Source organism: Levilactobacillus namurensis, from assembly GCF_032197885.1.
Lineage (GTDB): Bacteria > Bacillota > Bacilli > Lactobacillales > Lactobacillaceae > Levilactobacillus > Levilactobacillus namurensis_A.
The window spans coordinates 1,728,278-1,842,495 of the sequence record NZ_CP134159.1 but is presented as its reverse complement, the minus strand read 5'-3'; the positions used below and the strand labels follow the sequence as shown (position 1 = coordinate 1,842,495).

General features: G+C 49.7%; 120 protein-coding genes, 18 tRNA genes and 3 rRNA genes (2 of these 141 running past the window's edge). 112 read left to right on the top strand and 29 right to left on the bottom strand.

Annotated features, from left to right (window positions below; all coding sequences use genetic code 11):
- The 4 genes in view from RIN67_RS08955 to RIN67_RS08940 are tightly spaced (at most 19 nt apart) and all read left to right on the top strand, a layout consistent with a single transcriptional unit that may run on beyond the window.
- On the top strand, positions 1-476 hold the 3' portion of the coding sequence (locus RIN67_RS08955) for a flavodoxin (protein WP_265000247.1). 73 nt of this gene lie to the left of the window's left edge; only the last 476 of its 549 coding nucleotides appear in the window; the start codon falls outside the window, past its left edge; it ends in the stop codon at positions 474-476.
- The gene (locus tag RIN67_RS08950; RefSeq protein WP_265000246.1) at positions 460-1,203 is read left to right on the top strand and encodes an SDR family oxidoreductase; all 744 of its coding nucleotides are present in this window, start codon (positions 460-462) and stop codon (positions 1,201-1,203) included. The genes RIN67_RS08955 and RIN67_RS08950 overlap by 17 nt, the downstream gene beginning before the upstream one ends.
- Positions 1,204-1,222: 19 nt before the next feature.
- Entirely contained in the window at positions 1,223-1,639 is a 417-nt protein-coding gene (locus RIN67_RS08945) for a cupin domain-containing protein (protein ID WP_265000245.1), read from the top strand.
- Positions 1,640-1,641: 2 nt separating this feature from the next.
- Entirely contained in the window at positions 1,642-1,959 is a 318-nt protein-coding gene (locus RIN67_RS08940; protein WP_265000244.1) for a carboxymuconolactone decarboxylase family protein, read from the top strand.
- A 745-nt stretch (positions 1,960-2,704) separates the two neighbouring features.
- On the opposite strand, the gene RIN67_RS08935 is transcribed toward RIN67_RS08940, so the two are convergent.
- Together RIN67_RS08935 and RIN67_RS08930 are read right to left on the bottom strand one after the other, a co-directional pair.
- Positions 2,705-3,979 (bottom strand): APC family permease, encoded by a 1,275-nt coding sequence (locus tag RIN67_RS08935; RefSeq protein WP_390894548.1) that lies wholly within the window; start codon positions 3,977-3,979, stop codon positions 2,705-2,707.
- A 262-nt stretch (positions 3,980-4,241) separates the two neighbouring features.
- The gene (locus RIN67_RS08930; RefSeq protein WP_024748075.1) at positions 4,242-5,600 is read right to left on the bottom strand and encodes a gluconate:H+ symporter; all 1,359 of its coding nucleotides are present in this window, start codon (positions 5,598-5,600) and stop codon (positions 4,242-4,244) included.
- Positions 5,601-5,780: 180 nt separating this feature from the next.
- Between RIN67_RS08930 and RIN67_RS08925 the strand changes: the two genes are divergently transcribed.
- Positions 5,781-7,052: an ISL3 family transposase gene (locus tag RIN67_RS08925; RefSeq protein WP_035181568.1), complete on the top strand. Its 1,272-nt coding sequence runs from the start codon at positions 5,781-5,783 to the stop codon at positions 7,050-7,052.
- A gap of 186 nt (positions 7,053-7,238) precedes the next feature.
- Here the strand turns inward: RIN67_RS08925 and gntK are convergent, their stop codons facing one another.
- The gene (gene gntK / locus RIN67_RS08920) at positions 7,239-8,792 is read right to left on the bottom strand and encodes a gluconokinase (protein ID WP_265000242.1); all 1,554 of its coding nucleotides are present in this window, start codon (positions 8,790-8,792) and stop codon (positions 7,239-7,241) included.
- A 314-nt stretch (positions 8,793-9,106) separates the two neighbouring features.
- Between gntK and RIN67_RS08915 the strand changes: the two genes are divergently transcribed.
- Positions 9,107-9,973: a MurR/RpiR family transcriptional regulator gene (locus RIN67_RS08915; RefSeq protein WP_265000241.1), complete on the top strand. Its 867-nt coding sequence runs from the start codon at positions 9,107-9,109 to the stop codon at positions 9,971-9,973.
- 123 nt (positions 9,974-10,096) lie between these two features.
- A complete protein-coding gene (locus RIN67_RS08910; RefSeq protein WP_265000240.1) occupies positions 10,097-10,795 on the top strand; it encodes a GH25 family lysozyme in 699 nt (232 codons plus the stop codon).
- A gap of 142 nt (positions 10,796-10,937) precedes the next feature.
- Here the strand turns inward: RIN67_RS08910 and RIN67_RS08905 are convergent, their stop codons facing one another.
- On the bottom strand, positions 10,938-11,312 hold the full coding sequence (locus tag RIN67_RS08905; protein ID WP_265000239.1) for a DUF4828 domain-containing protein: 375 nt from the start codon (positions 11,310-11,312) through the stop codon (positions 10,938-10,940).
- 162 nt (positions 11,313-11,474) lie between these two features.
- Between RIN67_RS08905 and RIN67_RS08900 the strand changes: the two genes are divergently transcribed.
- From RIN67_RS08900 to RIN67_RS08875, 6 genes are all read left to right on the top strand, one after another.
- A complete protein-coding gene (locus RIN67_RS08900; protein ID WP_024748080.1) occupies positions 11,475-12,479 on the top strand; it encodes a Gfo/Idh/MocA family protein in 1,005 nt (334 codons plus the stop codon).
- A 14-nt stretch (positions 12,480-12,493) separates the two neighbouring features.
- A complete protein-coding gene (locus tag RIN67_RS08895; RefSeq protein ID WP_265000238.1) occupies positions 12,494-13,831 on the top strand; it encodes a DEAD/DEAH box helicase in 1,338 nt (445 codons plus the stop codon).
- A 54-nt stretch (positions 13,832-13,885) separates the two neighbouring features.
- Positions 13,886-13,958, top strand: a tRNA-Arg gene (locus RIN67_RS08890).
- A 500-nt stretch (positions 13,959-14,458) separates the two neighbouring features.
- The gene (locus RIN67_RS08885) at positions 14,459-15,373 is read left to right on the top strand and encodes a serine hydrolase (protein ID WP_265000237.1); all 915 of its coding nucleotides are present in this window, start codon (positions 14,459-14,461) and stop codon (positions 15,371-15,373) included.
- 105 nt (positions 15,374-15,478) lie between these two features.
- Entirely contained in the window at positions 15,479-15,931 is a 453-nt protein-coding gene (locus RIN67_RS08880; protein WP_265000236.1) for a universal stress protein, read from the top strand.
- 163 nt (positions 15,932-16,094) lie between these two features.
- Positions 16,095-17,450, top strand: coding sequence for a gluconate:H+ symporter (locus tag RIN67_RS08875; protein WP_024748084.1), 1,356 nt, complete (start codon positions 16,095-16,097; stop codon positions 17,448-17,450).
- Positions 17,451-17,864: 414 nt separating this feature from the next.
- Here the strand turns inward: RIN67_RS08875 and RIN67_RS08870 are convergent, their stop codons facing one another.
- Positions 17,865-18,809: a glycosyltransferase family 2 protein gene (locus RIN67_RS08870; protein WP_265000235.1), complete on the bottom strand. Its 945-nt coding sequence runs from the start codon at positions 18,807-18,809 to the stop codon at positions 17,865-17,867.
- Between the two features lie 210 nt (positions 18,810-19,019).
- Between RIN67_RS08870 and RIN67_RS08865 the strand changes: the two genes are divergently transcribed.
- From RIN67_RS08865 to RIN67_RS08850, 4 genes are all read left to right on the top strand, one after another.
- Positions 19,020-20,195, top strand: coding sequence for an IS256 family transposase (locus RIN67_RS08865; protein WP_313825919.1), 1,176 nt, complete (start codon positions 19,020-19,022; stop codon positions 20,193-20,195).
- 200 nt (positions 20,196-20,395) lie between these two features.
- Positions 20,396-21,517, top strand: coding sequence for a non-hydrolyzing UDP-N-acetylglucosamine 2-epimerase (gene wecB, locus RIN67_RS08860; RefSeq protein ID WP_265000369.1), 1,122 nt, complete (start codon positions 20,396-20,398; stop codon positions 21,515-21,517).
- 14 nt (positions 21,518-21,531) lie between these two features.
- On the top strand, positions 21,532-22,383 hold the full coding sequence (locus RIN67_RS08855) for a nuclease-related domain-containing protein (protein WP_024748087.1): 852 nt from the start codon (positions 21,532-21,534) through the stop codon (positions 22,381-22,383).
- Positions 22,384-22,401: 18 nt separating this feature from the next.
- Positions 22,402-23,304, top strand: coding sequence for a YihY/virulence factor BrkB family protein (locus RIN67_RS08850; RefSeq protein WP_265000370.1), 903 nt, complete (start codon positions 22,402-22,404; stop codon positions 23,302-23,304).
- 136 nt (positions 23,305-23,440) lie between these two features.
- On the opposite strand, the gene RIN67_RS08845 is transcribed toward RIN67_RS08850, so the two are convergent.
- Complete coding sequence (locus tag RIN67_RS08845) at positions 23,441-23,890, bottom strand: flavodoxin (RefSeq protein WP_265000371.1); 450 nt, start codon at positions 23,888-23,890, stop codon at positions 23,441-23,443.
- Between the two features lie 193 nt (positions 23,891-24,083).
- On the opposite strand from RIN67_RS08845, the gene recX reads away from it, so the two are divergent.
- Both recX and RIN67_RS08835 read left to right on the top strand, forming a co-directional pair.
- Positions 24,084-24,884 (top strand): recombination regulator RecX, encoded by an 801-nt coding sequence (gene recX, locus RIN67_RS08840; RefSeq protein WP_265000372.1) that lies wholly within the window; start codon positions 24,084-24,086, stop codon positions 24,882-24,884.
- 131 nt (positions 24,885-25,015) lie between these two features.
- The gene (locus RIN67_RS08835; protein ID WP_056944585.1) at positions 25,016-26,200 is read left to right on the top strand and encodes a serine hydrolase domain-containing protein; all 1,185 of its coding nucleotides are present in this window, start codon (positions 25,016-25,018) and stop codon (positions 26,198-26,200) included.
- A 77-nt stretch (positions 26,201-26,277) separates the two neighbouring features.
- Here the strand turns inward: RIN67_RS08835 and RIN67_RS08830 are convergent, their stop codons facing one another.
- Positions 26,278-26,523 (bottom strand): YdeI/OmpD-associated family protein, encoded by a 246-nt coding sequence (locus tag RIN67_RS08830; RefSeq protein ID WP_024748092.1) that lies wholly within the window; start codon positions 26,521-26,523, stop codon positions 26,278-26,280.
- Between the two features lie 161 nt (positions 26,524-26,684).
- Between RIN67_RS08830 and RIN67_RS08825 the strand changes: the two genes are divergently transcribed.
- The 5 genes from RIN67_RS08825 to RIN67_RS08805 all read left to right on the top strand — a co-directional run bounded on the left by RIN67_RS08825 (position 26,685) and on the right by RIN67_RS08805 (position 32,158).
- On the top strand, positions 26,685-27,236 hold the full coding sequence (locus RIN67_RS08825; RefSeq protein WP_024748093.1) for a DUF402 domain-containing protein: 552 nt from the start codon (positions 26,685-26,687) through the stop codon (positions 27,234-27,236).
- 92 nt (positions 27,237-27,328) lie between these two features.
- The gene (locus RIN67_RS08820; RefSeq protein WP_313872917.1) at positions 27,329-28,456 is read left to right on the top strand and encodes an AI-2E family transporter; all 1,128 of its coding nucleotides are present in this window, start codon (positions 27,329-27,331) and stop codon (positions 28,454-28,456) included.
- A 288-nt stretch (positions 28,457-28,744) separates the two neighbouring features.
- Entirely contained in the window at positions 28,745-29,161 is a 417-nt protein-coding gene (tagD, locus tag RIN67_RS08815; RefSeq protein WP_024748095.1) for a glycerol-3-phosphate cytidylyltransferase, read from the top strand.
- Positions 29,162-29,231: 70 nt separating this feature from the next.
- Complete coding sequence (locus RIN67_RS08810; RefSeq protein ID WP_265000375.1) at positions 29,232-30,119, top strand: hypothetical protein; 888 nt, start codon at positions 29,232-29,234, stop codon at positions 30,117-30,119.
- A 14-nt stretch (positions 30,120-30,133) separates the two neighbouring features.
- Positions 30,134-32,158, top strand: coding sequence for a CDP-glycerol glycerophosphotransferase family protein (locus tag RIN67_RS08805; protein ID WP_265000376.1), 2,025 nt, complete (start codon positions 30,134-30,136; stop codon positions 32,156-32,158).
- Between the two features lie 974 nt (positions 32,159-33,132).
- Here the strand turns inward: RIN67_RS08805 and RIN67_RS08800 are convergent.
- A complete protein-coding gene (locus RIN67_RS08800) occupies positions 33,133-33,693 on the bottom strand; it encodes a hypothetical protein (protein ID WP_265000262.1) in 561 nt (186 codons plus the stop codon).
- Positions 33,694-33,930: 237 nt separating this feature from the next.
- Between RIN67_RS08800 and RIN67_RS08795 the strand changes: the two genes are divergently transcribed.
- From RIN67_RS08795 to RIN67_RS08785, 3 genes are all read left to right on the top strand, one after another.
- On the top strand, positions 33,931-35,511 hold the full coding sequence (locus tag RIN67_RS08795; protein ID WP_024748099.1) for a peptide chain release factor 3: 1,581 nt from the start codon (positions 33,931-33,933) through the stop codon (positions 35,509-35,511).
- Positions 35,512-35,683: 172 nt separating this feature from the next.
- A complete protein-coding gene (locus RIN67_RS08790) occupies positions 35,684-37,810 on the top strand; it encodes a lectin-like domain-containing protein (RefSeq protein ID WP_265000261.1) in 2,127 nt (708 codons plus the stop codon).
- Between the two features lie 426 nt (positions 37,811-38,236).
- Positions 38,237-40,378 carry a lectin-like domain-containing protein gene (locus RIN67_RS08785; protein WP_265000260.1) on the top strand — a complete coding sequence of 714 codons (2,142 nt, stop codon included), beginning with the start codon at positions 38,237-38,239 and terminating at the stop codon, positions 40,376-40,378.
- Positions 40,379-40,458: 80 nt separating this feature from the next.
- On the opposite strand, the gene RIN67_RS08780 is transcribed toward RIN67_RS08785, so the two are convergent.
- Positions 40,459-41,799 (bottom strand): FAD-dependent oxidoreductase, encoded by a 1,341-nt coding sequence (locus RIN67_RS08780; protein WP_265000259.1) that lies wholly within the window; start codon positions 41,797-41,799, stop codon positions 40,459-40,461.
- Positions 41,800-42,059: 260 nt separating this feature from the next.
- On the opposite strand from RIN67_RS08780, the gene RIN67_RS08775 reads away from it, so the two are divergent.
- Complete coding sequence (locus RIN67_RS08775) at positions 42,060-43,499, top strand: C69 family dipeptidase (protein ID WP_265000258.1); 1,440 nt, start codon at positions 42,060-42,062, stop codon at positions 43,497-43,499.
- A 98-nt stretch (positions 43,500-43,597) separates the two neighbouring features.
- Here the strand turns inward: RIN67_RS08775 and RIN67_RS08770 are convergent, their stop codons facing one another.
- The gene (locus RIN67_RS08770) at positions 43,598-44,710 is read right to left on the bottom strand and encodes a MucBP domain-containing protein (RefSeq protein ID WP_265000257.1); all 1,113 of its coding nucleotides are present in this window, start codon (positions 44,708-44,710) and stop codon (positions 43,598-43,600) included.
- A 171-nt stretch (positions 44,711-44,881) separates the two neighbouring features.
- Positions 44,882-47,089, bottom strand: coding sequence for an ATP-dependent Clp protease ATP-binding subunit (locus RIN67_RS08765; protein WP_024748104.1), 2,208 nt, complete (start codon positions 47,087-47,089; stop codon positions 44,882-44,884).
- Positions 47,090-47,420: 331 nt separating this feature from the next.
- Between RIN67_RS08765 and RIN67_RS08760 the strand changes: the two genes are divergently transcribed.
- The 24 genes from RIN67_RS08760 (at position 47,421) to RIN67_RS08645 (ending at position 62,404) form a co-directional block, all read left to right on the top strand.
- Positions 47,421-47,621, top strand: coding sequence for a hypothetical protein (locus RIN67_RS08760; protein WP_024748105.1), 201 nt, complete (start codon positions 47,421-47,423; stop codon positions 47,619-47,621).
- Between the two features lie 164 nt (positions 47,622-47,785).
- Complete coding sequence (locus RIN67_RS08755) at positions 47,786-48,052, top strand: phosphocarrier protein HPr (RefSeq protein ID WP_024748106.1); 267 nt, start codon at positions 47,786-47,788, stop codon at positions 48,050-48,052.
- Positions 48,052-49,782: a phosphoenolpyruvate--protein phosphotransferase gene (gene ptsP, locus RIN67_RS08750; protein ID WP_265000256.1), complete on the top strand. Its 1,731-nt coding sequence runs from the start codon at positions 48,052-48,054 to the stop codon at positions 49,780-49,782. The genes RIN67_RS08755 and ptsP overlap by 1 nt, the downstream gene beginning before the upstream one ends.
- Positions 49,783-49,965: 183 nt before the next feature.
- Positions 49,966-51,144, top strand: coding sequence for a glycosyltransferase family 4 protein (locus RIN67_RS08745; RefSeq protein ID WP_056944572.1), 1,179 nt, complete (start codon positions 49,966-49,968; stop codon positions 51,142-51,144).
- A gap of 12 nt (positions 51,145-51,156) precedes the next feature.
- The gene (locus tag RIN67_RS08740; RefSeq protein ID WP_265000255.1) at positions 51,157-52,179 is read left to right on the top strand and encodes a glycosyltransferase family 4 protein; all 1,023 of its coding nucleotides are present in this window, start codon (positions 51,157-51,159) and stop codon (positions 52,177-52,179) included.
- A 2-nt stretch (positions 52,180-52,181) separates the two neighbouring features.
- Entirely contained in the window at positions 52,182-53,216 is a 1,035-nt protein-coding gene (locus RIN67_RS08735; protein ID WP_265000254.1) for a lysylphosphatidylglycerol synthase transmembrane domain-containing protein, read from the top strand.
- A 74-nt stretch (positions 53,217-53,290) separates the two neighbouring features.
- On the top strand, positions 53,291-53,527 hold the full coding sequence (locus RIN67_RS08730; protein WP_024748111.1) for a YkuJ family protein: 237 nt from the start codon (positions 53,291-53,293) through the stop codon (positions 53,525-53,527).
- A gap of 138 nt (positions 53,528-53,665) precedes the next feature.
- Positions 53,666-55,729 (top strand): LTA synthase family protein, encoded by a 2,064-nt coding sequence (locus tag RIN67_RS08725; protein ID WP_265000253.1) that lies wholly within the window; start codon positions 53,666-53,668, stop codon positions 55,727-55,729.
- A 526-nt stretch (positions 55,730-56,255) separates the two neighbouring features.
- Positions 56,256-57,821: ribosomal RNA gene (locus tag RIN67_RS08720) — 16S ribosomal RNA — on the top strand.
- Between the two features lie 87 nt (positions 57,822-57,908).
- A tRNA-Ile gene (locus RIN67_RS08715) sits at positions 57,909-57,983 on the top strand.
- A 19-nt stretch (positions 57,984-58,002) separates the two neighbouring features.
- A tRNA-Ala gene (locus RIN67_RS08710) sits at positions 58,003-58,075 on the top strand.
- 167 nt (positions 58,076-58,242) lie between these two features.
- Positions 58,243-61,158, top strand: a 23S ribosomal RNA gene (locus RIN67_RS08705).
- Positions 61,159-61,222: 64 nt separating this feature from the next.
- A 5S ribosomal RNA gene (gene rrf, locus RIN67_RS08700) occupies positions 61,223-61,339 on the top strand.
- The 16S, 23S and 5S rRNA genes sit together here with 13 tRNA genes alongside, the layout of an rRNA operon.
- Before the next feature lie 6 nt (positions 61,340-61,345).
- Positions 61,346-61,418, top strand: a tRNA-Asn gene (locus tag RIN67_RS08695).
- An 8-nt stretch (positions 61,419-61,426) separates the two neighbouring features.
- Positions 61,427-61,517 (top strand) — tRNA-Ser (locus RIN67_RS08690).
- Between the two features lie 13 nt (positions 61,518-61,530).
- Positions 61,531-61,603, top strand: a tRNA-Glu gene (locus RIN67_RS08685).
- 10 nt (positions 61,604-61,613) lie between these two features.
- Positions 61,614-61,686 (top strand) — tRNA-Val (locus RIN67_RS08680).
- 27 nt (positions 61,687-61,713) lie between these two features.
- Positions 61,714-61,787, top strand: a tRNA-Asp gene (locus RIN67_RS08675).
- Between the two features lie 52 nt (positions 61,788-61,839).
- A tRNA-Phe gene (locus tag RIN67_RS08670) sits at positions 61,840-61,912 on the top strand.
- 5 nt (positions 61,913-61,917) lie between these two features.
- Positions 61,918-62,000: transfer RNA gene (locus tag RIN67_RS08665), tRNA-Tyr, on the top strand.
- A gap of 6 nt (positions 62,001-62,006) precedes the next feature.
- A tRNA-Trp gene (locus tag RIN67_RS08660) sits at positions 62,007-62,077 on the top strand.
- A 13-nt stretch (positions 62,078-62,090) separates the two neighbouring features.
- Positions 62,091-62,163: transfer RNA gene (locus tag RIN67_RS08655), tRNA-His, on the top strand.
- Positions 62,164-62,217: 54 nt separating this feature from the next.
- Positions 62,218-62,288 (top strand) — tRNA-Cys (locus tag RIN67_RS08650).
- A gap of 31 nt (positions 62,289-62,319) precedes the next feature.
- Positions 62,320-62,404 (top strand) — tRNA-Leu (locus tag RIN67_RS08645).
- A 22-nt stretch (positions 62,405-62,426) separates the two neighbouring features.
- Here the strand turns inward: RIN67_RS08645 and RIN67_RS08640 are convergent.
- The 5 genes from RIN67_RS08640 to RIN67_RS08620 all read right to left on the bottom strand — a co-directional run bounded on the left by RIN67_RS08640 (position 62,427) and on the right by RIN67_RS08620 (position 65,599).
- Positions 62,427-63,758 (bottom strand): tyrosine-type recombinase/integrase, encoded by a 1,332-nt coding sequence (locus RIN67_RS08640; protein ID WP_313825921.1) that lies wholly within the window; start codon positions 63,756-63,758, stop codon positions 62,427-62,429.
- A gap of 176 nt (positions 63,759-63,934) precedes the next feature.
- Positions 63,935-64,156 (bottom strand): hypothetical protein, encoded by a 222-nt coding sequence (locus tag RIN67_RS08635; protein ID WP_061777474.1) that lies wholly within the window; start codon positions 64,154-64,156, stop codon positions 63,935-63,937.
- Between the two features lie 180 nt (positions 64,157-64,336).
- Positions 64,337-64,410: transfer RNA gene (locus RIN67_RS08630), tRNA-Ile, on the bottom strand.
- 2 nt (positions 64,411-64,412) lie between these two features.
- Positions 64,413-64,486, bottom strand: a tRNA-Arg gene (locus RIN67_RS08625).
- Between the two features lie 192 nt (positions 64,487-64,678).
- Positions 64,679-65,599 carry a type II toxin-antitoxin system PemK/MazF family toxin gene (locus RIN67_RS08620; protein WP_264999191.1) on the bottom strand — a complete coding sequence of 307 codons (921 nt, stop codon included), beginning with the start codon at positions 65,597-65,599 and terminating at the stop codon, positions 64,679-64,681.
- An 896-nt stretch (positions 65,600-66,495) separates the two neighbouring features.
- On the opposite strand from RIN67_RS08620, the gene RIN67_RS08615 reads away from it, so the two are divergent.
- Positions 66,496-66,666, top strand: a complete 171-nt coding sequence (locus RIN67_RS08615; RefSeq protein WP_264999192.1) for a hypothetical protein — start codon at positions 66,496-66,498, stop codon at positions 66,664-66,666.
- Between the two features lie 3 nt (positions 66,667-66,669).
- Here the strand turns inward: RIN67_RS08615 and RIN67_RS08610 are convergent, their stop codons facing one another.
- The 3 genes from RIN67_RS08610 to RIN67_RS08600 all read right to left on the bottom strand — a co-directional run bounded on the left by RIN67_RS08610 (position 66,670) and on the right by RIN67_RS08600 (position 68,832).
- Complete coding sequence (locus RIN67_RS08610) at positions 66,670-67,494, bottom strand: hypothetical protein (RefSeq protein ID WP_264999193.1); 825 nt, start codon at positions 67,492-67,494, stop codon at positions 66,670-66,672.
- A 99-nt stretch (positions 67,495-67,593) separates the two neighbouring features.
- Complete coding sequence (locus tag RIN67_RS08605) at positions 67,594-68,226, bottom strand: DUF805 domain-containing protein (RefSeq protein WP_181406699.1); 633 nt, start codon at positions 68,224-68,226, stop codon at positions 67,594-67,596.
- A 12-nt stretch (positions 68,227-68,238) separates the two neighbouring features.
- A complete protein-coding gene (locus RIN67_RS08600; protein WP_264999194.1) occupies positions 68,239-68,832 on the bottom strand; it encodes a zinc-ribbon domain-containing protein in 594 nt (197 codons plus the stop codon).
- Positions 68,833-68,945: 113 nt separating this feature from the next.
- Here RIN67_RS08600 and RIN67_RS08595 point away from each other — a divergent pair, with 113 nt between their 5' ends.
- Positions 68,946-69,116 carry a hypothetical protein gene (locus RIN67_RS08595; RefSeq protein ID WP_264999195.1) on the top strand — a complete coding sequence of 57 codons (171 nt, stop codon included), beginning with the start codon at positions 68,946-68,948 and terminating at the stop codon, positions 69,114-69,116.
- Positions 69,117-69,127: 11 nt separating this feature from the next.
- Here RIN67_RS08595 and RIN67_RS08590 read toward each other — a convergent pair whose 3' ends face one another.
- The 4 genes from RIN67_RS08590 to RIN67_RS08580 all read right to left on the bottom strand — a co-directional run bounded on the left by RIN67_RS08590 (position 69,128) and on the right by RIN67_RS08580 (position 71,270).
- Positions 69,128-69,763: a hypothetical protein gene (locus RIN67_RS08590; RefSeq protein ID WP_264999196.1), complete on the bottom strand. Its 636-nt coding sequence runs from the start codon at positions 69,761-69,763 to the stop codon at positions 69,128-69,130.
- Positions 69,764-69,984: 221 nt separating this feature from the next.
- Positions 69,985-70,182, bottom strand: a complete 198-nt coding sequence (locus RIN67_RS13390) for a phage minor head protein (protein ID WP_396442544.1) — start codon at positions 70,180-70,182, stop codon at positions 69,985-69,987.
- 314 nt (positions 70,183-70,496) lie between these two features.
- Positions 70,497-70,913 carry a hypothetical protein gene (locus RIN67_RS08585; protein ID WP_264999197.1) on the bottom strand — a complete coding sequence of 139 codons (417 nt, stop codon included), beginning with the start codon at positions 70,911-70,913 and terminating at the stop codon, positions 70,497-70,499.
- Positions 70,914-70,919: 6 nt separating this feature from the next.
- The gene (locus RIN67_RS08580; protein ID WP_264999198.1) at positions 70,920-71,270 is read right to left on the bottom strand and encodes a helix-turn-helix domain-containing protein; all 351 of its coding nucleotides are present in this window, start codon (positions 71,268-71,270) and stop codon (positions 70,920-70,922) included.
- 135 nt (positions 71,271-71,405) lie between these two features.
- On the opposite strand from RIN67_RS08580, the gene RIN67_RS13385 reads away from it, so the two are divergent.
- Together RIN67_RS13385 and RIN67_RS08575 are read left to right on the top strand one after the other, a co-directional pair.
- Entirely contained in the window at positions 71,406-71,639 is a 234-nt protein-coding gene (locus tag RIN67_RS13385) for a helix-turn-helix transcriptional regulator (protein ID WP_264999199.1), read from the top strand.
- Positions 71,639-71,806 carry a hypothetical protein gene (locus RIN67_RS08575; RefSeq protein WP_157662839.1) on the top strand — a complete coding sequence of 56 codons (168 nt, stop codon included), beginning with the start codon at positions 71,639-71,641 and terminating at the stop codon, positions 71,804-71,806. The genes RIN67_RS13385 and RIN67_RS08575 overlap by 1 nt, the downstream gene beginning before the upstream one ends.
- Positions 71,807-71,849: 43 nt before the next feature.
- Here RIN67_RS08575 and RIN67_RS08570 read toward each other — a convergent pair whose 3' ends face one another.
- Positions 71,850-72,458 (bottom strand): hypothetical protein, encoded by a 609-nt coding sequence (locus tag RIN67_RS08570; RefSeq protein WP_087609343.1) that lies wholly within the window; start codon positions 72,456-72,458, stop codon positions 71,850-71,852.
- Positions 72,459-72,802: 344 nt separating this feature from the next.
- On the opposite strand from RIN67_RS08570, the gene RIN67_RS08565 reads away from it, so the two are divergent.
- The 10 genes from RIN67_RS08565 (at position 72,803) to RIN67_RS08520 (ending at position 78,411) form a co-directional block, all read left to right on the top strand.
- Positions 72,803-73,000 carry a hypothetical protein gene (locus RIN67_RS08565; RefSeq protein ID WP_041815519.1) on the top strand — a complete coding sequence of 66 codons (198 nt, stop codon included), beginning with the start codon at positions 72,803-72,805 and terminating at the stop codon, positions 72,998-73,000.
- 352 nt (positions 73,001-73,352) lie between these two features.
- Positions 73,353-73,850 (top strand): transcriptional regulator, encoded by a 498-nt coding sequence (locus RIN67_RS08560; protein ID WP_313872916.1) that lies wholly within the window; start codon positions 73,353-73,355, stop codon positions 73,848-73,850.
- Positions 73,851-73,854: 4 nt separating this feature from the next.
- The gene (locus RIN67_RS08555; RefSeq protein ID WP_264999201.1) at positions 73,855-74,136 is read left to right on the top strand and encodes a hypothetical protein; all 282 of its coding nucleotides are present in this window, start codon (positions 73,855-73,857) and stop codon (positions 74,134-74,136) included.
- Between the two features lie 5 nt (positions 74,137-74,141).
- Positions 74,142-74,309 (top strand): hypothetical protein, encoded by a 168-nt coding sequence (locus tag RIN67_RS08550; RefSeq protein WP_156470519.1) that lies wholly within the window; start codon positions 74,142-74,144, stop codon positions 74,307-74,309.
- A gap of 109 nt (positions 74,310-74,418) precedes the next feature.
- Entirely contained in the window at positions 74,419-74,709 is a 291-nt protein-coding gene (locus tag RIN67_RS08545; protein ID WP_264999202.1) for a hypothetical protein, read from the top strand.
- Positions 74,700-74,915 carry a hypothetical protein gene (locus RIN67_RS08540; RefSeq protein ID WP_264999203.1) on the top strand — a complete coding sequence of 72 codons (216 nt, stop codon included), beginning with the start codon at positions 74,700-74,702 and terminating at the stop codon, positions 74,913-74,915. Before RIN67_RS08545 ends, RIN67_RS08540 begins: the two co-directional genes overlap by 10 nt.
- Positions 74,916-75,914, top strand: a complete 999-nt coding sequence (locus tag RIN67_RS08535) for a recombinase RecT (protein WP_264999204.1) — start codon at positions 74,916-74,918, stop codon at positions 75,912-75,914. It abuts the gene before it with no gap.
- On the top strand, positions 75,850-76,698 hold the full coding sequence (locus RIN67_RS08530; protein WP_313825923.1) for a PD-(D/E)XK nuclease-like domain-containing protein: 849 nt from the start codon (positions 75,850-75,852) through the stop codon (positions 76,696-76,698). Before RIN67_RS08535 ends, RIN67_RS08530 begins: the two co-directional genes overlap by 65 nt.
- 11 nt (positions 76,699-76,709) lie before the next feature.
- A complete protein-coding gene (locus RIN67_RS08525) occupies positions 76,710-77,579 on the top strand; it encodes a DnaD domain protein (RefSeq protein WP_264999205.1) in 870 nt (289 codons plus the stop codon).
- A 109-nt stretch (positions 77,580-77,688) separates the two neighbouring features.
- Positions 77,689-78,411, top strand: a complete 723-nt coding sequence (locus RIN67_RS08520) for an antA/AntB antirepressor family protein (RefSeq protein ID WP_264999206.1) — start codon at positions 77,689-77,691, stop codon at positions 78,409-78,411.
- Positions 78,412-78,424: 13 nt separating this feature from the next.
- On the opposite strand, the gene RIN67_RS08515 is transcribed toward RIN67_RS08520, so the two are convergent.
- Positions 78,425-79,129, bottom strand: a complete 705-nt coding sequence (locus RIN67_RS08515) for a hypothetical protein (protein ID WP_264999207.1) — start codon at positions 79,127-79,129, stop codon at positions 78,425-78,427.
- A gap of 42 nt (positions 79,130-79,171) precedes the next feature.
- Here RIN67_RS08515 and RIN67_RS08510 point away from each other — a divergent pair, with 42 nt between their 5' ends.
- The 11 genes from RIN67_RS08510 to RIN67_RS08460 all read left to right on the top strand — a co-directional run bounded on the left by RIN67_RS08510 (position 79,172) and on the right by RIN67_RS08460 (position 84,369).
- The gene (locus tag RIN67_RS08510; RefSeq protein ID WP_264999208.1) at positions 79,172-79,606 is read left to right on the top strand and encodes a RusA family crossover junction endodeoxyribonuclease; all 435 of its coding nucleotides are present in this window, start codon (positions 79,172-79,174) and stop codon (positions 79,604-79,606) included.
- Positions 79,606-79,941, top strand: coding sequence for a hypothetical protein (locus RIN67_RS08505; protein WP_264999209.1), 336 nt, complete (start codon positions 79,606-79,608; stop codon positions 79,939-79,941). Before RIN67_RS08510 ends, RIN67_RS08505 begins: the two co-directional genes overlap by 1 nt.
- Positions 79,934-80,089, top strand: a complete 156-nt coding sequence (locus RIN67_RS08500; protein WP_264999210.1) for a hypothetical protein — start codon at positions 79,934-79,936, stop codon at positions 80,087-80,089. Before RIN67_RS08505 ends, RIN67_RS08500 begins: the two co-directional genes overlap by 8 nt.
- A 102-nt stretch (positions 80,090-80,191) precedes the next feature.
- On the top strand, positions 80,192-80,524 hold the full coding sequence (locus RIN67_RS08495) for a hypothetical protein (protein ID WP_264999211.1): 333 nt from the start codon (positions 80,192-80,194) through the stop codon (positions 80,522-80,524).
- The gene (locus tag RIN67_RS08490; RefSeq protein WP_264999212.1) at positions 80,524-80,997 is read left to right on the top strand and encodes a hypothetical protein; all 474 of its coding nucleotides are present in this window, start codon (positions 80,524-80,526) and stop codon (positions 80,995-80,997) included. Before RIN67_RS08495 ends, RIN67_RS08490 begins: the two co-directional genes overlap by 1 nt.
- Before the next feature lie 239 nt (positions 80,998-81,236).
- Positions 81,237-81,743, top strand: a complete 507-nt coding sequence (locus RIN67_RS08485) for a hypothetical protein (RefSeq protein ID WP_264999213.1) — start codon at positions 81,237-81,239, stop codon at positions 81,741-81,743.
- 119 nt (positions 81,744-81,862) lie between these two features.
- Positions 81,863-82,360 carry an ArpU family phage packaging/lysis transcriptional regulator gene (locus tag RIN67_RS08480; RefSeq protein WP_264999214.1) on the top strand — a complete coding sequence of 166 codons (498 nt, stop codon included), beginning with the start codon at positions 81,863-81,865 and terminating at the stop codon, positions 82,358-82,360.
- A gap of 74 nt (positions 82,361-82,434) precedes the next feature.
- Positions 82,435-82,509 (top strand) — tRNA-OTHER (locus RIN67_RS08475).
- Between the two features lie 370 nt (positions 82,510-82,879).
- A tRNA-OTHER gene (locus RIN67_RS08470) sits at positions 82,880-82,945 on the top strand.
- Between the two features lie 163 nt (positions 82,946-83,108).
- Positions 83,109-84,179, top strand: a complete 1,071-nt coding sequence (locus RIN67_RS08465) for an N-6 DNA methylase (protein ID WP_264999215.1) — start codon at positions 83,109-83,111, stop codon at positions 84,177-84,179.
- A 13-nt stretch (positions 84,180-84,192) separates the two neighbouring features.
- A complete protein-coding gene (locus tag RIN67_RS08460) occupies positions 84,193-84,369 on the top strand; it encodes a hypothetical protein (protein ID WP_264999216.1) in 177 nt (58 codons plus the stop codon).
- 37 nt (positions 84,370-84,406) lie between these two features.
- Here RIN67_RS08460 and RIN67_RS08455 read toward each other — a convergent pair whose 3' ends face one another.
- On the bottom strand, positions 84,407-84,622 hold the full coding sequence (locus RIN67_RS08455) for a CsbD family protein (protein WP_035464847.1): 216 nt from the start codon (positions 84,620-84,622) through the stop codon (positions 84,407-84,409).
- 197 nt (positions 84,623-84,819) lie between these two features.
- Between RIN67_RS08455 and RIN67_RS08450 the strand changes: the two genes are divergently transcribed.
- From RIN67_RS08450 to RIN67_RS08295, 34 genes are all read left to right on the top strand, one after another.
- Positions 84,820-85,053 (top strand): hypothetical protein, encoded by a 234-nt coding sequence (locus RIN67_RS08450; RefSeq protein WP_264999217.1) that lies wholly within the window; start codon positions 84,820-84,822, stop codon positions 85,051-85,053.
- Positions 85,054-85,111: 58 nt separating this feature from the next.
- Positions 85,112-85,864, top strand: coding sequence for a phage terminase small subunit (gene terS / locus RIN67_RS08445; protein ID WP_264999218.1), 753 nt, complete (start codon positions 85,112-85,114; stop codon positions 85,862-85,864).
- Positions 85,842-87,185 (top strand): PBSX family phage terminase large subunit, encoded by a 1,344-nt coding sequence (locus RIN67_RS08440; protein WP_390894550.1) that lies wholly within the window; start codon positions 85,842-85,844, stop codon positions 87,183-87,185. The genes terS and RIN67_RS08440 overlap by 23 nt, the downstream gene beginning before the upstream one ends.
- Before the next feature lie 16 nt (positions 87,186-87,201).
- On the top strand, positions 87,202-88,563 hold the full coding sequence (locus RIN67_RS08435) for an anti-CBASS protein Acb1 family protein (RefSeq protein WP_313825927.1): 1,362 nt from the start codon (positions 87,202-87,204) through the stop codon (positions 88,561-88,563).
- A gap of 101 nt (positions 88,564-88,664) precedes the next feature.
- Positions 88,665-89,393, top strand: coding sequence for a phage head morphogenesis protein (locus RIN67_RS08430; RefSeq protein WP_264999221.1), 729 nt, complete (start codon positions 88,665-88,667; stop codon positions 89,391-89,393).
- Positions 89,394-89,415: 22 nt separating this feature from the next.
- Positions 89,416-89,685 (top strand): LysM peptidoglycan-binding domain-containing protein, encoded by a 270-nt coding sequence (locus RIN67_RS08425; RefSeq protein WP_264999222.1) that lies wholly within the window; start codon positions 89,416-89,418, stop codon positions 89,683-89,685.
- 11 nt (positions 89,686-89,696) lie between these two features.
- Entirely contained in the window at positions 89,697-90,800 is a 1,104-nt protein-coding gene (locus RIN67_RS08420) for a DUF2213 domain-containing protein (protein WP_042254691.1), read from the top strand.
- A 14-nt stretch (positions 90,801-90,814) separates the two neighbouring features.
- The gene (locus RIN67_RS08415) at positions 90,815-91,279 is read left to right on the top strand and encodes a structural cement protein Gp24 (RefSeq protein ID WP_042254689.1); all 465 of its coding nucleotides are present in this window, start codon (positions 90,815-90,817) and stop codon (positions 91,277-91,279) included.
- Positions 91,280-91,293: 14 nt separating this feature from the next.
- A complete protein-coding gene (locus tag RIN67_RS08410) occupies positions 91,294-92,172 on the top strand; it encodes an encapsulin (protein WP_226458070.1) in 879 nt (292 codons plus the stop codon).
- A 10-nt stretch (positions 92,173-92,182) separates the two neighbouring features.
- Positions 92,183-92,545 (top strand): hypothetical protein, encoded by a 363-nt coding sequence (locus RIN67_RS08405; protein ID WP_086231918.1) that lies wholly within the window; start codon positions 92,183-92,185, stop codon positions 92,543-92,545.
- Between the two features lie 11 nt (positions 92,546-92,556).
- A complete protein-coding gene (locus RIN67_RS08400; RefSeq protein WP_085763032.1) occupies positions 92,557-92,883 on the top strand; it encodes a DUF4054 domain-containing protein in 327 nt (108 codons plus the stop codon).
- A gap of 98 nt (positions 92,884-92,981) precedes the next feature.
- Positions 92,982-93,482, top strand: coding sequence for a hypothetical protein (locus RIN67_RS08395; protein ID WP_264999223.1), 501 nt, complete (start codon positions 92,982-92,984; stop codon positions 93,480-93,482).
- Positions 93,482-93,856 carry a hypothetical protein gene (locus RIN67_RS08390; RefSeq protein WP_264999224.1) on the top strand — a complete coding sequence of 125 codons (375 nt, stop codon included), beginning with the start codon at positions 93,482-93,484 and terminating at the stop codon, positions 93,854-93,856. Before RIN67_RS08395 ends, RIN67_RS08390 begins: the two co-directional genes overlap by 1 nt.
- Positions 93,849-94,319, top strand: a complete 471-nt coding sequence (locus RIN67_RS08385; RefSeq protein WP_313825929.1) for a phage neck terminator protein — start codon at positions 93,849-93,851, stop codon at positions 94,317-94,319. The genes RIN67_RS08390 and RIN67_RS08385 overlap by 8 nt, the downstream gene beginning before the upstream one ends.
- Before the next feature lie 12 nt (positions 94,320-94,331).
- Complete coding sequence (locus tag RIN67_RS08380; protein WP_264999226.1) at positions 94,332-95,369, top strand: DUF3383 domain-containing protein; 1,038 nt, start codon at positions 94,332-94,334, stop codon at positions 95,367-95,369.
- 14 nt (positions 95,370-95,383) lie between these two features.
- Positions 95,384-95,782 (top strand): hypothetical protein, encoded by a 399-nt coding sequence (locus RIN67_RS08375; RefSeq protein WP_042750524.1) that lies wholly within the window; start codon positions 95,384-95,386, stop codon positions 95,780-95,782.
- A 70-nt stretch (positions 95,783-95,852) separates the two neighbouring features.
- Positions 95,853-96,227, top strand: coding sequence for a hypothetical protein (locus RIN67_RS08370; protein ID WP_264999227.1), 375 nt, complete (start codon positions 95,853-95,855; stop codon positions 96,225-96,227).
- A 10-nt stretch (positions 96,228-96,237) separates the two neighbouring features.
- The gene (locus tag RIN67_RS08365; protein WP_313825930.1) at positions 96,238-96,408 is read left to right on the top strand and encodes a hypothetical protein; all 171 of its coding nucleotides are present in this window, start codon (positions 96,238-96,240) and stop codon (positions 96,406-96,408) included.
- A gap of 14 nt (positions 96,409-96,422) precedes the next feature.
- Positions 96,423-102,203 (top strand): phage tail tape measure protein, encoded by a 5,781-nt coding sequence (locus RIN67_RS08360; protein WP_313825931.1) that lies wholly within the window; start codon positions 96,423-96,425, stop codon positions 102,201-102,203.
- Complete coding sequence (locus RIN67_RS08355; RefSeq protein WP_086231911.1) at positions 102,203-102,850, top strand: LysM peptidoglycan-binding domain-containing protein; 648 nt, start codon at positions 102,203-102,205, stop codon at positions 102,848-102,850. The genes RIN67_RS08360 and RIN67_RS08355 overlap by 1 nt, the downstream gene beginning before the upstream one ends.
- A 5-nt stretch (positions 102,851-102,855) precedes the next feature.
- Positions 102,856-103,071, top strand: a complete 216-nt coding sequence (locus RIN67_RS13380; protein ID WP_390894214.1) for a phage baseplate plug family protein — start codon at positions 102,856-102,858, stop codon at positions 103,069-103,071.
- Positions 102,971-103,237: a phage baseplate plug family protein gene (locus RIN67_RS13375; RefSeq protein WP_390894216.1), complete on the top strand. Its 267-nt coding sequence runs from the start codon at positions 102,971-102,973 to the stop codon at positions 103,235-103,237. Before RIN67_RS13380 ends, RIN67_RS13375 begins: the two co-directional genes overlap by 101 nt.
- 5 nt (positions 103,238-103,242) lie before the next feature.
- A complete protein-coding gene (locus RIN67_RS08350) occupies positions 103,243-104,484 on the top strand; it encodes a hypothetical protein (protein ID WP_264999231.1) in 1,242 nt (413 codons plus the stop codon).
- On the top strand, positions 104,484-104,828 hold the full coding sequence (locus RIN67_RS08345; protein ID WP_069360090.1) for a hypothetical protein: 345 nt from the start codon (positions 104,484-104,486) through the stop codon (positions 104,826-104,828). Before RIN67_RS08350 ends, RIN67_RS08345 begins: the two co-directional genes overlap by 1 nt.
- Complete coding sequence (locus tag RIN67_RS08340) at positions 104,828-105,229, top strand: GPW/gp25 family protein (RefSeq protein WP_052951336.1); 402 nt, start codon at positions 104,828-104,830, stop codon at positions 105,227-105,229. Before RIN67_RS08345 ends, RIN67_RS08340 begins: the two co-directional genes overlap by 1 nt.
- Positions 105,216-106,394 (top strand): baseplate J/gp47 family protein, encoded by a 1,179-nt coding sequence (locus RIN67_RS08335; protein WP_139960768.1) that lies wholly within the window; start codon positions 105,216-105,218, stop codon positions 106,392-106,394. The genes RIN67_RS08340 and RIN67_RS08335 overlap by 14 nt, the downstream gene beginning before the upstream one ends.
- Positions 106,384-106,974 carry a hypothetical protein gene (locus RIN67_RS08330; protein ID WP_264999233.1) on the top strand — a complete coding sequence of 197 codons (591 nt, stop codon included), beginning with the start codon at positions 106,384-106,386 and terminating at the stop codon, positions 106,972-106,974. Before RIN67_RS08335 ends, RIN67_RS08330 begins: the two co-directional genes overlap by 11 nt.
- A gap of 1 nt (position 106,975) precedes the next feature.
- Positions 106,976-108,862 carry a hypothetical protein gene (locus RIN67_RS08325; protein ID WP_264999234.1) on the top strand — a complete coding sequence of 629 codons (1,887 nt, stop codon included), beginning with the start codon at positions 106,976-106,978 and terminating at the stop codon, positions 108,860-108,862.
- A gap of 12 nt (positions 108,863-108,874) precedes the next feature.
- Positions 108,875-109,303, top strand: a complete 429-nt coding sequence (locus RIN67_RS08320) for a hypothetical protein (protein WP_264999235.1) — start codon at positions 108,875-108,877, stop codon at positions 109,301-109,303.
- Positions 109,304-109,314: 11 nt separating this feature from the next.
- Positions 109,315-109,482, top strand: a complete 168-nt coding sequence (locus RIN67_RS08315; protein ID WP_157662848.1) for an XkdX family protein — start codon at positions 109,315-109,317, stop codon at positions 109,480-109,482.
- A gap of 11 nt (positions 109,483-109,493) precedes the next feature.
- Entirely contained in the window at positions 109,494-109,883 is a 390-nt protein-coding gene (locus tag RIN67_RS08310) for a hypothetical protein (protein ID WP_264999237.1), read from the top strand.
- A gap of 32 nt (positions 109,884-109,915) precedes the next feature.
- Positions 109,916-110,134, top strand: a complete 219-nt coding sequence (locus RIN67_RS08305) for a hypothetical protein (protein WP_313825934.1) — start codon at positions 109,916-109,918, stop codon at positions 110,132-110,134.
- A complete protein-coding gene (locus tag RIN67_RS08300; RefSeq protein ID WP_264999238.1) occupies positions 110,131-110,658 on the top strand; it encodes a phage holin, LLH family in 528 nt (175 codons plus the stop codon). Before RIN67_RS08305 ends, RIN67_RS08300 begins: the two co-directional genes overlap by 4 nt.
- Positions 110,658-111,248, top strand: coding sequence for a GH25 family lysozyme (locus tag RIN67_RS08295; protein ID WP_264999239.1), 591 nt, complete (start codon positions 110,658-110,660; stop codon positions 111,246-111,248). The genes RIN67_RS08300 and RIN67_RS08295 overlap by 1 nt, the downstream gene beginning before the upstream one ends.
- Before the next feature lie 450 nt (positions 111,249-111,698).
- Here the strand turns inward: RIN67_RS08295 and RIN67_RS08290 are convergent, their stop codons facing one another.
- Positions 111,699-112,052 (bottom strand): heavy metal-binding domain-containing protein, encoded by a 354-nt coding sequence (locus RIN67_RS08290; RefSeq protein WP_024745999.1) that lies wholly within the window; start codon positions 112,050-112,052, stop codon positions 111,699-111,701.
- Between the two features lie 349 nt (positions 112,053-112,401).
- On the opposite strand from RIN67_RS08290, the gene RIN67_RS08285 reads away from it, so the two are divergent.
- The gene (locus RIN67_RS08285) at positions 112,402-113,049 is read left to right on the top strand and encodes a hypothetical protein (RefSeq protein ID WP_264999240.1); all 648 of its coding nucleotides are present in this window, start codon (positions 112,402-112,404) and stop codon (positions 113,047-113,049) included.
- 36 nt (positions 113,050-113,085) lie between these two features.
- Here the strand turns inward: RIN67_RS08285 and RIN67_RS08280 are convergent, their stop codons facing one another.
- On the bottom strand, positions 113,086-113,427 hold the full coding sequence (locus RIN67_RS08280; protein WP_107739143.1) for a hypothetical protein: 342 nt from the start codon (positions 113,425-113,427) through the stop codon (positions 113,086-113,088).
- 100 nt (positions 113,428-113,527) lie between these two features.
- A protein-coding gene (locus RIN67_RS08275; RefSeq protein ID WP_264999241.1) for a hypothetical protein crosses the window boundary here: on the bottom strand, positions 113,528-114,218 show its 3' portion. The gene runs 14 nt beyond the window's last position; the window shows 691 of its 705 coding nt (coding positions 15-705); its start codon lies off the right edge, out of view — the gene reads right to left on this strand; its stop codon occupies positions 113,528-113,530.

Below are 114,218 nucleotides of genomic sequence, written 5' to 3'. Positions count from 1 at the left end.
GCAACACCCAACGGGTCGCCACCCTGATTGGTCAGCGTCTCAACCTTAAGCCCCAAGCCATTACCCCCCAGGTCCCGTATCCGCGGACCTATGCGGCGCTGTTGGCCCGGGCGCGTCAGGAACAAGCTGACCAGGCGCTACCAGCTCTGGAACCACTCGCACCGGCCCTTCTAGCTGATCCGGTCTGGTTTTTAGGGTATCCCGTCTGGTTCGGGGATCTGCCCCGACCCGTGGTCAGCCTACTGCACCGGGCACAGCCCAAGGTTGTGTTGCCGTTTGCGACGCACGAAGGCAGTGGCTTCGGTCAGAGTCTGACCACGCTCCACCAAAGATTGCCCACCACGCAGATCTATCCGGGATTACCGATTCGCGGGTCCCGGGTCGACCGCGCAGCGTGTGCGGTGGATCATTGGTTACAACAGTATTCAACCAGTTCATTAATAAAAAGGAGATTGACTGATGACAGTTCAAGATAAAGTAATCGTTATTACCGGTGCCTCCTCCGGAATCGGAGAAGCCAGTGCTAAGTTATTGGCTAAAAATGGTGCCAAGGTGGTGCTGGGCGCCCGGCGGGAAAACCGGCTGCAGGCCATCGTTCAAGACATTCAAGACGCGGGTGGCCAGGCCAGTTACCGGGTCACGGACGTCACTAAGCCCGCGGAGGTCCAAGCCTTGGTCGACCAAGCCCAACACGACTTCGGTGGTTTAGACGTGATCTTCAACAACGCCGGCATCATGCCCAACTCGCCCATTAGTGCGTTGCACGTGGACGAATGGAACGCGATGATCGACATCAACTTAAAAGGGGTGTTGAACGGCGTTGCGGCCGTCATGCCAACCTTTACCAGCCAAAAACACGGCCAGATCATCACCACGTCTTCCGTGGCGGGCATCAAGAGCTTTGCGGGTTCCGGGGTCTACGGGGCTACGAAGTTTGCCGTCCGTAACCTGATGGAAGTCATCCGGATGGAAAGTGCCCAAGAGGGGACCAACATCCGCACGGCTTCCCTGTACCCGGCCGCCATTAACACCGAACTCTTGCACACCATCACCGACCAATCGACGGCTACCGGGATGCAGAAGTTCTACGACGCTGTGGGGATCACCCCGGACGCTGTCGCCCGCGTGGTCAACTTTGCGGTTGATCAGCCCGAAGACGTGAACGTTAACGAATTTACAATCTATCCAACCAAGCAAGCTTAATCAAAAGGAGCGTTTTAAAATGGCTACTGAAAAAGAGATGCAACAAAACACCTTTCCCATGGGTCCCAAGAATGACGCGTACGCGAAGTTCTTTACGGGTCAAAGTTACCTCCAGGGTTTAGTCAGTGATCCCGCCGTCAACGTTGGCGTGGGGAACGTAACGTTTGAACCCGGTTGCCGGAACAACTGGCACATCCACCACGATGGTTTCCAGATTTTGCTGGTCACCGGTGGCGAAGGCTGGTACCAAGAAGCCGGGAAGCCCGCTCGGCACCTAGTTGCGGGCGATGTCGTGGTGACCCACGATGGCGTCAAGCACTGGCACGGGGCGACCAAGGACAGCTGGTTCTCCCACATCGCCATCACGGCTGGTACGCCGGAATGGCTGGAACCGGTGTCGGATGAACAGTACGCCGCAGTAGAGGAGGGGAAGTAACCATGGCTGAAAAACAAACCGCTGGTCGCGACAACTTAGGCGACTTTGCGCCCAAGTTCGCGGAATTAAACGATGATGTCTTATTCGGGGAAGTCTGGTCCCGCGAGGACAAGATGTCGGCTCACGACCGGAGCTTAATCACGGTCGCTAGTCTGATGACCCAAGGGGTGCCTCAACTGGAAGCACACATGAAGATTGCTAAGCAACACGGGGTCACCAAGGATGAGATGGTTGAACTAATCACCCACCTATCTTTCTACACCGGCTGGCCCAAGGCATGGTCCGCTTTCGGCTTAGCTAAGAAAATCTACACCGATTAGCGCTTGGTTTAAACCGCAACGGTGTGCCAACCAGCGCTTTACCGGGTGGCCAGACAGGGCTGGAACGTCGTGGGCACAACTTGAAGCCTCAAGTTCAGGTCTTCAAGCTTGGCCTTTTCCTAAGTGAACTGGGAATCGTCCACCAAGGAAAATTTCACGGCTGAGCCCTGTCTGACCACCTTCACGGCTTACCATTGCGTTTAGATTCTTCACCACCAGGTTCTGGTGCAATTGCAACCACTGGTTCTCAAGCTTTGTGAGCTTTAAGTCCAAATCTAGTCACACATAAAAAAGTTGTCCTCAAATGCTGAAGACAACTTTTTTCGTACATGCATGGATAAGTGGTTAATGTGGGCTGGGGAGTCCGGTCCCACCAGCCGATTGGCAGGGCCGTGACGCCAGTGGGCACGACTTTGAACTTCACTAAACCCGCGAATCTCAAAGCTCGGCCTTAGCCTAAGCCGAGAAGACCTCTCGGCTAACGCTAATTTCACCGGCTGGGCCCTATCGGCTAGCGGGACCTCACGTGGTGGCGCGACAATGCCTAACGCAGTAGGCCATTCTAGCGCTAATGTGAGCCGTGAGGGTGGTCAGCTAGGGCTCAGCCGTGAAATTTGACTTGGACGACGTTTCTCAGTCGGCCTAGTCAAAGGCCCAGCTTCGAGACCGCTCTTTGGCTCGAAGTGGTGCCCACTGCGTTCCAGCCCTAGCTGGCCGCCCGGTAAGGCGGCTGATAAGTTCTGTGTTAATGCTGTGTGGGTTGCCGGTGGTTTTGGTGCCAGAAGTAGACGGGGAGGCCTAAGAGGGTCAGGGCCAGGCCCGTGGTAGCTAGGCCGGGTTCGGTGACCAGGGTGGTGACCAAGATGAACAGGCCACCCAGTAAAGCCACTAGCGGCACCACGGGATACCCGGGAACGCGGTAGGGCCGGACCAGTTCCGGCTCACGGTGCCGTAACTTGAAGACCGCTACGAACAGCAGGCAGTTGAAGACCCACATCACGAAGACCAGCATGTCGGTTAAGAGATCGAAGCTGCCCAGAATCATCATGATGAGTGCAATTCCGAACTGGACGCTCCCCGCGAAGAAGGGGACGTAGGTCCGCCGCGACAGCCGCCGGAAGTAGCGGGAGAACGGTAGGCTGTCCTCCTCCGCCATGGCGAAGGGTACCCGCATCCCGGTCAGGGTGTAGCCGTTGATGGCCCCGTAGACCGAGATCAGGATCCCGATGGTGACTAGCTTGCCACCTAGTTGACCGAACAGTTGCATGGCCGCATCGGCCGCCGCGTTTTGGTTCCCCGCGATGGCGCTGATTGGGAGGGTCCGTAAGAAGACTAGGTTGACCAACGTGTAGATGACGGTGATGCCGGCCAGACCTAAGACGATGGCCCGGGGAAGGTCGCGTTCGGGGTGCTTCATCTCACCGGCGATGTTACCGATGCTGATCCACCCGTCGTAAGCGAACATGGTGGCCAGCAGACTCGAGCTAAAGGCGTGGCCCCACCCGATGTGCTGGCCGGTCGCAATCGGCCACCAGGCAAAGTGGGTCGTGGCGGGGGCGAACAGCCCTAGAATCACGATGACGGCGATGGAAATCAATTTAAAGACTAGGGCCACCGATTGGACCCGGCCCCCGACCTTGGCGCCCAGGAAGTTCAATCCGGTGATGCTTAGGCCACAAAGAATGGCCACGGGGAGTTTCCAGGCTGCCGGGAGTTGGAACAAGGCCACGAATTGAACCCCAAAAATGATGGAGAGCGCGGCGATGTTGGCGGGGTAGTAGACCAGAATCTGCGCCCAGCCCATCAAGAAGCCCACGGGTTTCCCGTAAGCGTACTCCAAGTAGCGCATGGCGCCGCCGGTGCGGGGAATCGCGGCGGCCAGTTCCGCGCTGGTCAATCCGGCGCAGATGGTCAGCAGGCCCCCCAGGACCCAGGCCAGGAGGGTCATGTTGGCGGAATGGTTCGCGGCCACCACACTGGCGGTCTTGAAGAAGACACCGCCTCCAATCACGGTGCCCATGACCGTTGCCAATGCGGTGAATGTGCCGATTTCACGGCGTAATGCCTTTGCCAAAGTAAAAGCCTCTTCTCTCTAAAGATGCGCTTTCAGCGGTCCCGTTACACGCAGGGAACCAGTGAAAATCGCTGATTCAACCATTATAGCACAATGATGGTGGGGGAGAAAAAGCGCCGGGCATGGTCCAATCGTGGGGCGGATTCCGACGCAAAAAACCGCCACCCACCAAAGTGGGCAGCGGTCCAAACAGTAACACACAAGTTAATTAGTGGAAAGCCATGTTCAAGAGCATAACGATGGCTAACCCGACAACGGCGATGATGGTTTCCAGCACCGTCCAGATTCCTAACGTTTGCTTAACGGTCAAATCGAAGTATTCCCGGAACATCCAGAACCCGGCATCGTTGACGTGAGAAGCGGCTAAGGAACCAGCACCGATGGCCAGAACCATCAGGGCAGGGTCAACACCGGCTTGCGCCATCAATGGGGCTACGATTCCGGCGGCCGTCAATGCGGACACCGTTGCGGAACCCAAGGCCACCCGGAGAACGACGGCGACCAACCAACCCAGAACTAATGGGGACATACTGGAGTCGATGAAGATCTTGGCAACTTCTTTACCAACACCACCGTCGATGAGGACTTGCTTGAAGGCCCCACCACCACCGATAACTAACAGCAGCATGGCGATGGACTTAACCGCGTTTTCCAAGGTTTCCATGATGGCAGAGGTCTTACGTTTCCGGCCCCAACCCATGGTGAACATGGCAACAATCAGTGAAATCAGCATGGCCATGGCTGGGTCACCGATCAAAGCAATGATCTGGTCCAGCATCGTGGCGTTCTTGGTAGGGGTAGCCCCACCGTCAACGGTCATCTTGTAGATGGTGGTGATCGCCATCAAGATAACGGGGAAGAGGGAAGTCAGAACGGCCAACCCAAAGCTTGGGGCTTCGGAAGGCTTGAAGGTCTTGACTTCACCTAAGGAAGACAAGTTCCCTTTTTGAGCAAAGGCACCTGGTGCGAACTTGCGAGCCAACTTGGTGAAGAGTGGGCCGGCAATGATGGCACAAGGAATCGCAACAACTAACCCGAATAACAGGACCTTCCCGTCGTTAGCGTTTAAAACGGCGGAGATGGCAACTGGTGCCGGGTGAGGTGGCAAGAACCCGTGGGTAACGGACAGTGCGGCGGCCATTGAAATCCCTAAGTAGAGAATTGGCACGTCGGCTTCAATCGCAATCGCGAAGACGATTGGAATTAACAGAACCATCCCGACTTCGAAGAATAGCGCGATCCCAATGATGAATGATGCAAGCATAATGGCAATTTGCAGGCGCTTTTTCCCGAATTTGTCGATCAAGGTCGTGGCAATCACGTAAGCCCCACCGGCGTCGGCAACTAACCGACCCAGCATCGCTCCGAAACCAAAGACTAAGGACAACTCACCGAGTTGACTCCCAATCCCGGATTCAATCGTGGTCATGATCTTCGTCAGGTTCATCCCCAAAAGGATGGCCGTTAAGACGGAGGTCAAGATTAAGGAAACGAAGGTGTTCATCTTGAATTTAATAATGAGAACTAACAGGAAGATGACCCCAATAACAAGTGCTAATAGTTCCATGTTAAGTAAGCCCTTTCATTTTTTGAATTTTGAAAAGCCAACGTGTAAACGTTGACTTCTCTAGATTTTTATCTATTACTGATGACAGATTTTTTGTTTATCATTAGAATAAAAAAGCGGACATCTCCCGTCCGTTAACTTGCTCCCACCACAGAATTAAGTCAAGAAAGGAAATGCCCTATGTCAAATGATACTACGAAAATGTTGTTAGGAATAGATGATGAACACTTAATAATTGAGGAAGGACAAGTGGGTGATGATGGAGTGATTCGATTGGTGGGGTCCCTAAACTACACCCCCAAGGCATGCCGCAATTGTGGGATTATCAATGATCACCAAATTATTGGCTATGGTTGGCGGAAGACCACCATTAGATTCGCAAAAACATTGGGCAGCACCGTTATCCTGTGTCTCAATCGGCGAAACTTTCACTGTAAGGCTTGTCATACCAATTTCCTGGCGCAGACGAATGCGGTGCCGAAACACTGCACGATTTCAAATACGACCCGCAAACAATGCTTAGAAAAACTGACCGAACCGGTTTCGCTCAAACACATTGCCGATGAGTTATCCACTTCGGATTCATTCGTTGGTCGGCAGCTCTTGCGCGCTGAACGGGACTTTCAAACCAACTGGCACTATTTACCAAAAGTTCTCCTCATGGACGAAGTTAAAAGCACTAAGAGCGCCACCGACGCGATGAGCTTTGAATTTATGGATGCGGAAACCCACGAATTGATCGACCTGTTACCCTTTAGGACCATTTATCAGCTTCAAAAGTATTTCCAGCATTACGACCAGGCTGCGCGAGAAAATGTGAAAATTATCGTCACCGATATGAACTATACCTATCCCAAATTGGTGGGGCAGATCTTTCCGAACGCCATCGTTGTCATCGATCCGTTCCACTTGGTTAACGCTTTAAATCGAGCTTTTAATAAGACGCGGGTGCGCCTCATGAAAACCCTGGCGACTTCCTCACGCGAGTATCACGCCCTAAAACGCTATTGGAAACTATTATTAACGCCGGAAAATCACCTCAACTACGAAGCTTTCCGTAAGTGGACAAACTTCCCTTATCCAGCGACTGCCACTGATGTGGTTGATGCTTTATTGGACATTGATCCCGAGCTCAAGCAAACTTACAACGTGATGAATCGGTTACGTGAAACCATCAAAAACCGTGATTGGCCCAACTATAATCAAGTATTCCATCACTTAGAGGGCTGCTCGGAAGAGATGTTGGCAACCCTCCAGACCCTAGCGACTCATCATGATGAAATTGGCAATACCTTTACTCACCATTACACCAACGGGCCCTTAGAAGGTTCAAACAACAAGATTAAAGTCATTAAACGCACTGGATTTGGTTACCGAAACTTCTTCAGATTCCGGCTAAGAGTGCTGTTCGCTTTTCGAGTTCATACAAAAAGAGCTCTAATCACCAAGTGATTAGAACTCCAATATTTTGTTCACCAACAACAGTTGACGAAGAACCAAAATCTATTACCAACAACAGATATTGTAGAACCTCAATAAGTGACTACAGTATACTCGATGAAAACGGTTTTGTATAGTGAAAATCTGGAAAAAGTTAAGAAATTAGCCTTAGTTTTTCAGAAAAACTAACCAGATAAACTATTTTTTCTTGGAAACTTGTTGTGGGTGTTTCCGTTGGAACTCGGCAATGTTCTTGTATTCAGATTGCAATTGCCGACTTAACCGGATGTAAATTGGAACCAGCGTCCGGTAAGCTTCGTAGGTCTCTGGGTTTGGATGGTGGACGTTAGCGACCCCGATGAAGTTCTTCACTTCTGACAAGTCGTCGATCAACCCTAAGGCGTACATTCCTAACGTTGCGGCCCCTAAGGCCGTTCCTTCAGGACTCTCAGGAATCGTCACGTCTTGTTCGAAGATGTCCGCTAACATCTGACGCCAGAGCGCAGAGCGGGCGAACCCACCAGTGGCCTGGATGCTAGATGGCTTGCCGACAACTTCTTCCAAGGCCAGCATGACCGTGTAAAGGTTGTAGACGATACCTTCCAGCGCAGCCCGAACCATGTGGGCCCGTGAGTGGGTCCGCGTCAGACCGAAGAAGGAACCCCGAGCGTTGGCATCCCAGATTGGAGCCCGTTCGCCACCTAAGAATGGGTGGAAGATCAGCCCATCGGAACCAGCAGGAACCTTGGAGGCGATTTCCGTTAACAGGTCGTAAGAATCGACTTGCATCTGTTCCGCCGTAATCTTTTCTGGGGCGAAGAGTTGGTCACGGACCCAACGGAAGACGATTCCACCGTTGTTGACCGGACCACCAACGACCCAGTGATCTTTAGACAGGTAGTAGCAGAAGACCCGGCCCTTAGGGTCAATCTTCGGCTTATCGGTCACGACCCGAACGGCACCGGAAGTCCCGATGGTCACGGCAACGACACCAGGGGTGATCGCATCGACCCCTAAGTTCGCCAGTGGGCCATCAGAAGCGCCCATGACGAATGGCGTCTTAGGATCCATGCCAATCACACCAGCGTAATCCTGGTTCATGCCAGAGATCTGGTCGGTGGTGTCCACTAATTTCGGCAGTTGGTCCCGGGTAATACCGGCAACTTCCAAGGCTTGGTCGTCCCAGTCCATCTTGAAGATGTTGAACAGCCCCGTGGCGTTGGCGATGGAGTAGTCTTCTTGCAACGTTCCGAATAACTTGTAGATGACGTATTCCTTGATACCGACGAACCAACGAGCTTGCTTGAACAGGTCTGGCTTTTCGTTACGCAACCAGATCAACTTGCTCAGTGGCGTCATAGGGTGAATTGGTGTCCCGGTCTTTTCGTAAAGTTGTTTCCCAACGCCATTTTCTCGTAATTCATCGGCGTACTTAACGGCCCGGTTGTCGGCCCAAGTGATGGCCCGCGTCAATGGCTTGTGGTTCTCGTCCAGTAAGATCAAGCTGTGCATGGCAGCTGAGAAGGAGACCCCGTGTAATTGACCATCCTTTAAGTCCGCTTTACGCATGACCGTGGTCAGACCATCGATGATGGCTGAGAAGATTTCATCTGGATCTTCTTCCGCCATATCCGGCACATCTTGGTACAGGGGGTACAGGTTGTTGGAGTAACCCTGCATCTTGCCCTTCGTGTCATACAGTACGGTCTTAACACTGGTCGTTCCAATGTCGACACCAATCATGTAATCCATTAAAATTCATCCTTTCGTAACTTCAGTCCGGGCGACCAGCCCCATCACATTCAATGGCTCTCGTCGTTGAGACAAATAACTTTCGCCCAATAACTAATTTGACTTAATTATCTTGTTTCGTAAACGCTACCATGATATTAACTAGTGGGCCCGCTGAAATCAAGCATTGCCCCTTGATAATCAATTGGGAGCCAATTCAATGAACGAAAAGGACCCCTTAATAGCAACGAAGACCATTATATGTAAAAAAGTTTCACATTTCAAGGGGGTTGCTGTAAAATATTTACAGAGAAATTAATAAACGAAGGGTGATGGTGACGATCGCACGCTCAGCACTGGGGAAACTACGGGCGACTTACGACAGTTTATCCGCAACAGAAAAGAAAATTGCACAGCTTGCCTTGAACAGTCCATCAACGGTAAGTGAGATGACGATTCGGGAACTGGCGAGTGCGGCGGGTGCGTCGACGGCCTCCATCTCCCGGTTCGTCAAACGCTTGGGGTACACCAACTACCGAGAATTCTCGATGGAATTGGGCCACGTGGTGGTCAACGACGCCCAAGAGGGCAGCAAGTTATTCAAGGAATTGGCCGAAGGGGATTCGTTGGGGACCATTGCCAACAAGGTCTTCCATTCCTCGATGGCCTCGTTAACGGCGACCAATGACGCGTTAAACGAAAATGATATGGCCCGGGCCGTGATCAAGCTGATCAACGCCAAGACCGTGACGTTCTTTGGTCTGGGCGGGTCCGCCATCGCCGCTTTAGACGGGTACCATAAGTTCGTCCGGACCTCGTTGAACGTGACCTATCACCCGGATTACGACATCCAGTTGATGCAGGCCTCCAAGATGACCGACCAGGATTGTGCCGTGGTGATCTCGCATTCGGGGAAGAATCAAGAAACCATGCAAATCGTTCGCGAATTGACGGCGAACCAGGTGCCCATCATTGGAATCACCAGTTATAGCGGGTCGCCGTTGTCACGGGCGTCATCGGTCACGTTTTTGTCGCTGACCGATGAGATCAAGTACCGTTCCGAGGGAATGTACTCACTGATGTCACAGTTAGCCATCCTGGATAGCCTCTTCATGATGACGGTCCTCCGAAGTTCATCGCGGACGCAACCGGTTCTGATGCACGTCCGTGACGTGATCGAACGAACTCGCGAGGAACCTTAAGCCCGGTCATGGTATAATATAGTGCAAAGAGATTTGTGAGGAACGGTGACCAGGGTGAGACGACGCGATTATCAGCCTATATATGAAGACACGTTTCGACGTCGACGCCGGTGGCACCGCGTCGTGGTCCTTTTAATCGCCCTATTATTAGGTGGATTCGGGACCTGGGGCTGGCACCAGTGGCAGCAGTATCACGCGGCCCAACTGGCCCAGTTCCCAGTCCGCGGGGTGTCGATTAACCAGGATAGCGGGTACCTGGATTTTCAGCAGTTGGCTAAGCACCACCAGTTCGTCTACCTGCAAGCGACCTCGGGGGCGACCTATTCCGACGACGACTTCAGTAACAATTACTCGCGTTCGCAGGGGGCCAGTATGAAGGTCGGCGTGGTGCACACGTTTAGCTTCACCAGCTCGGCGAAACGCCAGTACGCGCACTTCTCCCAGATTGTGGGCAACGATACGGGAACCCTGCCAATCGTGGTCAGCGTGGCCTATTACGACCAGTTCAATAGTGATAATCAGTCAATGGCGAAGCAGGGGCAGAAACTAAAGGCGTTGGTCACCCGGTTGGAGAACACCTACCAGCAAGGGGTGATCATCCAGGCCAAGCAGGCGGTCTTGACCCAGTTCGTCCGACCAGCCTTACCGCACCAAGCAGAGTGGGTCGTGGACGGCAAGCTGCAGCACTACGCGTCACCGGTACAGTTGATCGAGTATGACGCCACGGGCCGCTTGACCCAGAGTGGTCAGTCGCAGGCCGTGGGGTTGTCGGTCTTCAACGGGACCCGGCGCCAGTGGGCCACTTTCAGCCATGATGACTAGGGATTGCCTTAAAACAAACTAATTGTGGCGGTCGTTCGAAACAGCCTCTAACATCAAAAATAATGAAAGACAAACGTCAAAGACCTTCTTTCTACCGGCTAGTCCGGCGAGAAAGAAGGTCTTTTTAAGGTATGTTTTAGCGTTAAGGGGTGGGGGGCTCAATCGCGTGAACGGTGTAAGTACAATCGTCCGCTTCGTCGAAGAAGGAGACCGGTCGCTGCTCGTTGGCGTGGATCACCAGGTGGTACCCGAACTTATCCTGGAACGTTAGCTGGTGTTCGTTGAGTTCCTGAACGGTAACTTCTAGGGCGCGCCCATCGATGCGAATATCCAGGTTGGGACTGATCTCTAACTGGTGCTGGCGCTGATTGTGCGGGTCCACGAACCGCCAAGTTCCCGCGTAGAAGAGTGGCGAGGACTCGTTAGGTTGCGACTGTTGTTTTTTGCGAAGTGAAAAGCCACCGGTCAGTCCGGCGAGCAGCGATAGTCCAAATAAAGCAATTTCCCGACTTTTCACCGGTATCCCCCCTTAAATTACTTGTTAGTCCCAATATAACATTTTTAGCCGCAGAAACCATGGTCCGACACTGGCTTTTTTAAGAAAATTAAAGTCCACGCTATGCCTGGTCCGGTGGGACTGTTAAAATAAAGGCAATCAGATAAAATGGAGGGATGCGCTATGATTCGAATCGGAACGGTCGGGACCAACTGGATCACCCAGCAACTGGTCGAAGCACTTGCGTTGTCGGGAAAGTATACGTTAGCGGGGGTGTATTCGCGGCACGCGGAGACCGCCCAGACCTTTGCGGCTAAAAACCACGCGGAAGCCGGGTACACCGACTATCAGGAGATGTTGACCAATGCTAAGTTGGACGTGGTCTATATTGCCTCGCCCAATAGCCTGCACTTCGAGCAAGCCTTAGCCGCGATTCAGCGGGATATCTCGGTGATCGTGGAGAAACCGGCAGTCAGCAACGAAGATGAGATGACGGCGTTGATGGCCACGCTGACCAAGCACCCCAACGTGCGGTTCTTCGAAGCGGCCCGCAACGTGCATACGCCGAACTTCCAGGCCTTACAACAGGCGGTCGCCGAGTTGCCTACGGTCCAGGGCGCGTCGCTGACTTATATGAAGTATTCGTCCCGTTACGACCAAGTTTTAGCGGGACAACAGCCGAACGTCTTTACCAAGACCTTCTCGGGTGGAGCGCTGCAAGATTTAGGGGTCTACCCAATCTATCTAGCCGTGGCGCTGTTCGGTCAACCCGCTAACGTGGCGTATTTCCCGACACTGATTGCGACGGGCGCCGACGGGAAGGGCTTGGCCGTCTTGCGGTACGGGGATTTTGACGTGACGGTCAGCTTTGGTAAGACCAGTAACTCGTACAGCTGGTCGGAGATCTATGGGTTGAAGGAGACGCTGAGTGTCGATAGTGCCGGGGAACTGACGCAGGTCGCGCGACACGCGGCTGACGGTCAGGTCGTGGACTTGACCCAGCCTGCCTTGGCCAACCCGATGTTACCGGAAGTAGAAGACTTCGCACGGGTCTTACAGGCCCCCGAAGCGGCACAAAACATGGGCGATTATCGCCGGTGGTTACGCTGGAGCCAACAGGTCAACCAGGTCCTATACGCATTGCGGGTCACGGCCAACCTACGCTTTCCAGCTGACGAAAACGACTAAAAAAGAGGAAAATTATGTTAGAACAGTATCAAGCACATTTTAAGGCCCTGGGTTACACAGAACCCACGGCAATCCAAACGGCCGTGTACGGCCCACTGGCGGGCGACCAGAACGTCTTAGGCCTAGCGCCTACGGGTTCCGGGAAAACGGTCGCCTTCACCTTGCCGGCCTTGGCGAACCTGTTGCCGGGCGACGGGACGCAGCTCCTGGTCCTCGAACCCTCCCAAGAGCTGGCGATTCAGACCAGTCGGGTGATGCGCGACTGGGCCAAGTTGTTGGACTTGAAGGTCGCCGCTTTGACCGGTGGGGCCAACGTTAAACGGCAGACTGAGCGGCTAAAGAAGCGCCCCGAGGTCGTGGTGGCGACGCCAGGGCGGCTCTTGAACCTGATTCAGGACCGTAAACTTAAGACGCACCTGGTCTCCCTGATCATCATTGATGAGGCCGATGACCTCTTGACCGGAGAGACGTTAGAGACCGTGCGGGCGGTGGCTCAAGCAGCCCCCGCGGACGTCCAACTGGGCTTCTTTTCCGCAACGGATACGCCGATCTTACACGAACTGGAGAAATGGTTCGGTCAGACCGTCGAACGGATTGACGTTCGGGAACAGGACCAGACGCAGGGCCCCGTTCAACACGGCCTATTACAGATTGGGATGGGCAAGCGCGACCAGATGTTGAAACGTCTCTTAGCGATTCCGAACTTCCGGGCACTGGTCTTCTTCAAGCAGGCTAACACCCTGAAGCATACGGCCACTAAGTTCTACCACGACCACGTCTCAGCCACTAGTCTGACCAGTGATCTGCGGCAGGTGCAACGGGAGAAAGCCTTACAGGACTTCCGCCAGGGGCGCACGCGGCTCTTACTGACCACGGACGTTGCGGCCCGGGGGTTGGATATTCCTAAGCTGCCGGCCGTGATCAACTACGACCTGCCATCGACGGTGAACGAATATGTCCACCGGGCGGGGCGGACCGGCCGAATGGGCGAACCGGGTCAAGTCATCAACCTGGGTGACGACCATGATTTGCGGGACTTGAAGAAGCTCTTGCGTGAGACCGAGTACCAGTTGGTCCCCATCTACTTCCAGAACAAGGCACTGACCACCGAACGGCCAGCGGTCAAGCCACAAGAAAAGAAACCGGAACCGGTGACCGCGACCACGGCGACTCAACCAGGCCAGCCAGCAGTTAAAGCCCAGGCACCGCGAACTAACGGGGCGACTGGCCAACCGGCTAAGGTTACGGCACCAACCGCGCCTAAGCAGAAATCCAAGAAGCATAAGAACCGGCATAACAAGAACAAGGGGATGCGCAAAAAGTGGCGTGACCGGGATGCGGCGCACGATTAGCATCTTTACAATTAAAACAATCCATGGCATGATTAGTGTTGGATTGTTTTTTATGGCCCCATAGCACAACTGGATAGGGCACCCGCCTCCTAAGCGGCTGATCCCGGTTCGAGTCCGGGTGGGGTCATCAATTCGAGATAATTGGACGGTCTTCATCGCAGCTTAAAAGAGCTTCTTTCAAATGGTCAATTCATTTGAAAGAAGCTCTTTTTTTGACGGAATCAGGCTGGTGTCGCGGGAAGCGCCAGGGCTAGGGTGGCCCCGATAGCGATAATGGCGAGTACGATAATCAGAAGTTTCTTAAACATGGTGTCACCTTCTTAGAAAAAACTTGACGATTTAACGGAGAAGCCGCTTAACGATTGGAACGGGTCAAACAATATATAATAGAAGTAATCTTACAATAACTTTTTTGCTTGCGGGGAAATCGCGCTATACTATTCAATAGACAGTAAAGTTTTGTAGCCTAACGATTAGGCCTAAAAGAGAACTTGGCAACTGACAAACTGGTTTCTCCGTAGCTGACTTGATGATAGCACATTAGGTCTAGTTGATGGCCGTTGGTGCAGGACTGGATGCGAATGGAAAGGGAGGTGCGGGCACCGCTAGCGGGATGCCCGAAAGTCAATGAAGATTCGAAAATTAGTCGGGGTCCTACTGGCGTTAGTGGTCCTGGTTAGCGGCGGGGGACTCTTCTATCACCTGACGCGACCGGCAGCCGGGGCGTCCGTCCACCGCGCGGCGGCGTCGCCAAAGCATACTAAGCGGGCGGCCAAACCTCGTGCGACCGCAACTATGCCGCGGCGAACCCTGACGACCCGGCAAAAAGCTCGGTTGACCCGGCAGATCAAGCGCGATATGCGGGGTGTCGGTGGGCGTTGGTCCGTTCAGGTGATCCGGCTCACGCAGCCGACCGTGACCCTGAAGACGGGGAACCACGCCGTCAAGCGTCAACGCGCGGCCAGCACCATCAAGCTGTACATCATGCTGACCATTTATCAACAACACCAGCAAGGGAAACTTCCCCTGACGGCGACCACCCGACAGGCCCTGCGACGAATGATCTATAATTCCGATAACGCGGCGGCTAACCAGCTGATTGCAACGGCGGGAGGCCTGAAGTCCGTTAACCGGGTAATCCGCCAGCACCACTTTACCCAAACCGTCCTGGGCCGCCACCTGATGGATACGCGGGCGTTACAACGGGGCCACGATAACTGGACCTCGGTGCGGGACCTGAGCCGCTTCTTGACGTTACTTAGCCAGCACCGGTTGTTGGGAAAGACCGCCGACCGGCAGATGTTGGCGTTACTGCACCATTGCCGCAACCATTCCAAGTTGCCGTTGCGGGTCACGCACGCACAGGTCTACAACAAGACCGGCGAGTACCCGGATCTGGGGGTCCAAAATGATGCGGCCCTGTTCAAGACTACCAGCGGCCAGAAAATAGTGATTGTGGTACTGAGTCAGGGGAGTCACGCTGCCCGGCAGTACCCGGCCATGAACTGGTTGGGACGGGACTTGGTGCACCGATTGCGGTAAGGGAAATGATTCCTGCTAGCGTTTGGTTCCAGCGGGCGGATTTTTCCTGATTTTCCTGTATAATGGAGACGGTTACTTAAAACATCTCGAGGAGGTTGGATAGGCATGGATGACACACAATCAATGAATCCAAAGAAGTTCAAACGTATTCTAGTAGGGGTGGATGATTCACCGGATGCTCAATTGGCCTTCCAGTATGCCATGAACCGGGCCAAGTCGGACCAAGCGCAACTGGTGATCTGCTCAGTCTTGGAGTCCGACAACATGAACATTTACCAGGCCCTCAGCAAGGATTACGTGCACGGAAAGCGCGACGACCTGTACGACCACTTACAACGGTACAAGGATCTGGCCGAACGGGTCGGACTGACCGACGTCAAAGTCGTGATTGGGGAAGGCGACCCTGGCGAAACGATTGTTAAGTCAATTATTCCTGCCGTCAAACCCGATTTATTGGTCGTAGGATCGTTGTCCAAGGGTGGCGTTCGTAAATATTTTGGGAGTCAGGCGGCCTATATGGCAAAATATTCTCCAATCTCTGTAATGATTGTCCGGTAACGTTTTCACGGTGCTTTCATAATAAAATTGAAAATTATATTCAGGTAAACGCTTGAATCCCGAAAAAAAGTTTCATACAATAGGCCTTATGCAAAGTGATTGAAATTAATTTCGGCAGATTGATTTTATCAGAATCGAGCATAAGAAAAGAGAGAAAAAGAATATGCAGTTTGTGATTTTGCTTTTGGGTATTTTACTTCTGCTTTTCCTGATTATTCGGGTGAAGTTAAACACCTTTGTTTCCCTAATTGCGACGTCCATTTTAGTTGCATTAGGACTGGGGATGAACCCCGCTAATATTGCGGATTCCATTAAAAATGGGATCGGTAGCTCAATGGGTGAGCTGATCATCGTCTTTGGATTTGGTGCGATGATTGGCCGACTAGTTTCTGACGCAGGGGGTTCTTACCGGATCGCGCGAACGCTGATCAACGTCTTCGGGAAGAAACGGTTGCAAGTTGCTATCGTGATTGCCTCGTTTATGATCGGAATTTCCCTGTTGTTCGAAGTCGGGTTAGTTCTGGTTACGCCAATTGTGTTCGCCGTTGCGCTGGAAGCCGACGTGCCATTCCTCTATCTGGGGATTTCGATGGCCGCGGCCCTCTCGGCGACGCAAGGATTCTTACCACCACAACCATCGCCAACCGCCGTTGCAACGGCCTTGGGCGCCAACGTGGGGGAAATGCTGTTAATCGGGATCATCGTGGCGATTCCTTGTGTGATCGTTGCGGGTCCTATCTGGACGCGGGTCATCAAGAAGTTCAGTCCCGAATTGTTCGTGGTCAAGAAGTCCTTACCTGCCTTCGGTGAAGTGAAGGAATTCGACTTAAAGGAAACCCCAGGATTTGGGATGTCTGTCTTGACTTCCCTGTTCCCAGTGGTCTTTATGGCCTTAGCGACGATTTACCAAATGGTCGCTAACGGCGGAACGGCACCGAAGAATCCGCATGGATTGGATGCCGTGATCACGATGGTCGGGAACCCCGTCATCGCGATGGTCATTGCCTTACTGTTCGCTATCTGGTCCATGGGGATTCACCGGGGCCGTTCGATGAAGCAAATCAGTGGGACTTTGGAATCCGCTATCAAGTCGATTGCCATGTTACTGATGGTTATCGCCGGTGGGTCCGCCTTCAAGCAAGTGCTGATTGACGGTGGTGTCGGGAAAGCCGTTCAAGACTTGATGTCTAGCTCCAAGATGTCACCAATCGTGTTGGCTTGGTTGATTACGGTGATCTTACGGGTCTCACTGGGGTCCGCAACGGTCTCCGGGATGACTGCCGCCGGATTGATTACACCGTTGATGCACACCTTAGGTGCCGACCCAGTCATGATTGCCTTAGCTATCGGGGCCGGCTCATTAGCTGCTTCACACGTTAACGATGCTGGTTTCTGGATGTTCTCTGAATACTTTGACTTGAGTGTCAAGGATACGTTCAAGGTCTGGACCACGTTGGAAACGGTGATTTCGATTGTCGGTCTGCTGATGGTTCTGTTAATGAATATGTTGTTCCACTAAACAACTAAGCAAAGGACTACCCCGTGGGGTGGTCCTTTTTTACTTGGCTGCACCGTAGGACAAAAGGGTTGTGTGGATCAGCGCCTTGCCGGGCGGCCAGACAGGGCTACGCTAGGCATCGTTAACCAATTAGGTTGCCTTCGTCTTGACTGACAATTCTGGGATTATCCAGCTTACGATTCTAAGACTCGCTGGCAAACTACTTTTAGTTTCAAGTTGGATTTTGAATCGTTGTATGGTTGTTCATGTCGTACTGGTTGGGAGAAGGTAGCTGTAGGTGAGCAGAAAGGGTGACGATGGATTAGCCGGTAAGGCGCTGGCTAGGACAATGTTAACTAATCTGGTAGATAAGGACCCAACAACTAAAAAATCCCTAAAGCCCATGAAGGCCTTAGGAATGTGAAATGGTGCGGATTACTTTTCTTCGCGAACGATGTACTTCGGTCGGTGCTTGGTTTCCAGGTAGATTTTACTGATGTATTGACCCAGGATACCCAGGCAGAAGAGCTGAATTCCGCCAATCAGGAGAATAATGACCACTAGTGACGGCCAGCCCGCGACGGATGAGCCGCCGTTGGTCAGTGCCCGGACCACCACGAAGATGAGACCAATCAGGGACAGGAAGAACGAAATACTTCCGACCCAAGTGGCCAGCCGCAGCGGGGCGTTGGAGAAATCAATGATGCCCTCAATTGAGTAGGAAAAGAGCTGACGCATGTTCCAGTGCGTGGTTCCGGCCGCCCGAGGTTGACTTTCGTAGGTCAGGTAAGTGGTCTTATAGCCGACCCAACTGAAGATTCCCTTGGAGAACCGGTTGAATTCGGGTAGGTCAAGCACCGTGTTGACGAACTGGCGCGTCATCAACCGGTAATCACGCGCGTTGGGTTCGATCCGGACATCGGAGAGGTGATTGATGACCCGGTAGAAGCTCGATGAGAGAAAGGCCCGGATACGGCTTTGACCCCGCCGGTCTTTCTGGATGGTCCCGACACAGTCGTACCCGTCCTCTTCGATTAATTTAACCATCTTAGGTAACAATTCTGGGGGGTCCTGCAGGTCCACGTCCATCACGGCCACATAATCCCCGGTGGTCGCTTGGAGCCCGGCAGCTAAGGCAGATTCCTTCCCGAAGTTCCGGGAGAATGAGCGGTAGTGAACGGTCTTAGGGTGGGCTTCATGCAGGGCCTTCATCTCCGCCAGAGTGTTGTCCGATGAGCCGTCGTCCACGAAGATGTATTCCGGGACAATGGTGGGCGTCGGCAAGTTCATGGCGTCGATCACCTTGCTAACGGTTTGGAAAAATAGTGGAATAGACTCCTCCTCGTTATAACAAGGAACGACTAAGCTAACTTTTTTCATAATTAGACATTCCTTTCATACACGCTTAATTTTACAGCAAACAGGGGGGAATAGCCATGACAATTCCCGAACAAAGGGGTTTAGTTAAGTCGCGAGAGCGTAAAATATCTTGTGTAAATGCATAAAAGATTTCTGAATTGTATAGAAATAGGGAATGCCTTCCCTTATGATATTTAGTAACCACAGAAAACATCACAGGAGGCATTCCCCATGAATGAACTTACCACAGAAATTATCGCTGCACTAGCCCAAAAGCAAGATTTGGACGAAGTTTTTCGTCACCACCTCGAAATTGCGATTAACCAGCTGCTTCAAACCGAATTGGCAGAGTTTTTGGGTTACGAACGCTACTCATACGCTGGGATTAACACTGGTAATAACCGCAACGGCAGTTATGAGCGCTCGTTTGATACGAAGTACGGCCAACTTAGCTTAACCATTCCTCGAGATCGCAATGGCCGGTTTGAAAATCATACCTTGCCAGCCTACGGTCGGCACAGTGATAATTTAGAAACAACGGTCATTCAGTTGTATACCAAGGGAATTACCACTGCTGAAATTGCCGAACTCATTGAGAAAATGTACGGTGCTCACTACTCCAAAGCCACGGTTTCCAACATGACTAAAGCCGTCAATGAACAGGTTCAAGCTTTCCAGCAACGGCGACTGGCTTCACAATATGCGGCCATCTTCTTAGATGCCACTTACTTGCCGTTAAAGCGGGATACCGTTCAAAAAGAAGCCGTTCATATTGCGATTGGCATTCGTCCAGATGGTACGAAAGAAGTGCTGAACTACCAAGTGGCGCCAACGGAATCGACTGGAATCTGGACTGAACTGCTGGGAACCCTGATTAAGCAAGGTGTCAAAGATGTGCTGTTGTTTGTGGCCGATGGTTTAGTTGGTTTGGATGAAGGCTTAAATCGGCATTTTCCCAAAGCTAAACGACAACGTTGCCTGGTTCATGTTGGGCGTAATTTGATGAACAAAGTTCGTGTGAAAGACCGCAAGGCCGTGATCAGTGACTTTAAACAAGTTCATCGGGCCGCCAACCGTGAAGCAGCCGAACTGAAACTGAATGAGTTCGCCAACAACTGGCATCAGACCTATCCCAAATTAATCAAAGATCTGCTTAAAATGCCGAATTTACTCACTTTCATGGACTTTCCACCAGCTATCCGGCAATCACTATACTCCACTAACCTGATTGAGAACTTTAATAAGCATCTCAAGCGCACCACCCACCACAAAGAACAATTTCCAACGGAAGATTCACTGGATCGCTTCCTGGTTTCTCAGTTTAATGTTTATAACGAGAAGTCTCTGAAGCGGATCCACCGAGGGTTCAAAGGACTACAGGACACCTTGGAAGCATCATTTATTTAAGTTAGATACATATTATATGTACGAAGGCATTTCATTTACACAAGATTCTTGACGCTACCTAAGTCGCCGTTAGACGCGTTATGGTGACGCAACAGACGTGAAAAATCGGGGTGAGTTTTGCGCAGAAAGTGGGGGATTTAGCCCATGATACGAGCGTATCTGCTATAATTAACGGTAATCATATCTAACGGAGGGAAAACATGACGAAACCCATAAAAGTAATGACCGTTTTTGGGACCCGGCCAGAAGCCATCAAGATGGCCCCCATCATTTTAGCAATGCAGCAGCGACCGACGGAATTCACGCCGGTCACGGTGGTCACGGCCCAACATCGGGAAATGTTGGATCAGGTGCTTGAAATCTTCCATATTCACCCGGACTATGATCTGAACATCATGCGGCCCAACCAGACGCTGAGCGGCATCACGACGCGGGTACTCGACCATTTGGACCAAGTGTTAGACCAAGTGCAACCGGACATCGTCTTAGTCCACGGCGATACCACCACCACGTTTGCGGCCAGTGTCAGCGCCTTCTATCACCAGACCATGCTAGGCCATGTGGAGGCAGGTTTACGGACTTGGCAGAAATATTCGCCGTATCCGGAAGAAATGAACCGGCAATTAACGGATATTTTAAGTGACCTGTACTTTGCGCCGACGGAATTGTCCCGCCAGAACCTCTTGAAGCAGGCCCATCCAGACGATGACATTTACGTGACCGGGAATACGGCGATCGATGCGTTGAAGCAGACCGTGAACGCTGACTACCACCATGCGGTGATGGATGAGGTTCAAGACGGGCACCGGGTCATCCTATTGACCATGCACCGGCGGGAGAACCAGGGGGCGCCCATGCACGCCGTTTTACACGCGATTCGGCAGGTCGTGGAAGCCCACGATGACGTTGAAGTGGTGTATCCCGTACACTTGAGTCCAGCGGTCCAGAAAGTCGCACATCAGGAGCTCGACGGGATGGACCGGATTCACCTGATCGAACCGCTGGACGTGGTCGACTTCCACAACTTAGCGGCGCGTAGCTACTTGATCATGACCGATTCTGGTGGGGTGCAAGAAGAGGCCCCGTCGCTCAATAAGCCGGTGCTGGTCCTGCGGGACACCACGGAGCGGCCGGAAGGGGTCACCAGTGGGACGCTGAAGCTAGTCGGAACAGATCCCAAGAAGGTGACGCAGGCCATGGAGACCTTGCTGGACGACCCAGCAGCTTACGACCGGATGGCCCAAGCCAAGAACCCTTATGGCGATGGTCACGCAGCGGAATACATTTTACAAGCGATTCAGGAAAAGATGACGAAAAATTAATGGGGGCAATTTGAATGGCTGAGACGGCATACGACCGGGCCGAGATTAAGACGACCGAACAATTATCAGAAATTATGCGGGGGATTCACCAGAACGCACTGAAACATCACGAACGGTTCGACTATAAGATTCTGCGGAACGTCCACTTTGCGAACAAGGTGAAGAATCCCGTGACACAAGAGATGAATGACGGCGATTCCTGGCGGGTGATGCAGATTGATAACCTGCTGGTCACCTCGTTCGGGGTGATCAACGTTGAAAGCAAGTATTGGCGGGGGATGATCTTCCACGACCTATCCGATGAGATCTTTTCGTCGAGCCTGTCGGCCTTCTCCGCGGTGAACCTGCGGGGTCGAGAGAAGGACCCCACCAAGGCGTTGACCAATCAGTTGGACCGGTTCTTCCTGCCGAACTTATCGGAAGAAAATGAATCGCTGACGCAGGGGTACACGCTGAGCCTGGAACAAGAGGGGCGTGACAAGCGGTCCGTCACCTTGCATACGGGGATCAGTAACCCGGCGACGCAGGCGGAACTGTCTTCCAAGCTATTGGTCCGGTACATCAACAGTGAGATTACCATGCACAAGCAGTTGGAGAACAAGAACGACCGGATCATCGACTTTGTGAAACCACTGGTCTACTACAACTACTATGACCGTTACGACCGCAGTAACTCGCTAGTGGTCGGTAACAAGACTAAGCTGAATCCACGCGACGCCTATAATTGTACGGCGGTCGCTAACTACCACGATTTAGCAACCTTTATCGAAACGTTCCGGCAGGCTAAACGGGTCCGGTTCAGTCGCAAGACACTAGAGAAGATGATCGGCACGCTTAAGTTTGCCGAAGACTACGGGTCATTTTAACCAAAGGGGGGGCTGGCCGTGACTAAAGGGAATCGGTGGCAACAGCTGAAGCGGGTGGTGACCACGGTGTTGGCCCACTATAAGATGGCGAACGTGTCTGATTCGGCAGTGGTCCTAGCGTACTACCTGTTGCTATCGTTGTTCCCCGCGTTGCTGGTAATTGGGAGTCTCTTACCCTACCTCAAGGTGGATACGGATGCGGTGCTGACGGGTCTGGAGCCCATCGTCCCGTCCAGTATCTACCAGATGTTACGGCCCATTATCCATTCCTTTCTGAATGGCCAGAGTGGCGGCGTCCTGTCCATTGGGGTGGTCGTCGCAATCTGGTCAGCCTCCCGGGCGGTCGCGGCCTTTCAACGGACCGTGAACCGGGCTTACGGGGTGGCGCGGAACCAGAACGCCATGGTCAACCGCATTGCGGCCTTTTTCTGGATGGTCGGGTTGATCTTAGTGATGTTTGCCTTGATGCTGGCCTTTAGTTTTAGCCAGGTCATCTTGGAACAGCTGACGCCTATTTTTAACCTACCCACGCAGATTTTAAGCTACGTTAACGCCTTGAAATGGCCGGTGACGTTCGTGGTAACTTTCCTGATCCTGATGATCCTCTTCTTCTTCGTGCCCAACGCACGGTTGAAGTGGCGGTTCGTTTGGCCCGGGGCGTTGACCGCGACCATCGGTTGGTTACTCCTCTCGCAGGCGTTCTCGTTGTATTTGAAGTATTTTGCCCACAATATCGATAGTTACAAGACTATTGGGACCTTCATCGTGTTAATGTTTTGGTTGGACTTCACGGGGATGATCTTGATGTTTGGGGCGGTATTGAACGCCGCGATTCAGGAGTTGGTCGATGGTCCGGCGGAGGAACAGGCGGCCTTGCCGACGTTATTACGCCGCCGTGCACATAAGCCGAAAAATGAGTGAACAGAGCCTAAAAAACGGTCGCGACAATAAGTCGTGACCGTTTGTCATCTCTTGAGTGGGCTGAATCGTTGTCAAATCTTTAGCGTTACTCGTCAGCCGGCCCATTGTGTTTGTGTTACAGTGGGGGAGCTGGGGGTTAACGCGTCGCCGCTTGGACCAGTTGGGTCGCAAAGGCGTCAAGTTGAGTAATCGCATCCTGGTCGGGTTCCAAGTTGATTTTGACGTTAGTAGCCCCCGCCTTAGCCCCCGTTTGGGCGAAAGCGGCCGCGAACTTATCGACGGACGTATTATAGTTCTCGCCGTAGAAGGTGTCGCCGGAGCCCGCCACGCCAAAGACCTTACCGGACAGATCTAAACCGGGCAGGTCTTCGTAAAAGTCGAGTCCCTCTTCGGGAAGGGAGCCCTCATCGTAAGTGTAAGGGCAGACCACACAGATATCGGCCTGTTGAAAGGCCGCAGCATCCGTTTGAGAGATTTCAGTTTCCGTGACCTGGCACCCCAGGTCCTCTAGTTTTTCGGTCACGATGTCGGCAACGTCTTCGTTGTTACCGGTGATGGTGGCAAAAACCACGTGAGCACGCAACATAAAAGTTCCTCCTTGGATTGGTCATGATTGCCATTAATTATAGCAGGCTAGAGGAATCGTGACTAGGAACCTTTTGAGCGAACCATGCTGTTTCCAACGAAGGGTTAATCGACTAACCAATAACGGGTCATCAGCAGACCCTAGAATCTGAAACCTGCTAGAATAGCAGGTGATCATACAGGAGGAAGAAAAAATGGCCATAATTACCATGATTCAAGCCCAGAAACGTGCCGGACGATACAACATCTATGTCGACGGTCATTACGCGTTTCCGGTCAGTGAGAACGTCCTGATCGACTTCCAACTGTTCAAGGGCATGGAGATCGACCAGGCCCTGGAAGCCAAGCTGACCGCCGCAGACGATGTCGCCAAGGCGTATAACCGCGCGTTGGACTACTTGTCCCAGCAATTGCGCACGGAAAAGGAAGTCCGGACCAAGTTGGTGAGCCTGGAGATCCCACCTGAGACCATCGACGCGACCATCGACCGGCTGGCGGAATTGCACCTGGTAGATGACGCCCATTACGCCGCGAGTTACGTGCGGACCATGATGCGCACCGGGGACAAGGGCCCACGGATTATTCGGCAGCACCTCCGGCAAAAAGGTGTCTTGGAACAACCACTGGACGACGCGTTGCAACTCTACACCGCCGCAGAACGGCGTACCGTGGGGATGGCAGTCGCCCAGAAGCTAGCAAAACGGTATCAGCGCCAAGCGTTCCACACGCAGGAGCAGAAGATTCGCCAGGGGTTGATCACCCGGGGCTTTGCCAGCGACGAAGCCCAACAGTGGGTCACGGATTTGGGCTTGGAACCCGATCCGGCGCAACAGCAGGCGTTACTCGCGAAGCAGGGGGAGAAGCTCTGGCACAAGTACCGGACGTTGGGGACGTCCGATCGGCGCTATAAGACCAAGCAGGCCCTGTATCGCAAGGGGTTTGGCTTAGACGATATCGACGGTTGGTTGGAACAACTGGATACCCAAGACGCGTAATCTCGGCATGGTCGTATAACGATACGTTAAAGCCGGTGACACGACTGATTTAGCGTTAGTCAAGATTGGTCCGAACACTGGCGTGGGGTTCGCGTGATTGAACGATGTCACCTAGACAGGGGGAGTCTAAAATGAAGACAAAAGTGGGGATTTTTGTCGTCGCCTTGGTTCTAGCTTTAGGACTGGGCAGTGGGTTAATGTATTGGATGAACAGTCAGGCGCAGAGTGACCCGGTCAAGGTCGCTAAGGTCAGCAGCAGTTCCGTGAGTCAAGTCAAGCCTAAGAAGCGCGCCCAGCCTAAGCGCAAGGCCACGCCGAAGATCAAGACCACGGCGGCAACGCGTAAAATCGATGCTATCTTGCGGGCTAACCGGTTCGTGGGCACGGCTTACGTGGTGCATCAGAACCGACCCATCTACCAGAAGGGTTTCGGGTACGCGGATGCGACCCTGCAGCGGAAGAATAACGCCAATAGCGTTTATCAGTTGGCTTCGGTACAGAAGTCCTTTACGGCGGGCCTGTTGATGAAGCTGGTCGCGGAGAATAAGGTGGCCTTGACGGATAAGTTGGCCAAGTACTACCCGCAAATCACGGGGGCCCAGGAGATTACGCTGCGGGACATGTTGGACATGAAGAGTGGCTTGTACCTAGAAGCCTTCCCGAATAAGCTGACCAATGAAAATCAAATGATCAAGTTTGTGTTACAACACGTGATCAGCACGCCCAGCAAGATTGGCCGCTGGGAGTACTCACCGGTGAACTACATGCTGATTGCGGGGATCATCCAGCAAGTCAGCGGGCAAAGCTACCGGCAATACTTCACGGAAAATATCATTCAACCGTGGGGATTGACCCATACGGGCTTCGTCTTTAAGATGAACCATCAAGCTGATGAAGCCTTGGGGTACAAGAACCAAAACGTCAGTGACGTGGTGCCGAACTACGCCCACCGGTACTTTGAATCCCGGACGTCGATGTACTACCAATTCGGGACCGGGCAAGTCTACATGTCGGCACGCGACTTGTATTTGGGTGAACGTAACATGTTACAAGGCAAACTGTACCCACAAGCGGACGTGAACACGCTGTTAACGCCGGGGAGTGCCTCCACTTATGGGGGTGGCGATTACATCCAACCTGGTTACATTCGGGTCCACGGCCTAGCTTATGGTTACGAAGCCACGGCCTTACTGAGTAAGGATGGCCAAGACGGTGTGGTTCTTTTGACTAACTATTACCGGCAGAATCAACTGGCCCAGACGCCCGCCGTGCAGATTTGGAACATGCTGGAAGCGGGACAACTGACTAGTAAATAAGGGAGCTCCACGAAAAAAGGTCTCGTTCCTGTCATTTGACGGGAGCGGGACCTTTTTGATGAGCCACTGGGAAAAGCCTAAGCTTTGGGCCGGCTGTCGTAGGCGCGTTTGGACTTGTAGCCGGCTTGAAAGACTTCGCGCATCTTGGCGATGTGGCGTTGCTGGGTCGCTTGGGCTTTGACCCCGAAGATGAACCGGGCCCATTCGCGTTGGTACCCGGGGGTCAGGTTCTGGAAGAACGCTTGAAGGGTCGGGTCGTCGGCCAGGAGGTCGGCGACTTTAGGAATCAGGGGTTCGAAGCTTGCTAGGGATGCTTGTGCCATGTTAGTCACCTCATTTTCTCTTTAGTTTACCAAAAATCCGAACGGAACCCCAATGTCTTTGTTGGGATTACGGGAAAGGTATTCATTAATACCCTTGAATCTGGTATAATATTGAATGAATTTTTTAAAGTTACCCGTTACTTAGAAAGTAGGGTTTAGACATGACGCGCGAAGCTAGAGGACCTAAGGAAGGCGACTTCATTACGATCAAAAGCTACAAGCATGATGGAAGTTTGCATCGAACTTGGCGCGATACCATGGTACTCAAAACAAGCGAAAACGCTCTGATTGGCGTCAATGACCATACCTTGGTCACTGAGGACGACGGGCGTCGGTGGGTGACCCGAGAACCCGCCATCGTTTATTTTCACAAGCATTATTGGTTCAACATCGTGGCGATGATTCGGGACAACGGCGTGTCGTATTACTGTAATCTGGCATCCCCCTATGTCCTGGACAAAGAAGCGTTGAAGTACATTGACTACGACCTGGACGTTAAGGTGTTCCCGGATGGCGAGAAACGCTTACTCGACGTTGATGAGTATGAAGATTTCAGTCACCGCTGGCATTACGGACCAGAGACGGACCGGATCTTGAAGGCGAACGTGTTGACGTTGGTCGACTGGATCAATCATCATAAGGGCCCGTTTTCCCAGGCGTACGTTGATCTATGGTACCAACGTTACCAAGAGCTCTTGCGGCGTTCCCATTAGGAAGGTCGGCATGGACCAGTAAGAGTTGTCTTCCGTACCACTAGGGGCCAGTCCATCGTGGCTGGCTCCTTTTTTTGAAGGAGGTGTGCGCAGTGAAGTGGGCTAACGATTCGCGACTGATCTTTTGGTCGCTAGAACTGTTGATTGTAGCGACGCTGATCTGGGTGTGCACGCAGATCAGCTTCCTGTTTTCGCCGATTGGGGTGTTTCTCTCCACGGTCTTCACGCCGCTCTTATTGTCCGGTGTTCTGTTCTACCTGCTGAACCCCATTGTCCGCTTCTTAGAGCGCGTTCACTGGGGGCGGGTCCACTTCAACCGGACGGGGGCCGTTGCCGTGGTCTTCGTGCTGTTATTGGCGGTCTTGGCGTACGGTGCGGCTTGGGTGGTGCCCCGGTTGGTGAACCAGGTGACCAACCTGATCGGTAACATCCCCGACTTTGCCCGGTCAACCGAGGCGGTCTTACAGGACGCGGCGCGACACCCGTGGCTCAAGCAGATTGATTTCACCAAGTACCTCGACCAGATTCAAGCGGCCTTCAGCAAGTATGCTGAGACGTTCGTGACCGGGCTGACCACGGGTATCGGCAGCCTGATTGGGACGGTGACCAGTGTGACGGTCACGGCTGTGACCGTCCCGGTCATGCTATTCTACATGCTCAAGGATGGGGAGAAGCTGATGCCGGCGATTCGCAAATGGCTGCCGGCCAAGCACGCCGACCAGACCATGGAGCTGCTGAAGCGCATGAACAGCACGATTGCCCGCTACATTGGCGGTCAAATCGTCGAGTGCCTGTTCGTGGGGACCTTTACGGGCGTGGGCTACATGGTGATCGGCCAGAAGTACGCGTTGCTGTTGGGCGTTTTTGCGGGCCTGTGCAATTTGATTCCGTACGTGGGGCCCTATCTGGGAATCCTACCGGCAATCATCGTGGCCTTCACCATCAGTACCAACATGGTCATTTACGTGATCGTGGTGGTGGTCATCGTCCAGCAAGTGGATGGCAACCTGGTCTACCCCAACATCATTGGTCGGTCGTTGCAGATTCACCCCTTAACGATTATCATTATCCTGTTGGCAGCGGGCAATATCGCGGGGCTGCTGGGGATGATCTTGGCGATTCCGCTGTATGCGGTGGTCAAGACCATTGTTCAGTACCTCTATTCCATCTGGCAACTAGAACATCCCGTGGCGTCTGACCGCGAGATTCTCAAGAAATGACTAACGTTTGCGGTTATAAGTTGACGTGACCGCTGAATATGCTACTATTTATTTTGTTATTGGATTTTTTCACCTGTTGACCACTAGCCGGCCACTGATTGGCCGGAAGCTGGTGGCCGGCGGCGAAAGGTAGTGGCTAGAGCGTTCATGAACGCGACCTAGCCTAGAGAACCGCCCAGTCGAGCGCAGGCGTCAGGAAATCGCGTCACGGGCTGGCATTGATGATTTAGATGACGAAAGCTAAAGGAGGTATGGGCGTTAAGGTTAGTGACGGACGCCCAACTTAAAATGAAAAAAGTAATTACGTATGGGACATTCGATTTACTTCATAAAGGACACGTGCGGTTGTTAAAGCGGGCCCGGGAAATGGGTGACGACTTAACGGTCTGCGTTTCGACCGATGAGTTTAACGCAATCAAAGGGAAGCGCGCCTACACGTCTTATGAAGACCGGAAGTACATCTTGGAAGCGATTCGGTACGTGGACCACGTGATTCCAGAAAATAACTGGGACCAAAAGATTCGAGACGTTCAAGAAAACAACATCGACCTCTTTGTGATGGGGGACGATTGGAAGGGCAAGTTTGATTTCTTGAAGGACTACTGTGAAGTCGTTTACTTACCACGGACGGAAGGTATCTCCACGACCAAGATCAAGCACGATTTAGGTCTGACGGATTCTGACGACTGGAAGGAAGACAAGTAACGTGATGAGGCAATCCTTAGTCAGCGACTAGGGATTTTTTCATAAGGGCGCGAATATGGAGGCAAACACCGTGCAGCAGATTATATTTTTAGTGACATCTCTGGAGGGCTTACATAAGCCGAACTTTACCAAGCAACTCAAGCAGGCCGCGCAGTACCAAGTGCCGTTAAAGGTCTTGGTCGCCTTGGTTGATTTCGAGCAGAATTGGGCGGTCCGGCAGTTCATTCAGCGGTTAGGCCAAGAAGATGCTCGGTTAGCGAACATTGAGGTGGTGACCTTAGCTGATATGGTCGCTGAGATGCCTGGCTTGGCCCTGACCGACCAGGAGCGGGGCGCCGTCGACCTGTCGGGTTACGACCAACGGCTCTTCGCGGACCAAAAGGAACAGGTCAAGCGGTACTTAAAGGACGGGCACTTGGTGGCGGAGTTGCGGCAGGAAAACGACGAGACGCCGATGGCCCTGCGTCTCTACCAGGAAGACCAAGTCGCACAGATTGAGACCTTTGGCCCCCAAGGTAACGTGGTCGGCGTCACCCACCTAGAGGGCGGCGTCCCGACTACCAGCTACCTGTTGAACAATCAGGGGCAGGCGGCCTTACGGTTCGTCCGGCACCAGCGGATGATCGAACACGTCTACAACTTAGGCAGTACGTCGGCGTTGAGTGAGACGGCCTTTAGTAACGCCAAGCAGGCCGTGATCGATGCGCATATGACGCAGCGACAACGGACCCGCGCCGAAGCGGCCAACGGCATTGACCACACGGAGGTCATTAACGCACCGGAGACCTATTACGGGGTCTTGGTCTACGCGACCTACCACCGCTTCACCGACGTATTTGCCTACTATCAGACGGTCCTAGACCGGGTGATGACCACCGAGACGCGGTTGTACATTGATTTAGCCGTGAACCCGATCATGTCGGCCCGGATGCCTCACCAGCTGATCTTTAATTACTAAGGAGTTATCTCATCGTGCGTGCGATTTTATCTGGATTACATCATAAAAAGAACCTACAAGAACTGGAATTCGAACTGATCGACGTGCCGGAACCGTTCGACGACCTGATGGTGACCTTCCTCGAGAAGCAGACTCAGGCAACGGTGACCGTCCCAATCACCCGGGTGGTTAACTCCCGCGTGGTCCGGTTGCGCATCGACGCCAACGACTTACAGGTCCCCAATAGCGAGCTGAGTGAGTTCAGCTGGGAACTCTACCTGAACATTCAACAGGACGCGACCCGGGGATTGATTCAGGTCGAGAGTGAATACTTGAGTGACCGGCACCAACTGACCCTGACCAGTTTCTACCAACTGAACAGCGACGCCAACGGGATGGCGCTCTTTAAGTTGCATACGCAACAACCTGCCGCTGAGTTCACCATCAGCGCCATCAACTTACAGGATAACCAGCTGCAGATCACGGGGCCCAACCGCTTGAATAATCAGCGGATTGAACACCAGCGGCTGGTCTTGAAGAACGAAAGCGCGGGGAGCTTTGCGGAGTGGCCAATCGCCAAGATGGGGCTCCACGGACTGTTCAGTGCGACGATTCCGTTGAACGAATTGGCGGCGAACAGCACCCAGGAGTTGTACATCCGCTCAACGTTTGAGGGCCAAGACCTGGATCAACGGGTCGTTTTAGGGAAGTCCTTAGCCGGGCAAGTCACCCAGACCATTACCGACCAGCACCGGTTGGTGGTCCTCGAGAAGCGTTACAACAACGGAATTCGGATTCGTGAGATGGCGGCACCGAGCTTGCCGCAACGCTTAGGCCACCTGCCAAGCAAGGCGGGGAGTGCCACGAAGCTGCTGAGTGTCTTGATGGAGAAGGTCAACTTAGTCTACATGCGCCGGCTCTTCAAGCGCGGACACCGGGCTTACGACCAACCAACGTTAATCTTCGAAAGTTTCGGGGGACGGCAGGTCAGCGACTCGCCGTACGCCATCTACCAGCTCTTCACACAGCTGTATCCGGGCTTCAAGTTCGTCTGGTCGATCGACCGGTCGCAGAAGAAGTTCTGTAAGCAAAACGGGATTCCGTTTGTGGTGCGGCGAACGGCCAAGTGGGTCCGGACGCTGGAAAAGGCGACCTTCTGGATCAGTAACGCGCGCTTCCCAGCTTGGGTCAAGAAGCCGAACTACGTCACGTACATTCAGACCTGGCACGGGACGCCGTTGAAGAAGCTGGGGCTGGACATCGAAAACGTCTCGATGCCCGGGACCACTACGGTCAAGTACCACGCCAACTTCGTCCGGGAGGCCAACCGCTGGGATGCGTTGGTCTCACCTAACGACTACTCGACGCAGATTTTCCGGTCGGCCTTTGGCTTTAACAACCAAATCTTAAAGGTCGGGTACCCGCGGAACGATGAACTGATCAACAGTTCGCCCGAAGACATCGTGGCCTTAAAGCAAGCGATGGGAATTCCGTTGGGCAAGAAGGTCGTGCTCTACGCGCCGACTTACCGGGATAACCAGTTCGCGGAGAAGGGAAAGTACACCTTCGAGTTGCCGTTCTCCCTGGATGACTTCAAGCAGAAGTTCGGGGATGACGCGGTCTTGGTTCTTCGGATGCACTACCTGATTTCGAACGCCCTAGACATCAGTGGGTATGAGGACTTCGTGTATGACCTGTCCAACCACCCGAGCATCTCCGACCTGTACCTGGTCAGTGACATGCTGATCACCGACTATTCGTCCGTGTTCTTCGATTACGCTTACCTGAAGCGGCCGATTCTGTTCTACCCGTACGATTACCACATGTACAAGGATGAACTCCGGGGCTTCTACCTAGACTACGAGAAGGACTTGCCGGGTGACATTGCCCATGACGAGTCGGAACTGTTGACCATGATCGGTGAGAAGCTCCAGACGCCGGACATGAGTCACAACCAGAAGTTCATGGACTTCTACCACCGCTTCTGTGCAATCGACGACGGGCTAAGTTCCCTGAAGGTCGTGAACTACGTGGTTCAACAAATCGAAAAGAATGGGTAATTTTTAAGAGAAGGAGAGTGGGACCAAAGGCGGTTAGCCAGTGAGCATTCACGTCGTAAGCTGGATAATCCTGGGGTTGGATTGTCTGGCTTACGGGGTTAGGCGGAGCTGGCTGCCGTTGGTCGCACGTTTCAGCACCGTATCGTTATCATTAAGAAAGGAGTCTGGGCGTCTTGTCCTAGGCTCCTTTCCTGCGTTTAGTCAAGGGCAAATTGTGAAAGTATTCGCCTTACCGGTTGGTCCTGAAGGGGCTGGAACGTGGTGGGCACGACTTGAAGCCCTGAAAGTGCCAGGTCTTCAAGCTCGGCCTTTGGGTAATCCGGGAAAGAACCCCGAATAACCCAAATGACACCACTGAGCCCCTTCAGAACCGCCCTCACGGCTAAATTGAGCGTATCAAAAATAGCGTTTTCTGACGTTTAAAATTGGAAGTATCAACATGTGGGATTGTTAAAACTAACTAATCAAGCGGACCCTATTAGTCCTCAAATTAATGGCATGCGTCATCATGCACTTGATGTTGTAAACGGTTGACAATTTTATTCACACAAACGACCATTGTAACTTTATCATGTTTAGGATGAGTTGTTTTAACTGATCATGGTCGTCAACAATATGGAAATCACAGTCTGTTGGCAAATCGTATCTCGATATGGTTACACGATTGTAAGCCGAGAGGACGGCCAGACAAGGCTCAGCCGTGAAATTTTCCTTGGTGAGCGTTTTTCAGCTCGCCTAGGAAAAGGCCAAACTTGAAGACCTGCACTTTGGGCTTTAAGTTGTGCCCACGGCGTTCCAGCCTTGTCTGGCCGTCCGGTAAGGCGGATGACTTCTGTGGAGAATGGACTTTTAAGCATCCTCACCGCCACACAAAAGCCCCTGGTGTCAACGGATGTTTCCGGTTGAGGCCAGGGGCTTTTGTGAGTTGTAAAGTTTTGTGGCTCAGTGACGTGGTGCCCAGTGGTTAGTTGCGGTTACTTTTTCAGGGGCCCCTGCGTTGCGTGACGGTAGGCGTGGGTACGCAAGTGGGTCTGGGCCTTAGTCGAGTGGGTGACCGTTGCAAAGTACTGGTCGAGAATCAGCCGGTAGTTGTGCTTGACCAAGTGAATATCAGGGGTCGTATGCTGGGTCAGTTGCCGTTGGGCCGCTGCGGCGAGTCGTTGGGACCGCTTGGATTGACCCGTGTGGTCGACTAAGTAGGTCACGTTACGGCTGGCCTTCTTAGCTTGGGGACTGACCGGCTGATGGGGCGCCTGACTGCCCGCTAAGGACGCGTGCATGTTCGTGGTCAGACTGGTAATTTCGTAGTACTGATTCTTCTTAACCCGGACACCCGCGTAGGTCTTGAACAAGAGGACGTTCAACAGACTGGCGATCACCACGATTCCCACCCCGCAGATGATCACGGTCATGGCTGGTCGAAAGGGCCGCCGGTGGCGCTTGGTCCACACTAGGGCGATCAGACCGCCTAGCGCAATCAGGGCGCCGAGACTAAAAAGCACTTCAATTAGGATGGCTTCCGTACTCGCCAACATAGTTGTTCACCTATTTTCTAATAGAATTCATTTTTTAATCATACCACTAATTCGCGTCTGACGGAAAGGAACCGTGAATTGTCGGGGTAAATGTGGTAAAATCAAAGCGCTGTGTTAAATCGACATGACCGGCCGTTGGGCGAACCTGCAACGGCCGGATTTCAGCTAAACCAGGTATCAGAACTTAACCTGCCCCAGTGGGGGTCAGAACTAAACTAAGATTTGCGAGGAAATACTATGAGTGATAATCAGTTAGCCGCGGCGGTCGACAAACGCCGGACGTTTGCCATCATCTCTCACCCCGATGCCGGGAAGACCACCATTACCGAACAGTTACTGCTGTTCGGGGGCGTCGTGCGAGAAGCCGGAACGGTCAAGGCCCGCAAGAGTGGGAACTTTGCTAAGTCCGACTGGATGGAAATTGAACAGAAGCGGGGCATCTCAGTCACGAGTTCCGTGATGCAATTTGACTACCAAGGCAAGCGCATCAACATCCTGGATACGCCAGGACACGAAGATTTTTCGGAAGATACTTACCGGACCCTGATGGCCGTCGACTCGGCGGTCATGGTCATCGACTCGGCCAAGGGGATCGAACCGCAGACCAAGAAGCTGTTTCAGATCTGTAAGATGCGGGGCATTCCAATCTTCACCTTCATGAACAAGCTGGACCGGGACGGTCGGGAACCCTTAGACTTGATCGCGGAACTGGAAGATGTCTTGGGCATCGAAGGCTACCCCATGAACTGGCCTATCGGGATGGGGAAAGAGTTAAAGGGCCTCTACGACCGGTACCATCACCGGGTTGCCCTGTACCGGAAGGACGCCGAGGACCGGCAGTACCTGCCGCTAAACGATGACGGTGACTTGGCCGTGGCCAGTGACTTGGCAGACGATGGCCTTTACACCGAAGCACGTGACAGTATGGAAATGATTGAGGAAGCCGGGAACCCCTTTGACGCCGACAAGATTGCCAGCGGGGACCAGACACCGGTCTTCTTTGGGTCAGCCTTGGCCAACTTTGGGGTCCAGACGTTCCTGGAAACCTATCTGGAATACGCACCGAAGCCGGCGGAACACAAGACGGCGGATGGCGACCGGGAGATTCAACCGACCGATCCGGAGTTCTCAGGCTTCGTCTTCAAGATTCAAGCCAACATGAACCCCAATCACCGGGACCGGATCGCCTTCGTGCGGATCTGCTCGGGTGAGTTCGACCGGGGGATGGACGTGATCCAAGAACGGACCGGCAAGAAGCTGCGTCTATCCAACGTGACGGAATTCATGGCTGACACGCGGGAAAACGTGGAAACGGCGGTGGCTGGCGACATTATCGGGCTTTACGATACGGGGAACTTCCAGATTGGCGATGCCATCTATACCGGAAAGCCGGCCGTGAAGTTCGAGAAGCTGCCGCAATTTACGCCGGAGCTGTTCGTCCGGGTCTCCGCCAAGAACGTCATGAAGCAAAAGTCGTTCCATAAGGGGATCAACCAACTGGTTCAAGAAGGGGCCGTCCAGCTCTACACCGCCTACACCACGGGCGATTATATTCTGGGGGCCGTGGGGCAACTCCAGTTCGAAGTTTTCCAGTTCCGGATGCAGAACGAATACAATTCGGAAGTTATCATGGAACCGATGGGCAAGAAGACGGCCCGGTGGATTAACCCTGACCAATTAGACGAACGGATGTCTTCTTCCCGGAATCTACTGGTCAAGGATAGCCAGGGTAACCCGCTCTTCTTGTTCGAGAACCGCTTTGCAGAACGCTGGTTCCAAGACAAGTACCCGGATGTTGAACTGACCGCAAAACTTTAAACGATAGTTGAGGAAGGCCGTGCGACCGATTGTCGCGCGGTCTTTTTTTCGTGATCCGGATGCTCTGGTCAGTTTAAGTGGGCTCACATTTAAAAATTGCTCCAACTTGGTTGTGTACAGTTAACTTTGCTAAAATTTAAGCGACAAACTTTAGCGAAGGAGGAAGCAGGGCATGCAACAGTGGCAATGGCGGCTGGGGTGGCTGGTGATTCTGGCGGCGTGGGTGATTCTGGGCCTAGCACCAGTACGGGCCCAGGGGGCGACCCTGAATCAGGCACTAGACCAGGCACCGCAGGGAATCAAGTTGGACGGGGTCTTTACTCCCGGACGAGCTCAGGGGAACGTTTCGCGGGTTAAGGAGACGGCTAACCCCTTGACACAGGCGGTGGTGGTGACCGATGACGTTAACCAGTTTGGGGCCATCTGGTCGACGGAGGCCAATTACTTCGACTTGACCCGCGACCAGCAGGTATCGATGTGGATGTACTTTGATCAGGACCGGGACGGTTATCGGGTGGCCGACGGGATGGCGTTTGTGTTGCAAAACGACCCGGTTGGGCTGCAGGCCAAGCCCAAGTTCCCCGGTAACCGGACGTCTGGCGAGACGCTGGGGGTCTGGGGGGTGGACTTTGACCGTTGGAATTCATCGGCACAAAATATTGCGGACAGCGCCATTCAAAGAAGTTGGGCGCTGGAATTCGACACCTTCGTGAACGGTTCCGAACAGCCGGGTGTTGCGGGGTCCTTCGACCACGACTTAACGGCCGCGCACATTGCGGTGAATTATCCGGCGCAGGCTAGCAGCTACACCATGGTGTTGAACCGGAAGTGGATTTTTGAGAAAAACTACTACGCGAAGATGCAGCATCGGGGTCTGATTCAGGCGGCTAATTCTGGCCAGCCGTTACTGGCGGATGGTCAGTGGCACCACGTGACGTTGCAGTGGGACGCTCAGAAGAGCCAGATGACCTATAGTTATAATGATAAACAGCCAGACCGGGACGCTAACGACCAATCGCAGTTGGTGAAAGCTGAGCGGCGGACCGTGACCATCGACCAACGGATCATTGACCCGCAGCACACGGGAAAGGTTCGCTGGGGCTTTACTGGCGCCACGGGAGCCCACGCCGCCAATAATCTGGTGGTCTTCGAGAATGTCCCGGACCTGGTGAACTCGACGGCCACGGCGACGCTGACGAATCGGACCCGGGGGACGGTGATTCAAGACGGCGACCGCATCCACAGTGGCGAGCAGGTCGAGTTGGATTATCAATTGACCTATTTAGGGGGCAAACAGGCCTGGGAACGTTTAGAGGGTAAGCTGCATTTACCGGAGCACCTCGACTTTACGACCGGGACCGTGACTGACGGGACTGGGACCCGCACGCCGTTGACCGCCGACCAGTTACACGGACATCAGTCCTTACCTTTGGGGACGTTGACCCAGCACCAGCCCACGGCCCATCTGACATTGCAAGGGACCGTCAGAGACGTTGCTGCCGTGACCGACGTTGCCCCGCACCTGAGTGTGTTCCAGTCCGCCAACGGGGTGGGGGTGGCCACGGCCAATACGCCAGGGTTTAAGGTCTATCCTCACCAGGAGTTGGTGGTGGACCTACCGCAAAAGGTCTACACGTTATATCCGGAAGAAACCACGACGATTTTGGGCCGACTGCATTTAAAGGACGGCGGTCCCGTGGTGGCGCACGATGACGTCTGGTTGTATCCGGTATTGAACGGCCGGACGCTGCCCCGGGTCCCGATTCGGGATGGCCAGATTCAGTGGACTCCCGACCCCCACCAGTTGAAGTGGGGACAGAACCGGGTCACGCTAAGTGCGCGCGATGCGGGGGGCAACGTGTCCCCACCGGTGACCGTGACCATCACGGTCGTGGGAACGCTGACGTTTGAGACCGTCTCGAAGCGGGGGAACTTTCAAGCCACCCGTCTACTGGGACACACCCAACGTGTCTGGCACACCAACGATTGGCAGTTACGGGTCTTAGATACGCGCCGGAGTGTCCGTCCTTGGCAACTGCAGGCCACGGCCACGCCACTGATTGACCCGCAACAAGTAGCGTTAGCCGGCCAGGTTATCTACCGGCAAGGCGCTACGGAACGGGTACTGAACCGGGTGCCCACGGTGGTCTACCAGGGCATCACGACGGGGGATCCGGTGACGGATATCACCCAGCATTGGACGGCGACCAGCGGGGTGGGCCTTCAGCTAGGCGGGGCAGCCTTGGCGGGGACCTACCACACCACCATCACCTGGCAATTGATGGACACTCCCAGTTAAGGGGATTGAAACATATTAAGGTGAGCTCTGTAGAACCGAAACGGTTTTACAGAGCTTTTTTTATGACCGTGGCCTATTTAAGGCTGAAGGTTGAACGTAGGTGCTTAGCCGAATTAAGAATCGGTCTTAAAATAAAACCGTGGCGATGATCATCCGCCTTACCCAAAGGCCGAGCTTGAAGACCTGAGATTTTTAGGGCTTACGTCGTGCCCACCACATGCCAGCCTCTTCAGGCCCAACCGGTAAGGCGGGTGCTTCAGTCTGTCCTAGGCTTCTTAGCGTCCCGTTCAGTTTTCGAAGGATTTATTTCGAGTTTTGCCTCGGGCGTTGTTTCCCTGGTTACACTTTTAGCCTATTGTGGTATATTGTAAACGAATTAACATATGAAGATGTTTACTCAAATGAATAGGAGAGGAGGAGACGGTTATGCGGTTAAAAAAGTGGCTTGGCTTATTGTTGGCGTTGGGACTGTTTATGACTGGCAGTGTGGCGGCTAAAGCGGATGCGGATTACGATAACGCCTTAAAGACTGCCCCCCAAGGGATTGCGTTGGACCAGATCTTTACGCCGGGGACCACCGCGAATAATAAGGCGGCCGTGGTCGACACCACGAACCCGGCGATTACGGGGACGCAGGCCGTGATGGTGACGAACGCCAAGAACCAGTTCGGGACGATCTGGTCAACGGACGAGAATGCCTTTGACTTGAATACGGATGAAAAGGCCTCCATGTGGATCTACTTTGGGAACCGCGGCAAGAAGGCGGCGGACGGGATGGCGTTTGTCCTCCAAAACGACCCTAGAGGATTAGGGGCTACCCCGACTTTCGGGAAGAAGGTTTCCGGGGAGACCCTAGGGGCCTGGGGGGTGGACAACAATAAAAGCCAAAGTGACGTTAACGAATTGGCGAAGTTGGCGATTCAAAATAGTTGGGCGTTGGAATTCGACACGCATCTGAACACCTCCAACTCGGCTAGCAACGCCGGGGATGCGGATTCGTTCGATGCTGGTGATAAGTTGACCGGACCGCATATTGCAGCGAATTATCCGGGCGAGGGCAGTAGCTACACTTATGTGGCCAAAAAGTCTGGGGTCTGGCCTCTGCAGACCACGGTCTACTACGCAACGCTGGACCACGGTAACGTGATTCAGGGCGACAACTACGACTTCCTGGCCAACGGGCAGTGGCACCACGTCACGCTCGATTGGGACGCGGCGGCCAAGCAGATGACCTACACCTTCGACGACAAGGATCCGGCGACCGGACAAGACCAGACCGGAACGACGCGGAGCATGACGGTCGACCCGAAGATCATTGACCCGGACAACACGGGGAAGATTCGGTGGGGCTTTACCGGCGCCACGGGAGAAGATTACGCCAACAATCTGATCATCTTCGAAGGGGTGCCGGGGTTAGTGGACGTTTCGGCGAAGAGCACGTTGACCGACCTGACCACCCAGCGGGAAGTCCAAGATGGTGAGGCCGTCTTGGGCCAGGATAAGTTGCGCCTAGATTATCAGCTGACCTATAAGGGTGGTAAGCAGGACTGGAAGGACGTCGTGGCTAAGTTGAATTTACCGGATAGGGTGGCTTTCAATCAGATTAAAATCACTTACGCGAACGGCGAAACGGCGGATATCGATCCCAGCGCCATTAGCGACCAGCAACTGACTTACCAATTGACGCAGGCCCTATCGCCCAAGAACCCCACGGCCACGATCAGTCTGACCGGGGAGGCGGCGGACGAGAAGCAGGCCTTCCAGATTCCAGCGGCGGTCGGCACTTTTTCCGCCGTGAACGGTGTGACCACTACGGATACGCCCGCCTTCACGCTGAATCCCAAGCTGGATATCGATCTGTACCGAATCTCATCCAAGGAAGTTACTATCGATGCCGGGGAGACCACCACGATTCAAGGTCAGGTCCTGATTCCCGAAGGAATTGTGTTGACCAATGATGATTTAATCGTGCATCCAACCGTTAACGGTCAGGCACAAGATAGCTATAAGATCAATGACCCGGACGATGACTTGAGTGGGAAGGTCCTCTTCACCCCTAAAGCCAGTGACTTGAAACCGGGGAAGAACACCGTGGATATCTACGTCAAAGACGTTTACGGGAACCAATCCAGTAGCTTTACCGTGACCATTAACGTCACGGGGGGCTTGGCCTTCGACAGTGTGGCGAAGCATAGTTCCTTTCAGGCAACGCAACTGACGGGGCAGACGCAAGAAGTGGGACGGACCAGTGATTGGGAAGTCAAGATTTCTGATACCCGGCAAGCGGGCTCGCAGTGGCAACTCCAAGTCGCTGCAACGCCGTTCAAGTCCCAAGATGGCGATACCCTAGCCGGCGAACTGGTCTACCGTAACGGGACCCAGAAGACGCCGGTGACCAGTACGGCTACGACCATCTCAACGGGGCAGGCTTCCGGGAACGGCGACCTGACCAACGTGGTCGATGACTGGAATCAACAGACGGGGTTGGAATTGACCGTCAACGGGGATGCCGTAAGCGGCAACTACAGCTCAGAGATCACCTGGACCCTGAGTGATACGCCAACGTGAGACACCACCAGGAGAATAGACCGCAAAAAGCCTCAGCACCAGGAGCAGTCCTGATGCTGAGGCTTTTTAGGTGCCGTTGATTAGTTGGCCAGTTTAGCTTGGGCAGCTTGGGCCAGGATGTTTAAGTAGTTGAACGGCCGGTCGAAGTTTGGCTGGAACAGCATGTCGACCATGGCGAGGTCGTCCACCGTGTTTTCGTTTTGGATGCAGACGGACAGGGTGTTGGCGGATTGAGAGACGTCGTACTTACTCATCAACGCGCCCCCCAGGATCCGCTTGGTGGTTGGATCGAAGACCAGTGACATCAAAACGGGTTCCGTGGTCGGCATGAATTCTGGCCGGTAGTTGTCCGTGATGATGACCTGGTCGGCGTCGACGCCCTGAAGCTTAGCGGCTTCCAGCGTCAGACCAGTGGAAACGATGGTCCGGCCGTACAGCGCCAGTCCGGAAGAGGATTGGGTCCCCATGTACTTGACCGTTGGCTTGGTCAGGTTCTTCCCGACCAGGATGCCTTGACGTACCGCGTTAGTTGCCAATGGGATGTAGGCATTCTTATGGGTCGGGTTGTAGTGGACGGCGGCACTGTCTCCGGCGGCGAAGATGTCGGGGTTGGAACTGCGCATGTAGTCGTCGGTCAGGATCGCCCCGTTAGGCGCCATTTTGACTTGGCCCTGTAAGAGTCCTGTGTTCGGCCGGAAACCAATGCACAAGATGGCCAGGTCCGTGTCGTAGCTCCCCTTATCGGTGGTGATGGTCAACCCGTCAGCCGTGTCTTGGAAGCTGGCGACCTTTTCACCTAAGGCTAACTTAACGCCGTGGTCGCGGTAGTCCTGTTCAATCACGTCGGTGAACTGGGCGTCGAAGTACTTGGGCATGACCCGGTCCTGAGCATCAATCAGTGTGACGTCATGGCCGGTGGTGGAGTAAGCTTCGGCTAATTCCGCGCCGATGTAGCCGGCCCCAATGACCGTGATGCGCTTGGCATCCTTGGCGTCTTCGAATAACGTCTGGGCGTGGTTCCAGTTCTTGCAGAGCTTGACCTTGGCACTGTCGATGCCGGGAATCTTAGGCACCACGGGCCAAGACCCGGAAGTCATGACCAGCTTGTCATAAGAGCTAGTGGTCTGTTCGTGGGTCGTGAGGTCTTCGACGGTCACGGTCTTAGCCGCTGAGTCAACCGCTAAGACATTGTGATTCATTTGAACATCTGCACCCAGTTTCGTCAATTCCGCGGGGTTCGAGTAGAACAGCCCTTGAGGATCAGCAACTTGACCGCCTAAGTATAGGGCGATACCGCAGGACAGGAAGGAAATGTTGTCATTTCGTTCGTAGACCGTAACGTCGGCATCGGGATGGTCGGCTAAGATTTGTTTGATGGCAAAAGTACCCGCATGTGTACAACCAATAACTGTGACTTTCATAAGTAGAGTCCTCCCAAAACAAAAGTAGTGTCTATTGCGTTAGTTTTCACAAGCTTGTCTAAAGAAAACCTTTTCAATTGTTAACAACTCCATTTTAGACAATCTATTAGAAATGTCAACACTTTTTTAAATGTGTAACAAAATTAACCTAGGGGATGGCGGTGGCGATGGCCCGCTACGGTTTCCAGCGGACCGCTAGTTTTCCCAGTCAAAAAGCGGTAAACTGAGGAACATGGTTTTACTCAAAAGGAGTGGTAGTTTTGAAGATAGGAAAACACTTAACGGCTTGTACGTCAGTTCTAGTGGGGAAGGATGCGACCGTTGACGGGTCAACCATGATTGCCCGCAACGATGATACGTTCTTACCGCTGACACCGCAACGGTTCTACGTGCACCCGGCCGAACATGACCAACCAGACCGGACCTGGGTCTCTAACCAAAATGGGTTTACGGCCCCGATCCCCAAGGACGGGTACCGGTACCTAGCGACCCCGAACGTTGAGATCGAGAAAACGGGGGAGTACGCCGAAAGTGGGATCAACCAAAAGAACGTCGCGATGAGTGCGACCGAAAGTGTCTACGGGAATCCCGATGCATTGGCCTTTGACCCGTTAGTGGCTAACGGTCTGGCCGAAGACTCTCTACAGACCATGGTCTTGCCCTACATTACGTCCGCTCGCGACGGGGTCCGTTACTTAGGCAAGCTGATCAAGCAATACGGCTCACCTGAAGGCAACGGGGTCCTTTTCTCCGACAACCAGGAAGTCTGGTACATGGAAATCGTGACCGGCCATCACTGGGTCGCGCAACGAATTCCTGACGACGCTTATGCCGTCACGGCTAACCAAGTTGCCATTCAACAGGTCACCTTTGATGATCCCGATAACTTCATGTTTTCCGAGGGAATTCAGGCCTTCGTCGCGGACCACCACTTGAACCCGGACCGCGATGGCTGGAACTTCCGGCACATCTTTGGGACCAGTACCGAAAAGGACCGGCACTACAACACGCCGCGGGTCTGGTTCGGTCAACGATACCTGAATCCAGAAATTAAGCAGGATCCGCAATCCAGCGAACTGCCTTTCATTTGCCGGACCAGTCACAAGATCAGTGTGGAAGACATCGAGTACATTTTGAGTTCCCACTACAACGAGACGCCGTACGATCCCTTGGGTCACGGTCCAGAAGACTTACGGACCAAGTTCCGGCCAATCTCAATGAACCGGACCCAGAACTCGCACGTCTTACAGATTCGTAACGACGTGCCCGCGGACCGTTCAGCCTTGATGTGGCTGTGCTTCGGGGTCCCAGCGTTCAGCCCGTACGTGCCGTTCTTTGCCAACGTCACGGACACGGACCCGTCGTACCGGACCACGCCGCGGCACCTGGATGACACCAGTGCTTACTGGATGTACCGGAAGCTGTCGATGATCGTGGAGTCCCACTACACGCAATTCATTGAACAGGACGTTGATTACGTCACGGCCGCTAAGCAGAACTTACGGACCCACGTGGCCCAAGCCCTGGCGGCTGCGGACCAGCAACAGCTGAGTGGCAAAGAGTTGACGGCCTTCCTGACGGAACAGAACCATCAAGTCACCGCCCAGATGCGGCAGGTCACGACCCAGTTCACCAATGACTTGATTGAAAAGGGCTTAACCCTGTCTCAGCTGACCTTCAACATGGATAAGAACCTCTAGTAAACGGTTAGGGGCCGGCTGACAAGTCAGAATAAAAAATTAAGCATGACAAAAATGCGTACGACCAGGCTAATCTTGGTCGTACGCATTTTTTAAGGTTATTTTTGAGGATTCAGGCGAACATAGCGCGCATTGATGTAGGCGGCCGGACCGACTTGGTACCAGACCAGCCCTTGATCGTCGGTGAGACACTGGCGAACGTCTAAGGCGTCACCGTTCTGCAACTGCCCGGCGACTTCACCGTAAGGTTCCCGGTAGATGGTCAGACGACCCTGAGGCACGTAGTCGACGTGACCGGTCCAGTGGACGGTCTGCCGTTGCGTCCAGGTCGTGACTTTAGGTGGGAGTGCCATGACTCGTGACCAGTGCTGATGGCGTTGCGTATCGGTCGCGGCCAGCCATTGATTGCCCCCTAGGTTATACCAGACGGACTGGTCGGTGAGGGTGATGATGGCGAAGAGTCGCCAGAGGGAAGTCGCCGGGAACTGGTACCCGTACGCGGTCCCCGCTGGGAGGTCGTAGACGTCGTGATCGGCAGTCAAGGTCACGTATTGGTGGACCCGCTGGACGGTCTGCCAGGCGTCGCGTCGGTAGAAGTACAGGACCCGCTTGCTTTGATCGCTGAACTGGCCGTGCTGGTTCCCTTCGGCCTGGAAGATGTGGTAGCCGGTTACGGCGGGGGGCGTCAACTGATATGGCGTCCGCAACTTACCGCGTAAGGTCCGAGGGAGAGCCAGGAGCTGGCCGGTATCGTAGTCGATCAGGTAGGTCGTGACGGGCTGTCCCCAGATGGATTGGTAGACTAGCGTGGTCAGGCCGTACGCACTGAGAAAATTTTGGGTGAATCCCTGAATATCCAGGAGGGTGTACCCCGGAATCTCGGGAATCTTGAGGCGCACCGGGGCATTCAACTGCCCCGTTAAGACCAGTGCGGGCTGAAGGGGGTGGTCCCGTTGATCGACCAGGCGCACCACCAGCGTTGCATCGGGCGCCGCGTGAGTGACGGGCGCTGGTGACGTTGGGGCTAAAGGTGTTGCGGCCTCCGGGGTGAGCTGGCGAGGGACTGGTGGCTCGGTTGGTTGAGGCGGCATGGGCGCATGCGTCGCTGGGCGGGGCAGAGTCTGCCGGGTACGCCGAGTCAGGGGACGCTGGTGCCGGGGCCGGTTTGTCGGCCGGGTGACCAAGTGACGTAACCAGTTCAATAGTGCCAAGGCAATTCCCTCCTTCCGTTCTTTCCTTTAAAATACAGTATACCGCAACTCCTAGGGGGATGCAGGTGATTTTTCGGTTTCAAAACCAGTCTTGTCGGGAATGGTGGCGCTCTCGTGCTGACCCTAAAAAACGGGCAAACCACCCGCAGATGGTTTGCCCGTTAATCAGGATTATTTAGTTGCCGTGGCGCTGTCATCGGCGGTCAGAACGATCTTCCCGTCTTCGATCTTAGCCACCAGGTTCTTGGTGCCCGTGTGGTCAAGGTAGTAGTCAGCGATGCGGTCTTCAATCTCTTCTTGAATGACCCGGCGAAGCGGCCGCGCCCCCATGGCTGGATTATAACCATCGGTGACCAGCTTCTCTTCTACGGGTTCCGTGACGTGGATGTGTAGCCCTTGCGTGGCCAGCATCTGGTTCACGTCACCGATCATCAAGTCGACGATCTGCATCAAGTTCTCCTTAGTCAGGGAGTTGAATTCGATGATGTCGTCGAACCGGTTCAGGAATTCGGGACGGAAGTAGTTGGTCAGACTGTCCAGAACGGAATGGGTCTTACCACTGGCTTCGGCGCCAAACCCGACGCTGGCTTCGACGTCACCGGTCCCGGCGTTACTGGTCATGATGATCAGGGTATCCTTAAAGGACACGGTCCGTCCTTGGGAATCGGTCAGCCGGCCGTCGTCTAGAATCTGTAAGAACATGTTCATGACGTCGGGGTGAGCCTTTTCGATTTCGTCCAAGAGTACCAGCGTGTATGGGTGCCGCCGAACTTGTTCGGTCAGTTGACCGGCTTCTTCGTACCCGACATAGCCAGGAGGAGATCCGATCAGCTTAGAAATGGAATGCGGCTCCATGTATTCGGACATGTCGAACCGAATCATGGCATCCTCCGACCCGAAGAGCTCGTTAGCTAATTGCTTGGCGAGTTCCGTCTTGCCGACCCCGGTAGGACCGACGAACAGGAAGGATCCAATTGGCCGGCCCGTTCCGTTCAGACCGATTCGGTTCCGGCGAATGGCGCGGGCCACTTTATCAACCGCTTCGTTTTGGCCGATCACGTGTTTCTCTAGGTCAGGGCCTAAGCTCTTCAGTTGATGTTGTTCCTTAGCCTGCAGTTCGCCAACGGGGATGTTGGTCTTTTCTTCCACGATATCTTGCATGTCTTTTTCGGTCACTTCCGTGGACTGGTCCTGGTCGGCGCTCTGGGCGCTTTCCTTAGACTTGTTCAACTTGGTGACCTGGTCCCGGTAGTAGGCGGCCTTCTCGTAGTCTTCCTGCTTCAAAGCGGCTTGCTTTTGCTTCTCAGCATCGGCGATCTTCTCGTCGATGGCGTGCGGGTCGGCCACGTTGATGGTCAGGTTCTTCCGCGACCCGGATTCATCGAGTAAGTCGATGGCCTTGTCGGGTAAGAACCGGTCTTGGATGTACCGGTCAGATAACCGAACGGCCGCTTCAATCGCGGCGTCCGTGTAGTGAACGTGGTGATAATCTTCGTACTTCTTTTGAATACCCTTGAGAATCTTGATGGCCTCGTCCGGGCTAGGTTCGTCTACCGTTACTGGTTGGAACCGCCGTGCTAAGGCTTGGTCTTTTTCGATGTCCCGGTATTCATTTAACGTGGTGGCTCCAATTAACTGGAAGTCTCCCCGGGCTAACGCTGGCTTCAAAACGTTACCGGCGTCCATCCCGCCTTCAGCATTGCCGGCACCCATGATTTCATGGATTTCGTCAATGAAGAGGATGATGTCGGGGTTAGCTTGAACTTCTTTCATTAATTGTTGCATCCGTTGTTCGAATTGGCCCCGGATACCGGTGCCTTGAACTAGGGAAACCACGTCGAGACGAATAATTTGCTTATTCGTCAACTTCTGCGGAACGTTGCCTTCAACGATTCGCTCGGCCAAGCCTTCGACCACCGCCGTCTTCCCGACGCCGGCTTCACCGATCAGGACTGGGTTGTTCTTGGTCCGTCGGTTGAGGATCTCAATGACTTGTGCCGTTTCTTTATCGCGCCCAATCACTGGGTCGATTTTGCCGTCTTTGGCTAACTTGGTCAGATTCAGACCATACTGACTCAGCAGGCCGTTACCGGAACCTTGGTTGCCCGCCGGTTGGGTCGGACGCCCTTGGTTAGCAGCTTGCCGGTAGTCTGCTTGGTTGGCGGAGTTGCCACCTTGCATGGCCCGGAAAATGTCATCCAGGTTACCAAAGCCGAATGGATCTTGTGCCATACGGCCACCTCCATTTCCAGAGTTGTCTTGCTGTTGCTTGAGTAGTTGATAGCAATTTTGGCATAGGTCAACTTGTTGCCGCTGCCCGTTCACGCTCATGTAGAGGTGAATGGTTGCTTGATTCCGGTGGCAATTTTGACATAGCATGTGTTTGTTCGTCTCCCTTCTTTAATGGAATAACGTGGCAAAACACGTCGGTCGTTCGTTGAAAAGCGTTTGACCTTTCTTGACCTTTAAACACAGTATACCGCGTCGGCCACAGCATGCAACTAATTTGCTTGCTTCGTCAGACAATGGTTAAGGGGCCACTTCTTCCGAACGGCTTTATTTTAGCACTCTCAACTATAGAATGCTAAAAAGGAGGTCGGCTTTTGACGAAAAGTCGGCAAATTTCTTTGACCTGTTTGGTATTTCACCGTAAAATATAGGCACATACAGGCGCGGTCATATTGACATGATGGCTAAAGGGGGCGAGCAGATGGCAAGAGACTTTACGGACCTGATGAATCAGTTAAAGGACCAGAAAATCGATCAGTTTGAGGTGGAACCGGACGAGTTCCCGGCCTTTCAACAGGCGTTCATGGCGTTTGAGACCCGGAAGCGGGTGATTGGCGAGGCCCATAAGGGCGGTAAGCTGGTCTACCATTACGATCGGGATGCGACCGAAGACCAATCATAAGGTCTTTTTGATGAAAGCGGTTCAGTATCACTTGTAATTTGATGGTCAGATTGATATTCTTAGTAAGTAGGCATAACGTCAGTATGGTTGTTTGATCACTGCGCAAGATCAAGGCGCTATGTTCGATAAGAATTCAACCTAAGCTTAAAGGAGATCGATCATTTATGGAAAAACGCGAATTTCATATCACTGCTGAAACTGGGATTCATGCCCGTCCAGCAACGTTATTAGTCCAATCTGCAAGCAAGTTCAACTCAGAAGTTAGCTTACAATACCAAGACAAGTCCGTGAACTTGAAGTCTATCATGGGCGTGATGTCCTTGGGTGTTGGCCAAAACGCTGAAATTACGATTACGGCTGATGGTGACGACGAAGCCGATGCAATGGCTGCCGTTGCTGAAACGCTGAAAAAAGAGGGTTTATCTGACTAATGAGAGCGATGCTCAAGGGAATTGCCGCAAGTGACGGAATCGTGTGCGGCCAGGTCTATCGCTTGGTTGAACCGGACTTAACCGTTAAGCGACACACAATTACGAATTTGGATGACGAACTAAATCGATTCCATCAGGCCCTTGAAGCAGCCGTCTCCGACATTGAGACGATTAAAACTCGTGCAACTAAAAACCTGGGCGCTGATAGTGCCCAGGTTTTTAGTGCGCATATTGTGATGCTTCAGGACCCAGAATTGATTGCGGCGGTCGAAAAGTTGATTCGCCAGGAGCACCTGAACGCCGAAGCGGCCTTGGCCACGGTTGCCCAACGTTATGAGCAATCGTTCAAGGACCTAAAGGGTAATGCGTACATGCAAGAACGGGTCACGGACCTCCATGACGTGATCAAGCGGGTCACGGCCCACCTCCTGCAGGTTCAATTGCCAGACTTGGCGTTGGTCAATCACCCGGTCATCGTGGTGACCCATGATCTGATTCCCAGTGATACGGTCTCCGTTAATCCGTGTTACATCTTAGGCTTTGTCACGGATCTGGGTGGCCGAACGTCGCACTCGTCGATTCTGGCCCGCTCGCTGAACATTCCAGCGGTCGTAGGGACCCAGACGGCGACGGCGGACATGGCCGAAGGTAGTACGGTCGTGGTGAACGGTAACCAGGGCCAGGTCTTATTGGATCCTAGTGAAGCCGAGTTGACCACGGCGCGGGAACAGATGCAGGCCCGCATCGCCAACCAAGAGCGGTTAGCGAAATTACAGCATACGGTGACTACCAGTGCGGATGGCGTGGGCGTCACGTTGGCAGCCAACATTGGCACTCCCCAAGACATGCCTAACGTCCTGCGTAACGGGGCCGAGGCTATCGGACTGATGCGCACGGAGTTCCTCTACATGGATGCGGACCACTTACCCAGTGAGGACCAACAGTTCGCGGCTTATAAGGAAGTTTTAGCAGCCATGGCGCCGCATCCGGTGGTGATGCGGACCCTCGATATCGGTGGGGATAAGCCGTTACCGTACCTGCAGCAGAAGCCGGAAGCTAACCCCTTCATGGGGGCGCGGGCGATTCGCCGCAGTTTGACCCACCAAGAGGCCTTTCGTAGTCAGTTACGGGCGTTGTTGCGGGCCTCGGCTTTCGGCAATCTACGAATTATGTTCCCAATGATTGCGACGCTCGATGAGTTTCGCCAGGCTAAGGCCATCTACGACGACGAACGCTCGAAGTTGACGGTCAAGCAGGTACCGATGGGTACCGTGAAGGTCGGCATGATGGTCGAGGTGCCAGCCGCGGCATTACTGGCTGACCGGTTCGCTCAGGAAGTTGATTTCATGAGTATCGGGACCAACGACTTGATCGGCTATACCATGGCTGCTGACCGGACGAACCAGGACGTCGGCTACCTCTACCAGCCGTACCATCCGGCCATTCTCCGGTTAGTTAACCGGGTGATTGCGGCCGGGCACAACGCGGGGATTCCCGTGGCGATGTGCGGTGAGATGGCCGGCGACCCGATTGCCGTTCCCCTGTTACTGGGGATGGGCTTAGACGAGTTCTCCATGGGGGCGGGGTCGATCCTGAAGACCCGCGAGCTGATTGCCAAGTTGAACGCCAAGGACTTACAGTCGTTGGTGGAAACGGCGCTGAATTCGGCTAGCACCAGTCAAGAAGTGATTACCATGGTTCAGGCGGCTGTGCCTGGATTACTTAAGTGAATCTTTACGAAATCGGCAGGTCCGTTTAGCCAGTTGTCAGAATTGGTTAAATGGGCCTGCTATTTTGCGTGGGCTGGCGGTTGGTGGTTTGCAATCAGGTAGGTAAACCCATATAATTGTGATGATTGTATGACGAACGTTTAAGTGCTTAGAAACCAAACAAAATCCAAGGGGGGATTGGCAGTGAACATTGGCATCTTTACGGATACCTATTTCCCACAGGTCAGTGGGGTCGCCACGTCCATCAAGACGTTACGGGACCAGCTGGAAAAGCAGGGAAACCAGGTGTACATCTTTACGACCACCGATCCACACGTGGAGCGCAACGTTTATGAGCGCAACGTTTTTCGCTTCTCGAGTATTCCGTTCGTATCGTTTACCGACCGCCGAATCGCGGTTCGCGGGCTCTTTCAGGCTTACCAGATTGCCAAGGAACTGAACTTAGACATCGTCCACACCCAGACTGAATTCTCGATGGGCTGGATTGGCAAGTTTGTCGCCCGGAACCTAGAAATTCCGTGTCTGCATACGTACCACACCATGTATGAGGATTATCTCCATTACGTGGCGAACGGTAAGATTTTAAAGCCGGTCCACGTGAAGCAGGGAACTTTAGCCTTCTGCTACCACTTAACGGGGGTCGTGGCGCCCAGTGACCGGGTGTTAACGACCTTGACCGATTACGGGGTTAAAGCTCCGATTCGGGTGATTCCAACGGGGGTCAACTTACACCAGTATGAGCAACCGGATACGGCGAATCTACGGCGGCAGTTAGGCTTCGCGCCGGACACGCCGGTGATTTTGTCGTTGAGTCGGTTGGCCTACGAGAAGAACATTACGGCCAGCATTGCGGCGATGCCCCGGATCTTAGCGGCGGTCCCGAATGCCCAGCTTCTGATTGTGGGGGATGGCCCGGCCCGTGAAGACCTGGAACAACAGGTCAAGGATGCTGATCTGACGGACCACGTGTCGTTCACCGGGGAAGTGAACAACGACGATGTCTTCCGGTACTATCACATGGCCAACGTCTTTTTGTCGTCTTCAGATTCCGAGTCCCAGGGGTTGACCTACATCGAAGCGATGGCGGCAGGAACCAAGATCGTGGTCATGACCAGTCCCTATACGGACGAGTTGTTGTCTAGTCGGGCGCTGGGGGCGACGGTCAAGAACAGTGATGAACTGGTGGCGAACGTGGTCGATTACTTATTGCATGGGGATGAACACCAGGACGCCAAGCTATTGGCCCGGAAACTGTCGGAGATTTCCGCAGATACCTTTGGGCAGAATATTATGGCTTTCTATCGGGATGCGCAGGTCAGTTACGAGCAGGCGCACGAGGACACCCCGGACTTTAGTGATTAGAGGAGTTATTGAATGCTAAAAATTAACATGTTTTCCGCCGCGGATTCCGTTAAGGGGCAGGGTGTCGGCAGTGCGTATAACGAGCTGATGAACCTGATGAAGACCCACTTACAAGATGACTTTGACGTGACGGTCAACCGGTATGGTAAAGCAGATATTACCCATTACCACACGATTAACTTTTCCTATTATCTGTCGACGTTTTTACCCGGACGCGGTCGAAAAATCGGCTACGTTCATTTTTTGCCGGAAACGTTGGAGGGAAGTTTGAAGATTCCCCAACCTTTTCGGGGAATCTTTTACCGGTACGTGATTGCGTTTTATAAGCGGATGGATCACATTGTGGTGGTCAATCCGACTTTTATTCCTAAGTTGGCGGCCTACGGGATTCCCGCAGAGCGGGTGACGTACATTCCCAACTTTGTCAGTCGTCAGGAATTCTACCCGGTTGAGCCGGCCCAGAAGCTGGCGTTGCGGCAACAATACGGGTACGATGCCCACCGTTTCACGGTCCTAGGCATCGGTCAGATTCAGGAGCGCAAGGGCTTGTTTGACTTTATCAAGTTGGCGCGGAATAACCCGCAGATTCAGTTTATCTGGGCGGGGGGCTTTTCGTTTGGCCGGATCACGGACGGGTATGCCGACCTGAAGAAGGTCGTTGATGATCCGCCCGCGAACCTCAGCTTTCCGGGCATCGTTGACCGGGCGAAGTTGGTCGACTATTACGATTTAGCGGACCTTTTCTTATTACCATCTTTCAACGAGCTGTTTCCGATGTCGGTCTTAGAGGCTTTTAGTACGGGGACCCCGGTCATGTTACGCGATTTGGACCTCTATCACGCCATCATTGCCGGTGACTACATTCCCGCCCAAGATTATGCGGAGATGAACGCCCAGTTGCAGACGTTGCCGGGAGACCAGGCCGCCTTAGACCAGTGGCGCCAGAAGAGCTTAGCGGCGGCTGAACGGTACTCGGAAGCGCACCTGACCACCATCTGGCGGCGGTTCTATCGGGCACAGGCAAAAGAGGGGTAAGTATGTCACGACGAAATAAATGGGTCCTTACGGTTATGCTCCTCTTAGGAGTGGCCATCTTTGCCTTCTCACTGCGCGATATTAAATTTTCCGTGCTGATCAACGACTTCGTGCACATCAACTTCTGGTGGTTCGGGGTCGCCGTGCTGTGCATGGTGCTTTACTTGGGTTTAGAAGCCGTGATTGTGAAAGTCTTTATCTCGGACCGAATTCAGGGATTTACGTTTAAGGACGCAGTGCGGATCCCCTTGGTGGAACAGTTGTTTAACGGGATTACGCCCTTTTCTTCCGGTGGTCAGCCGGCCCAATTGATTGCTCTGATGCAGACTGGGGTCGATGCGGGGAAGGCTAGCTCCGTCTTATTGATGAAGTTTGTGGTCTTCCAGTCGATGATTGTGATCAATTTTCTGATTGCCTTGGTGATTGGGTTCAACTACATCCAAGATAAATTGCACGCCCTAGCTTGGCTGGTGGTCTTCGGCTTTACGATTCACTTGGCCGTGATTGTAGGCCTCTTGATGGTGATGTTTTGGTACGGGTTTACCAAGCGGGCGGTCGCGGTGGTCCTGTATCCGGCCCATTGGTTCATGAAGCCGGTACGTTACACCCGAATGGTGGCGAACATTAATCGTAAGATTGATTCGTTCTACGCCGAAAGTGTCCGGATCAGCGGCCAGTGGCGGCTGATGTTGCGGGTCTTTGTGATTACCTTTATTCAGTTGATGTTCTACTACCTGATTCCGTACTTCATCATGTTGGCGTTGGGCTACACCACGGCGAACATCGTCATGGTCACCAGTATGCACGTCTTGATCGTGATGGTAATCTCGCTGTTCCCAATCCCCGGGGGAGCTGGGGGCGCCGAGTATAGTTTTGAGATGATCTTTAAGAGCTACATCGCGTCGAACAGTAAACTGGTCTTGGCGATGATTCTCTGGCGCCTGTTGACGTATTACTTCGGGATGCTGGCGGGTTTGGTCGCGATGGTGATTCGGCCAGACAAGGTGGTTGAAGAAACTGACAAGACAAATGCGTGAGTTTTTTCGATTAAGGCGTGCGATAACGCCTTAAGTTTGGTAAAATCATAGTGAAGCTAGAAAGGGGACCAATCATGGAAGAATCTCAACTGATTGGCATCATCAATCGCTTGAAGGCGATGCAAGAGGATGCCGTCGACGAGCCACAACCCCGTCGATTCGAAAAAGCCGGCGTGGAGCAAGCGATGGTCGTTTACAACGCGGCTAACCAGACTTACACGTTAACTGAACATAATCCGGAGACAACCTTTGAGTTTGATAACATTGATTTAGTGGCTATCGAATTATTTGATTTATTGACGGACAACTAACAAAACTATGGGTGCCATAGTTTTGTTTTTTTTTAGACTCGAAAAGTTGAAATTTTCCAAAGGTTAGCCGTTCCAATTGATTCCCAAGGTCTATCGGCTATACTGGAGTAATGTTAACTATTTTGTGGAGGCTGTCTCATGGCAAACTTTGTTAAGCGAAAGATGAACTGGTTGAACACCCGAATGGGCTTTTTCCTGTTGATTGTCGTCTTATTTTGGATAAAAACGTACATTGCCTACCAAACCGAATTTACTTTGGGGGCGAAGGGAAGTGTGCAGCAGTTCTTGCTGTTCGTGAACCCAGTGCCGGCCGCCTTGCTGGTTTTTGGGATTGCGTTATACTTCCGGGGCCGGTTAGCGTACTGGCTCATGTTGGTCATCGACTTGCTGGAGTCCACTTGGATCTTTGCGAACGTGGTCTATTACCGGGAATTCTCGGATTTTCTGTCCTTCGGTATCATGAAGGGGTCTAGCGACGTTCAGAATAACTTGGGGAAAAGCTTAGCGCAGATTACCCACCTGTATGACTTTTTCGTCTACCTGGATATTATTATTTTGATCGTGTTGCTACTGACGCACGTGATTCGTATCGACCCGCGGCCGTTTAAACGCCGTTACGCACTGACCATCTCGGTCCTGTCATTTGGACTAATGTTTGCGGAGTTCGGGATGGCCAACGCTGACCGTTCCGGGTTGCTGACGCGGACGTTTGACAACAACTACATCGTGAAGTACTTGGGGTTGAACGAGTATGCGGCCTTTAATGCGTACCAGACGCAAAAGGAAAGTTCGACGCGGGCGAGTGCTAACGCAAGTGACATGAAGAGTGTGCTGAAGTACTTGAAGCAGAATCGGGTCAGCCCGAACGTGTCGTACTTTGGTAAGGAAAAGGGAAAGAACGTCTTTATCATTCATTTGGAGAGTTTCCAACAGTTCTTGTTGGATTACAAGGTGAACGGTAAAGAAGTAACACCTACGTTAAACAAGTTCTACCATAGTAAAAACACCCTGTCGTTTGATAACTTCTACCATCAAGTGGCCCAAGGGAAGACTTCTGACGCAGAAATGATGTTGGAAAATTCCCTGTTTGGGTTACCACAAGGTTCGGCGATGACCACTTACGGGACGCAGAATACGTTCCAGGCGGCTCCAGCGATCTTGAGCCAAGAAGCGGGTTACACTACAGCGGCTTTTCATGGGGACGTTCCTAGTTTCTGGAACCGGGATAACACCTATAAGTCCTGGGGATACCAGTACTTCTTTAGTTCTAGCTACTATCAGCAAAAAGCCAACTATAGTATTGGATATGGTCTGAAGGATAAGATTTTCTTCAAGGACTCGGTTAAGTATCTGCAACAGTTACCACAACCGTTCTACGCGAAGCTGATTACGTTGACGAACCACTACCCATACGAATTAGATAAGAAGAATATTGATTTCCCAGCGACGAAGACCGGAGATAAGACGGTCGATCCTTACGTTCAGACGGCACATTATCTGGATCAGGCGTTTGCGGAGTTCGTGTCATACCTGAAGAAGGCAGGACTCTATAAGAATAGTGTCATCCTGGCGTACGGGGACCACTACGGGATTTCGAATAACCACCGGCCAGCGATTGCCCAATTATTGGGGAAGAAGAAGGTTACGAGTTTTGATTTGGCCCAGTTCCAGAAGGTCCCACTGATGATTCACGCCACGGGACTGAAGGGCGGTATCAACCACACGTATGGTGGTGAGATTGACGTCCTGCCGACCTTATTGGACCTGTTAGGGGTCAAGAACACGGATACGATTCAGTTTGGTCAAGACTTGCTGGCTAAGAACCGTAATCAGACGGTTGCTTTCCGTAACGGAAACTTTGTCTCACCGACTTATACTAAGGTTGGGGGGACCGTCTATGATACTAAGACGGGGAAGGTCCTGAAGCTGACGGCGGCTCAGAAGAAGCAGGTCGATCAGATGCAAAACCACGTGACGACGGAACTCTCACTGTCTGATCGGGTGATTTACGGGGATCTATTACGGTTCTACACACCGAAGAACTTTAAGAAAGTCGATAAGTCGGACTTTACCTATAAGTTGAAACCAGCCATGGAACGGTTGGCGGAGGCCCAGAAGACGGAGAAGACTAGTGTTCTAGCTCAGCATCATGGGAAGAGTACGGTCGATGACTACAAGACGGATGCACCAGAATTGAAGTAAAGATTAAGCAAAGGGGCCCGCTATCGTGATGATGGCGGGCCTTTTGCTTGTATATTTCACGGAGGATGAAATTTATTTCGGTAAATATTCATTTTTCCCTTGACCCTACCCGGAGATATTGGTAAACTATTTTTTGTTGTCAGTTAAGTCATTGAGACATCGAACACAGCGAGGCGTTACGATTTATTAATTTAAAAAAAGGCTTGACGGCCGGTTTGAGAATTGATATAGTAATATACGTTGTTAAGAATATTTATTCAGCTTCTGGTTAAACATTCAATATTCATTCAAAATAATGTTTAAAAAGTTGTTGACACGATATTGACGACATGATATACTTTAAAAGTTGTCACGGAGCGATTGCTTCTGATAACTTGGTAGACCTTTGAAAACTGAACATTGTTTCGACAAACCAAATATGTGTAGGGCGGTTTGAATTTATATTCAAACCCAAAGCAATATTTGCGAAGTCAATTCGCTTTAAAAATGTAACAACAATCGATGAGCTATTCGAGCTTATCATCTTTAAGATGAGAGTTTGATCCTGGCTCAGGACGAACGCTGGCGGCATGCCTAATACATGCAAGTCGAACGAGTTCCCGTTGATTGACGTGCTTGCACTGATTTCAACATTGGAACGAGTGGCGAACTGGTGAGTAACACGTGGAAAACCTGCCCAGAAGCAGGGGATAACACTTGGAAACAGGTGCTAATACCGTATAACAACAAAAACCGCATGGTTTTTGTTTGAAAGGTGGCTTCGGCTATCACTTCTGGATGGTTCCGCGGCGCATTAGCTTGTTGGTGGGGTAACGGCTCACCAAGGCGATGATGCGTAGCCGACCTGAGAGGGTAATCGGCCACATTGGGACTGAGACACGGCCCAGACTCCTACGGGAGGCAGCAGTAGGGAATCTTCCACAATGGACGCAAGTCTGATGGAGCAATGCCGCGTGAGTGAAGAAGGGTTTCGGCTCGTAAAACTCTGTTGTTGAAGAAGAACGGGTGTCAGAGTAACTGTTGACATCGTGACGGTATTCAACCAGAAAGCCACGGCTAACTACGTGCCAGCAGCCGCGGTAATACGTAGGTGGCAAGCGTTGTCCGGATTTATTGGGCGTAAAGCGAGCGCAGGCGGTTTCTTAAGTCTGATGTGAAAGCCTTCGGCTTAACCGAAGAAGTGCATCGGAAACTGGGGAACTTGAGTGCAGAAGAGGACAGTGGAACTCCATGTGTAGCGGTGGAATGCGTAGATATATGGAAGAACACCAGTGGCGAAGGCGGCTGTCTAGTCTGCAACTGACGCTGAGGCTCGAAAGCATGGGTAGCGAACAGGATTAGATACCCTGGTAGTCCATGCCGTAAACGATGAGTGCTAGGTGTTGGAGGGTTTCCGCCCTTCAGTGCCGCAGCTAACGCATTAAGCACTCCGCCTGGGGAGTACGACCGCAAGGTTGAAACTCAAAGGAATTGACGGGGGCCCGCACAAGCGGTGGAGCATGTGGTTTAATTCGAAGCTACGCGAAGAACCTTACCAGGTCTTGACATCTTCTGCCAATCTTAGAGATAAGACGTTCCCTTCGGGGACAGAATGACAGGTGGTGCATGGTTGTCGTCAGCTCGTGTCGTGAGATGTTGGGTTAAGTCCCGCAACGAGCGCAACCCTTATTATCAGTTGCCAGCATTCAGTTGGGCACTCTGGTGAGACTGCCGGTGACAAACCGGAGGAAGGTGGGGATGACGTCAAATCATCATGCCCCTTATGACCTGGGCTACACACGTGCTACAATGGACGGTACAACGAGTCGCAAAGTCGCGAGGCTAAGCTAATCTCTTAAAGCCGTTCTCAGTTCGGATTGCAGGCTGCAACTCGCCTACATGAAGTTGGAATCGCTAGTAATCGCGGATCAGCATGCCGCGGTGAATACGTTCCCGGGCCTTGTACACACCGCCCGTCACACCATGAGAGTTTGTAACACCCAAAGCCGGTGAGGTAACCTTTTGGAGCCAGCCGTCTAAGGTGGGACAGATGATTAGGGTGAAGTCGTAACAAGGTAGCCGTAGGAGAACCTGCGGCTGGATCACCTCCTTTCTAAGGAATATACGGAGGCTACACATACTTTGTCGAAACAATGGTCAGTTTTGAGGGGTCTACCCTCAAAGCCTTATGTGCTTTTTTGGGCGTATAGCTCAGCTGGTTTAGAGCGCACGCCTGATAAGCGTGAGGTCGATGGTTCGAGTCCATTTATGCCCATTGACCGTAAGGTCGATATGGGGAATTAGCTCAGATGGGAGAGCACCTGCTTTGCAAGCAGGGGGTCAACGGTTCGATCCCGTTATTCTCCATTGATGCGAAAGCATCATAGAATTTGTTCTTTGAAAACTAGATACTATCAATTATTTTCCTTTAATTATTAAGATAATTAAACCGAGAACACCGCGTTTATTTTGAGTTTTTTAATTAGTTTAAATCGCTAATACTCGATTAATCGTTTATCACATCGTGATAAATAGGTTAAGTTATGAAGGGCGCATGGTGAATGCCTTGGTACTAGGAGCCGATGAAGGACGGGACTAACACCGATATGCTTCGGGGAGCTGTACGTAAGCTTTGATCCGGAGATTTCCGAATGGGGAAACCCAATCATCTTTACCGATGATTACAACTTGACGAATACATACTCAAGTTGTGGCAGACGTGGGGAACTGAAACATCTAAGTACCCACAGGAAGAGAAAGAAAATTCGATTCCCTAAGTAGCGGCGAGCGAACGGGGAACAGCCCAAACCAATGTGCTTGCACATTGGGGTTGTAGGACTGAACATTTGAGTTACCAAAGTCAATGATAATCGAAGTGTCTGGGAAGGCACGGCAGAGAGGGTGATACCCCCGTAGATGAAATCGTTGACCCTCAGTTCAGGATCCTGAGTACGGCCAGACACGTGAAACCTGGTCGGAATCCGGGAGGACCATCTCCCAAGGCTAAATACTCCCTAGTAACCGATAGTGAACCAGTACCGTGAGGGAAAGGTGAAAAGCACCCCGGAAGGGGAGTGAAATAGTTCCTGAAACCATGTGCCTACAATTAGTTAGAGCCCGTTAATGGGTGATAGCGTGCCTTTTGTAGAATGAACCGGCGAGTTACGTTAATTTGCAAGGTTAAGGTGTAAAGACCGGAGCCGTAGCGAAAGCGAGTCTGAAACGGGCGTTTCAGTAAATTGACGTAGACCCGAAACCAGGTGACCTATCCATGTCCAGGCTGAAGGTGCGGTAAAACGCACTGGAGGGCCGAACCCGTGTATGTTGAAAAATGCTGGGATGAGGTGTGGATAGCGGTGAAATTCCAAACGAACTTGGAGATAGCTGGTTCTCTCCGAAATAGCTTTAGGGTTAGCCTCGGAGTCAAGAATCGTGGAGGTAGAGCCACTGTTTGGACTAGGGGCCCGTCATGGGTTACTGAATTCAGATAAACTCCGAATGCCACAGATTTATATCCGGGAGTCAGACGATGAGTGATAAGATCCACCGTCGAAAGGGGAACAGCCCAGACCACCAATTAAGGTCCCTAAATATGTGCTAAGTGGAAAAGGATGTGGAATTGCATAGACAGCTAGGATGTTGGCTCAGAAGCAGCCACCATTTAAAGAGTGCGTAATAGCTCACTAGCCGAGTGACTCTGCGCCGAAAATATACCGGGGCTAAGCACATTACCGAAATTGTGGACGCAACTATGTTGCGTGATAGGAGAGCGTTCTAAGGGCGACGAAGTTAGACCGCAAGGACTAGTGGAGCGCTTAGAAGTGAGAATGCCGGTATGAGTAGCGAAAGATCAGTGAGAATCTGATCCACCGAATGACTAAGGTTTCCTGGGGAAGGCTCGTCCTCCCAGGGTTAGTCGGGACCTAAGCCGAGGCCGAGAGGCGTAGGCGATGGATAACAGGTTGATATTCCTGTACTAGTTAATGTTGTTTGAACGATGGAGGGACGCAGGAGGCTAAAGCATGCGCACGATTGGAAATGTGCGTCCAAGCGTTAAGTCTGGTGATGAGTCAAATGCTTATCACTAAGGACAAGACGTGACGGGGACCGAATTTTAGTAGGGAAGTGCTCCACGTCACACTGCCGAGAAAAGCTTCTAGTTAGACATTAATTACCCGTACCGCAAACCGACACAGGTAGTCGAGGAGAGTATCCTAAGGTGAGCGAGTGAACTCTTGTTAAGGAACTCGGCAAAATGACCCCGTAACTTCGGGAGAAGGGGTGCTACACGTAAGTGTAGCCGCAGTGAAAAGGCCCAGGCGACTGTTTATCAAAAACACAGGTTTCTGCAAAATCGTAAGATGACGTATAGGGGCTGACGCCTGCCCGGTGCTGGAAGGTTAAGTGGATGAGTTAGCTTCGGCGAAGCCCAGAAATGAAGCCCCAGTAAACGGCGGCCGTAACTATAACGGTCCTAAGGTAGCGAAATTCCTTGTCGGGTAAGTTCCGACCCGCACGAAAGGCGTAACGATTTGGGCACTGTCTCAACAAGAGACTCGGTGAAATTATAGTACCTGTGAAGATGCAGGTTACCCGCGACAGGACGGAAAGACCCCATGGAGCTTTACTGTAGCTTGATATTGGGTGTTGACACAGCTTGTACAGGATAGGTCGGAGCCGTAGATATCGGAACGCTAGTTTCGATGGAGGCGCTGGTGGGATACGACCCTCGCTGTGTGAACACTCTAACCCGCACCACTTATCGTGGTGGGAGACAGTGTCAGGTGGGCAGTTTGACTGGGGCGGTCGCCTCCTAAAAAGTAACGGAGGCGCCCAAAGGTTCTCTCAGAATGGTTGGAAATCATTCGTCGAGTGTAAAGGCAGAAGAGAGCTTGACTGCGAGACAGACAGGTCGAGCAGGGACGAAAGTCGGGCTTAGTGATCCGGTGGTACCGTATGGAAGGGCCATCGCTCAACGGATAAAAGCTACCCTGGGGATAACAGGCTTATCTCCCCCAAGAGTCCACATCGACGGGGAGGTTTGGCACCTCGATGTCGGCTCATCGCATCCTGGGGCTGTAGTCGGTCCCAAGGGTTGGGCTGTTCGCCCATTAAAGCGGTACGCGAGCTGGGTTCAGAACGTCGTGAGACAGTTCGGTCCCTATCCGTCGCGGGCGTAGGAAATTTGAGAGGAGCTGTCCTTAGTACGAGAGGACCGGGATGGACATACCGCTGGTGTACCAGTTGTGCCGCCAGGCGCATCGCTGGGTAGCTATGTATGGATGAGATAAACGCTGAAAGCATCTAAGTGTGAAACTCGCCTCGAGATGAGATTTCCCATTCCTATATGGAAGTAAGACCCCTGAGAGATGATCAGGTAGATAGGCTGGAAGTAGCAGCACCGTGAGGTGTGGAGCGGACCAGTACTAATCGGTCGAGGACTTAACCAAGTAATGGTGTTCTCAAGAGAATAATTGGTAGTAGCTAGTTTTGAGGGAATAAGTTCTCTTATAGTGTGGTGGCGATAGCCTGAAGGATACACCTGTTCCCATGCCGAACACAGAAGTTAAGCTTCAGCACGCCAAAAGTAGTTGGGGGATCGCCCCCTGCGAGGATAGGACGTTGCCACGCGATTATTCCGGCATAGCTCAGTTGGTAGAGCACCTGACTGTTAATCAGGTTGTCGACGGTTCGAGCCCGCCTGCCGGAGCTTTAGATGGAGAGTTGTCCGAGTGGCTGAAGGAGCAGCATTGGAAATGCTGTAAACGGGTACTAACCTGTTTCGAGGGTTCGAATCCCTCACTCTCCGTTTCCCAAAGTATGACCCGTTGGTCAAGTGGTTTAAGACACTGCCCTTTCACGGCAGTAACATGGGTTCGAATCCCGTACGGGTCATTGTTATCATGGAGGATTAGCTCAGTTGGGAGAGCGTCTGCCTTACAAGCAGAGGGTCACAGGTTCGAGCCCTGTATCCTCCATAAGATAATAGCATAACACTTGATTATGGTCTGTTGGTCCAGTTGGTTAGGACGCCTCCCTGTCACGGAGGAGATCACGAGTTCGAGTCTCGTACAGACCGTGGTTATGTTATTATTAATTTAATACACAACATTACTACATGATGAAATAATGGCTCGGTAGCTCAGTCGGTAGAGCAATGGATTGAAGCTCCATGTGTCGGCGGTTCGATTCCGTCCCGCGCCATTTATGGAGGGGTAGCGAAGTCTGGCTAAACGCGGCGGACTGTAAATCCGCTCCTTCGGGTTCGGTGGTTCGAATCCACTCCCCTCCATCATATAGGGATATAGTTTAAAGGTAGAACTACGGTCTCCAAAACCGTCGGTGTGGGTTCAATTCCTACTATCCCTGTTGTAATGTTATGGCGGTATTGGTGAAGTGGTTAACACACCGGATTGTGGTTCCGGCACGCGTGAGTTCGATTCTCACATACCGCCCTAGATTGGGCATACCCCTTAAGGTTGTTCCAGTCAGATTGGATAGACGATTATGGTGGTATAGCCAAGTGGTAAGGCAGAGGTCTGCAAAACCTTCATCGTCGGTTCGAATCCGATTACCACCTTTGACTGGGTGTATCCAATCAGATATTTTTTGCCGGAGTGGCGGAATTGGCAGACGCGCTGGACTCAAAATCCAGTGACCGTTGAGGTCGTGTGGGTTCGAACCCCACCTCCGGTATAACTGGGAAACATAAGCCACTTTAAAAAGAGCAGGAACGTTGATATAATAGCATTTCTGCTCTTTTTTTGTATCTAAAAAAATATATTCGCGTATGCTTTTGTAAAAGTGTGCACCCAAGGTGCACCCATTCAGGAGTGAGAATCACCCATTTGGGTGCACCCATCACTCGGCCTTGACTTTGATTGAAGTCGGACCAGTCGGCCTTCTTCCCCAGGTCAGTGAAGATCTCACGGGTGCGGACGGTCTCTTCCTGCTCCAGTTCCTTGATGATATGGAGATAAGTCTTCGTTGTTGTGGCGATGTCCTGGTGACCAAGTCGGTGGCTGATATAGGCAATCGACATCTTCTGATACAGCAGAATGGACGCGTGAGTGTGCCGGAGCCCGTGGAACCGCAGGTATATGTTGATGTCGGCGTCCTTCATCAGTTCGTGTAACCGGTCGTTGAGGGCCTTAGAAGAGGGGACACGGTTGTAGCGCGACAGAAAAACCAGGCTGTGTGGATTGGTCTTGTCGTTCACTTTCAAGTAGCGTTTTTGCTCATACTGCAGTTTGGTCAAGATGTTCACCAGGTTGCGGTCAATCGAGATGGTCCGGACGGATGCCGGGTTCTTGGTGGGGCCAAAGTCACGCTTCGTCCAGTTCCAGGTCTTCGTGATCTTGATGAAGCCCCCCTTGCTGTCGATGTCGTCCCAGGTAAGCCCCGCGATTTCTTGCTGGCGCATGCCGGTGAGCAGGGCAGTCAGAACCATATAGGGAACAACGTCAATGCCTTCCAAGTGGTTCAGCGTGTAGTTGTACAGCTTGGCTGCATCGTCATATGAGAGCCATTTGATCTCACGGGTCCGGCTGCTGTCGTAGACGACGTGAGTGTTTTGCGTGAAATCCCGGCTGATGACCGAATCGTTGACTGCATTGCGGACAGCGGCCCGGATGTGTGTGTTGATTTTGTCGGCAGTCGCCTTAGCGTGGGGCTTCGCGTCCTTTCCGTTCCCGTTGCCAAACCAGTTGAGAAATTCCTGATAGTCGGCTGTTTTGATCTTACGGAAAAGTGTGTCACCGAAGTATTCGTCAATCACGTTGATGGTGTATTGGTACCGGGCGATAGTGGTATCTGACAGGCCAGGTTCCCGGAAGATGTGGAACCATTTCTGGAAGTAGTCGCTAAAAGAGATGTTCTTGTCGCCGACATCGGATCCATTCTTGTAAGTGTCTTCCATCACCCGGGCGGCCGCTTCGGCTTCCTTCTTGGTGCGGAACCCTTCCTGTGAGCGTGACGTCCGTTTGCCGTGAATGTCCTTGAAGTAGACCTTGGCTTTCCAGCTGTCGCCACGTTTGAATATTTGAGCCATGATAATTCCTCCATTCCGAACGTGCGTTCTTTTTGACGATTAAAGAAAAGCCCTGAACGGGCCCAAGTACATATTTATCTTTTAATGTCACCATCCTTGGGACTATGCTTCACCCCGGAATCGAACCGAGGGGAGTCACCAGACAGAAGCCACGTCTTAGGCACATAACAATCCAGTTACACAAATTTATCATGAAAAGGATGTGCATCAGGAGAATCACTAGGCTTGGCATGTTTCCAATGATCGTGAATTTTGGAAGAGCGAGGTGCATCATCTTTCAAACAGGTAAAACGTACTCCCTGTTCGTTTTCAATAATAAACACACGTTTGAAGTCGTTCTGAGTTTGAATGATCTTGCAGTCATCATGCGTAACATTAAATACATCAGTAAAAACCATTTAATTACCTCCATAATGCAAAAGTTAGTGTTTTGACCGTATGTGAAAAACGTAAAAGGACACAATTATGATAACTAATACAATCAGAGCAATGACTGGTAAGTGGTCGATTAGATCATTTATCAATTGAAAAACATCTTTCTTTAACGTTAAAGTCATCTCCTTAGATAGTTACCTAAATGAACTTTGTTGGACTCGAACTAACGACCGGACGGTTATGAGCCGTCTACTCTAACCAGCTGAGCTAAAGGTCCAATGAACCCTGCGAGAATCGAACTCGCAACCTACAGTTTAGGAAACTGTTGCTCTATTCTGTTGAGCTAAGGGTTCGAAAAAATAATATAATAAAAACGAGTTAATGATAATGCACAAGTCTTGTACTTGAACTGTAAATTCGCGGTCAAATAAAAATTTAACTAGAGCTTTATAAAATAAAAAAACGGCTAGCCATTGGCTAACCGTTTAGATCCCAGAATTACTAGGATAAATTAGGTGGGCGTACATAATGTAACCCTCAATAACCTAATTATTATCCATTCTGGAACTATTGTCAACCAATGACTTTTGTTTGATGAAAAGTTTTGCCAAGGCCTGATCTATTTGTGTCAATGTTGAGTTGGAAACCATAATTTTACCAATTGGATCAAAGGGGCTTAGCCTATTAAGACGTTGCTTGCTGATAGTTGTAACGTCTGCTACTTTTGCGTAAGTGACTAAGTTATAATCCTCATATTTCCTTTTTGTCCATATAAGTGTATTAACTAAGTCTTTTACAATATCGGAATGAGAACCATCAGGATTTAGTAACCGTCCTAAATTAATAGTTGTTCGTTTACCGTTATTAGACAACAAACGAAATGCTGTATTTTTATTGGGAATAATATGTGTAATAATCTCAAATGTACTTTTTCCTAATTCTTTGTCTTCTCCAGACATCAAACTTGTTTTCAATCTTTGCTTTGCGTTTGGAAATTTGGGATTAGCAGCTAAATAAAATTCATCTGCACCTATCTCAGTCGCATAGAGTGCAAGCATAACGCCTAATCCAGTATCACGAAACATATCACTGCTCAAATTGCGAATTGTATCAGTAAGCTTAACTTCATTCGGATGGTCATGAGAAGTTAGGGGGAGCACAGTCAATACACCACGTGAGGGACTGTCATTTTTATTTAAAATGATTGCAAAGTGTGGGCCCGATAACTCGTCACCTATATTTACACCAAAATTCACATTTACAATTGCACCACGTTTGAACGTTTTGTAGTGAGTATAATTCTTTTTCTCTTCAAGAAACATTTCTGATTCGTGGAGAAGCCAAGTTGGGATAAATTCAAACTTTTTATTCCAACGATTTCCATAATAAACGGTCTTAAAGTTCTTTATGGCTTGGCGCATTATATCACCCTTGGTTATCTTTGAATTTTCAGGTTTTTCAGGCATGGATGATCCCTCCTTATCATATTTATGCTTCACCCCGGAATCGGACCGAGGGGAGTCACCAGACAGAAGCTGTTAATATCGTGTAAACCATTTAGAACTGTTCGTTCGTGCATAATATAGTTTTGATCCGTGGCCGTTTACTTTCAAGAAATAGCCGTCCTTTCCCATATGATAGAAGGGTGCAACATGGATAGTTTTCCCATAATGTAATTTTAGATGATGACCCAGGCGACTAGTTGCATAGCTATCACCTCGGATGAATTTATATACGGTAATGTTGCGAGTGACATACGCGCGTTTATAGTAACTGGCATTTGCTGAGGTGCTGATAAACATGGTTAAAGCAATTGCTGAAACGAGGGTGATCCAGATCTTTTTCATAATTTCCTCCCGATAGATGTATTTGATTAATCTAAACTAGTAGCTCGTGAACCATCCTTTAAAACGGTTACTACCAGTTTCATAATGCTTATTGTTTACGTACTTGCGCCCATATACTTTCCAATTCGTATAGGTTCCATTTTTTATGTGGATAATTTGGCCACGGTGAAGCTTAAAACTACGAACGCGATGAGATGGCGTATACATGGTACCCTTAGTGTACTGATAGATTCGGATAGACTTTGTAACAATGGCACGGTGCTTATGCATCCAGTATCCGATGTCAGTAGGACCGTGTTCTCCGTAAGTGTTGGCTGATGCAGTCTGGGGAACATATACAGCAGTCGCTAGTAATAGTGTAGCGACTGCAAGCGAAATGCATTTGATGATATTCATGTTTTCCTCCTGAAATATGTACAGCTTTTAACGTCATCGGGTGTGGACGACGACCGAATGAATAGGCGATGTTATAATAAATGTGTGCAAACGTACGTTCTGAAAGTGAGGCAATATAAATGAGTAATACATTTACAGTAAAAGAAATGATTGATTACCTAGCTCAGTTTGAGCCGGATACTCAGGTTCTTGTTAGAAGTGATGAGTATAATGATATGGGGAATAATAGTGAGATTAATAAGAATAGTTTTGAGATTCCAGGGGATGGGTCAATTGTTATTAGATGTTGAAGGCTATTCGTCTACTTCAAATTCAGCAAATTTATTCTTTTTTCTAATATTTGCTAATCGCTGAAATGAAGGAAGTTTGCGTCCATCAGAAATGAATCCAGATAAATGCAATGTTTCATCTTCAAATGGGAAGATGTCTAAGTCGCTAGGATTATGTTTCTGGATTTTAGAAATAGCAAAATGTTCAGTTAATCCAGGAAGTTGTGCCATCAGATTAATGTCAACTGGTACCATTAGTTTAGTTAGTCGTGGATTCATGGGGTTAGGATCAACATGAAACTTAATGATTTGTTCCACACTGGCAATGTATTTGATGATTATATCGCCAGCCCTTAAAACTTCTTGTTCATTAGGATAATATCCTTGATGAACAATTTTATTTCTAAGTGGAACAATAGACATGTTTTTGGTAGATAGTTTGTGACGAGAATTGTTTAAATCAACTAGCTCACCAGTCTCTAAAAAGTAGGCACTTTTATAGGCACCAAGTATCTGAGTTGAATCTGGATTAGTTTCGAACATCTTTTCAATATGTTTGAACCTGGCCTGATTATGCTTAATATAGCTCGCTTCAATAAATGATATTCGAAATTGCTCAATTGATTGGTATAGGCTCATAAATGCTTCAAGGTAATAATGATCGTTGAAAGCATTTAAAGAATTACGAATCAGCCACTCATATTTGTTGTTTTGTAGGTAGACAATAAATGAATGTCCCTTCGGACACTTTAAAATTGAATAATTATCGTTGTTAAGGAGACCATTGGCAATTTGCTTATGGTCCTCTTTTTTGCAGTATGGACAGTATCCCGTCATTTTAATTTCCAAGTATTTAGCCTCCCTAATTAAAAAAATTGAATAGATTTTATGCATATTCTATGCTTCTCCCCGGAATCGAACCGAGGGGAGTCACCGGACAGAAGCTGATTATTTTTGTAGAACGTAGCGATTATTTTGTTGTTTTGAAGGCTGGCATAAAATAATTAGCATAATTAGGGATCCGATTGCTGGAACTAGGTTAATCAACCAAAATGCGCCATTATATCCCAGATCATGGAGTCTACGAATCTCGCCTGTCAGAGCAGCGATAAAAAGAATCACATAGATAGCTAACAGAATAATCAACATAATGAGGCTTGTGACCCCAGCAGGAGTTAGCTCACCGGCAATATCGGTTTCCATAAAGTTGTCACTACCACCAAGAAATACGGTTTGAATAATTCCTATAATGAAGCCAATAATTACCATAATAATGCCAACACCCAGTGATGCCCACCAAAAATCGGCACGACCCATTCTCTTATTTATGCGAAACATATCTTTAAAATAAAGTTTTGTAGAACTGACGATACCTGGGATTTTATTTTCATTATAAGGGACATCAGAAATATTTGATGTGAACGAGTTAGGGGATGCAGTCTGTTGATAATTACTGGTTTGGTCTACATTTTCTTGAGTATTGGTATCAGAACCTTGAGTGTAGCCACAGAATTGGCAGAATGAAGCAGTTGCGGGAATCTTTTTCCCACAGTGAATACAAAATTTAGTCTTTTCTTCCAAAATAAACACCCCTTAGTTTAAATTATCTCCTTGATTGTATTTTATTTTGCCATGATTAATTTCTAGCCATAGATAATTTTTATCATGTGGACTGACCACGGTTATATGAGAATAGTTTGGATTATTCTTTTTGTTAATTGCCGTAGAACTAGATTTTAAGTCCCGTACAAGAGAATTCCATAAAGCAGGGCTGCCATCTTCTAACGATTCTACTACATGTGAGTTTTTAGGAAGGTAAATCTCTATTACCTCACTGTCACTATTCCATGTTGCCTTAGCTTTGCCGTAGTCAGCTGATTGAGTCCTAAGCTTCGACTGGATAGAAGACGCTATGCTTTCTGGAGATTTTGAATGATTGACAACCCAACTCAGACCGAAGATAAGTGCAACGAGAATAACGACGGCAGTGATGCCTGAAATCCATTTTTTGGTGGAATTTGATTTGGAAATTGGTCTCGACGGTTCAAACGATTTCACGACTGTCTTTTCTTGAGCAGGGTTGTCTGATACTACTGGTTGTTTTTCCCCACAATGAGGACAAAATTCTGAGTTGATAGGGATTTTTTTACCACACGATGAGCAAAACTTAGTGTCATTTTCTGACATGTTGGTCCCTCCTGAAAATATGTACAGCTTTTAACGTCGTCAGTTTTGGACAGTAGCTAAAAGTGAACGTATGTTTTATAATTATTGCAACTAAAACTGGTGAGGTGATATAAATGAATGAATTTGAACCTGTGGTTGAAAGGGCAGAATTGCAGCAAGTTATTCGAGTGGAACATGTTATAGGAAAAGGAACTGTTGATTCGCCAGTGAGAAAAGTTGTACAGTTTTGGACAACTGATGGCATTTTGATCGGTGAAAAAGGAATCAATGAGCTCAATAAATAGGATTACTTTTACTAGTTTTTGTTTACCAAATTGTGAGCTCGTTTGATTGATGCTTTCATCTCAATGTAATTAATCATGGCCCGAATCCACTCTTTTATATCAGCAACCTGGAATTCAGGATTCTGTCGATAGTAGTGAGTTTCATCATTTCCAATCCAAGCACTAGCAAGCGCTAACTCCCTGATACTTTCTTCGGGGAGTTTTTTAATTAGTTTAGATAGAGGGAGTTTTACAGACTCATCTTTGGTAACTAGCTTATTGGTTAGCACAAAATCAGTTACTAAATATTCAAGCGCTTTTCGATATCCCATACCAGCAATCTGAGATAGGCCTATTTCTTCTGCTGTAGATGCTTGAGAATACGTCTTAATAAATGACGGCGACATCTTTTCAATGGATTTTGGAAAAGTCATATTTTCTGGTGAAAATATAGGGCTAACTAATTCAGTTCGCAAATAAGAACCACCGCTGGTGAAGAATAAATTGTAGGCGGTTGCTCGTCGACAATTTTCACATCTTGAAACTATTACCTCTACTTCTTCGTTTTCATAAGAGCGGAAGGACGCTGTTTTGCTGAGTTGAGTTTGTATACCTGAATAGTTGCAGTGCGGACATTTTCTTGGAATATGCATAAAGTTTTCGGACATAGAATTCTCCTTAGTCTGAGATACATTTTTTGAACCGTGAAATTGCTAACGATAATTTTTAAAGCCAATAATCCAGAATGATCAAAACAAGATTGTTATTTGGAGGCAACTGCACCCTTTGCAGATAGTCACATTACGAATTACTTAATTGAAGAGGTTCTCAAAACTGGTATTCATTCAAACTAAATGATTACTGAATCCCTGCTCCAACAAGACATCTTTCACATATTATCGAAGTCTGGGTCCATAAAGCAACGGCACAAATGTTCAGATCCTGGATAGATTTCTAGATATGGAATTTCTTTGGTCTCATACTCAGGAAGCAAAGCAAACTTTTTCCCATCTAATTTACGGTGTTCAGGGGAGGTTCGTTCATCGTTTAGTGCACACCAAGTGTAGTATTTAAATCTATTGCGTATAAGACGATAGATATCGACTTATGAATGCTAGTGGTCTCATGGATAAATCAAGAACAGAGTCATAAACGGAAATATTGCTTTCTGATAGATTATTACTATTCATATAGTCTGTTATAGATTGTCCCCTATCACCCTTACTTAGACTATCGAACGTAATGGCAATAAATTCATTCAGCTCTCTACCTGACAGATTGGGAAAGTGGTTCTTGATGTACTTGATAATAAAGTCAATAGTGGCCTTGGACAGGTCCTCATTGCCTTGCAGTGGGTTAACTGACTGTATGCCAATTTTTAAGCTCAATGTAGTCCCTCCTTTAATCCAAAACGTGTTTGTACTGCAATCCATACGCAAGACCAACTTCATGCAGATATGGTAGTTCAACACCAACATCATCAGCTGCTGGGTAGTCGGACTCCTCACACGCATATTCGCGACGTAAGCGTTCCATGTCAGCCCGTGTTAGCAAGTGAGTAAATCCCCAAACGCGAGCCTGATGTTCCTGTTTTGCATTTTCTGCTGGTCCGTAATCACTAATGTCACCAATAGTAGTGGCGTTATGGCCCAATTCTTCATATAGCCATTGATACTGCTCACGCTCAGAGATGTTGGGATTCATTAAAATCTTTTTATTCACAACATACCCGCCAAGTTCGATAGGCACACTTTTGTCGAAGACGAAATCTAGTTCGGGGTGCTGAGCCATCAGTTTTTCGAGTCTGCTTAGTCTCAATTAGCATCATTCCTTTTTCCCTTTGCGCTCCTGTTCTTTTTTGTAAAGGGATTTTTGGTATTCCATATAGTCAATAACGGCTTGTCGCCTGTCTTCAGGTAAGTCGTCGAGACTCAATCCGTTTCTGAGATGGGCAGCCACGGGGGTATCGCCTAAATCGATTTTATGGCCAAGCAGATAATCGGTTGTGACCCCGAATAGATCAGCCAGTTTTATCAGGTCATCATTGCTAACAGAGCGCCGATCATTTTCCCAGCTAGTTACAGTACTTCGACTAACGTTCATTTTTTCGGCCAGCATCGGTTGGGTCATCGACATGCGTCTGCGCAGTGATGCAATTCTACTACCTGTAGTCATTAAGACACCTCCACTATTAGTATTATATCTTGTACTTAGAGTAATGCTTAAAATAAATGAAATGTTTGTACAAAAAGAGTTGACTTGTACAAATAGTAGCGATACTATTAGTACATAAAGAAAGAAGGGAATAAGATGAAATCCCATTTAAAGTATTATCGAAAGCGGGCCGGATTATCTCAGGAGCAACTAGCATCAAAGACAAAGTTCTCTGTGAGTACTGTTGCATCAATGGAGAATGGCCGCCGTGACGGATCGGTTGATACCATTATTTCTATGGCTAGTTTCTTTGGTGTAACTGTCGATGAACTTTTATTTGGACCTAACGACTCTAATAGTACAAATAAGCAACCTGAGGAGGTGAGCTGATGAAGAAGGAAGAACAATCTGCGAAGTTAGCAGAAGCTGTTGCTGGTATGACGGAATTTGAGTGGTCCGTTGCGAAAGGACGGGTTGATTGGTTGTTTGGGAAAAAAGCGTCCAAGCTGCAACTTGAACGCCAAGAAGTCGAAAAAATCCTAAAAAATGGAGTTTAGGTTTCATCAACGATTTCTATTTGAAAAGGAGTCTTGGAGTTGACTATTTATCAAACCGCTTGTGTAGTAACCGCCATAATCCTTCCCGTTTATTTTTTGGAGCGAGATTCATATCTTGAAGGTTCTCAAGCATTGGTTTACCGATTTCTGGCATTCCTAGCTTTCGCGATTCCTTATTTGCTTCTGTGGTTATCGTAACCATCAAAGCATGGAAATATTTTGCGATTTCAAGGCTTTGATGTTGTACCGCCTCCTTGGGTGTGGAATTTAAGAAGTCCATGGATATATCTAAACCACTATCTGTTTTTACTGACCCTTGCTCATGAGCTGAACGAAAATAAAGAATATAGATTTTAAGAATCTCTGGGGAAACGTATTTGATGTTTTCTGTTATCAATTGATCCATTTTATCTACATCCGGATTATTCCATTTCATCTCTTGATATGAAGCACCGTCTGGGTTTAGTTGGTAGAACCATTTAATCGCAGGAACATAGAATGTTTCATATGCTTCTAACTGTTTTTGATGATGAATTTGCCGTTTGTCCTTAACGAACTGATATGCGTCATGTAGAAGAACAGCTAGTATAGTCGCCATTGGTGTCAGAATAAGGGCCCAGTCTTTTGGCCCCATTACTTGCGCAATAATCATTATTTACCACTCCATTCCGGTATCAATTGTACCAGAGAAGGTGAGTGATATCGGTAGCCAGAGGAGGTGAGTTGGTGAAGGTAAGATTCAGTCCAGAACTCAATGATCGGATTAAGAAATCCAAACCAGAGGGTTTCTGGAAAAGGTTTTCTGATTTCACGGATAGACACTGGATTTTCGTTAAGTTTGTCTGGCCAGTCATTGTGGCAATCATAGTTCCATTCATAGTTGTGGGGCTAATGCGAAAGTAGGTAGCTCAGATAGCACTATGTCATACCCAAATTTGAGTTTTACCAGCTGGATTTTCTTTCTCAATTTTGAATTTAACGTTAGGAGGTGAGCTGATGAAAAAGCATGAAGTGATTCATTTTTACAAGTCAGGTGGTTTTAATCACTTGGTAAATGTCTCTGTTGATGATAATTTGTTTGCCGCAGTTACCTTTACTGATAGTGAGATGAAACGAATTGAACAAAAATATCCACTAGCAAAGGATAATCTGTTTGCACTAGTGGACGGTGTAGAAATTAAATTAAAAAGTTGAGGTGACTAATATTATTTTTTCCAAAGAACGGGGGTGACACTATGCTCCAAGTTCTAGCAGCAGGATTACTGATTCTTGTGATCGGACACTGCTCATCAAATTAATAGGAGGTGGCAAAATGACACGGCAAGAAAAAAATTGAAATGGTAGCTGGCACGTCAAATCATTCAGCTAAGTTCATTGAAGAACTAACCGCTGATAACGATCGGCTATTATAAAACTTAGTTGTGGTTGCTAAGGCACAAATTGCTAATGAGACAGCTGACCAAGTCTTTGAAGCTATGGCTTAAGTATAACGATTATGGCTGTCAAATGTCTTACATCAAATTGACAGTTAGAAGGAAGTGACAGCATGCAGAATAAATTTGCCGAACAATTAACTTTGGATTTGGCAGGAGTGGTGCGTAGGGACGTTGCTCAAAAAGTTCATATCTCCGATGGTCAATTGACCCGTTTAGCGAATGGCCAGCGTACTGGCGACAAGGGGATGCGAGCTGGGTTGGCACACGCGCTGCATAGTACCTTGTTGGCGTTCTCTGGCGCCCGTAAGGATTACGGCGTTCTTTCTTTCTTGAAGAGCAGCAGACGTTATGACGATGTCATGGCAACGCTCTTCCAGCAACGCAAGGAAGAGGACGACCGCCGGGCGCTTGAAGAATCATTCGACGAGGCCATGACGACCAAGCCGGAGGCCCGGTCATCGCAACAGACGCTGTTGATTCGGGACTACTTCCGGGAGTACGCCGAGGAGATCATGTCAGAGAATACCGACATTGTGGCCAAAGCCAAGTATGCCGGCGTTGACATCCACGGAGTATTCGATGAAGCAAATGCCAGGGTAGGAGGCTAGAGCCATGGCGACGTTCGATCCACAAGCGGTGGCCGAGAGGGTCATCGAAGACCAAGTGAACCAAATGCTTGGCGAAAATGACAATCTTCAAATCTCCGTCAACCTTAGTCAGCTGGCGGACATGACCGGGGTCTCCACTAGCAATCTTGAGCAAAACTTCGTTCCGCTGGGATACGTGGCAAAGCTCGAACGTCGTGCAGGAGCCCCTGGCAAGCGTGGCAAACGCGTTTGGCTGTTCCCGGAAGTTCGGGACGCCTGGCGCAGGTACTTAGATGAGAGGAGTTAATAATTATGGATTTGTTCTACTACTACGTTGGTGAGGTTGTCTCATGGTTCGGCCTGATTGCACTGTGCGTCAGCTTCGGCTACTGGCTGTCCGAGTCAGTGCACGCGATGGGCGGCTGGAAAGCCTGGGCGATTGATTTCTTTGGATTGGAACTAAAGGAGGAACAGAAATGAAAATTTGGCACAAAAAAAGAGCCCTGACCTGGCCGTCAGAGCTCGGTGAAAGATTACTTATCTCAAGTATTTTCAGTTTCAATTCTACTCTAGAAGGGCGGTGGATTCAATGGTAGCACCAGACCATGCAACGTTTGACCTCAACAACTACATGAATCGCTTGGATAAGGATTCCGCTGAGGACAAGCAAACGTATGACATTGACGGATTCCCGCTAATCTACGGTGAGAAGTACTGGACGCTTGACGATGGCAGGTACGTCATGGATGACGCCGCTTCGATGCACGACTTCCTAGACAGCGAACATGAGGACTACGGTGACCCAATCGACTATGACGACGACAACCTTGCCGAAATTCTGCAGGACTACAAGGACGCGGAGGTGATCACATGGATGTGATGATTCGTACCAACAGCAAGTACACGCCGAAGTCCATCGTTTGCACCAACACGGACGAATTGGACGATATCAAATCAGCTCTCTTCAGCAAGGTACAGGAACTGGCGGAGAACAACAAACTTGGCGATGACGACATCAATCAACTCTACAGCATCAGTGATGAACTGGTCAGCTGGTCACCAAATTTGGACGAGGAGGGAAACTAAATGGCTAATCAACTTGTAGTATCAGTTCAAAAAGAGATTCAGAACATGCAGGACAGTGAGGGCCTCAAGCTCCCACCTAGCTACTCGGTCGGCAACGCACTCAACGCCGCCTGGCTGATCCTGTCAGACGATTCAAAGGGACCGTCAATGCTCGACAAGTGCGACCCACGGTCAGTCTCAAAGGCACTGCTCAACATGGCCATTCAGGGATTAAGCCCCGCAAAGAATCAATGCTACTTCATCCCATACGGTAAGCAATGCACCTTACAGCGTTCCTACTTCGGGTCAGTGACGGTGCTCAAGCAATTGTCGTCGGTCAAGGATATCAAAGCCCAGGCAGTCTTTAAGGGTGATGGCTTCGAGATTGGCGCTGATGACGAGATGAACCTGATCGTCACCAAGTATCAGCCAAAGTTTGAGAATCGCGATAATCCTATCATCGGGGCATTTGCCTACGTGCTCCAAGAGGATGGCCATAAGGTCTGGACGGTCATGACCAAGAAGGAAATCGACGCCAGCTGGTCGCAATCGCGGACCCACAACGTGCAACAGAAATTCGGTCAGGAAATGGCTCAACGGACGATCATCAATCGGGCCGCTAAGCTCTACATCAACAGCTCTAACGATAACGATTTGTTCGTCAAAGCTATCAACGATTCGACCGAATCCGAGTACGACGATGACCAGTCAGCCAAGGATGTGACTCCCAAGAAGACTGTTGCAGACTTGATTGAGGACAAACCCGCCAAGGACAGCCAGGAACAACCAGAAGTGCCACAGCAGTCCGAGAGCGTATCAGAAGCGTCCGAGATTGCGTCCGAAAGCGTATCGGGATCCGAAGCTTCTGCTTCAAGCAAATCACTTAACGATTCTCAATTCATTGACAGTTTGCTAGACGGAATTGATAAGTCCAAGGGAAAGGAGGCAGACGCTGATGCAAGTGGCACCCAACAAACGGACCTCTTCCCAGACGACGGGGTTCACTCTAAGTTCGACTAACTACTATAGTGACGAGGCAAACAAGCACTTCATGTCGCCAACATGGTTCAAGAAGTTCGCGGCGTGTGAGGCCGAAGCACTGGCAGAACTAAGAGGCGACTGGAAGCCCCAGCGAGACCCAACGGCCTTGCTGGTCGGTAACTACCTTCACAGCTATTTCGAGTCCCCAGCGTCCCATAAACGCTTCGTAGAAGCTCACAAGGACGTGATGCTATCCACCCGAGGTAAGACGAAGGGCCAACTTAAGGCACCATATAAGGTGGCCGAGAACATGATCAAGACGCTAGACAGCGATGCCACATTCCGGGCACTCTACCAGGGTGCTAAGGAGTCAATTGTCACCGGGACGATTGACGGTATCGACTGGATGGGCAAGCTGGACTGCTTGAACCTTGAGCGAGGCATCTTCCTCGACTTAAAGACCACGCAAGACCTACACAAGCGGGTCTGGGATACCCGCACACGGCGCTACGTCCCATTCGTCTATGCCTACGACTACCAGCTCCAAATGGCCGTCTACCAAGAGCTAGTTCGTCAACAGTACGGTGTGCTATGTACGCCCTACATTGTTGCAGTCACCAAGCAAGACCCGCCCGACAAGGCGGTCATCTCAATCCCGCAGGACAAGCTAGATGATGCGATGTGGCGGGTCAAGGATCAGGAACACCGATTCAAGTCCATCATCGATGGCCAGGAAGAACCGGAGCGCTGTGAGACGTGCGACTACTGTCGGTCAACTAAGGTTCTGGGCGACATCATCGATGCTGATGAACTGATTGATTAGGGGGTGTTGGTTTGAACTACCTTATGCAAATTCGAGCGTTTGACGATTATCGGCTATACAAGCAGAAGCTATCAGCAGGCCAGGTTTCATTGTGGTACACCCTGATGTCCATCAATAACAAGGCCGGCTGGTCCACATGGTTTACAGCCGCTAATGCAACGCTTGAATCACTGTCGGGGCTGTCACGATCCGGCATCGTCAAGAACCGGAACGTCCTCAAACAACTTAACCTCATCGATTTTAGTTCTAATGGTCGAAAAGCTACTTCCTACCGCGTTTGTGTACTTTATACGTCAGATAGTGCACAAGGGAGTACACAAAGGAGTGTACAAGACAGTACACAACAGGGTACACAAAGGAGTGTACAAGACAGTAGCGCATTAGTTAAACAAAACGAAACTAAACAAAACGAAAAGAATGAGGATGACGACGCGGGTATCACCCGATCAAGTGTGATCGATAAGTGGACCAGCCTGTGGGGATTCCCCAACGCTATCGCCATGCCTGAGATTAACGACTGGCTTGAGCAACTGCCAGCGGACGTGATTGACTTCGCCATCACCATCGCCGGTGAGCATAACGTCCAATCGCGCGGGGCGCTTAAGTACATGCAAGCCGTGATTGATGGGTGGCAGAAACGCAAGATTACAACGCTTGATCAGGCCAAAAAGGCGGCTGCAGAACACGATCAACGCATGAAGAACGGCCGTGGGAGTTCTAAGCCGACACGGGCCAAGGAAACACTACCAACGTGGGCTCAGAAGACGCCTGATAAACCTGCTTCGGACGGCAAGCTAAGCCCCGAACATCAGGCAGCACTGGACGCGCGAATCAAAAAGTTCAAGGCACGGCGGCCGGAGAAAGAAGAGGCGACATCATGAAGAACGCAATCAGCGATGTTGTTGAATCTGATCTATGCCAGGATATCTGGGACGCGATTTACGAGAAGCTTGAGGACAAGCTCAGTGAGCTAGACGAGGAGGAACAGGCATGAACGAATTAATCAAGACTTTCAAGAAAAATGACGGCACCATTGCCGTTGATGGACGGGATCTGCATGACTTCCTGGGAGTTAAGACGGATTACAAAGACTGGTTTCCACGAATGGCAGAGTATGGATTTACTGAAGATGTTGATTTTGTAGGTTTAGCTCAAAAAAGAGCGAAACCCCAAGGTGGCCGGCCAAAAGTTAACCACGCTCTCACCCTGGATATGGCTAAAGAGGTGTCGATGATTCAGCGGACTCCCAAGGGTAAGCAAGCGCGTGAGTACTTCATCGCCATGGAGAAGCAAGCCAAGCGACAAGCTCAACAGGTCGTTCTCCCAATGACACCGGAAGAAAAGCTCCTGCTGGTGATGGAGAACGCCAATCGGGCCAACTCCCGGCTGACGAACGTCGAAGAACGCATGGACGACTTCGAGGCCAATCAAAAGATGGACCCAACAGAGTACAGTACCGTCAGTCATGGCGTTACCCGCGCAGTTAATCGATATGTCGGTGAGAATCATCTTCAACTGACACGTGATCAACGCGCAGAACTCTATAAGGACATCAGCACTGGGCTCAATAAGGTGTGTGGCGTTCATACGCGAACTCAGATTCGTGCTAAGGAATTCAACAGGTCCATGAAGTATATCTACGACTGGGAACCCAACACTGCTACAAAGATGATGATGCAGCAGGCCGGCGAACAGACTGCCATGGAGGTGTAGAACAGTGAAGGTGCTACTTATTGTGGCTTTGGTGGCTTCCATTGTGGGACTGGTCTTGAATATCTTTGCTCTGTATAACGACGGATGAGTCCGCTAAATCATAAACGTAAGTTGAACCTATGTATACGTGAGGCTTGAAAAGTTTGGTTAATCTTTTCTTAGTAATTGCGACTTCAGCGGTTATTTTACGGGTATCAAATCCGTTTAAGTCAATAAATACGTTCCACTCAGTGTAAGACTGAGATTTGAACATACCTACTGAATCTTGAGGAATGGTGACCCGTTCCCATTGTGATGGATGCGTCTTTACAAGAAGATTTTTGGTGCCCTGCCGATTAACCTGCTTCTGTGTATAAACAGGGACTTCGCGGTCTTGATCATCAGTTACATGTAAGCTCCAATATCCCATGTCGTTTTTTCCGTAGTTTATAGCGGTGAACTGCAGCATAAAGGGCTGAACAAGAGTTGCCACCATATCTACAGAATCGTCAATTTTATCCATCTTGTTAGCTACTTGAGTCAGGACAGGTAAGGGAAAGCTAGAGCTATTAGAGCAAATGACATCACCACGCTTGTATTTCACGATTTGAGTGTGCCAGTCCATTTCAATTTTATCCAGCGACCTATAGATGTTTATTATCCCAAGCATCAACGAGATAACGGAAATGGTAACGGTAATAGCAGTAATCCAAGCATTGATAGTAATCATTCCTTTCAAAAAAATTATATCGCACGTATGAAATCGAAAGAAGGGACTTATTTGGAATCAACAACGGCTAAGACCCACCTAGTGATCCACGGTGAGCCAGTACCCGCCGGGCGTCCGCGCTTCAATCGCAATGGCCACGCCTACGATCCACGACGGTCACGGGACTACAAGCGCTTCTTTCGCCAAGAGGCCAAGATGAAGTATCACGGCCCCATCTTACGCGACAAGGCACTCAAGGTGGACGTCAAGGTCTACCGGCACGTACAGCGGTCAATCAGTAAGGTGGAGCGTGGGCGGCGTCTACGAGGCGAGCACCGGCCGATTGTGAAGCCTGACGCGTCCAACTACCTCAAGCTCGTTGAGGACGCGCTGACCGGCATCGTGTGGGAGGACGACAATCTCATCACGGACGTCAGCTGTCACAAGTACTATTCAGACGAGCCAAGAATCGAAGTCACAGTAACTGAAGCCAAGGAGGAAAAATAATGAATGTGTTTGATTTACTTAGAGCCGCTATGGACGATGTCGAAGGTCAAGTTGATAGCAGTGACGACGTTATCACCCAGAAATTCAATGAATTTGGTCCGCAACGGCTGATTGTCTCACTTGAAAAGGACGGGCTGCATGTCGATATGCCCGGTGAAAATGGTTCACTACCATTCTTGCTTGGTCAGCTGTTCGACTCACTTGCAAAAACTGGAGGAATTCGTGATGGTGATAAGTCAGCCATCGTGGCTCTCATGTCAGAGTTCGTCAATCAGTACTTAAATGACCAATCCAACGACCTAGTCGCTAAGCAGGAGGCGAACGCCCGTGGCTAAACAGCGGAAACATGCGAAGAAGTCAACCCTGCGCAAGAAGAAGCGCCGCATGGCACAGCACGCACGGGAACATCAGGCTAAGCCCGAAGTTAAGCAGTACGTGACCAAAGAGCGGGAGACCGAAGATAACTGGGTAATCACCGTATAGATCACAGGAGGATTCAACACGTGGCAACTTGGAAAGTAAAGGCTGCCTTGTACCAACAAACTGCACCAGTCATTAACGGCTGGAGAATCGAGGATATTACGAATGAAACCGGAAGATATGTTACGACAACTCATTAAGCAGATGAATCAAAAAAATACGGACGATGCAACTTCAGAAGCATTTGATGAAATGGGTCCGCAGCGGTTAATCGTTACTCTTGAACAAGATGGATTCCATGTGGACTTTCCAAGCAATCCTGACGCTATGCCAGTACTTTATGCAGGACTTATTGACGAGTACTTAAATGGCAGAGGCTTAAGCGATGCTAACGCTTCGGTTATCATGGCCGAGATGGCAAATTCATTGTCCTGGTTCGTCAAAAACATTTCAAAGAGTTTGCAAATGATGGATGGACTTCAAGGGAGGGAGAAATGATGTCGTTAAACGCAACGCTGTTAAGGGGCGTACAACGATTCGAAAAAAGATACAAAAGTCCTAAGGAGTGGCCAAAATCAGAGCTTAAAGGTGTGCAAACAGTTGCTAATCGCTATGTGGAAATCGAAAATGAGCGTTCTCCGCGGACCAGCATGTTGCGCGAAAGGATTGCTCGGGGATTCTTGTACGGTGATATTTCTGTTGAATTGAATTTAGGAGACGGATATGTAAAGAAGATGGCGAAAAAAATGAGGAGCTCACCGAATTTTCATTATGTCGCAACGCCGAATGATCTAGTTCAGCTAAAGTACAATCGCATACATTGCCGCTACTCTACAAGCAAAAAAATTGATGCCATTATGAGGACCACGCAGATTCAAAGCCAGAGGCTACTTCTAACACGAAAGATACAATTGATGGCTCACTCAAAAACAAACCGTTGCGTAAGCGGCCTAAGTACGGTGATCTGGTAAATGCCAAGTTAGAGTGTCCAAGTTGTGGAACTCACAGCGAGGTAAAGACCAAGTGGGGGAACTATTTTGCACGGTGTCCTAAGTGTGGTGAACGATTATTTCTGTATAAAGTTTGTTCTGAACTTGGTCAGCCTAATTCAGATGGGTTCTACTACAAAGCAAACCGCGTTTGGCGGCCGTAATGGCACACCAAAGAGAATCAGAAAATACAGCGAGAGCACGACAAGGAGGAAATTCGCATGAAGTATAACGAGTTCAAAAAGGCCGTTGAGGGCCTCAGCAAACATTATGAGGTGAAGAATCGTAGTGGTATTTTCCAAGACAGTGTCTTAATTGAATTCAAAGGTAAAGCTGTAGGAACTGTTCACAATGGAACGTTTGACATGCAAATTATGGACGGATTCAGTCTTTCAATACCCTATTCGAAAAAGCTATACATGCTAATGGCTGAGTTTTCTATGACGCCTGTTGCTGAACGCAAGGAACACCGCTGGAACGTGATAATTGGGCGAGATGTGGACGATGTAGAAGTCATGGCAGCTTATAGAAAATCCGGTTTTAATGGTTTTGATTTTCAGACAAGTGACTGCGTTCAACTAGACGATTTGAAGGATGATAATCTTCAATTTACGGATGAAGAATGCGACCTGCTGATCAAGGAACTTAAAAGGCTTCCTGACGGTGACCGTCTAGCCAAGATTGCCAAGCTGGGTAAGGTGCCGGCGCCAGAGGTGGACGATGACTAAGTATGTGAAAACAGTTCCAGTTGATTACATGAAAAAAGGGCCGCCCGGCAGCAGCCCTCACCAAATAAAACTCAACGCACCTAGTATACCACAAACGCTTATTTGATGGGGGTTAGACCATGATGGCAGTAGGACAAACGGAACTTTTCGAGGAACAAAATGATAAAGAGATTGTCAAGTACGTGAAACGGTTCTTTAACCGCTACTTCATGCGACTGGTTTTGAAGTCGGGCAAGAGCCTGGCTTCTTTGCAGTCACCAAAGTATGACGGCATGCCCAAGGCCCCAGGGGTTAGTGAGGACCGAGACGGAAAGTTAGTGGATCAGGCAGATTGCCAAATCGTTGTTGAGAGCGCGCTGGAGGCATTTCAGAACTGCACGAGTGTAGCAAGCCTGGTGGTGTGGCGTTCGTTCGTCAAACACGACCTGGACGTCCAGATTGCCATGACACTGCACTTGGGGCACAGCCAATTTGCTCGGCGGAAGAAGTCGGCGATGATCGAGTTCTACTACGCCTTCACTGGGCGGCTGGAGAGCAAAGGAATCGTCAATGATGAGCTGGACTTCACGGATTATCTACGGCGTAAACCGGATGTTTCTGGTACAAATTTGGGATAGAGATGGTACTTTTAAACCGGATTTAGGCCTTATATTGGTAGTATCAAATAAGTGATAGGGACAGCCCCTTTCACGTCGCCGTAGGCAAATGGTTAAGCCGCCTGGTGGTCCGCCATTAGGAAATGTGGGTTCGATTCCCACCGACGGCATTGCTATTGACTGAGTTTGCCTTAAACAGAGAGATAGGCACCGTGATGGGTAAGCCACTGATTCGACACTCTTTCAGTTAATGCATTGCCCCGCGGGTGGCATTGTAACTTCGCGTTAGTCCTGATGATGACCGAAAACTCATCGTGTGCTTGTGATGGAATAGGTAAACAGAAAGCGCGCTATGATGCGTAGCCGGTGGCTCTTCAATAATGGTGAAAGCCATAAATGAAATGCGACCGTTGGTTCTGTGAGTTGCGCCGCGGCGCTCATAGGTAATTGGTAATGAAGCAGAGATACCCCCAACCTGTAGGGTTCGACTCCCTACCAAGCACGTCACCCGGTTCACTACCTCCAAACAGGCCGGGTTCTGAATCCTTAGCTCAGCGGCAGAGCACCGCATTTGTGGGGACGCAGGTTCGAATCCTGCAGGGTTCGTTGGATGCAAAAATAAAAAAACTCAAATGGACTACAGACAATGATTTCGCATCCAAAATCAAATTCAAAGAGAAAGAAGGCAAAACTTCTCTCGAATTGAAAGTTAAAGTTAGGCCTGGCGGCAGTCGCCGGGCTTTTTTGATACATAGTTGAGGTGATCAGGATGGGCAAGCTAGGCCGGGAAGAGTTCTATCGGATTGCTGGAGTTAAGCAGCATGCTGAATTTGAAAAGTACTTGAAGGACATCCTTTTCAAGCCAGACGAGCGCCAGGAGTTTTACAAGGCCATGCTACGGGTTAGCACAGACGTCTACGTCGACAGCTTCTGGGCCTACTTCGAAGAATACGTCGCAGAGCGCAAGACCAATCAGCAGGACTATACGCCGGACACCGTGGCCCACATCTTGGCGGCCATCACGCGCAACAACCTCCAGGATTCCAATGGCTGGTCGGGATATGATCCAACGGCCGGGACAGGTTCGCTGCTGATTCAGAAGTGGAAGGACGACCAGCTAGCCGAGAATCCGCTCACGACCTACGCGCCTCACAACTATCTGTACATGGCCTATGAGGTGGCTGACAACGCCATTCCGTACTTGCTACATAACTTGGCGCTGCGGGGAATGAATTGCGTTGTGATACACGGAGACACGTTGGAACGGACTGCCAAGCAAGTCTACTTCGTTCAGAACGACAATGACGATTTCTTAGGATTTTCGTCAATCAACGTGATGCCCCACACCGATGAAGTTAAGGAACAATTTGAAATCAGTGGGTGGGAAGAAGAGGCCATTGACCACATTGAAAGTGGCTTGGTTAAGTTCTGGCCTACTTTGGCACCGATGCAGAAGAAAGCTTTAGAGATTAATCCGGACCCAATCGCTGGGACGTATGAAAAGCCTAGCGACCACTTGAAACTGAAAGATATTGCCACGATTGAGCGTGCGAAAGCAAAAAAAGTGTACCCCGCCGGGACGATAGTGATTCAGATGTCGGCGGCGCGGGGGCAGATCGGTTTGCTAAAATCCAGTGGTAGGGTCGGTACCCAGTACGCTTGTATCCAAACATCGTTCACACCGGGATTCGTCTTCTACATGCTAAAAGCACGGGCACCACGTTGGTTCCATCGGGTACAGGATGGGTTGAACTTGAAGCTTAAAGACATCGAAGATATTCCCGTGGCCATCACATTGGCGACACGGGAAGAAGAGTATGAGCAGTTATCGCTATTTTAGGGAGGTGGCCGGCATGGACCAGATGGTAAACAGCAGATTTGGCCTGGTCAGCCGCACAGAAGCGCGTTGCTTGGGCGACTTGGAACGTCAGCTTAAAGATGGACGGTGGCAACGTAAAAAGCCACAGCGACCACATAAGCCGCGTATTACAGTGTGGAGAAAAAACAGGGTAACAAGCGTGAAAAAATAAAAGAAGACCAGATTTTGGTCTTCTTAAAAATAATAATTTATTTATCGTCTTTATCTAACTTTTCCTTTACGTCATCAACCGTATCTTTAACAGCATCTTTGGCATCTGACAGTTTATCTTTAGCCTTACCTAGAATGCCTTGACCCTTACCTTCAGCTTCACGGGCCTTGTCGTTCGTAACCTTGCCTTCAACTTCTTTAGCTTTTCCACTTACCTTATCTTTGGTGCTATCAATCTTGTCATCTAGACTCATAATATAACCTCCCATAATGTATTTGTTACAACAGTATTATTCCACATTTTAATTTGCTTGTCTAATAAGGAGATCCTGCAAGAGATAGTGTAAATGACACTTATAAATTTAAATTTTCAGATTTTGAATCAAGCATCACTCGCAAAAGAGTGGTGCTTTTTCTGTAGGCGAAATCACAAAAGCAAAGGATGAGAGCAATGAGCATCACAGTTAAGCTTAATCCAGAAAACGCAGCTCAATTTTCATGGGCTTATTCGTATAACCAAGAAATAGAATATGAAGGCTCTCCCTGTTACGTCATAGGGTTGGAAAGGGATGCCTATGGTGATTTTTATGCCCAACTAAGTCCGACGCCAACAAATGAACTGACCGAAAAACAACGGAAAAATTTGTTTGCTGAAAAGTTAATTCGGGACACGTTGGTTGATTAGTCTCGGTATTTAGCAGCAATTACAAAACAACACGGATGTGGGGAGGTGGTGAGCACGGTTGTCAAGACGAAGAAATCCAGACCGGGACAAGGCTAAATCGATTTGGCTGGAATCCGGAAAACAGGAGCCACTTAAAGATATTGCCAGAGAGCTGGGCGTGTCTGCTTCAACGATTCGCAAGTGGAAATCAACGGATCATTGGGATGGGGACACTAAACGTAACGCTCCGATTCAAACGGAGCGTTACGATTCACTCCACGATAATCATAATGCAGTTGGTAACCATGGCGGGGCGCCACCACACAATCACAACGCGGTCACCCATGGTTTGTTTGCCAAGTGGCTTCCCGATGAAACTAGCGACATTCTGCAGGTTGTTGAGCAACAATCGCCGGCAGATATCATCTGGCAAAATATTACGCTGCAGTACACGGCAATTATCAGGGCCCAGCAGATTATGTACGTTAACGATCACAATGATCTAAGCGATGAGATTTCTGGTTCAGGTATGGGGACAACCTACGACGTGCAGTATGCATGGGACAAACAGGCCACCTTTATGGCGGCACAGTCTCGGGCAATGGGGACGCTAGGGAACTTGATTAAGCAGTTCGTAGCAATTGCTGATGAAAATGATATCCGGCGCAAGCGTATCACGTTGATGGAGGCCCAAGTTGACAAGGCTAAAGCAGAAGTTGCTCAGCTTAAGCGTGATAGCGACCGTGATAACCTGCCGTTACCGACATTCGTTGATGACGTACCAGAAGATGATGAAGAGATTGGAGGAGATGCCGATGGTAACGACAGCTAAGCGACCGAAGATAAAGATTAAGTACCTGATTGGTCATGGCTACAATGAGTTTTGGCGTGATCGACACTTTTTTCGCGTAGTCAAGGGTTCCCGTGGATCTAAGAAGTCTCGGACCACGGCGTTAAACTTCATCTACCGAATTATGAAGTATCCTTGGTCTAACCTACTGGTGGTCCGCCGGTACTCCAACACCAATCATGATTCGACGTACACGGTGCTTAAATGGGCGATTAACCGATTCGGGGTTAGTCGCCTTTTCAAATGCAATGAAGGTAAGCCAGAGATTACCTATTTGCCCACCGGTCAAAAGATTATTTTCCGTGGACTAGATGATCCACTGAAGGTCACCTCAGTTGACGTGGATACGGGTATTCTTAGCTGGGCTTGGTTCGAGGAGGCGTACGAAATCGAGAACTCGGATAAGTTCGAAACAGTTGTTGAATCCATTCGTGGGAGCTTAGATGATCCCTATGCTGAACACCAGTACGTTCCAGCGGACGAGTTAATCAAGCGGGAGAAGTGGAAGAAGGAGTTCTTCAAGCAAATCACGCTAACCTTTAACCCTTGGTCGGAACGGCATTGGTTGAAACCAATGTTTTTTGACCCGGAGACACGTAAACCAGATGTTTTTGCTCGAACGACTACCTTTAGGGTCAACGAGTGGCTTGATAAGCAAGATAGGCAAAGATACCTAGACTTGTATCGAACTAACCCTAGACGGGCTCAGATTGTCTGTGACGGCAACTGGGGTGTTGCTGAGGGACTTGTATTTGAAAACTGGATTGTTGAAGACTTTGATGTCAACAAGGTAGTAGCTGAGTCGGATGGCGTAGGTCACGGGATGGACTTTGGGTTCACTCATGACCCCACGACCTTTGCTGAAGCTGCTATTAATCGTGAGACCAAGGATATCTGGATTTTTAAAGAGCTGTATCAGAAGGCCATGACGACACAGGACATCTTCGATTGGTTGGACGATAACCACTACTTAAAGTCCGATATTGGGGCCGATTGTGCTGAACCTCGATTGATTGATGAGTTACAGGCTAAAGGCGTGCGGCGTATGCATGCGTCGATTAAAGGCCCTGATTCAATCGACTATGGAATCAACTTCTTGCAGGGCTATCGAATTCACATCCTGCCTAGTTGTGTGCATGCGATTGAAGAGTTTAACACGTATGTCTTCGACCGTGATAAGGACGGAAACTGGTTGAATAAGCCGGTAGACGCCAATAATCACTTTATTGACGCACTCAGATACGGCTTAGAAAAGTACATTATTCAATACGAGTCACTAGAGAAGCGCTTCGGTGTTGTATAAGCAAGGAGGTGAGTGAATGAGCAAAGATATTGTGGGACTTGATGGTAATCCATTGATTATGGACTTTATGCAGACCAAGCAGGCACCAACGGCAGGAACACGACACCCAGACCCCTTCTGTATGCAGCGGCCGGGGATGGGACACCATTTGGGCGACTACGAGTTGGAGCAACTGTATCAGGGTAATTCGATGGCCCGAAACATCGTGGACATTCCCGCTGAGGATATGACCCGTAACGGCTGGCATATCAAGATGGACGATAATTCCTTAGCAGCTAAGTATGAGGCACGATTAAATGAATTGAATGCTCAGAAGCGATTCAAGGACCTTTACCGATACTCACGGCTTTACCGAGCGGGGTATATTGCTATCAGTACGACCGAGAGCTGGAATTATGGACTTGAGGACCCTTTGAACCCAGACAGACTGTTGCGAATCCCATTTATTACGGCGTTTAGCTCCAAGAAGGTCAACGAGACCAAGTTCGATGATGACGTCTTCTCACCAACTTACGGGCAAGCTCTAAGTTATCAGATCAACAACGGAACCGCTGACGTGCAAGGGTCAAATTATTATGGGGTACAGCAGGTAGATAAGTCACGTTTGCTTCGCCAACAAGAACTGCGGTTCGAAGATGAAACGGAAGGTGTCTCGCTATTGGAGACCATTTACGACATCTTAATGACGATGGATACAGGGCTCTACTCGGTTGGTGAGATTCTTTACGACTATGTTTTCAAAGTCTTCAAGTCTCCATCGGTTGACGATACGAGCCCCGATAAGCTGTTGCAGGTCGGGGCGGCTGCTTCGTCAAAGTTTAGAACTGAGTCCACCGCATTAATTAGTGACAAGGAAGAGTTGACCAAGGAGTCAACCAACGTCGGTGGCATTGACAGCCTACTTGATTTCTTGTGGGAATACCTTAGCGGCGCGGCCCGCATGCCTAAGTCGGTTCTTAAAGGCCAAGAGGCCGGGACACTGACTGGGGCACAGTATGATGTGATGAATTACTATAGCCGCATTGCTTCAGACCAAGAAAACAAGATGCGTCCCCAACTGGAATACTTGCTCAAGTTGCTTATGCGAGCCAGTGATGAGTGTGGCGGACCGTTGGACCCTGACACTGTTGACTGGTCCATCGAATTTAACCCGCTGTGGTCGGTTGATTCGCAAACCGATTCGCAGATTCGCTTAGCAAACGCTCAGGCCGACCAGATTTACATTCAAAACGGCGTGCAAGGACCTGAAGAGGTTCGAGAGGCACGTTTTGGTTCCAGTGGCATGGACCCGGATGGCTCAGTTGATATGGACAGTATGAGTGATGACGAGCGCCGGGCGGTAGTTGAGGCTTATCGCAAAGAACATGGCGGTGATTAGCCATGAGAGTGCCACACACGCGTTATCCACTAAGAATTGAGAAATCATACGCACATACTGTCGGTAAGGCTGTAGGCCAAGTTGAGAGCACTACACTACTGTTGCTTAAGTCAGAGGTCAAGCCAGTAATTGACCGAGGAACTGTCAACGACTCGCTTTACAACGACGACATGATCGACTGGGTTGAATCCATAATTAACCGGTTAAAGGAGCTGATTCTTGGTTCTTTTACAGACACTGACGCGAAGCAAATGGTTGAGCGGTTTATGTCGGCTATCAACACCAGTAATCGTGCCAACGTGTCGTCACAGATTCAGGCTCACGAGTTGGTGAAGCATGCAACGTTGCTTCCTAGTGGTAAGCCGGTAATCATGGCAATTAATCCAGTCGCAGGAGATGCGCAGCTTGACGGCTACGTCAAAGGTAAGATTGCCGAAAATGTCAGTTACATCAAGGGTATCCGCGATGATTATGCGACGAAGATTGAGCAGATTATCTACCGCGGCGTCACAAAAGGGCAGTCTTATGGTGAGATGGCGGAAGCAATCCGTCACCAAGGCAAGGTGAGTCGCAATCGCGCCGCTTTCATTGCCCGGGACCAGTCCGGGACCATCTACAGTCAGATGACCCGTACTAGGCACCAAGCAGCTGGAATTAACCACTTTCAATGGCGTGGAATGATGGACGAGCGTGAACGTGCCAGTCATGTGGCACGTGAAGGCATTATCTACAACTACGACACGGCTGACTTGCTACCCGGAGAAGATTATGGGTGCCGTTGTACTGGTGATCCAGTTTTTGATGACGAATTAGATGACTCAGAAGAATAACGAAACGAAGGGAGGTGAAAGTATGGCAGATACAAATTCATCTAGTGCCGCAAGTACGCCAAGCTCTGCAGCACCTAGCTCTAAAACTGTTACTAGCATGTATGCTTCGAGTACGACACCAGCAGCACCAGCAACTAAGCCTAAGGGTACGGCCAAGACCGTGACCTTAAAAGAAGGCGACAAGCTATGGCGGGTTGCCACTGATGCTGGTATTTCACTGGACACACTTGTACAAATTAATGGCTTGAAGGACTATTCGGTTAAGCCCGGTAAGGTTCTGCAATTGCCATAGGAGGTGATTGCATGAAATTCTATGATCGTGCTGAGCTTGGCAAGTATACTGAAACGCCCGAAGGTTATTTACACGGGGAGTTTCCGATTACGCGTCCCGGAGTCTTCCCGTATATGCGTAATGGTGGAAGTGTCTCCCAAGTGGCAAAGCTTCCGGATGAGGTATTTTCTAAGGAGACCATCGAATCTGCCAACAATAAGCCATTGACTAATGACCACCCAAACGTGGGTGTTGATGTGCGGAACTTCAAGGCATTATCTGTAGGGATGACCGACAGTGACGCCCACGTTGAAGACAATAAGCTGGTAGTTGGGGCAACCATTACGGACCCAGACATGATTGCTCAGGTTAAGTCGGGTAAGCGGGAACTTTCAATTGGCTTCAATGCTGACGTTCCTACAGAATCCGGAGAGTACGGCGGAGCCCAGTATGACGCCGCTCAGCGTAATATCAAGATAAATCACATTGCTATCGTAGATAGAGGCCGCGCAGGTCATGGAATTTCAATCCATGACAGTGCGGTTTTTGTTATGGGCGATAACAACACGAATACAGGAGGAAAACACATGGCTAATTTGATTATCGACAGCCAACAGTTCGAAGTGGACCAGCATGTTGCAGATGCCCACGACGACTTAAAGAAGCAAGTGGCTGCTAAAGAGGCTGAACTTGCAAAGCTAAAGAAGCAACTGAACGGGGCGAATGACGAAGCGGCAAGCTCTAAGAAGGAAGCCGACTCACTCAAGGGCGAACGGGATGCCTTGAAGACTCAGCTTAAGGATGCTCAAGATAAGCAACTTGATCAAGACGCCTTAGACAAGCGTATTGATGCGCGGCTTGCATTACAGACTAGTGCGGCCCGTTTCGTCGGTGATAGCTTCGACTTCAAGGGAAAGACTGACCGGGAAGTTAAGGTGGCTGCCATCAAGACCACCAATGATTCCTTTGATGAAAAGGATAAGTCTGACGACTATATCAATGCATTCTACGATTCTGCGGTTTCCTTGGCAGATAAGAAAGGGTTCACTCACACGTTGGGTGGCCAAGGTGGGAACCAAAACGAAACTGACTCGGTAGATAAGCTCAAAGGCGACCGAGCCAACGCCTACAAGTAAAGGAGGGATAACTCATGGGATTAATTCCACGACCACAAATGTACATGGACCCCAACATTGGGTTGGGCAAGATTGCCGACATTCGGCACACAGAAGTTGACTCTGCAGTCGCTGCTGGGGTAGTCGCTGCCGGAGCTGCCGTTCAAATGAGCTCAGGGGCTGTTACGACCGTTAGTGACGGTAAGTTCTATGGCGTTGCAGTAGCCAAGGACTACGTCGATAACTTGGATGATTCTCCGCAAACGTCTAAGTACAAGGCTAAGCAGATGGTTCCTGTTTTACGTAAGGGGACCATCAATGTTGCCATCACGGCCGACGTTACGGAAGGACAACCAGCTGCTGTTGATGGGACGACTGGGAACTTCAAGCCGGCCGCAGATGCTGACACGATTGTGGGGACGTTTAAGACAGCGGGTAAGTTTGTTGCCGACGACGCCACTGCGGGCTCAACGGCACAACTTCAAATTAACTTGCCATAAGGAGGCGACAGTAGATGCCACAAGAATTAGCAATGATTGAAAATCGCGACTTAATCGCAATGGAAAAAACGGTGCTTAAGGCACCACAAGAAGAATTAATTGGTCGGTCACTGTTTCCGACAATTCCGGGGGTAAATCCCGGGGCAGAGACCTACGGGTACAGCCTAATGACCCGGCACGGTGCTGCCAAGGTTATTGCCAACGGGGCCGATGACTTGCCAATGGTCGACGAAGACGTTAAGCGAGCTTATCAGCCAATCTACACTATTGCCGCTGGTATTCACTTCACGTATCAGGAAGTATTTGCCGCTCAAATGGCCGGACAACCGCTTCAAACGGATAAAGCTGAAACGGTCCGCCGGGCAATCTCCGAAAAGGAAAATGACATCATCTTCAACGGGGAATCAAAGGTTGGTATCACTGGTCTGACAAACCTGGAAGGTATTCAGGCAATGAACGCCGACAAGAAGTTTTCAGAGTCGACCGGGGCAGAGATGCAAGAGACCTTACGTAAGGCTAAGTCCTTAATTACTGTAATTCCGGGGTTCAATCAAGCGCGGTTGAAGCTAGTTTTAGCACCAGCCCAATATGAATCTTTGAACTCACGTTACAGTGACTACGACTCCCGGACTATTCTGGAAGTCATCAAGGCCGCCGGCTGGTTTAATTCCATCGAAACAACCTCTGCTTTAGTTGGTAAGGGGTTGGATAACTCAGAATGTGCGATGATCTTTGATTCCACGGCACAGACTGGCGGTTTTTTGCTCCCTCGTGACGTCACGCAGTTCCCACAAGAAGCGCACTATCCTAACACGATTGTGCCTTATGATGAACGGACCGGTGGCCTGGTAATCAAGACGCCGTACGCCATCGTTAAGCTGTCAGGAATCTAAGGAGGACGCCATGTTAGTTAAAAATAAGGGTAAATTCATTCACAACGTTGGTGGGGTGCAACTGGTCCCCGGTTCTAACCAACTCACCAAGAAGCAATCCGAAGCATTCAACACGGCTATCAAGTCGAACAAGTTGAATGCTTTTTTAGTTGAAAAGGGCACCTTATCTGCTGTTGAAGGTAAAGGTGGCAAGGACGTGCAAAGTGTTACTGACATGACCCTTGACCAAGCGCTGCCTGAGATTGCTGACACCGTATCGGTTGAGACACTGACCAAGTGGTTAGCCGATGAACAACGCGGCGCCGGTCGTAAGAAGATGGTGGACACGTTGAAGGCTCGGATTGCTGAATTAAAGACCCCGGAAGATGAATAGAGGTGGTCTAAGTGGATGAAGCGGATAAGAGCACCATCCAGAACGTTCGGCTGATTCGGTCGGACTTGACGAAGGTCAGTGACGATACTATCCAACTCGCAATTGATGATGCTTGGACTGAAGTTCAGAACCGGGGTTTCCCCACACAGTATCAAGAGCAAGCATGCCGTTATCTAGCAGCGAGTCTGATCAGTCGTGAGGATGACCGTGTTTCTCTGAAGCAAGTTGGGGATTTGAAGAAGCAATATTTCAAGGGTGTCAACGCTTGGGCCGACCGGTACAAATACTTGTTGGGCCAGTTCGGTGATGGTGGCTCCCTCAGAATTGTGGTGATTTGATGGAAGATTTTGACAGAATCCCAGATGTTGAACGGGAGATGGCGGAGCTAAGTCATCTACAGTTGCAGGTTGGGATATTTGGTGAGGACGGGTCGTTTATGCAAATGATTGCGTCCGCCAACGAGTATGGCGCTGATATTGAACCGAAAAACGGCAAATGGTTGACGATTCCCACCGAGAATGTGCCCAAGGGAGCTAAGGCCCGGGATATTGAGGGCCTTTTTCGACCAAAGGACAAAAACATTCTTGCTGTCAGTGATGGTAAGGGCGGACTTATCCCAATGTTCTATCTGGCTAAGAAAGTTCATATCCCAGAGCGATCCTTTATTCGGTCTACCTTTGACGAAAATGTTGATGATTGGGTTGAGTATCTTGTTGATCAAGTTATCGAGCTGGGGATGGGTGATAGCGGTATTACAGCTAGAAAAATCATGGAATCTTTAGGTAATCGCATTCAACGGAGTATCGTGCAAAAAATACGCTCCATTGAATCACCTGCCAATTCTCCCATAACTATTGCTCGTAAAGGTTCTAACTCACCACTGGAAGATACAGGTCATCTTATTGATGCTGTGAGATATAAGGTGGTGAACGTCTGATGTATGAAGAGTTTGCCGACATGCTAGTGGAATTTGGAATCCCACTGCTAGTGTATCTACCTGCCAATGGTGAGGGTGGTCACTTAGAGCATGGAACTTGGGTTAAGGACTCTGAGACGCCACCAGTTGAGGTCAGTGAGCCACTGGTGGTGCCATCCAAGACATCACTGTACAGCATGGAGGTTCAGCATAATGCGGGTGGGGAAACGCAGTCTTATGATGCTGTTTGGTATTCAACGATGGAGGCCCCTAAGGGAACAGTCGTTGAAAATAAGCGGACCGGTCGAAAATACGTTGTTGACCACGAGCGGGATTATACGGATTACTCTGACGTGCACGAGTACGACCTGAAGGGGGTAAGTAACCATGACTGACGGTTCTTTCGAGTATGGAGGACTAGCCGACGTTCTAATTGACGAAGTTAAAGGCCTTGTGGGATGTGACTTAGTTGAGCAGGACTTTTCTGGCCCGCAACGCGCTTACCCTTTCTTCACTTATAAGATCACTACGCCTTACATCAAGGACATGGAGCAAATGAATAACGGTGAGATGTTCGATTTGACGGTCTCAATGACTTGCTGTAGTGACAACAGCATTAAGGCTCAAGACCTCGCTATGAAGCTCTTCAAGAATCTCAAATCTGATGCCGTGCGTCGCAAACTTCGAACAGATCACGATATTGTAATTTCCGACATTGACTCTTTCAACAACCGAAGCGTTTTTCAGTCCATCAATTACGAACGGCGCGTTGGGTTTGATTTACATCTTCGAGTAGTAGATGGCTTCCATGAAGATGTTCCAACCATCGACAAGATTAACTTAGATAATACAAATTAAGGAGGTAGCTAAATGACTGTAGCTACGAAAATTGGTGACATCATTGTTACGATTGATGTCAACCACCCGGTAATCCCTGTTGGTTTAGGGGTCCCGGGACTTTTTATTAAGGGTGATACCCAAAAGGACCAAGTGTATTCAAGCTTGGATGCCTTAGCGGCTGACTACGCGGAAGGCACAAACATTTATAATGTGGCAGCTGCTTACTACGCACAACCGAATGCGGGGACCACAATCGAAGTGATCACCTACACAGCGTCCACGACTGATGCTAATACGAAGGCAACGACTGGCGGGATTTCTGCGGCCGCTGCGGATTACTTCTTTAGCGTTTGGCATTTCGCCGTTGTTATCGGTGATAATGACGCAGATCAGCTGGAACTTAGCAACTACATCGAAGAACAGAACTTTAAGTTCTTAGTTGCGGAGTTCCCCACGCCGGATGCAGCGAAAGCTTACACCAATAAGCGGACCATTAACCTAATTCATAAGGCCACGACGGATAACTTTCCGGTGGCTTTTTTAGGTCGAGTAGCTAACCAGACGGTCGGCTCTGTGACGTGGAAAGGTAAGGGAGATTTAGTGGGTGTTGAGGTCGATGACTTGTCCTACCCAGAGTATGCGGCAATTGAGGCGGCTCATGGTATCTGCTATGTGGTCAAAGGGAAAAAGGCCGTTAGCTCTAATGGCTGGACGGCTTCTGGAGACTGGATTGATGTCTTACACGGTAGTGATTGGGTCAAGGTCAACATTGAATCATCTCTTCAAGATTTGTTGAACACGCAAGATAAGATCACTTTCGATGATCTTGGATTTGCTCAAATCCAAGCAGTTGTTGAGAAGGTTCTCTCTACGGCCTATGCCAACGGGATTATTGCTTACAATGCCACAACTAAGGCAGCGGACTATTCAGTTACGGCTGATAAGTATGCCGACCTGTCTGTTGAGGACATCAAGAACCGTCAATACAACGGGATTCACTGGTCTTATACGCCTGCCGATGCTGTGCATGGCATGAAGGTCGGCGGTACTCTCGATTTTCCATACTAAAGGGGTGATAAATAATGGCTAAATGGAATTACGATGCAACTGATGTCAAGGTCATTGCTGATAGTGAACCCATGTACGGATATCAACCCGGAGACATGGTCTCAGGCGAACGAGCCAACAACTCTGAAGATTATGATGTTGATGCTCAAGGCTGGGGTGTTTTTAGTACAAACAATGACATTCATGGAACTATCACGATTAACCTGTCTGCTGGCTCACCAGCGAACCTTAAGTTGATGGCTCTCGCTAATGCCCATAAAGAATTTACGTTGAGTGTTACGACGCCACACGAACGGGTTTACTCGAATCAGGCCAAAATCCAAAAGGTGCCATCATTTGGTGCGGGGACCAAGACCGGCGTTAAAGCATGGGTAATCTTGTGCATTGACTACAACGATGAAATGAACGAATAAAACTAGACGCTTAGGGTTCGACTCCCTGAGCGTTTTTTGTACCAAAAATTTATATAAAGGGTGATTACAAATGACTGAAGCAAAGAAAACTGTATCGCAAGACACTAAGGCGACCAACGAGGTGGCTAAGGCACGACAAAAACGTGATGAAGCAGAGCGAGTACCACTGAAGCGAATTGGTAAAACTGAAACTATCACGGTTGAAGATTTCGATGGTCCCAAAGACTATACCTTCTTCTTCCCTGGTTTAAAGAAAGCTCACCAAATCGTTGACTTTGCCCGCATGGGGAATGGCGTCATTAATAACTCTGTATATAACGAAAGCTTAATGAAGACGGTAATTGTGGATCCTAAGACGAACTGGGATTACTGGGATGAACATGACGGTTACGGTGAGGTCATGGAAAAGGCTGATCAGTTTCTTGGCAAATGGCTGCAAAAGTAATCGTAAAGGGATGCAATTGGAGCTCGCCTATCGAGACAATCGGCAGTATGAGTGGCCGGTTGAGATGGGGATTGCTACGCGCGAAGAGGTTGAGTTGGCGACCTTTGATGAACTAGAAATGTTTAACTATCAAGCTGATAAAAAGTTTGAGTTGATGCAAGAATTGAATCCCGAAGAATAGTGAGGTGAAAAAGTATGGCAATCAAGCACACGACAATCGACATTGATTGGAAAGTTGATGATAGTGGACTACGGTCTGCGAAAGGTAGCGTCAAGACACTAGAAACGGCAACAAAGTCGGCAACGACGGCAAGTGCCAGTTTCTCAGCCAGTCAGCGAGCTTCAGCAGTGGCCCAGCGAGAGTCTACGTCAGCTGCCAAGTCTTATACCGAGGACCAACGCAATTCTGGACGACAGGATCGAGAGTCTGCGCAAGATAGGGCCAAGCTGAAAGAGCAGGTAAAGGAATACGAAAATGAGCTTAAGTCTTCGCGAAAGTCGTTAGAACTTAGCCGGAAGGCCGATGCTTCGTATACCGAGACCTTGAAGGCGCAGGGCCATGCACATGCGGCCAATAGTGACCATATTCGGTCACTCCGCAGCACATACGCGAGCTTACAGACTCAGTACGGTAAAGAGGTAACCCAGCTTCAGCGGATTAAAGCAGCTAATGGAGCAACAACGGAGGCTTATCAGGCACAGCGAAAGCGTGTTAATGATTTAGGCCTACAGATGGCTAAGACTTCTAACGAACTCAACGGATTCAATCGAGCCCAGAAGTCCATGAAGACGGCGTCTGAGTCTGCTAACCGTGTTTATGATAAGACCAAGGCATTGAGCCTAGGTGTTGGCGCCGCGTTTGTCTATGGAGCTAAGAAGGCCATTGAGCTTCAGCATGAGTACAAGGTCACCAATAACTTGCTGACGACTGGTGGTGAGAGTGCCAGAACTTCACTGAAGGCCACTAAGCAAATGCAGGCTGATGGTGCTAAATACTCTATCCAGTATGGCAAGTCCCAAAAGTCAATTGCTGAGGGGTATCAAGAGCTAACCAAGCGTGGTTACACCTCTGAGCAGTCTCTTGGTTCTATGAAGTCCATGCTAAAGGCATCTGTAGCTTCTGGGGACAGTTTCTCAGACGTTGTGCATGATTCAACAGCAGCCTTAGAGTCCTTCGGAATGCGGGCCAACTCTACTGCTGGCATGATCAAGAACACTAAGACAGTTACTAATCAAATGGCATACGCTGCTGATTTGACGGCAACGGACTTCCATTCGATGGGGATTGCTCTTAGTTATTCTGGTGTCAGTGCTAAGCAAGCCGGATTAAGTCTGTCCGAAACTGCCAGTGCAATCGGTATCTTATCTAATAATGGTCTCGAAGCTGATAAAGCCGGGACTGGGTTACGTAAGACACTGACCAGTCTACAGACACCTTCAAAAGCAGCACAAGGTGCGCTTGATAAATTAGGACTTTCAACCAAAGATTTCACCAAGAAAAATGGTGATATGAAGTCTATGGCTGACACTTTTAGCCTAATTCAAAAGCATAGTGCCAAGCTAGGAGCGACTGAAAAGGCCTCTGTATTCCATAATCTGTTTGGGGCAACAGGGCAACAAGCTGGAGCCATCTTAGCTGAAAATGCTGATCAGCTTGGCAAGTTAAACGAGAAGGTCAAGGATTCAGCTAAGAATGACTATACCGGCAAGCTGTCTGCCAAAAACATGCAGTCTGCTCAGAACCAAATCAACAAATTCAAACAGGCAGCATCAGGATTAGCCATCACTTTTGCACAAACGGTACTCCCGTCGATTACTAAACTGGCAATCGGTATGGGGGGCTTGCTGGAGAAGTTCGGCAAACTCGATAAGTCACAAAAGACTATGCTGACGTGGACTGCCATAACGGTTGCTGCATTGGCACCGGCAGCGAAAGTTGTTAGTGTTATCACAACGCTAGGTAGTGCGGCCATCAAGACGGCCAAGTTCGTCAAAGGCTTAGCTGTGTCGCAGGATGCATTAGCAGCGTCATCGACGGCTTTGGCAGAATCCGAAAGTGCTGCTAGTGCCGCAAGCTCGGTCTCTTCGGCAACTACCGGCAAAGTTGGGAAACTATCTGCTTCTAGTTTAGTCTCTAAACTTGCTTATGCTGGTATTGGTTTAAGTATTGGTAGCGATGTTGTTAAAGCAATTCATTCTGGTGTTGATAGCAAGCAAGGCGGCAAGGAGTTATGGCACGGCGCTGGTTCCGCAGTCGGCGGTGGAGTTGCAGCCGCTCTAAGTGGTGGAAATCCACTTGTTGCCACAATTGGTGCAGCTGTTGGTGGGGCCATAGGCAATACAATTGCTGATAGTCCCATTGTTAAACAAGTAAATAAGACAGAACGCAAAAATATTCATAGTTACGATGCCAGCGCTAAAAAGAGTGGCTCAGTGAGTCACCAAACGCTACGAACTAATCCTTACGGTTCCAGTGCTGGTAATGATATTTCTGGCTTATCTGTAGGTAGTTCTAACAATAAGAGCATAAGTGGTGGCTCACACAAGTCTTCTGGTAAGGCATCTAAGAAGGACAATCCCTTCGACTCTTTGCCAAAGGACGCACGAACCGCCACCCAGACAGCGACTCAGCTAGTCAGTTCGGCAAATAAGGACTGGGCCAATGCTGCAGCCGATTTTTCCTTAAAACAGACTAAGAAAATCAAGGCAGACGAGTCCTCACTGCTTACGTCTAATAGCACTAAGTACGACAAAGCATACTCAGCTCTGTCAGGTTATGTCGATAAGACGACTTCTAAATCAACTAAGGCCGCAAGCTTTTTGGAAAAGATTGGTGCAACTAGTGCTGGTTCAGCACAAAAGGCACTTAATTCACAAAAGTCATACAATCAAAAGCACTTGGCGGCTGTCAAAGCCGACTATACGGCGATTGAACGTGATGAGCGTACCGGTGGTAAGAATAGGGTCGCACTGGTTCGGAAGCTGAATTCAGATATTCTTAAGCTAACCGATAAAGGAAATCAGAAGCAGCAGTCCTTACTAAGAAACCTAAACTCTCGGACATCTAAGCTAACAACGAAGCAATACAACTCGGTGGTCAGTCAGTCGGCCAAATCTTATAGTCTGACGAAATCCAATGCTAAGAAGACTTACACTGCGCAAGTTTCTTCAGCAAAGGACCGTTACGATCAGACTCTAAAGTCAGCTAAGCAGCTTTATGGTGTAAAGTCTGCTGAGTATAAGCGAATCAAGGGATACGCTCAGGATCAGTACGACAAGACCACTAGTGCGGCATATGATCAGTACAAGAAAACGGTGCACTGGGCAGAAAAGCAACGCGATGCCGTAGTTCAAGCAGCCGCTGATGCCGCAGGTGGTATCAACGGGATTATGGGCGTTATGTCCAATAATCTTGAAACTATGCTTAATCAAAACTCTTCTGCAACCGGCTCTAAACACCAAAAGCCAGTATCTGATACGCAGTCCATCAAGAATAACTACAATCCCGGAAACAAGTTAGCCAAGGCAGCTGGGAAAACTTATATGGGTAGCGGGATTACAGTCAATCAGGGACTCCCTGGAAAAGCTGTTGGTGGATCAATCCGTAAGACCGGTATGGCAATGGTTGGGGAAAATGGCTCCGAGGTCTTACAACGCGGGAAGCAATTCAGCGTTGTGGGTGCTAAGGGTGCGCAACTTCTACAGGTACGGTCAGGTGATCGTATCTACAACCACGCAGATGTTACTAAGATGGTGCGAGGTTCCTTTGGACAACGACTCCCTAACTTTGCTGCTGGCACGACCCAGTTAACTAGCTTTGCTACTGGTAGCGGAGCCGCTATGCCAGGGCTGAGCAAGAAGACTTCTAAAGACTCAATTTCGGAATCCAAAAAGATGTCGAAATTAGTCACTAAGAACTACGGTGACATGTCTAAGAAGTCTGCTTCGTCGCTGAAACAGCTCAACAAGAAGAACGCCTCATTGTGGCATGATACTCGCACTGATGCGGAATCTGAGACCACTAAACTGCATAAGCAGGCGGTCAAGAAGTTTGACGATGTCAAAGATGATACAGTCGCCTCACTGAAGTCGATGCACAAGCAGTTTAACAGCGTCACAACGGACCTAGTTAGCGATTTTGGGTCCATTTTTGGCAAGTTAAAAGGTCAAGCCCATGACGGGATGGCCGGTGCAATTTCATCGATGAATTCCGGTATCAGCAGTATCGATACCACACTGGCACAGTTTGGTGGGAACAAGTCTGTTTTGAAGCCAATTCACTACGCAACTGGGTCTAAGGGTCCAATTGCTAGTGATCAACTGGCTGTTCTTAACGACGCAACAAGTGGCCCTCGACAAGAACTAGTGGCACGTGGCAGTCAACTTTTGAAGCCTATTGGTAAGGATGTCATTACGCCCCTGAAAAAGGGTGATGAAGTCTTCAACGGATCACAGGTTGAGAAGGCCAAACCATACTTGCCACACTTCAAGAAAGGTACTGGTGCGTCTGATGATAAGCTGATTAGTCTGGCTACTAAGAATCACAAGAACCCAGATGCTGCTTGGAAACGTGACTTTGATGGCAAGACAGCTAATCCTAAGGGGTCCGACCTGCAACGTGGGTTGACCACTACAGCCAAGGGCGCAACAGATTCTGTCGGCCCTAATTGGTACAAGGCTGGATGGAACGTCATCAATGATGCAATTAATGGCGGTAGCGGGGCCGGCGGTAACTGGGCCCACTCACCAGGGCTTGCTAAGGAGGATGGGTTTGGAACATCTCGTGCCCAGTACTATGGTGCTGGTGCCGCTCATGATGGTGTTGATTTCAGTGGACCATTGGGATCAGCTATCAGAGCCATTCATGGTGGAACTGTTTCGAGAATTGGTGGCGTTGGAATTTCTGATTTAGGTAAAGTCATCATTGTAAAGAGTGATGATGGATTCCAAGAAATTTATCAGGAATTCGGTGGCATGGGTAATATTAAAGTTGGCGTTGGCGAAACGATAAAAACGGGACAGCGTATTGCGACGCTAGGAAAGCTGGTCGGTACAGGATCTGGTCCTCACGTTCATATCGGTGTTACTAAAGGAAATCCGCTGAAGAAGAACATGCTGTCTACTAGCGGCTGGTACGATGTAACCAAGATGCATGGCAAGAGCTCTGGCGCGGAGAAGAGTAAGTCTAAGGATACTGGCGTTGAAAAGCTGTTCAAGCGAGAGATTGGCAAGTCAGCATTGGCTTGGATTTCTAAGCACCTGCAAACTGAGACTGGTGGTAGTTTTGGTGGCTCAATGGGCGGTAAATCCATTACAAAAGCTATGATCAGCAAGGCCGAAGAAGTCATGAAGGTTCCTGAAGGAATTCGTGATCAAATTGCGAGTGCCATTCTCAAGACAGCAATGTCCGAAACTGGTAATCGGTCAATCATGCAACAGATTCATGATTCAAACTCTGGCGGTAATGAAGCGCGGGGCCCACTACAGTACACGCCTGGAACCTTTGCGGCATACGCCGTTAAGGGACACAAAAATATCATGAACCCGTATGACCAAGTCTTGGCATTCCTGAACAACTCGGACTACAAAAATGCGACTGGAAACACATCTATTCGGGGAACTGCTAAGTATGATTGGTTACATTCTGGGCCACAGGGGCATCGCCGCTTTGCCGAGGGCGGTCGCCCGAAGGTTGGTGAGTGGTCAATTGTTGGTGAGAAGGGACCAGAACTCTTCAAGCCAGACTCAGCCGGAACCATTTATCCGCACGAGAAATCGAAGCAGATTGCGAACCAAGCAATTCCTTCAAATTCACGACACAGCAGTAAACCCAAGATTGATTTTCACCCAACGATCAATGTCAATATCACTGGTGATGCTGGTGGAAATGCTAAGAAGCAACAAGTTATGAAGTGGGTCAAGGAAGCGATAGGTGAAAGCTTTGAGCAGTTACAAGACTTGTTAGGAGGAGCTTAATGGTAAAACCTGTATACAAGCGAACTCGGGATGGGACTTCCGAGTTTTTTGGTGCATACATGCACGAGTACGGAAAAAATAAGATGTCTCAACGAATCGGGATTCATGCCAAGACTGAGGATGATGATTCTGCTTCAGAGGTAACTCAGTATGCGATTGAGAAGGGCGAACCTATCACTGATCATTCGCGGCCAACAAGTAAGACAATCACCCTTTCAATCTTGATTCAAGAAGATACGATGGCTAAGGCTAATAAGGTTTGGTCCAAACTGAATAAGTGGCGATTCGATGGCACACAAGTGGTTTTTAAGGGCGCTGTTGTCTACTACAAACACCTTCAAATTGAGGACTTAACCCGTCATGGCGAAAAGTACACCTCTACCATTGAGGCAACAATGAGCCTCAAGTTTGTACATTTTGCTAAGACTTCCCGAATCAAAAAGAAGGGGAAGAAAAATAATGGTAGCAAGAAGCGAACGGGAAGCACCAAGTCCGAACAGACCAAGGGTACTTATCGCAAGACTAAAGCCGGGGACACCTACTGGGGTTTCCATCAAAGCTTTGGAACATCGATTGCGATGTTGCGTAAGTGGAACAAGTATCCGGATAGGAAGATTCCAATTGGTGTCCGGGTTCGAGTTAAGTGAGGTGAATGGTGGTGTCACAGCGTGACTATATTCCGGTAGATGTTGATGATTTGCCGGAAATTTTTGAAATTGAATTAGCAGATATCACCTTCAACTTTGGAGTGTCCTACAACGCTGTTGGTGATTTTTTTTACGGTCGATTTATACGACGAGGACCTCAATCCCATCATTTTGGGAGAGAAATTGGTACTCAATCATCGACTATGGGCCTATGTCAATGATGACCGACTACCAGCGGTCGACCTTGTGCCGATGGACGAATCTGGACAATCTACAGCCGTCAATGCTGAAACCTTTGGACGAACCGTCTTCTTGATGATTGATGACGTTGACCCAACAGATGATCTTAGTAGCGATGACTATTGGAATTGGCGAAGATGGAGGTGATGATGATGGCAGCTAAGTATCAAGTGGATCGGCGAGTCAAGTTGGTTCTGGATACAGGTAAGGAAAAAGTGACGCTTGAAAACCTCAATCGGCTGAATCATTTGTTGGAAATTCAGTTTAGCGTGCCATTTTCTAGCGAACCCACACCAGATGTTGCGACAGTGACCATCATGAACTTGTCTAAGAAAACACGAGCTCTTTTCAAAAAAGGAGAGCACGTCACACTTTATGCCGGGTATAAAGGCGATGTTGGTGTTTTAACGGAAGGGAACATTAACAAGATTCCGCCACTGTTGTGGTCCGGGGTGGACTCCCAATTCAGTTTCACCTTCATCCAGGGTGCCGACTACTCCAAGAAGAAAGACGTTTCGATTACCTTCAAGAGAGAGTCGAACGCTGAACAAGTTATCAAGGCGATTGCCAAAAAGTCAGGTATTCCGCTGAAATCCATCAAGCTACAAATTCCAAAGAAATTTAAAAAGGGCTATACAGCTGATGGTCAACCGTTGGAATTGATTGAGTCTATCGCTAAGAAGTGTGGTTCGGTTCTCCGAATCGTGCGTGGAAAATACTGCGTGGTCTATGACACCAGTGCCAGTGATCTGCAGAAAATCGTGCGAACACGGCGCGCGGCAGTTCGGTCGGCTCATACCCACTACACCAATAAGGTGCGCCAGCAAGGGACGGCCGCCAAGTATCGGTCGTCGACGACGGCGACCATCTCAAAGGATCGTGCTCAGTACAAGAAGAATTTAACTGCCGCACAAGGACGTTTGGATAAAGCCAAGACCAAGAGCGGTAAGGCCGCAGCCAAAAAGTCCGTAGCTCATTGGCAACAACGCATCAGTGAGGTTGGCGGATTGAAGTCCCACAAGAACGCGGTAGCTTCCTACGCCAAGCGGACCCAGGAAGTTAAAGATGCAAAGGACGATTGGGAAAATGCACAGAAGCTTTTGAATAAAGCGGAGAAGGCCTTACGGAAGGCTGGTGGGGCTAAGAAGAATAGTACGGCCACCAAGCCAGCCGAATTCTTGCTGTCGAACACAACTGGACTGACTGAGGAACCAAGCTACAGCGAAGATGACGATGGTGAATCATGGAGCTTTAGTTGCCTGCTGCAGCATCGCATTACGACAGACTCCGTAATCAAAGTTAAGAGCCGGAATTTGAATCGAACGATGGTCGTCGATAATGGGGAACACGCTTACGACGGTTCCTCATTTTTGACTACGGGGGTGCTTAAGTAATGGCAAACAAGCGACAGGATTTGAAGTTTTTTAGATTTTTTGCCCGGAAGGTCAAGCGTGAGACACACGTCCATCTACTTTGTCGAGTGGTTTCAGTCGAGTCAGATCATACCTGCACCGTGCAACCACAAGACCTTGCGTCTGATGGCGATAAGCGAGGGATGATTCTGAGTGTACGAATTCCTAAACATGCTCGAGACGATGTCAAAAAGGATGTCAGCGTTAGTGTGGGCTTCTTTGATCGCGACGTTTCAGAAGCAGATGTAGGCGATACAGGGGATATTTCAAATGCGTCAGACCGTTTGCATAGCTTGAATGACGCATTTATCGAGGCGGTGTTTTAATGGCTGACTTACGGGATATGAAACAGAACGCGAGCGGTGACTTAGTGATTAACGATGGGCAAATGGAAACAGTTAGTGGTCAGGAAGAACTGGCTCAGTGCATTCGTACCATTATTAGCAATCAACTTGGCGATGCACCGCTGGCCCCAGAATTGGGGATGGATTATGAGAACCTGCTAGGTGAGGACTTTAACGAGGCGTTTGCGCAAAGCGATTTTGAAGATGCCATCTTGGATCAGGAGCCACGGGTAGTGGCCATCACTGATACTGAATTTAGTTTGGACCATAAAACGCGGATTCTGTCAATAACATTGACGATGACTGTAGATATGAACCAAACCGAAAATGAGGATAATTACGAAGAAATTGAGCAGGAGGTGACACTAGATGGCGGATACTAGTACTGAGTATGGGGCGACCGAACATGGCTATATCGCAGAACCCGAAGATGCAATTTTAATTGATCTCTTTGAGCTGGCTGGTAGCCTGATGGGAGCCAACATTGATACCTCTGAGAAGTCAGTTCTAGGTAGCTTCATTCGTATCGTAGCTCACCGTATGGCAATTTACGAGCAGACCATCGGTAAGGTCTGGGATTCCTGGTTTTACGATACTGCCACGGGAGTTAACCTGGATAAGGTTGTCGCACTGCTGGGGCTGACACGAAACAAAGCCCAACCAGCTTATGTAACGCTTAACTTCACCGGGAAACCAGATACCGTAATTGACCCGGACGAAATGTTTGAGACTGAGGACGGCCAAATTTTCATGCTCGAGGACACGTTAATCTTGGACGCTGATGGTAACGGGTCTGGAACCGCAGTATCGATGGACGAGTCCGCCGATGCTAACGTAGCAGCGGAAACTATTACTAAGCAGACAATGCCGGTCGAAGATATCACATCCGTGACAAACCCGATTGCGGCGACTGGTGGCATGGTGACTGAAGATGATGAGGCCTTTCGTAAACGCGTAGAAATTTTTGAGAAATCATTGTCTGGAGCCACTCAAGACGGGATTAAATCGTCTGTAGCAAACGTAGCTGGTGTGGACCAAGTAGAGGTCAACGTCAACGATACCAATGAAACTGATGCTAATGATGATCCACCTAAGTCTATTCACGTCTATGCCGCAGGGGGAATCGATGGGGACGTCGCACAAGCAATCAGTGACGTGCTAGCGGGAGGTACCCAAACAGTGGGTTCTACAGTATGCCGAATTCTTGACCGAGGCGGACACCCGCAGGAAATTCACTTTGACCGACCAACCGGGGTCCCACTCTTCATGTCGATTACTTTAGATATAGACAGCACGCTGTTTGAATCTGATGGTGTTGACCAAATCAAAGACAACATTAAAACGTACCTTAACTCCTTAACGATGGGAGATAAGGTGCGTTTTACGTATCTGTATACTTTGGTCTATAGCGTTACGGGGGTTACGGATGCCGACATCAAGATTGGCCGTTCAAAGGAAACTTTGACAGCCGCTGATATTCAGCTTGCGACCTTTGAAGCAGTAGCCTACGAAGATGGAGATATCGAGGTGGTTACGAATGCAGATTGATCCAACCCTACAGAACTTGCCACCATCTTTTGACCGCTCTACCGAATCAAATAACTGGAAGCTGATGCAACTGGCTGAGCAACCCATGAGTAAAGGTGAGGACCAACTAAACTTCATGTTTAAAATGCGGGCGTTGGATACTTCCAAAAAGGAGTTTCTTGATCGAATCGGGAAACTTATTGGCATTTACCGTGGACAGGCCGATGATGACTTTTATCGACGCATGATCTACGCACGGCTCGCGCGGCGACATACCGATGGGACCATTAATCAAATTTATGATGTCGTCTCGGCAATCCTCTCTGCGGACCCACATGAATTCCGGGTACGCTCTCTTTGGAACGTAACTGGTGAACCGATGGCAATTGAGGTCTTGAATGTCCCGGCAATCTATATTGACTCGCAGGAGAAAGAGGCCTTACTTCTGGATCAAATTAGGTCATCAGTCGCGGCCCCCACGCGGGTAGCTGGAATCGGATTCCAGAAGACGGTTAATTCCACGCTTTACTACGCAATGCAATTTCAGACGACACAAGTTATCGAATCGACGATGAGTGTGCCGCAATTAAAGGAGGGATAAAATGGCGGACAGTTCGAGAACCATTATGACTGATGCAGGTTTTGCGTTAGAAACGCGGGTCCGCGCTGATGAAACAAAGATGCAGTTTACACGGGCCACCATTAGTACGGACGACCACTTTAGCGATACGGACGACGCTTTAGCAAAGCTAACGGAATTATCTAATATTCAACAAGACGGGAAGGTTACGGCAGTCCAAGTAATTAACACGACCACGGTTTACGTACAAGTTGATGTGAATCAGGCCGAGTCAAAGGCTGACTATCAGATGCGGTCCGCGGCCTTATATGCCAAGGATGACGATGGCACAGAAGTCTTGTATGGAGTCACCGTGCTACAGGATTCTGTCTTTGTCCACAAAGATGCTGATGGTTCCTATCTGGGTTTTGGAATTAATACCACTGTGGGTAGGGCTTCTAACGTCGTTGTAGTGGTTAATCCTGCTAATATGGTGACTCAGCAAGTATTTGAGAGTACCATGAAAAACTACTACACGAAGGCGGAAGTCGACGCCAAATTTGTCACCGACGACGACTTTGCCAGCAAGCTGCCCAAGAACATCGCGACGACCGATGCGGCCAACACCTTCGCCAAGTCGCAGACGCTCGCAGGGGGCGCCACGGACGGTGCTGGCAACGCTATCGCGACCACCGAGGACGTCTCCGATGGCGACGCTGAAACACTCAAGGCGGCCAAGGCATACGCGGACACACAGGCTAGCGACAAAATCAGTAAAAATGGTCGATATGGTGCCGAAAACTTAGTTCGCAACTCAGCTTATATGCAGAACTACAATGGGTGGACGGCATTCGGCAATGGGACTGTAGATGACACTAAATTTTCCATTTTTGTTACGCCTCATAAATTTTACCATAGTGATAAGGATAATCTGATTCAAATCGTCAATTTGAACACATTCACCAGCGGAAATGCTAGCGAGGTCTATTTAATGAGCAATTCATTTTCTGTGACAGCTGGTAAAACTATGGCTTACAGCTTTCTTGGGTTTGCATCTGCTAATGTCGTTCATGAAGATGTTTACTTCATTGGATACAAGGCGGATGGCACGCAAGTCCCAATGATCTTACAGCAAAGAATCAATCTTTCTTATAACAATCTTGATGGGCGTTCAGGGACTTTTACAGTTCCAGATGACATTATCACAGGTCAAATTCGCTTTGACAATAATGGGTCCACAAATGGTAAGTCTGCGGGTCTTTTTATTACCGAAGTAAAGGTTGCTGAGGAATCTGTAGTGTCACCGTGGTCACCATCGAGACTAGATTCAGTCAAGGATAATGGCGATGATACGGTAACCATTAATGGTAAGTCTTATGTACCCGCTAACGCCGCTAACGTGGTTCACCGCAACCCTGACACTGGGGTTGTTTCTGAACCTGTTGATTTCACCAAGCTTACTGTGAACGGAGGTAAATCAGTCGCTACCAGCGACGATTTGAAAAGCCTTGAAGATGCGTCTTGGCGTGAATTGAACTTTGATGTAAGTCAAGGAAATTACAAGGCATTTTCAGCAGCAAAAATTGTGTATAAGATTAATCGTGACGAAAAGTATATCTCATTCTTTTTTGCGGGGACACCGAGTCATGTTGGAAGTACATCTTCTAAATCGACACTGGTGACTGATACAATATCGTTAGTGATGGATTTGTCTAGTGTGCTGACGACAATTTCAAATATCAATTTTCAAACGAATTATGGACAAATTAGTGACAATAATTCACACGCAGCTTCTTTAGGTTATGCAGGAGCCAAGGTTGTTTTCACTTCACAAGTATATATCTCAAATAATCTGGCGGGTGTGACGTTTCTACCCCAAGATTATCCAGATTGTCGAATTTATTATACAAGCTTAGTAAATGGAATTTAAGGAGGAACCACAATGCCAATTTATTACGTAAAGTCAGACACAAATAATCAATTTCCAGATAAGGACACCACGCCTATGCTTGAGCCAGCAGATGGATTACGAGCGGTGAATATCCCGACCACCTCGATTCAATACTTCACGCGATACTGGTGGATGTACGCATTCAAGAGTGATGACTCCCAAGAAGTCATAGCTCCGGGTAACCTACCCAATTTGGATATTGACTATCTGCAAGGATTGATTGACAAGCAGGGTGATCAAATTAATCAGCAGACTATGACGATTAAAGGCTTGCAAACAGCTCTGGGGAGTGCCACGAAAGCTCAAGTAGAATCCCAGCAGCAATTCGTTACTACGCAGGAGCAATTTCAGAAGCAATTCGTCAGTCTGTCACAGCAAATTGTGGCAGTGCAAAAGCAAATCGCAGCCAAGACAGAATAGGAGGAGTTATCATGGGAAATAATCCATTTTCAGCACCAAGCATTGAAGACGCTAAATTGTATGCTTCATGGGGCTTAGACATTAGTTATATGGTCAACTGGTGCATCACACCGGATCAGTACAAAGAACTTACGGGTAAGGATTACACGGCACCGACGACGGATACTACCACCGCCTAGGTGCTTTTTTGATGGAAGAAGGAATTTATATGTATCATCCAATTCGAGATAATCCGCTGCATACCGTGATTGCTTTAACCATGATTGGTATTGGCCTATTTTTGATGGTTAGTGATCATTATTTTACTTGGCCACCAGTAGTCGCTAAAATTGCGAATGATGATGCCGTAGGCATGATGTATGTGGTGATTGGTGTGGTTATGGCAATCTGGGCCTTGGACCCTAAGCGGTCGGTTAGGATGGATCACATCATTTTAACCGTTGCCACGTTTGCCATGGCGACCTTGTCATTTTATCAGTTATTGCATTCAATGGTTATGGGGAGCGGAATGCCGTGGATCAGTAATGCCGCACTGACCATTGTCATTATGATTATTGCCCGCCGCTCGGATTCAGTTTGACTGAGAGCTATTTGCATCAGATATATCTAATCATGTCAGTTGTAGCCGGTATGATTGCGGCATGGTACACCAATCGAATATCACGGAAGAAGTCTAATCGTGAAGAATGGCAAGGACTGTACATGGAGATGAAGACGCGAACTGATGAAGCCGAAAAAAGGAATCATGAACTAATTATGGAAAACGAACAGCTACGAATTGAAAATGCAGAGCTCAAGAGTCAGTTAAAATCTCAGGAGGAAAAAGCATGAATGAATTTACGAAGATTATTAAATTACTCAACGACACCGGTATCTTAGGTGTCTTAATTTTTGCACTGATTGGCTGGTTTACTCGAGTAAACCCAGCGTTGAAGCAAAAGATTGTGGCGAACAAGTCTGCCAATCAGCGAGAGGCATTGACGTTGTTGGACAAGTTGGCCGATAACGCTGTTCATCTTTTATCCACGTATTACGAAATTCCGGGAGACGAAAAACGGCAAAAGGCAATTTCCGATGTTACCGGTCAATTAAAAGGATTAGGTCACAACATTGATCCTGCAATTATTTCTGCGGCCATCGAAAAGGCCTATCAAGCGATGAGCACCCAAAGTACCGTTGCACAGAAGAAGCAGGCTAAATTTGACGTTGCACAGGCGTCCACAGAGCAAGTGTTCGCGGATAAAGAGGTACAACTATCCAAACAAAAGGCTGAGAGCAACACAGAAATTGCCCCACTGAAGGTTCCAGCTCAAAGTGTTCCAGTTGAGACCCCGATGGAGGGAGATGAAAAGTAATGCCTCGAAATGATATGGTTGATGTTTCTAACAACAACGGAACGATGACCGTTGCCAATTGGAAGTCAATGAAAAAGTATGGTGTTCGTGCGATGGTTGCAAAGCTGTCAGAGGGCACATATTTCGTGGACCAAACAGCAAAGATCAGTATTCATAACGCGGTTAAAGCAGGTTTACATGTCAACGGTTATCACTTTGCCCGGTTTACAACCGTAGCAGGTGCTAAGGCAGAGGCCCGAATAGCAGCTCGTTGCGCATTAAATGCCGGGCTTGGTAAAGATGCAGTAATTGTGCTGGACTTTGAAGCGAACAATCTTGGCTGGACCCGTAATGCGGCGAATATTAAAGCATGGGTCGCAGAAGTTAAACGTATGGGATATCCTAAGACGGATGTGTACACCATGGGTTCTTGGACTAACTCAATGCCTCTTAACAATCATGGACGCGGTGGTTGGATTGCCAACTATCCATCTAACCCGGTGGGCCTGAAGTTTTATGCTAGTTATCGCGGTTGGCAGTGGACTAGTACAAAACACTTTCCTGGCTGTTATGGGGGCTTCGATGTGAGCCAAATGTATTGTTCGGGTTGAAAGAGTAAGAACGTTGAGAGATCAGCGTTTTTACTCTTTTTTGTTTATTCAAATTTTCCTGTGATCGGTCTTTTTACCGAAATTGCTACCGATTGGCGACTTTTGGGCCTAAGCGGTAGCAATTGCGGTAGCAAAAATAGTCTCACTTTTTAAGTCCATTCGCCTGTTAGGAAACAACAATTTAAACGGCCGTTAATCCCTGTTAGACGATGACTATCGAATTGTGGTAAGGATGGGGGAGACCCGTGATGAAGAGCTTAAGAGTTCCAGTATCGCTGTTCTCTGGGCATAATTGCAACATAGACGTCGTCGTTTTCCCCGATAAGTGTCCAACAGATGGGCCACAACGACGGGGACTTTTGATCAAGTCCTGCGATAACCCCGGTCTCGCTAAAAAAGTCCCGCCTGCTAGTGAATCAGCAAGTGGGACTTTTAGCGGCAACTAAAACGTTACAGCTGCTGTGGTTGAGCGGGATCGGCCTCTACGAATTTCACGGCAGTTCCGTAAGCGGCCACCGATTGCATGTCCGTGCCGATTGATCCGGAGTCAAACCGCATCATGACCACGGCATCGGCACCTAACTTCTCCGCGTTTTGTCGGAGACGGTCCACGGCGATGTTACGGGCCTCATCGAGCATTTTGGTATAGTCGCGGATCTCACCGCCGACCACGTTCTTCAGTGCCGCGCCCATGTTACGTAAGACGTTCTTAGATTGGGTCGTCAAGCCGAAGACTTCGCCAATGACTTGGTAGTGCTTGCCAGGAATCTGTTCTGTAGTGGTAACTAAAATTGGGGTAGCCATGTTTATTCCTCCTCGTATAGAGCTATCTCGACTATACCTGAAAGGGGATTTAGACGCAAGTTGCGTCGCTGGTGGGAACTAGACCAATATTCGCTATTATCTTTATTATAATTAGTAAACCAGTTTACAAACTAACGGCAAACCAGAATGTTTGGTGAACAGGCCGAAATGTTTCTCTGCAAGCGCAATCTTTGCATTTAGGACTTTTAATCACGAACTAGACCACTGATCTCGGCTAGAAAAGTTAATGGCGTCATGCTTAGTTTATGATATGCTATGTCCATAACGAGAGAAGCTAGTCACTACCTAAGCTAGTCTCGTTTAAACTTATAAAAAGGAGTCATCTGCCATGCAAACCCGCTTTGAGTTTGACCGAATGACGACCGAGCCAAGTATTGTTAGCTCCGAAAAACACGGCGCCATTCCTGTGACAGCTACTGAAAACTTACAAATTCCCCAACTTCCAGCCTTTACGGCCCAACAACGGGCGCTATTAGACCAGTTTTTTGAACTCAACCAACGCTATAAGGACAGCTTGCATCAAGCTGAGGAGAGCCTCACCATGTCATTGACCACTTATCGTCAGAATCGCATGTGCTACGGCGACATTACGGACGTCGCGTGTTTTCGCCGGGAGTTTTTTGAAACGGTGCACGTCATCTTAAGTTCAACGGTTACGATTGGGTACGAGATGGCCTTTCACGACCATACGACCCACCGTAAACGCAGTTGGGACCTAGACGCACTGCTCCGGGTCAAGCCAGACCAGGTTGCCAATGGTGATCTGGTCGAGACGATTAGCTATCCGCAGGCGAAGCTACGACTGCGACGGCATTACGTGGTGCAAAACCAGCATCTGTATTGGCGCACCAATCAAGTAACCCACCACCAGCAGGTCGTCCCGTGGACCGAAGGCTTGATGCTGTTGCAGAAATTTCTGGAGCCCCACTCAATCTGGTTAGCCCATCACTTTCTCAGCGTCCAAGCCTATACCTAACAAAAAATGCGATCATCCCGTTAGTGGATGGTCGCATTAGTGCATGGGTGACTGGGTCAACCGGGGGGCGAGTTTAGCACACGCCGTTTTGATTTGACCGCGTTGCAGGTCGGTTGCCGGGACCGTGATCACGTTTTGGTGATCCCCAGGTGTCAGGCTGGCCTGCCAGATTCGCGTTTCGATAATGTAGATGACGTGAGGTGCCACGACTTGGTTCCAGTGGTGCTCTGCGGTAACTTGATGGTTCGGAAGATGCAGAGCCGTCGCCAGTTGGTGACAGAAGTGGTCGATTAACGCCGCGTCTACGATGGCGTTACCGGTGAGGGTGGGTTGATACTTGCCACTACGAATATCGCCTACCACTTTAATTTCAGGCATTCAGGTTCCTCCATTATCAGATGATGCCTTATTCTAGCATAAAAGGGGCTTGCAGCAGAATCGTTTAACGGGAGCTTAGCGAAACTTTAACGATTGCCCCTTAGCGCAGAATCAAGAAGCCAATCAGGAGTTGTCCGATGCCCGCCGTGACCAGCTGGTAGCGCTGTGTAATGTGTTGGTTCAAGAACCAGTAACCGCTAACTAATACGATGGCGAGAATCGTCTTCCAAGTTAGGGGCAACACCAAGATGGTCAGGATTAAGATGATGGGGGGCACCAGGGTCCAACGCCAATCCTGCGGGTGAACGTAGTAGGGGGCGAAGAAGTTGCCATAGCTGGCGATGATGGGAATCAGTGCGATGAGGAACTGGGTGGCGAGATAGTGGTTCCGCAGGAAGAAAAGAATGACGGGAACGCCACACCCGGCAAGAACGCTGAAGACAATCAGACCATAGATGGATTGGAGTCCCAGCCGCGGAATACAGGCCAACACCAAAAAGATACACAGCAAAACGGCGAATAATTGAAGTAAGTGATCGTGGGGAGCAGCTAACAACCCCAGCGTCGCAGCTGCCACAACCAAGATGGGACCGATGTGGGACTGGAACTGGCGTCGTAGGATCAAGAAGTAACCGGCGGCGAGTAGGACCCCGTAACCGCCTAAAAACCCCTTAACGGTCCAAGCTAGGGGGTGACCAGTTGCGGCGGTCGAGCCGACCAGCCACCATAAGAGGTTTTGACATAGGGTGAAGAGGGCGAGTTGCTGGACGGTCCGATTTTTTAAAAAGGCC

Coding starts and splice junctions, on each gene's coding strand:
- RIN67_RS08950 (WP_265000246.1), top strand. CDS start 460: ATGACAGTTCAAGATAAAGTAATCGTTATTACCGGTGCCTCCTCCGGA.
- RIN67_RS08945 (WP_265000245.1), top strand. CDS start 1,223: ATGGCTACTGAAAAAGAGATGCAACAAAACACCTTTCCCATGGGTCCC.
- RIN67_RS08940 (WP_265000244.1), top strand. CDS start 1,642: ATGGCTGAAAAACAAACCGCTGGTCGCGACAACTTAGGCGACTTTGCG.
- RIN67_RS08935 (WP_390894548.1), bottom strand. CDS start 3,979: ATGGGCACCGTGATTGGAGGCGGTGTCTTCTTCAAGACCGCCAGTGTG.
- RIN67_RS08930 (WP_024748075.1), bottom strand. CDS start 5,600: ATGGAACTATTAGCACTTGTTATTGGGGTCATCTTCCTGTTAGTTCTC.
- RIN67_RS08925 (WP_035181568.1), top strand. CDS start 5,781: ATGTCAAATGATACTACGAAAATGTTGTTAGGAATAGATGATGAACAC.
- gntK (WP_265000242.1), bottom strand. CDS start 8,792: ATGGATTACATGATTGGTGTCGACATTGGAACGACCAGTGTTAAGACC.
- RIN67_RS08900 (WP_024748080.1), top strand. CDS start 11,475: ATGATTCGAATCGGAACGGTCGGGACCAACTGGATCACCCAGCAACTG.
- RIN67_RS08895 (WP_265000238.1), top strand. CDS start 12,494: ATGTTAGAACAGTATCAAGCACATTTTAAGGCCCTGGGTTACACAGAA.
- RIN67_RS08885 (WP_265000237.1), top strand. CDS start 14,459: ATGAAGATTCGAAAATTAGTCGGGGTCCTACTGGCGTTAGTGGTCCTG.
- RIN67_RS08880 (WP_265000236.1), top strand. CDS start 15,479: ATGGATGACACACAATCAATGAATCCAAAGAAGTTCAAACGTATTCTA.
- RIN67_RS08875 (WP_024748084.1), top strand. CDS start 16,095: ATGCAGTTTGTGATTTTGCTTTTGGGTATTTTACTTCTGCTTTTCCTG.
- RIN67_RS08870 (WP_265000235.1), bottom strand. CDS start 18,809: ATGAAAAAAGTTAGCTTAGTCGTTCCTTGTTATAACGAGGAGGAGTCT.
- RIN67_RS08865 (WP_313825919.1), top strand. CDS start 19,020: ATGAATGAACTTACCACAGAAATTATCGCTGCACTAGCCCAAAAGCAA.
- wecB (WP_265000369.1), top strand. CDS start 20,396: ATGACGAAACCCATAAAAGTAATGACCGTTTTTGGGACCCGGCCAGAA.
- RIN67_RS08855 (WP_024748087.1), top strand. CDS start 21,532: ATGGCTGAGACGGCATACGACCGGGCCGAGATTAAGACGACCGAACAA.
- RIN67_RS08845 (WP_265000371.1), bottom strand. CDS start 23,890: ATGTTGCGTGCTCACGTGGTTTTTGCCACCATCACCGGTAACAACGAA.
- recX (WP_265000372.1), top strand. CDS start 24,084: ATGGCCATAATTACCATGATTCAAGCCCAGAAACGTGCCGGACGATAC.
- RIN67_RS08835 (WP_056944585.1), top strand. CDS start 25,016: ATGAAGACAAAAGTGGGGATTTTTGTCGTCGCCTTGGTTCTAGCTTTA.
- RIN67_RS08830 (WP_024748092.1), bottom strand. CDS start 26,523: ATGGCACAAGCATCCCTAGCAAGCTTCGAACCCCTGATTCCTAAAGTC.
- RIN67_RS08825 (WP_024748093.1), top strand. CDS start 26,685: ATGACGCGCGAAGCTAGAGGACCTAAGGAAGGCGACTTCATTACGATC.
- tagD (WP_024748095.1), top strand. CDS start 28,745: ATGAAAAAAGTAATTACGTATGGGACATTCGATTTACTTCATAAAGGA.
- RIN67_RS08800 (WP_265000262.1), bottom strand. CDS start 33,693: ATGTTGGCGAGTACGGAAGCCATCCTAATTGAAGTGCTTTTTAGTCTC.
- RIN67_RS08795 (WP_024748099.1), top strand. CDS start 33,931: ATGAGTGATAATCAGTTAGCCGCGGCGGTCGACAAACGCCGGACGTTT.
- RIN67_RS08790 (WP_265000261.1), top strand. CDS start 35,684: ATGCAACAGTGGCAATGGCGGCTGGGGTGGCTGGTGATTCTGGCGGCG.
- RIN67_RS08785 (WP_265000260.1), top strand. CDS start 38,237: ATGCGGTTAAAAAAGTGGCTTGGCTTATTGTTGGCGTTGGGACTGTTT.
- RIN67_RS08780 (WP_265000259.1), bottom strand. CDS start 41,799: ATGAAAGTCACAGTTATTGGTTGTACACATGCGGGTACTTTTGCCATC.
- RIN67_RS08765 (WP_024748104.1), bottom strand. CDS start 47,089: ATGCTATGTCAAAATTGCCACCGGAATCAAGCAACCATTCACCTCTAC.
- RIN67_RS08760 (WP_024748105.1), top strand. CDS start 47,421: ATGGCAAGAGACTTTACGGACCTGATGAATCAGTTAAAGGACCAGAAA.
- RIN67_RS08755 (WP_024748106.1), top strand. CDS start 47,786: ATGGAAAAACGCGAATTTCATATCACTGCTGAAACTGGGATTCATGCC.
- ptsP (WP_265000256.1), top strand. CDS start 48,052: ATGAGAGCGATGCTCAAGGGAATTGCCGCAAGTGACGGAATCGTGTGC.
- RIN67_RS08740 (WP_265000255.1), top strand. CDS start 51,157: ATGCTAAAAATTAACATGTTTTCCGCCGCGGATTCCGTTAAGGGGCAG.
- RIN67_RS08735 (WP_265000254.1), top strand. CDS start 52,182: ATGTCACGACGAAATAAATGGGTCCTTACGGTTATGCTCCTCTTAGGA.
- RIN67_RS08730 (WP_024748111.1), top strand. CDS start 53,291: ATGGAAGAATCTCAACTGATTGGCATCATCAATCGCTTGAAGGCGATG.
- RIN67_RS08725 (WP_265000253.1), top strand. CDS start 53,666: ATGGCAAACTTTGTTAAGCGAAAGATGAACTGGTTGAACACCCGAATG.
- RIN67_RS08640 (WP_313825921.1), bottom strand. CDS start 63,758: ATGGCTCAAATATTCAAACGTGGCGACAGCTGGAAAGCCAAGGTCTAC.
- RIN67_RS08635 (WP_061777474.1), bottom strand. CDS start 64,156: ATGGTTTTTACTGATGTATTTAATGTTACGCATGATGACTGCAAGATC.
- RIN67_RS08620 (WP_264999191.1), bottom strand. CDS start 65,599: ATGCCTGAAAAACCTGAAAATTCAAAGATAACCAAGGGTGATATAATG.
- RIN67_RS08615 (WP_264999192.1), top strand. CDS start 66,496: ATGAGTAATACATTTACAGTAAAAGAAATGATTGATTACCTAGCTCAG.
- RIN67_RS08600 (WP_264999194.1), bottom strand. CDS start 68,832: ATGTCAGAAAATGACACTAAGTTTTGCTCATCGTGTGGTAAAAAAATC.
- RIN67_RS08595 (WP_264999195.1), top strand. CDS start 68,946: ATGAATGAATTTGAACCTGTGGTTGAAAGGGCAGAATTGCAGCAAGTT.
- RIN67_RS08590 (WP_264999196.1), bottom strand. CDS start 69,763: ATGTCCGAAAACTTTATGCATATTCCAAGAAAATGTCCGCACTGCAAC.
- RIN67_RS08580 (WP_264999198.1), bottom strand. CDS start 71,270: ATGACTACAGGTAGTAGAATTGCATCACTGCGCAGACGCATGTCGATG.
- RIN67_RS13385 (WP_264999199.1), top strand. CDS start 71,406: ATGAAATCCCATTTAAAGTATTATCGAAAGCGGGCCGGATTATCTCAG.
- RIN67_RS08575 (WP_157662839.1), top strand. CDS start 71,639: ATGAAGAAGGAAGAACAATCTGCGAAGTTAGCAGAAGCTGTTGCTGGT.
- RIN67_RS08570 (WP_087609343.1), bottom strand. CDS start 72,458: ATGATTATTGCGCAAGTAATGGGGCCAAAAGACTGGGCCCTTATTCTG.
- RIN67_RS08565 (WP_041815519.1), top strand. CDS start 72,803: ATGAAAAAGCATGAAGTGATTCATTTTTACAAGTCAGGTGGTTTTAAT.
- RIN67_RS08560 (WP_313872916.1), top strand. CDS start 73,353: ATGCAGAATAAATTTGCCGAACAATTAACTTTGGATTTGGCAGGAGTG.
- RIN67_RS08555 (WP_264999201.1), top strand. CDS start 73,855: ATGGCGACGTTCGATCCACAAGCGGTGGCCGAGAGGGTCATCGAAGAC.
- RIN67_RS08550 (WP_156470519.1), top strand. CDS start 74,142: ATGGATTTGTTCTACTACTACGTTGGTGAGGTTGTCTCATGGTTCGGC.
- RIN67_RS08545 (WP_264999202.1), top strand. CDS start 74,419: ATGGTAGCACCAGACCATGCAACGTTTGACCTCAACAACTACATGAAT.
- RIN67_RS08540 (WP_264999203.1), top strand. CDS start 74,700: ATGGATGTGATGATTCGTACCAACAGCAAGTACACGCCGAAGTCCATC.
- RIN67_RS08535 (WP_264999204.1), top strand. CDS start 74,916: ATGGCTAATCAACTTGTAGTATCAGTTCAAAAAGAGATTCAGAACATG.
- RIN67_RS08530 (WP_313825923.1), top strand. CDS start 75,850: ATGCAAGTGGCACCCAACAAACGGACCTCTTCCCAGACGACGGGGTTC.
- RIN67_RS08520 (WP_264999206.1), top strand. CDS start 77,689: ATGAACGAATTAATCAAGACTTTCAAGAAAAATGACGGCACCATTGCC.
- RIN67_RS08505 (WP_264999209.1), top strand. CDS start 79,606: ATGAATGTGTTTGATTTACTTAGAGCCGCTATGGACGATGTCGAAGGT.
- RIN67_RS08495 (WP_264999211.1), top strand. CDS start 80,192: ATGAAACCGGAAGATATGTTACGACAACTCATTAAGCAGATGAATCAA.
- RIN67_RS08490 (WP_264999212.1), top strand. CDS start 80,524: ATGTCGTTAAACGCAACGCTGTTAAGGGGCGTACAACGATTCGAAAAA.
- RIN67_RS08485 (WP_264999213.1), top strand. CDS start 81,237: ATGAAGTATAACGAGTTCAAAAAGGCCGTTGAGGGCCTCAGCAAACAT.
- RIN67_RS08480 (WP_264999214.1), top strand. CDS start 81,863: ATGATGGCAGTAGGACAAACGGAACTTTTCGAGGAACAAAATGATAAA.
- RIN67_RS08465 (WP_264999215.1), top strand. CDS start 83,109: ATGGGCAAGCTAGGCCGGGAAGAGTTCTATCGGATTGCTGGAGTTAAG.
- RIN67_RS08460 (WP_264999216.1), top strand. CDS start 84,193: ATGGACCAGATGGTAAACAGCAGATTTGGCCTGGTCAGCCGCACAGAA.
- RIN67_RS08455 (WP_035464847.1), bottom strand. CDS start 84,622: ATGAGTCTAGATGACAAGATTGATAGCACCAAAGATAAGGTAAGTGGA.
- RIN67_RS08450 (WP_264999217.1), top strand. CDS start 84,820: ATGAGCATCACAGTTAAGCTTAATCCAGAAAACGCAGCTCAATTTTCA.
- RIN67_RS08440 (WP_390894550.1), top strand. CDS start 85,842: ATGCCGATGGTAACGACAGCTAAGCGACCGAAGATAAAGATTAAGTAC.
- RIN67_RS08435 (WP_313825927.1), top strand. CDS start 87,202: ATGAGCAAAGATATTGTGGGACTTGATGGTAATCCATTGATTATGGAC.
- RIN67_RS08425 (WP_264999222.1), top strand. CDS start 89,416: ATGGCAGATACAAATTCATCTAGTGCCGCAAGTACGCCAAGCTCTGCA.
- RIN67_RS08420 (WP_042254691.1), top strand. CDS start 89,697: ATGAAATTCTATGATCGTGCTGAGCTTGGCAAGTATACTGAAACGCCC.
- RIN67_RS08415 (WP_042254689.1), top strand. CDS start 90,815: ATGGGATTAATTCCACGACCACAAATGTACATGGACCCCAACATTGGG.
- RIN67_RS08410 (WP_226458070.1), top strand. CDS start 91,294: ATGCCACAAGAATTAGCAATGATTGAAAATCGCGACTTAATCGCAATG.
- RIN67_RS08405 (WP_086231918.1), top strand. CDS start 92,183: ATGTTAGTTAAAAATAAGGGTAAATTCATTCACAACGTTGGTGGGGTG.
- RIN67_RS08395 (WP_264999223.1), top strand. CDS start 92,982: ATGCAAATGATTGCGTCCGCCAACGAGTATGGCGCTGATATTGAACCG.
- RIN67_RS08390 (WP_264999224.1), top strand. CDS start 93,482: ATGTATGAAGAGTTTGCCGACATGCTAGTGGAATTTGGAATCCCACTG.
- RIN67_RS08385 (WP_313825929.1), top strand. CDS start 93,849: ATGACTGACGGTTCTTTCGAGTATGGAGGACTAGCCGACGTTCTAATT.
- RIN67_RS08380 (WP_264999226.1), top strand. CDS start 94,332: ATGACTGTAGCTACGAAAATTGGTGACATCATTGTTACGATTGATGTC.
- RIN67_RS08375 (WP_042750524.1), top strand. CDS start 95,384: ATGGCTAAATGGAATTACGATGCAACTGATGTCAAGGTCATTGCTGAT.
- RIN67_RS08370 (WP_264999227.1), top strand. CDS start 95,853: ATGACTGAAGCAAAGAAAACTGTATCGCAAGACACTAAGGCGACCAAC.
- RIN67_RS08365 (WP_313825930.1), top strand. CDS start 96,238: ATGCAATTGGAGCTCGCCTATCGAGACAATCGGCAGTATGAGTGGCCG.
- RIN67_RS08360 (WP_313825931.1), top strand. CDS start 96,423: ATGGCAATCAAGCACACGACAATCGACATTGATTGGAAAGTTGATGAT.
- RIN67_RS08355 (WP_086231911.1), top strand. CDS start 102,203: ATGGTAAAACCTGTATACAAGCGAACTCGGGATGGGACTTCCGAGTTT.
- RIN67_RS13380 (WP_390894214.1), top strand. CDS start 102,856: ATGGTGGTGTCACAGCGTGACTATATTCCGGTAGATGTTGATGATTTG.
- RIN67_RS08350 (WP_264999231.1), top strand. CDS start 103,243: ATGGCAGCTAAGTATCAAGTGGATCGGCGAGTCAAGTTGGTTCTGGAT.
- RIN67_RS08345 (WP_069360090.1), top strand. CDS start 104,484: ATGGCAAACAAGCGACAGGATTTGAAGTTTTTTAGATTTTTTGCCCGG.
- RIN67_RS08340 (WP_052951336.1), top strand. CDS start 104,828: ATGGCTGACTTACGGGATATGAAACAGAACGCGAGCGGTGACTTAGTG.
- RIN67_RS08335 (WP_139960768.1), top strand. CDS start 105,216: ATGGCGGATACTAGTACTGAGTATGGGGCGACCGAACATGGCTATATC.
- RIN67_RS08330 (WP_264999233.1), top strand. CDS start 106,384: ATGCAGATTGATCCAACCCTACAGAACTTGCCACCATCTTTTGACCGC.
- RIN67_RS08325 (WP_264999234.1), top strand. CDS start 106,976: ATGGCGGACAGTTCGAGAACCATTATGACTGATGCAGGTTTTGCGTTA.
- RIN67_RS08320 (WP_264999235.1), top strand. CDS start 108,875: ATGCCAATTTATTACGTAAAGTCAGACACAAATAATCAATTTCCAGAT.
- RIN67_RS08315 (WP_157662848.1), top strand. CDS start 109,315: ATGGGAAATAATCCATTTTCAGCACCAAGCATTGAAGACGCTAAATTG.
- RIN67_RS08310 (WP_264999237.1), top strand. CDS start 109,494: ATGGAAGAAGGAATTTATATGTATCATCCAATTCGAGATAATCCGCTG.
- RIN67_RS08305 (WP_313825934.1), top strand. CDS start 109,916: ATGTCAGTTGTAGCCGGTATGATTGCGGCATGGTACACCAATCGAATA.
- RIN67_RS08300 (WP_264999238.1), top strand. CDS start 110,131: ATGAATGAATTTACGAAGATTATTAAATTACTCAACGACACCGGTATC.
- RIN67_RS08295 (WP_264999239.1), top strand. CDS start 110,658: ATGCCTCGAAATGATATGGTTGATGTTTCTAACAACAACGGAACGATG.
- RIN67_RS08290 (WP_024745999.1), bottom strand. CDS start 112,052: ATGGCTACCCCAATTTTAGTTACCACTACAGAACAGATTCCTGGCAAG.
- RIN67_RS08285 (WP_264999240.1), top strand. CDS start 112,402: ATGCAAACCCGCTTTGAGTTTGACCGAATGACGACCGAGCCAAGTATT.
- RIN67_RS08280 (WP_107739143.1), bottom strand. CDS start 113,427: ATGCCTGAAATTAAAGTGGTAGGCGATATTCGTAGTGGCAAGTATCAA.